Origin of the sequence: Melioribacter sp. Ez-97 (assembly GCF_051488665.1) — a bacterium.
Lineage (GTDB): Bacteria > Bacteroidota > Ignavibacteria > Ignavibacteriales > Melioribacteraceae > Melioribacter.
The window spans coordinates 288,357-393,859 of sequence record NZ_JBPSEG010000003.1 but is presented as its reverse complement, the minus strand read 5'-3'; the positions used below and the strand labels follow the sequence as shown (position 1 = coordinate 393,859).

Here is a 105,503-nt window from a genome sequence, read left to right as displayed (position 1 = left end):
TGATATTGCGACACAATATTCTACCTATTCAGATGGAGTTATTTACAAAAACCTAAATGATGAAAATTGTTATTTTGGAAAAGTCTTAACTACAAGAAGTAATGGACATATTTTTATTGAAGTGCTTAAAAATGATTTTAATATATACACTGCGAAAGCATCTTCAAACCACAAAAAAGTAAATTGTTAATGAAATACCCTGTGGCTAACAATGTATATAAGTCATTGGGCAAGTGTTAGTTAAATTAATGTTTATGAACATTAATAAACAACGTAGTAAATTGAAAGTTTGGTGTTTCAAAACGCCCAACGTCTCATATACTTTACCGTTGGCGGTAATGCAAAGAACTGTACAGCAACATATAAGAATATTAGATTTAATAATAGAAAAATAAAGGAGAAAAATTATGGGATTAACAGTTAAAGGTTGTAGCGGTCAAGAATACGTTTTTGAAGGACCTTATAATAGTACTAATCAATTGGAAGATCGTTCTGGTGTTTATTTTATTACTTGTTTTGAAAATGAGAAATACCATCCAATTGATGTTGGAGAATCTAAAAATGTTAAATCAAGAATTGAGACTCACGACAGAGCGGACTGTTGGAGTAAAAATTGCAATGGAAAATTAATGGTTGCAGTCTATTATACTCCAAACAAACAACAGCATGGAAGAATGGAAATCGAACAAGATATTCGCTGTAACTATAATTTTCCATGTGGAGATAAATAAAATCAAAAATATATGAAACAAGAAATTAAAGATATATTTCAAAACGTAAATGAATGGTTAAAGTTTGCCGAAGCAAAACATGCCGGAATAATTGCCTTGAATAGTGGAATTATATTAGGAATTTTATCAATTTATAAAGATTACAAAACATTTGTAGACTGGTATTTTATATTAGCAACTTTTATTTTAATAGGAATATCTATTATTATATCCTTGATTTCATTTTTTCCCGTAACTCAAAATAGTATTAACAAATCTGAAAAAGTTGATAATCTAAATGTCTTTTTCTTTGGAACCTTATCAAAATTGCATGAAAGTGAATTAAAAGAAGAATTGTTGAAGATTACGCCGAATTATACATTTGATAAATTTGACGATGATTTGATAAATCAAATAATTGTGAACTCAAAGATTACTTCAAATAAGTATAAACTATTCAAATTTTCGGTATTAATGACAGCAATCGGACTTGGATTACCAATAATCAATGTTTTAATTCGGCTAATATGGCACTAAAAGAAGATTTAGAGAATAAAATTAATTCATATTTCAATGAATCTTATGAAGTTGAAGAAACTACAATTGTACCCGATACAGATTATTCAAAATTAACTTTTGGGAATAAAGGTTTAACTGCTGAACTTGCGTTTTTATATGTTGACATAAGAAAATCAAGTGAACTGCATACAACTTATGGATTTGCCAATGCAGCCCGGATTTACCAAAGTTTTCACGATATATGCGTGCGAATTATCAACTACTTCAATGGAAGTATAAGATCGTTTGATGGAGACAGGGTTATGGGAATTTTTTCAGGTGATAGTAAATGTACAAATGCTGTTAAATCTGCAATGAAAATTCGGTGGGCTGTTGATAAATTACTTTCAAAGCATTTAAAAACACCAATAAAAATAGGTTGTGGGATTGATTATGGTAAAATTTTAATAATAAAGGTAGGTAAAGGCGGAGATGATAACAATAAAGATATAGTTTGGGTTGGACAAGCCAGCAATTATGCCGCTCATTTATCTGGTTATGGAAAGAACTCAATAATAATTAGTAAGAATACATATGACAGAATGCACGCTTCGACTAAGTGGAAAGATGAAAATACGAAAAAGGAAAATATGTGGACTCATAAAAACTTAACATTAAGAAACAATAAGAAAATAGAAGTATACGAGACAAGTTATTGGTGGAAATTATAAAGCACTTACCGCCAACAAAGGCTATACGTAATGCGAGCGACAGTAATAAATTGAATGATGGTGCAAGTAATAAACGATAGTAATAACCTGAAAAGTAAGTGCCCTTAATCTCGCACTACGCATAGCCAAACCGTTGTGTGGCATAAATTTTAAAAATATGATAACTACAAATGTTTACACGAGAGTTTTCCATATAAAATATGGAGAAGGGTCAGGCACCTGTTTTGCCATAGATTATGAAGGCAGACAATATTTAGTAACAGCTAGGCATGTAATAGAAGGATTGGCTGATGGCACAAATTTTGAACTTTATTACAATGGTAATTGGGTATTTGCAAGCTAACTTAACTGGTCATCATGCAACAGCAGACGTTTCCGTAATTTCTATTAATCAAATACTTGCAAATCTTGAATTAGAACCTTCATCTAATGGTATAGTACTTGGACAAGATACATTCTTTTTAGGATTCCCTTATCAAATAGCCGATGCAGAACATAGTGAAATAAATAGAAACTTCCCTTTACCACTTGTAAAAAAAGCAACACTTTCAGCAATACTTAACGATGGGCAAGGTAATTATATGTTATTGGATGGAATTAACAATCCTGGTTTTTCTGGAGGACCTGTTGTTTTTACCCAACCTAACCAAAATCGATATAAAATTGCAGGAGTAATTTCTGGATATCGTTATGTAGAAGATTCGGTATATGACAATGGTGTAGAAACTCAATATAAAATAAGAACAAACATAGGTTTAATAATTGCCTACAATATTGAATATGCAATTGAACTGATACAGGCCAATCCAAACGGTGTTAAAATATAACGCCACACAGCAAAGGCTATACGTAAGGCGGGTAAGGTTCTAATTATGAATATTCTAACAATAAATAAAATTAGTGATAAATTGAAAGTATGGAGTTTCAAAAAACCGCACTACGCATAGCCAGACCGTTGTGCCCTATGTATAGGAATGACTATGGTACTTAATAAATTGATTATTTAAAAAACAAATGACAGCTATGTATTTTGATATTGATTTTTACGGAAATGGTAGAAATCATTTTCACTTTCATGGACACGGACATTTCTCATTTGAATATAATGAAGTAATTCTTGATCCATCTGTTCTTTATTATTTAGGATTTAAAAGAATAAAGCAAACTGACATTATCTTTTATCTACCAGATAATATGATACGGCTGATTGAACGTTCAAAAGAAAATGAGAAAAATAGAGAATTTTAAAATCTTTCTTAACATTCTTCAGGTATGGATAGATGTATATTCAAACTTAGTTGAAAATAAAAAAAGAAGAGACTCCAAATAATTTGTAATATTGTTTAAGCAATTAACAAAAAAAATTAAAAGGAGTCTCTGAAATGAAAGATAGTAAAATTAGCCGAGAAAATCTTGAATGGTATCTAAGTCAACCAAAAGAAGTACAATTAGGATTGTTTGAAAATTTTGTAGAGATGGCAAAATTGCACTATAATCAGTTAATGAAAGAAGAAATAAAAGAAAAGACGGGGGAGAAGTATGAACGGGGTCATCGATATAGTCGATGGGGCAGCAATCCCGGCAGCATAAGAATAGGCGAAGAGAAAATAAGAGTAGAGGTTCCACGATTTTATGACAAAGAAGAGAGACGTACGGAAGAATCATCCTATTACAAGTTACTCCACGAGATAGCGAAACCGAGTGAAATAATACTGAAGAAAATAATAAAAGGTCTGAGTCAGCGGGATTACGAGGAAGTAACCAGAAGCGTATTGGAGAGTTTCGGAATAAGTCAGTCGAGTATAAGTCGGGCATTTATAGAGGAGAGCAAAAAGCTGTTAGAGGAATTTGAGCAGAGGGATTTGGGAGAGCATGATTTTATAGCATTGGTAATAGATGGTAAATATCTGAGTCATGAAAATATAGTAATCGCTTTAGGAATAACGATGAGCGGAGTCAAAGCGCCATTAGGATTTATACAAACGACGAGTGAGAATAGCGAGGCAATCAAAGGGCTGTTAAAAAATTTAATAGGCAGGAACTTCCGGTTTGAGGAAGGATTGTTGACCATTATAGACGGTTCAAAGGGGTTAAAGAAGGCAGTCAAAGAGACCTTTGGTAAATTTACGTTAACGCAACGCTGCCAGTGGCATAAAAGGGAAAATGTAGTCAGTTACTTAAGAGAAGAAGAAAAGGCAATATATAGAGGTAAAATCCAGAGAGCATATAATGAGCCTGATTATGAGAGAGCGCGGAAGAAATTACTCGAAATAAAGGAAGAGTTAAAAAAGGTGAACCGTACGGCAGCCAACTCGCTTGAAGAAGGGCTCGAGGAAACATTAACAATGCACAGGCTTGGATTAGTTGAAGCCCTTGGCAGATCATTTACGACAACAAATCTGATAGAGAACTTAAACTCGCAGTTATCAAAATATATAAGAAAAGTAAAACGCTGGATGAATTCTGAAATGAAAGCCAGGTGGGTAGCGGCATCGTTATTGGAAATAGAAAGAAAGACTTGCCTGCTGCAAGCAGGTGAGAAGAGTAAATAATTATGAAAAATTACCCTTGCTTCGTTCTGCTATTAAAACGGAATTAAAACTTATGAAAGAAGAGGTAGCTTAAAAATAATGGGGTCTCTGAATTTCAACTAAATTTGACTTTATGCCTATGGATATGGGAGGAGGTTTGAAGATGAAAATATGAAATTGTTTCATAGCAATATAGAAACAATGACAATTAAGCCTATTTCCTATGAAAACATCAAAACTGAACAAGAAGATTATTATGGGAAATATTTAAAAATGTTCTCGAAACATGATTTTTATATTTCAATGAGCCCAATGATTAATTTCTTAGGGGATTATATCGCTAAGATTCTTGAGTTTAGCAAACAAACTGGAAAAATAATCCTTAGTAAATCAAGAAAATTAGCTGACCTTCTAAAAGAAAATATTACATCTATTGAATTGCCAAAACGAATTATGAATATACCCCAAAATCTTGATGATGCACTTGAAATGAAAAGTGATTTTTTAAATAGAATGTTTGATTTTAGAGGCGGAAGGACTGCAAAATTTTTCATTGCTGTATGCTTAGGTATCGGTGGATTTATTCATCCAGCAATTGGTGGATTAGGAGTTGCATTTGTTTTTGTAGACCCATAAATAATAAAGACTGAATAAAACACAGGGCATAACAAAGGCTATACCCAATAAGGGTTTTTATGGAAAATTGAAAGATAATGCAAGTAATAAAATTAGTTGATAAATTGAAACGAAACTGATATATAATCCCCTACAGGGCATAGTCAAAACGTTAGGTGGTATTAAAAAATGGATAATCGATGATACTAAGAATTAATAAAATTAAAAATTTTGGAATTTTTAAAGACTTTTCTTGGAATGGGTTGGATGATTTCAAAAAGAAAAATTTGATATATGGATGGAATTATTCTGGCAAAACTACACTATCAAAACTTTTTCAAAACTTAGAGTTTAAAGATAAAGACAAATTTTTTGCTGGTTCAGAGTTCAATATTATTATCTTTAAAGAGAATGTTAATAAAGATTACGGTGAAAATGAATTAGAAAACTTTCCATTCGATGTAAAAGTATTCAATACAAACTATATCAAACGAATTTTCACTTGGGATAATCCATATTCTGATATTCAACCTATATCATTTTTTCTTGGTGACCCATCTGGTGAATTAGATAAAAAGATTAAAAAAATTTGTAAATATAATCAAATTTTAAATAAAAGAGCTGAATGCTTGAAAAGCCAGTATATTGATGAATTTGAAAAATACAACAAACTAAATGGAAAATTTTCATTAAAAGCAAAAGAAATTAGAGAGAATTACCTAAACAACAAATTAGACCAAAACAAGTTAAATAAAGGTACAATCCTAGAAATTACAAATAGAATAAAAGTAAATATTGAAGAATATATCCTTTCTGATGAGGAAAGGGATAAAGCAAAAGCGGAAGCAATTGCAGAAAACACTTATGAAACACAAAAGGAAGATTTTAGTTTTCAAGAGAATCTTGAAACACTAGCGAAAAAAGTAAAATCTATATTAGAGGACACAGCTCCAAAATCAATCTCTTTTCCTGAATTAGATGAGAATGAAGAATTATTTAATTGGGTACAAATTGGTTTAAAATTACATAAGGATTCTACCGAATGTAAGTTCTGCACCAAAACCTTGCCAGATAATAGAATTGATGATTTGAATTCGTACTATTCTAAAAAACTGCAAGAAATCCAAAGTGCAATTACAAGAACACTAGAAAGTATTACATCGGAACGAAAAAAAATTGAAATTAATTTTTTTGATAAAAAGAATTTAGCTCCTAGTTTCCAAGAAGATTATCAAAAATCCATTGACAATTACAAAGAAACTGCAAAGAAATACGAAGTTCAATTGTCAATTCTAGAAAATGATTTAAAACGAAAAAATTCTCAACTTTTTAACAACATTCAGGCTACCGAAATTGAAGTCGTTAGTTTAAATGAGGATTTTGAATCAATAAAAAAATCGGTTAAAGCTCACAATGATTGGATTTCTGAATTCGATAATAATAAGATGCAAGCATTAGAAAAGATATTGAATCATTATGTTGCCGAATATTTAAGGGAAGAAGACTATATTACAAAAGAGAAAAATAAAAACCGCGCAGTAGAAATTATTACAAATATCGAATCAAAAATATTTGCAAACGATTCCGCTAAATTAGAACTTGAAACACAGTTAAAAAGTACAGTAAAAGGTCAAAAAGAACTAAATGAAATTTTAAAGATTCTTTTACATCGTGATGATATAAAATAGAGATAAGAAATGATAAATTTACTCTTGAACGAGGCGGGCATCCTGCAAGTGATTTAAGCGAAGGTGAGAAATCCGCTATTGCATTTGCTTATTTTTTAACAGAGTTAAAAGCGTTGCGTAATGACGATCCTCCCAAATTGCCTAACACAATAATATTTATTGATGATCCAATTTCAAGTTTAGACAGTAATCATATTTTTCAAGTAAGAGAGTTATTAAATCGATTTTTTAAAGAAGATGACTTTGCGCAATTATTTATATCAACTCATAATTTTGAATTCTTTTCAGTAATGTTAGATACTAAGCTCTTTGGAAGAATTCAAAAGAGTACATCCGAAGATAAACGCCCCTTATATTTTATTAGGCGAAATGATGATAATACTGCAATAATAAAGAAATTACCTAATTCATTTAGCTTATATAAATCTGAATATGTTGGATTGTTTCATATAATTTATGAATTTAATAACTTAAATAATAAAGAAGATTTTACTAATTTATTAATTCTACCAAATGCTGTTCGAAGATTTCTTGAGTTATATACTTTGATGAAATACCCGAGTGAACAAGAAGTCGATAATAGAGTTAAAACTGTATTTAATCCAGAAGACAAGCCCACTTATAATACTAAACTATTACACTGGTTTTCTCATCAAAATCAATTTGAGAAAATTCAACAGCACGATGATAAAATTTTGCAACTAGAGGGTGTTATCAAAGAATTATTAAACCATATTAAAGAAAATGATAAATTACACTGGAAAGGTTTAATTGGCGAGTAAAAAGGACACTGCCTAACATTGCGTATAAGTAATTGCGGGCTAATTTCTATAAATGAAACAAATATTAATAAAATAAACGGTAGTACAAAAATGAAAGTAAGTGCAAAAAATCCCGCACTACGCATAGCCAGACCGTTGTATCTAATGCAAGGAAACATTCTGCACAAATAGAAATTGAAAAGATTATGAAAGCCATTTTATTATCATTGGGAACAAGAGGAGATATTGAACCTTTTTTGGCAATAGCAGAAAAATTACATAAAAAGGGACATAATGTAGTTTGTGCGTTTCCAGTTCAATTTAAAAAACTGGTGAATGAGTCGAAATATGAATTTTATGGATTAAGTGAGAAGTTCTTGGAATTGCTTGAAGGAGAGAAAGCTAAAATTGTACTCGGAGGAAAAGGGAATGTTTTTCAGAAAATAGGAGCTCTGATTTGGATGTTGAGAACTTCTCAAGCTATGCAAAAAGAAGTTATTACTCAACAACATGATTTGATTGAAGAAAAGCAGCCTGACATTGTAGTTTATAATCAGAAGTGCTTATATCCAATGATATGGGGGATTAAGAATCCTGGTAAAACAACATTATTAAGTCCGTTGCCTTGCACAATGCATGAAACAGGGAGTCATGCCTCTTTAGGAATGGGAAGTGATTTAGGAGTTACGCTTAATAAATTCACTTATCGTTTCTCAAATTTCTTCTTATTTAAAACTATTTTAAGCTCAACAAAAAGATACCATAAGCAACTTGGAATAAAAGTTAACTACTCAATTATTAAAAAACATATTTTACGAGTGGAAGAAATGATTTATACCATTTCGCCAAGTTTATTCCCTAAACCATCAGATTGGCCAGAAAATGTTCACATAGTTGGGTATCATGAGAAAGATGTAAATTCAGATTGGAAGCCTTCAAAAAAATTGGAAGCTTTTATATCTAAACACGATAAAATATTGTTTATCACTTTTGGTAGTATGACAAATCCGAATCCTGAACAAAAAACAAAAGAAATTTTATCAATATTGACAAAGCATAAAATTCCTGCGATTATCAATACAGCATCGGGTGGCTTAGTTAAGGTTCAGGAATGCCCAGACCACGTTTTATTTTTAGATACTATCCCTTACGGTTGGATTCTACCCAAAATGTATGCGGCAATTCATCATGGAGGTTCTGGTACTTTACATACAGCACTGAAATATGGTTGTGCAACTATGATTATCCCTCATATTCTAGACCAACATATATGGAATGACTTACTTACAAAATTAAAAGTTGGACCTAAAGGAGTGTCTATAAAGAAATTCTCTATTAAAAGTTTCGAAAAAGGAGTTTTAGATTTACTACATAACGAAAAATACAAGGAAAATGCGATTGCGATTGGAAATAAAATGCAAAACGAAAATTATGAAGATTACTTATTAAAAGTAATACTAAAGCAATAAAGCACTAGTTACGACAATGTGTATAGTGCATCCCGACAATTCGGGACGAAACCATACACAAAACCGTTTGGTGGTAATTAAGAAAAGGTAATTGATATGATTAAATATTTAGAGAAAAAACCAGGATTTTTCGAAATAGGTGAAACCTATTTAAAACTTAACTTAGAGTTCACTGAAGACAACAAAAAATTATTAACCGATATTTATTCTTATATATTAAAAGAAATATCAAGAGAGTTATTAAAGGAACGGAAAGTAAAAATTTCGATTGAATTTGACGAAGGTTCTTTAAAGACGAAAATTAAGATTTGGGGATTGATAGCAACAATTTATATTGGAATTGGTAATTATGGAAGTTTTAGACAAGGAATCCGTGAAATTATTAATGATGTTAGAAACTTGTCTGAATATGTTATTCACTATTCTCAAAATGAACAACCAATTGGACAAAAAATAATTCGCTCTGAAAGACGAAGGGGATTCTCTGGACGAATTTATAATATCTATGATAGAATTGATAAATTAGAAAGAAATCTAAATAATCTCTCACAAAATGAAATTAGAAACGAATTAACTTCAATAAAACAAGAAATTTCGAATATTGGTGTTCTTTTACCGGAAGAGATTAATCAACAGTTTTTAGAAGAATTACCTAATAATTATCGTGATAACTTACCCGAACCAAATGAAAGAAAAGTTAGATACTTAATTAGTAGATATGCTCTTAAACCAGAAGATAAAATTGAATTTATTGAATAATAACATACCGCCAACAAAAAATATATTGCATGTCGCAATTTGCTGCAACTTGAAAAATAATATTTTCAAAATTAGGTGAGCACTATATTTAAACCGTAATGTGCCATAAAAGAACTTCAAATTAAATATAAACTACAATGAATTATGTAATTTTGATATTTGTTCTGATTTCGTTTATTCCGACAAAGGGATTATCTTGTTCGGCATTCACTTATACAAAAAACGGACAAATAATTTTAGCCGCCAATACCGATGCTTGCAGAAAGGTTAATGGACACATAATTGTTAATAAAAGGAATATTTTAAAGAAAAGCGACTGGCCAAATATTCATGGAGAATATACAAATTGGATATCCAAATATGGAAGTATTTCATTTACTTATTGCTGCAGAGAGTACTCTCAATATGGTATAAATGAAAAGGGACTTACGGTAAGCACGGTTGGATTACCCAATAGTAAAGGGCCCGAGACTGATGAGAGGCCCGGATTATCGGGTAATTTTTGGATTCAATACCTTTTAGACAATTGTTCAACCATTGAAGAGGTAATGGCGGTTGAAAAAGACATTAGAATTATAAACACACAGGATCAATATTTGATCTGTGACAGCAATGGAAAATCACTAGTGGTTCAATGCCAAGACGGAAAAATGATTTACTATTTTAATGAAAAATTACCGGTTCAGGTGCTAACGAATGAAAAATATGCTAATTGTTTATCCAACTATAAGAAGGGAGTTATACCTGAAAACGACCCTTATATCTCCAATAAAAGATTTCAAATAGGAAGCAATATGCTACTTGAGCCAAATATTAATGACAATAATTACATTGATTTTTCATTTGATGTCGATTTTTCATTTGATGTCTTAGATAAGATGTCACAACATCCCTGCACACAATGGAACATAGTTATTGATATTAAAAAAAAGACTGTTTATTACAGAACCAAAACCGCACAAAATATCAAATATTTCAAACTTGATGAATTCGACTTTTCATGCAATACAAAAATGATGATGTTAGATGTAAATCAAAATTATTCTGGAAATGTGAAAAAGTATTTTAATGATTATTCAAAAGAGAAGGATTTCAATCTTCTAAAGGAAGCTTTTGCTAATTTTGGCATTATTAAAACTGAAGATGAGTTAAAAGAGCTTGTCGATTTTTTTAATGATTTTAAATGTGTTAAATGATTAGTCTAAATTTGATGTATAAGAAAATTCTACACACATATAACCCGTCCACAAACCGAAATCCCGCAGGCATGACATAGCTATCATTGCAAAACCTTATGTCACCCGTCCCGGGTTTTTGTCTATGATTGATGATTCTGTGTCTATAGTTATGCCAACCCTCCGGGTTTATATTTTGCCCAGAGCAATAGCCGGGCGATAATGAAATAAGAAAAAATATTTTAGAGCATCGAAAATTTATGACCCACCAACCCCGTAGGGGTGAAATGATTGTAACGAGACAGACCGGACAGAAATCTAAACCCCGAAGGGGTGAAATAGCAATCGCCGCGAAGCTTTATGTCACCCGTCCCGGGTTATGTCTATGTTGATGATTCTGTGTCTATAGTAATGTCAGCCCTCCGGGTTTCAATGATGCGATTGACGACAAAAAATTAAGAGCTTCCATAATCTGTTGTATATGAGCGAATCTTAGATTTTATCCCCGAAACAGCAATTAGATTTTTATTTATTAAATTTATTATCCGCAAAATAATGAGGTTAACATGACATACAGAACTTTTATCATTTACATATTTTCATTCGGGTTAGTATTGGCGCAGACCCCCGATTCTTTGAAAGGGAAGTGGATTCCCGGATTAACAACGGGACTCGGCATCAATCAGGTGGCTTTCAATAACTGGGTAAAAGGAGGCGAAAATTCGATCGCCTGGACGCTCTACGGCGATTTTAAATTAAAATACGGAGCCGACAAATGGAATTTCAAACATCAATTAAAAGCTGTTTACGGCAGAGCGAAAATAGGCGAAGCCACTTATAAAACTACTGAGAACGATCTATTTATGGAAGACGTCCTTTCGTATAAAGCCGGATGGGCTGTCGACCCGTTCTTCTCGAATTCTTTGAGAACGCAGGTGACCAAAGGATACGACTACAAATTAACCGGCGCTCCCAACGTGTCGGATTTTTTCGATCCCGGTTATATTACTCAAACCTTCGGCTTCGCTTACGATAAATATTCGAACATTACAACAAGAATCGGCGTCGCATTTCAGGAGGTAATATCGAACCGATTTATTCAATATACCGACGACCCGGAAACGAGCGAAATCGAAACTTTTAAGTTCGAAACGGGATTCGAATCCGTTACGGATATGAATTTTAAGCTCGACGACAATATCGCGCTTGCAAGCAAATTGAGATTGTTCTCGCGTTTCGAAAGTCTGGATGTGTGGGACGTAAGGTGGGACAACGTAATTACCGCTAAAGTGAATAACTGGCTGAGCGTAAACTTTACTTACTTGTTGCTCTATGAAAAAGCGCAGTCGTTAAAAACGCAGACTAAAGAAGCGTTGCAAATAGGAATCACTTATTCTATTTTGTAATTATGGGTATGTTATTGACTCAAATAATTTTTCTTGCTTCGTCGTTTATTGCGGCGGTCGGACTAATTTATGTGATTTATGCGCGCGCCGGCGAAACGGTAAATACCAGACTCTTTTTGCTGACGCTGTTTCTTGTGGTGGGCTATTTGATTTCGCACACGATTCATTTTGTGTTCATGCCGTCGCACGACGTAACTCTGCTCGACCGCTCGTGCCATTCTCTGCTCCTTTTGATTATGGTTTCGATTACGTTTTTTACCATTTACTATCCTCATAAAACTCTTAAAACAAAGCTCGCGGAATTCCTGATAATTGTTCCTTCGGTAGTTTTGCTGGTAATGTTATGGAAAGGGTGGCTGGTAAGAGAATCGCACGCTCGCGATTTCAGTTTCTATCCGTATTTCAGCGATCTCTATCCGCTCTACTTAATCTGGTATTTGATTTTGATTCTCCTGAATTATTTCTGGATTATTTCAAAATACAAATCGACGGACAATCCCGTTTACAAAAAACAATTGATGCTGTATCTTTTCGGACTTGTAATTACGAGCACGGCGACGTATATCTTCGGTTTGCTTTTGCCGTGGATACTCGGCTTTTATTATCTCGTTGAAATAAGTCCGCTGGCGTTTACGGTCGGCTTCATTTTCTTTACCGCCATAGCCGTTGGCAAATATAATATGTTTCCGGTCGCAAAGGAGAAAGTTGCGGCTTTCAGTCTTAATAAAAAAATATTTTTTGTCGCATTGATCTTCGTCCCAATTATAATTCTATTGATACAAATTCCCATCGGAAGAATAATTTTCGGCATAGAGCCGGGAAGCGAACAGATACGGTTCTTTCTCTATAGCGCGCTCGTCGGAATTATAGTAAGCGTTACTCTTTCATTTGCGTTTTCCAAGATTATCGCACAGCCGGTATCAATATTAAAAGAAAAAGTAAACGAAATTGAACGCGGCAATTTTGACGTTAAGACAAATATCCGCTCGAACGATGAAATCGGCGAGTTGTCCCGCGCTTTCGACAATATGGCTGAAACGTTGAGCAATAATATCCGCGAATTAAAAAGAAAAGAAGAGAGAATTTCCGTGCTGTTGAACGCGTTCGAAAAATCGCTTGCAGCAATTGCCATAGTCGACAAGGATTTGAAGATTATCGAAGCAAACAGCCGGTTCTACGAAATTTGCGAATGCGATTTAAAATCCGGTCTGAAAGGTAAATCGATACGCGAAGCGCAGTTCAGTTCGGCGGAAAAAACGCTCGACGAAGTTATAAGCACGGTTAAACAAAATAATATTTATCTAGGCGAGATTCGCGTAATTTCTACCGGCGGAAACGAAAAAGACCTGTTGATTTCCGTGTCGGAAAACGGCGACCCGGGCTCGGGTTATCTATTCGTGGAAATCGACATAAGCGACAGAAAGAAATTGGAAGCCGAAATTATAAGGTCGGAAAAATTCGCATCGCTGGGAAAGATGTCCGCCGTTCTGGCGCACGAAATTAAAACTCCTCTTACTTCGATAAAAATGAACGCCGACATTCTGAGCAAATCGCCCGATCTGTCGGAAGACGAAAAGGAATCCTTTTTTATTATCAATAAGGAAATTACAAGGCTTACCAATCTTGTTAAAGAAGTTCTTCAGTTTTCGAGAGAACTGACAATCTCAAAATCGGACGCCGACATTCATTCTTTGTGCGAAGACGTTGTAAGGCAGACGCTGCCAAATCATTCCGGCAAAAACGTTGAGATTGTCAATAATGCCGCAAAAGTTATATTGAACGTCGACCCGGATAAATTCAAACAGGTGTTGATTAATCTTGCCCAAAATGCGCTCGACGCAATTGAAGATAACGGCAGACTCGAATTTTATTCGTCCCGGGAGGACGATAGTTTCTGTTTGTACGTTAAAGACAACGGAAAGGGAATCGAAGATAAAGATAGAATCTTCGATCCGTTTTATACCACCAAAGCATCGGGAACCGGGCTCGGACTCTCGATATCAAAAAAAATAATCGAACTTCACGGAGGCGATCTTGTACTCGTAAAATCTCAGCCGGGAGAAACAGTTTTTCAAATTAAAATTCCGTATGAAAAATGAAGCCAAAATTATTAATCATTGACGACGACGATTCGATTCGTCAAACGTTAACTAACTATTTCAAGAAACTCGGATATGAAGTTTTATCCGCGCGCGACGGTAAAGAAGGGCTCGAAATTTTTGAAGCCGGTTTGCCCGACCTTATTATCTCCGATATCAGAATGCCGGGTTTATCGGGCATCGAATTTTTGCAGAAGGCGAAAGAGACCGACCCTCATGCAAAGATTATACTGATAACTGCTCACGACGATTATAAAACAACCATTGAGGCGATGCAAAAAGGAGCGTACGACTATTTCGAAAAACCGCTCGACATCGAAAAACTAAAAATTGCGGTTGAACGCGCTTTGGAATCGAAACAGTTGAGCGAACGAATCGGCTCGATGATCGAAAAAGAAGCCGAAGAATTCAAACCCGAGAAAAGATTGATCGGCAAATCTTCTTCCATGAAAGAAATCTATAAGATAATCGGGCAAGTTTCCACAAACAGGGTAACGGTTTTGATTCAGGGCGAAAGCGGCACGGGAAAGGAATTGATTGCAAAGTCGATTCATTACAGCGGAATTACGCAGAACCAGCCTTTCGTGGCGGTAAATTGTACGGCAATTACAGAGTCGCTTCTGGAGAGCGAATTGTTCGGACACGAAAAAGGCGCATTTACCGGAGCCGACAGACTTAAAAAAGGGAAATTCGAACTTGCCGGCGAGGGAACCATTTTCCTCGACGAAATTTCGGAAATGTCCCCGCAACTTCAGGTGAAGTTATTGAGAGTTTTGCAGGAAAAGGAATTCGAACGCGTCGGAGGCGAATATTTGATACCGATGAAAGCGCGAATTATAGCGGCAACAAACAGAAATCTGGAACTGATGGTAAAAGAAGGCAAATTTCGCGAAGACCTGTTTTTCAGGCTGAAGGTTGTATCGATCGAAGTGCCGCCTTTGAGGGACCGAAAAGAAGATATTCCTCTGCTCGTGAATTATTTCCTCAATAAATTAAACGCCGAACTTCACAAGAACGTAAATAAAATTTCGGCGGAAGCGATGGAAGCGTTGACAGATTACGATTGGCCGGGCAACGTTCGCGAACTGGAAAATACCCTGATGCAGGCTATTGTCCTTTCGAACGATGAAGTACTGCATAAAGAAAATCTCTTGATAAAAACCGGTATTTATGACAATCCGAATAAACTTATATCGCTCAAGGAAATGGAAAAGAAGCATATAAAATTCGTCCTGGATCGTACCGGCTGGGACAAACCGAAAGCGGCGGAAATTCTGGGAATTTCGCTGCCGACTTTATATTCGAAAATCGAAAATTACGGTTTGAATGAAAATGACGGTAAAAACTAACGCTCTCAGATTGCTCGACAAATTGAATGTTGAATACGATACCGCAGTTTACGAATTCAACGAAGACGAAATCGACGCGGTTTCGGTAGCACGGAAAATCGGAGCCGAGCCGGAGCGGGTTTTTAAGACGCTCGTCGCCCGGAGCGACTCCGGCGAGATCTTTGTTTTTGTTGTTCCCGGCAACTACGAAATCGACCTTAAAAAAGCCGCTCGCGCCGCCCGCGTCAAGAAGACCGAACTGGTCAAAGTAAAAGAATTGATGTCCCTTACCGGATATATAAGAGGAGGTTGTTCTCCGATCGGAATGAAAAAACAATATCCTACGTTTATCGACGAAACGGCGCAAATATGGGACAAAATATACGTCAGCGCCGGAACGAGAGGAGTGCAGTTGTTGATTTCGCCCGAAATTCTGAAAGAAATTACAAACGCCAGGTTCTCCGACCTGATAAAGTAAGCCCTTCCGATTTATTTTCATTTTATTGCGTTTTTTTCTTAAATTTGAGGCTCAAAAATAGGAGAATTTTTAAATGGCAAAACAACAAAGCTTCGCAGACAAAGCAAAAAGCAAAGCTAAAGCTGCTTTTGTTAACGTAAAAGTAGTATCTACGGTTAAGTCCGAAAACGGCAAATACAAATTTCAGGAAAAATTCGTAAGACTTGACGACATTAACAAAGTTACATCTATAAAATAAATTTTTTCTATTCCGAATTATCCTGTCGAAAATTAGTAGTCGAATATCCGCTGTCCGTTCGAGCTGAATCAGTGTCGCTAAATATAACTTAGCATGCTGGTTCCGTTTTCGATTGTCCTGTTTTTCATAAATAAAACGAGAGGAACCTGTCATGAGAAATTATAAGAGCTATACGCTGAGGAATTGGAAGGAATTGCCGCAATTGCAAAAATTGAGCGATTACGAGAAGAAAGCCATTGAAGTTGTCGGTACGGTTCTTCCTTTCAAAACAAACAATTATGTCGTCGAGGAATTAATTGATTGGAATAATATTCCCGACGATCCGATTTTTACGTTAACGTTCCCGCGCGCCGAAATGCTGCGGCAGGAACATTACAGGGAAGTAGAGAAACTTCTCGATTCCAACGCTCCGCAGGAGGAGATAAAAGAAACCGTTAAAAACATCAGATGGGAACTCAATCCGCATCCTGCGGGACAAAAATACAATGTGCCGAAAATTGACGGAATTGAGTTGACCGGAGTTCAGCACAAGTACAGGGAAACTGTTCTGTTCTTTCCGAGTCAGGGACAAACGTGTCACGCTTACTGTACTTTTTGCTTCAGATGGCCTCAATTCGTCGGCATGAACGAATTGAAATTCGCCATGAAAGAAACCGAATTGTTAATTAAGTATTTAAAGGAACATACCGAAGTTACCGATCTTCTTTTTACCGGCGGCGATCCGTTAATAATGAAGACTAAAATTCTCGCCTCTTATATTGATCAGATACTTGACGCCGACATCGAACATCTTCAAACAATAAGAATCGGAACAAAAGCAATCGGATACTGGCCTTACCGTTTTATTGACGATCCGGACGCCGACGATCTTATCAGGCTCTTCGAAAAGATAGTTGCAAAAGGTAAAAATCTCGCTATTATGGCTCACTTCAACCATCCCGTTGAATTGAGCACTCCTGCGGCTGAAGAAGCAATCAGGAGAATCAGAGCTGCGGGTGCGCAGATCAGAACGCAGTCTCCGTTACTGAGACACATTAACGATTCGTCCGAAGTATGGGCGGAAATGTGGCGCAAGCAGGTCAATTTGAACTGCATTCCTTATTACATGTTTGTGGCTCGAGATACCGGCGCTCAGGAATTCTTCGGTGTTCCGCTCGTCGAAGCGTGGAATATTTATCGAAACGCCTACCAAAATGTCAGCGGCGTTTGCCGTACAGTAAGAGGACCCAGTATGAGCGCTACTCCGGGCAAAGTTCAAATTCTCGGCGTAAGTGAAATTAACGGCGAAAAGACGATTGTATTGAGATTTCTGCAGGGCAGAAACCCGGATTGGGTCGTCAGACCATTCTTTGCAAAATACGACGAGAAGGCAATATGGCTCGACCAGCTCAAGCCCGCATTCGGAGGCGATAAATTCTTCTTCGAAGAGGAACTCGAATCGATATTTCACGAACATATTTACGACGACGAATCGGAAAATTTCGAATAACAGAAAAATAGATTTAATTTCTTATCCCGGATTAATCTGTGCGTAAGATTATTCCGGGATTTTTTTTAATGTGCTGCAATTGAACTAAATTACGGCATAATTACGGATAATTTAATAACTTTGACCTGTCAACTTTATAAAACTCGGATGAAGAGAGAGCGGCTTACAATTCTGTTAATAATTTTTATGATTGCGCAATTAATCAGCGCGCAAAATATCGACGTCGAAATTTATCGCAAAACCGCTCTCGAGCATATGGAAAACGGCAGATACGGCGAGGCGATCGACCAGCTTAACAAGTATATTTCCGCAGTCCCGCAAAATCCCGAAGGTTACAATCTGAGAGCTCTCTGTTTTGAACAACGCAAGCAATACGAAAACGCAGTTCTCGATTTCAGAAGAGCGATCGCGCTCGAAAAAAACAATTCCAAAAGAAACGAGTATCTTAAAAATCTAAGAAGAGTTCAGGAAGTATGGTATAACATACTCAATAAAAAAATCGAAGGACATTTGAGGGAAATTGCAATCAATCCCGACAATCCGATCAATTACTTGGAAATCGGTAAATGCTACCGCTGGATGGAAATCTGGAACAAAGCCGAAGAATGGTACGACGAATATCTGAAGCGGGACGACAATGCCTCGCCCGACGAAATTATCCGATATACCGAAATACTCGCTAAAACCGGAAGCATTAAAAAAGGCGAAACGATACTAAAGAAATACGTGGAAAGATATCCCGACGACTGGCGGCTCTGGAGCCGGTACGGTTATTTTACGATGTGGCTGGGCAAATACAGAATTGCCAAAGACGCTTTCGAAAAAGCCCTTGCGATAAAACCGTTTTTCAAAGAAGCCAGAGACGGCCTCGATATAGTAAACAGGCAGGCTTACGTTACACAGCAAAATCCGCGCGCATTCGAAAAAGAATATCCGATCGACAGGTATTATCGCCTTCTCAAAAAGAATCCTTCCGATGTGGAAATGAGGTTTAAACTCGTCGACGAATTGCTTAAAGCCAAACGTATAGAAGAAGCGTATCAGCAGCTTCAAATAATCGGTTTTGCGCACAGCGACGACGAACGGTTTCAATCCAAGTGGGATTATGTCGTGCAGTTCCGCGACAGTCTTTACCGGCTCAATCTCGACAGAGCGAAATCGAGACTCGAACAAAATCCGCTCGACAAAGAAGCGCTTAAAATTCTTTCGCGTTATTACGAATATCTTCAGTATTACGACAGCGCAATGGCTTACCTCGATAAATATTTTGAAGAAGTGCCCGACGAAGAAGACCCCGAACTTATTTTTCAGTACGCCAGAATGGCGGCGTGGAATCGCGAGTTCGACCGGGCGATCGATATTACGGACAAACTTCTGGAAAGATTTCCCGACAATCTCGATTACCAATTGTTCCGCGCTCAAGTTTCCATCTGGATAAAGAGAGACCTCGACCTTGCCAGGCAATATCTTGTCAACGTATTGCAAAAAAGACCAAACAGTCTGGACGCAAATATTGCAATGGGTTCTTTGATGCTGATTGAAAGGAATTTCGACGAGGCTCAAAAATACGCCGACAAAGCGCGAAGTATCGACCCGGCAAACGACGAGGTAATAAAACTGCAGTCGGACATCGACTGGCAAAAGCTGCGAGACGAGGAAGAAAAGCTGTACCGTATACTGGAGAAGGGACGCAAGGAAGTCCTCGACGGCAATTGCAAAGACGGATTGGTTTATTACGAGGATTATATGTCGAAAGCCGAACCGAATCTGCTGATTCTCAAAGAATACGGCGACGTGCTTTTCTGCGCAAAAGAATATCAAAGAGCGCTCGAAGCTTATAATCAGGTGCTTGATCTGGGATATAATTACGACGCCGCATTACAACGTGCGAAAGTTTATTATGCAATGGGCGATTCGGTAAATGCCGTCAGGGCATTCAAAGAGCTGGTGGAAGAAGATTCGACCGATTTCGAAGCTCAGTTGTATCTGGGCGATTCTTATCTGAAATTGGGCGAGCCCGATTCGGCGCGTAAAATTTATAATATGCTGCTCGAAACATGGGACCTCGATTCTTCGAGAGTCGCAATGGTGGAACTCCGGAAAGGCTGGCTGCCGATTACGGGCATAGCCGCAATTCTCGAAACTTTTCCGTATTATGTAGGCATTGCTCCTCTTTCTCAGTATTATTCGGACAATATTAGTTTTAGCCTTTCGACTTTCGGAGTTCGCGCCGACCTGGGCTTCAACAATTATCTCTCTGCCGGATTTTTATTCGGCACAACGCGGCTGAATTCAAATTCTCAAATTCTCGACCCGGATATAATTTCCACATACGATTATGCGGGCGCGAGAACTTACAGAACTTTGAAGGGGCTTATAACGGTTCGTATATCGAAGTATTTTAATGCCGGAGCCGGTTTCGGCGTTACTAATTCGGCGGGAAAATTACAGCGGGAAGAAAAAGAAGCGTTTGCAAATTTCGAAATAAAAGACACGGTTTCCGTCTCGTTTACTTATCAGAATTCCGACGGCGCTTTGATCCTTTATTCGCCGTATCTGATCGATCAGGAATATTACGCGTCGCTCTATCGTATCGGAGGATATTATATTCATAAGAACGGACTCAAAATCAGCGGGTCGTTTCAATACATTTCCGTTTCCGATATAAACGAAGGCAACGATTTGATGATACGACTCGGTAAATATGTCTACAGCGATTTGGCGCTCGGATACGAATATTATTACACGAATTATAAATTCAAATCGCAGTATTACTATTCGCCGCAGAATTTCGAATCGCACAGTTTCTGGCTCGACAACGAGCTTGAAAAAAAGAAAGATTTAACCGTGATACTCGGCGGCAAAATCGGTTATATTCCCTTTAGCAAATTTATTGCTCTCGAAGGGCATCTCGAAGCGTTGTATCGTCCTTTTGAAAATCTTACTCTCAGCGGCCGGATCGGAATGGGAAGCACGTCAAGAGACGACGCAAGCTACAGATATTTTTCAACTCAGTTATCTGTCTATTGGACAGCCTTTTGAGGAGAGTAAATATGAAATATTTCTTGTTTATCTTTTTTACGTTGACAATAATTTGTAACGCTCAGGAATACAAATTGTCCGGCGAACCGCTTCAGGGTTCCGTTATGATTGGAAGGGGCAAAAATATTTCCGAAGTATATCTGGATAACGAACCGGTCCCGGTAGATAAAAACGGCAGGTTTGTAATCGGTTTCGACAGGGACGAGAAAGGCTCGAAAATATTGAAAATTATATTTAAAGACGGAAGCGCAAAAACCGAGAAATTGACAGTCAAAAAACGTAAGTATAAAATCCAGCGGCTGAAAGTAAAAAGCAGATATGTGAATCCTCCCGAAGAGGAAATGGAAAGGATAGAACGGGAATCTGAAATTATGAAAGAAGCCCGTAAAAAAATCGGTCTGGTCGATTCGATGATGTTTGTCGACGGATTTATTATGCCGGTAGAAGGCGGCAGAATTACGGGCGTTTTCGGAAGTCAGAGAATTTTGAACGGAGTTCCGAAAAAGCCGCATAACGGTATCGATATCGGGGGCGTGGGACGCGGCGCTCCCGTCAAAGCCGCAGCCGACGGAATTGTCGTCCTTGCGGGAAAAAATTTCTACTTCAACGGAAATTTTGTTTTGATTGACCACGGACTGGGCTTGAATTCAATTTATCTGCATCTTGATAAATTATACGTAACCGACGGACAAAAAGTGAAAAAAGGAGACGTCATTGGCGAAGTCGGTTCTACCGGACGTTCTACCGGTCCGCATCTCCATTGGGGAGTTCAATGGTATTCAAATAGAATCGATCCGATGAGCCTTCTTGACGCGACAATAAATTAATCTTTCAGAAGTTCTCGGATATCGTCTATAATTTTAATCCCCGCCGTTTGCAAAACGTTTTTCGATTGGTGACCAGTCGAAAGCAGAACACAATCGGCTCCCATTGCTTTTGCCACTTCATAATCGTGAAGCGTGTCGCCGATAAGTAATAATTTGCCGTTACCGTTTCCGATTTTTTTCAATAATTCCAAACCGAGATGGAGTTTGCCCGCTGCGTAAATATTGTCGAGACCGGCAATGTGACTGCAATATTTGTCGACGCCGTAATGTTTTGCCATCTCTTCGAGCGTGCGCTGTGAATAAGCGGAGAGTATCGATTGTTCCGATGAATTGTTTCCGATTTGTTCCATTACGTCGAGTACGCCTTCGTAAAGGGAGCATTCGTATTTTCTTCTTTCGTATTCCTCTATCCAGAGTTTGCCTACTGTTTCGAACGGTTCTTTTTCGAAATCGAAACCAAGTTTAGCGTAATAATCCTTGACGGGAATGGTGAAAATATTTTTATATTTTTCTTTCGTAATATTCGGGAGGTTCCTTTCGGCGAGTAAGCGGTTGATTATTTCAATCCCGAGATCGACGTCGTCGAGAATCGTCCCGTTCCAATCCCAGATAATATGTCCGTATTGTTTCAACATTTTTTTTGGTGCAAAATTAATAAATTTATGCGAATTGGTTTGTTCCGATTTAACTTTTTAAATATTATATCGATAATATACGGGATGAATTGCAGTTATGTCACGACGGTTGTGTTTTGTGAGGAGATACGAAATGCTTATAGCTTTTAGGGATTACGAAGAGAGATGCAATACAGCTTGCTTAAATATTATCGCTTGATAGCCATAACGGCGTCGGTATTATTTGCCGTTGGTACAATCGAAGGTCAATCGTTAGACCCTTCCAAAAAGTTCAGCCAATACGTTATTGAAAAATGGACAAACAAAGACGGTCTTCCTCAGAATTCCGTATACGGAATTATGCAATCGAAAGACGGATTTCTCTGGTTCGGAACCGAGGAAGGATTTGTGAGATACGACGGCGTTCGTTTCGAAGTCTTCAGCTCCGAGAATATCGGCTTGATGAACAATAATCTTGTCGTTGCAATGCTGGAGGATTCAAAAGGCGTTCTCTGGGCGGGCACGTTCGGAGGGTTATTAAAATATTCCGAAAATGAAGTTAAGTTATACGATTTAAGCAAGGGTCTTTCTAACAATTCAGTCAGAGCGCTTTTCGAAGACGAATACGGAAGAATCTGGGCGGGCACCTCAAGCGGATTGAATATAATCGATGGCGATTCGGTAAAAACTTACTCGGTTAACGACGGGCTTACAAACGATTATATTTATAAAATTACCGGCGATAAAAAAGGAAAGGTCTATTTGGCGACCCGCACGGGCGGAGTTAATGTAGCAGAGTACGACCTCAACGGCGTTAAATTCAGCGCCATTACTGCAGAACACGGTTTGTCAAGTAATTTTATCAGGTCGGTTTATCTGGACAGCAAAAATCAATTGTGGGTCGGTACGTTCCAGTCGGGCATTGAATTAATTAAAGACGGAAAGCCGGTGAATTTTGAAGGCAAAGAAAAATTGAAACGGCTTTCGGCGCTCGATTTCATTGAAGACGAAGACGGTATAATTTATATCGGAGCCGAAAGCGGGCTTTACAGATTGAACAAAGGGCGCGTCGACAGTTTTATATTATCTTCGCAGACAAATTATAACAATATTATCGATCTTTTCTTCGACCGGGAAGGCAATCTGTGGCTGGGCACTTACAGCAACGGTCTTTATAAAATTCACGAAGGCAGATTTACTGCATATGCCAAAGAAGAAGGCTTGCCCGAAAACTTTGTATTGTCCGTTATAGCCGACAAAAAAAGCGTATGGGTCAGCACCCGTTCCAACAATATAACAAGAATAGTAGACGGGCAAGTATACAATTATGTTTATAAATCAGACCCGGATTTATTGATACAGACTTACGCGGTAAGGAACGATACATTGTGGATGGGCACAAACAAAGGACTCTATTTTTACGTTAACGGAAAAGCGGGAAAAATAAAAAAAGAAGAATGCGACAATTGCAGTCAAATTTATGCGCTCTACGTCGATAAAAAAAATAATCTTTGGGTCGGTACGGACGGCGGCGGATTATTCTTATACGAGAGAGGGAAACTTGTTGGGAAATCGATTGACGAAAAATCATCCCTGCTTCGCGTCAGATTTATTACCGAAGACGAAAGCGGCAATCTGCTTCTCGGAACTGCGGGAAACGGATTCATTATTTATAAAGACGGCGTTTACAAATACTACGAAGAATCTAACGGATTCCCGTCAAACTTAGTGCGGCATATTATTTATGATAACGAGGGAACAATATGGATTGCAACGAGCGGTAAAGGAATATTGAGAATTAAAAACGGAATAGTGCGACAGATAACGAGAAGAGAAGGTTTGCCGACAGACGCGGTGCACGCTATTGCGGAAGACGGCAATGGTTTTATATGGGGGAGCGGAAACGGCGGAATTTTCAGAGCGAGCAAATCCGAATTGAACGGAGCAGCCGACGGTAGAATCAAGTCGGTTTATGCGGAAAAATTCGGTTCGGAAGACGGTATGAAAAACAATGAGTGCAACGGCGGAGTGCAGGGCGCCGTCGCAGTCGATTCGTCGGGAAAAATCTGGTTTCCCACGATTCAGGGCGTCGTGTCGGTCGATCCCAAATCGCAGCATTACAGCGAATACGTGCCGCCTGTTAAAATCAGAAGGGTGCTTTTCGATTTTGAACCGTCGGAAATTTCCGATAATATGAAAGCTCCCGTCGGCACGTCGATCATTCGGTTCGATTTTATCGCTCCTTCTTTCTGCAAACCGGAAAAAATAAAATATAAATATAAACTTGAAGGCTACGAAAACGAGTGGAACGTGTGGGAAAACCGTAGAAGCGTCATTTATTATAATCTGGAACCGGGCGAGTATACGTTCAGAATTACATCGGCAAATCAATACGGCATTTGGGGAAATCACGAAGCTAAAGTTAATATCTATATTCCGCCTGCCGTCTATCAAACGCTTTATTTCAAGATTGTCTCTCCGCTCCTATTGATCGGCTTGATTTATCTTATTATAAAATTGCGCGTCAAAAAGCAGGAAAAACAAACGGCACTGCTCGAGAGAATCGTCGAAATCCGCACGGAAGAATTGAAGAACGAAATTAAAGCTAAAGAAGCGGTGCAGAAAGAATTAAAAGAATATGCTGAAAAACTCGAAGAACTTAACAAAACAAAGGATAAATTCTTTTCGATTATTTCTCACGACCTCAGAAATCCTCTCTATTCGATCGCCTCGTCCGCCGATTTTCTGATGAACAACAGAAAAGAATTGAAAGACGGCGAAATAGACGAACTGATAAACCTGATTAAAAATTCAACTCTTCTTTTAAATAACCTGATCGAAAACTTATTGGCGTGGGCACGCATTCAAACCGGCAGAATCGAATACCAGAAAACGGATTTCGACATTTCGGAATCGATAAATAATATTGTCGCTTTGCTGCAAACTTATGCAGGGCAAAAGGAAATAAAGATTGAATTTATACCGGGCAGTAAGAAATATGTATTCGCGGATAAAACCGCAATTGAATCGGTCCTTCTCAATCTGCTGTCGAATGCAATTAAATTTTCCTATCCGGGAGGAAGCGTTACAGTAAAAACAAAAGACCTGAACGGCAGTCATCTCGAAGTTTGCGTAGAGGACAACGGCATTGGAATAGGCGGCGACGATCTGAAAAGAATTTTCGATCCGAACGTCAATTATACTCAAAGAGGAACGCAGGGCGAAAAAGGCACTGGACTCGGACTGTTACTTTGCAAAGAGCATATTGAAAACAACGGCGGCGAACTCCGGGTGGAAAGCGAACTCGGTAAAGGCGCCAAGTTTTATTTTACCATTCCTTTGAGCAAAAGATAGAAAATCACAGCGGTACGTTCGGTTGGTTTTCTTTATTAATTGATCTTCGATTTCGGAACGGACTTTAATCCTTCGTAATAAATCAAATCGGCGTCGATCGATCCGATTAATATTTTTGTTTTTACTTTTACGGGTATTTTAAGTTCGTCGTCCGTAAGCCATATAACAATCGTGCCCTCGCTTTTGAACAATCCGCCTTCTCTTATTATCGGTTCGAGAATAATGGACTTAAATTCGCCGGCGTCGACTTTAATTGTTTCTTTGCCCCGGTAAATTACATCGAGAGGGTAAACTTTATCTTTATAAAAATTCTCGAGCTGAATTTTATCGCCCGGTTTCATATTCGAAAAATTGTATGTCCTTGCAAAGTAAAACGCGGAGACAATGTCGTTTACGTACCGGGGAATTTCGTAAGAGCCTTCCGAGGTTCTGGCAATGCCGCGTCTTTGATCGAAAAAAGCCGAAAAATCGCGGGAGTATCCGCCCTCGCGTATATGCTGTTCGAAACGCCATGGAAATATCCCTTCTTTGTCGATATACGTTTCGTAACGGTCGCGGACTTTATAAAACATATCGAAAGCCGGAATGGAATTGACTTTGAAAACCACATTATACGTTTCTCTCCCCGCGATTTTTACAATCCGCGGAATCGAGAATTCGGCGATTCCAGCGGTAACAAATCCGTATCTTACTTCGAATCTTAGTGTTTCTCCGGCGTCAAAAGCCTTATTCTCAATTTTTCTGAATTCGTTTTTTTCATTTTGCGCGTAACAAACTTCTTGCGCTAAAATAAAAATGAATGCGGTAATGAATGCCGTCGAAACTTTGTTTATTCTTATTGTCATTAAGAACTCAATTGATTGGCGATTGCGTTAACTGCTTTTTCGATGTCGATCGTATCCATGCAGTTTGTAAGTCTGCATTTCTTTACCGTACAATTATTGCATTCTGTTTCGGGCTTGAATACGGCTTTTCTTTCGGTATACGGTCCCCATCGTTCTGCCGAGCAAGAGACGACTTTGGGATAGAATCCCACGACGAATTTATTCAACGCCGCCGCTATGTGTATGGGCCCGGTTGAATTGGCTATTAAAACGTCCGATAAATTTATAAGAGCTATTAATTCTTGCAGATTAAATACTCCGGCAAGATTTTTCGTTTTTTTGCTTACAACCAGCCTGCTGCAAAGTTCCGCTTCCGGTTTACCGCCTGTGATTAAAATCTCAACGCCTTTTATTTCGGATAACTTAGTTGTCAATTGTTTCATCTTGTCGAACGGCAAATCGACGGAGCTGCCTCCGCTTCCGGGATGGACAATAATAAGCTTTGATTCCGGATCAATGCCGTTATTTTTCAGGTAAGCTTTTACTTTTTCCGTTGCGCCGATGTCCGGACGCAGTCCGAAATCGATATTGTCTGCGCCAGTTTCGTAATTTATTCCGATTGCATTGAGCATCGAAATATTGAATTCGAGTTCGTGTTTGCCTGCGTGTTTGCGGTGTTCGTAAATTTTCCTGTTGAACAAAAAAGAATACCAGCGATAGCCGGTGCCGACGCGGATTTTTACGCCCGCTATGAAAGACAAAAGCGCAAGTTCGAATGTCGGGTATACCAGAAAACAAGCGTCGAATTTTTTCAGCAGCTCGAGATTCTCTTTAATTAAAATTTTACCGTTTCTTTCTTTTAAGACGAGCGTTTCGTCAATATACTTATTGTTCTCCGTAAGCGGCTGTGTGTATTCTCTTACAAGAAAAGCCACATGCGTTCCGGGATAAAATTTCTTAATAACATACGCCACCGGAAGCGTCAGCGTTACGTCGCCTATTCTGTCAGTCCTGATTATTAATATTTTTTCAGGCTTGTTCATTTTTTTGAAATGTATCGGTTGTTTCTGATATAATAACGCCATTCGAGTTCCGTCGATTTTTTAATTCCGATTCTTTTCGACGCGGTTATCTCTCCGGGTTTGAGATTGTCGCCGCCGGTAATAAATATTTTCTCTCCGGTTAAAATCAAACCGTTGTAAGTTTTATCGATGCCGAACGCCTTGCAAAATTTAGCCGGTCCGTTTGTAAGGTTTAACTTTTCGCGCCCGTTAAGGTTTGTCTTTCCGTATCGGTTCAAAGCCATGGCGTCGATCCCTTCGACCGGTTCGACCGCCCGTATTAAAACAGCGCATCCTTCGTCGACGTTTCCGGTTACTACGTTTGCGCAATAATGCATTCCGTATGTGAAATAAACGTAGAGGCGACCGCCTTCTTCAAACATTACCGAATTTCTCGGCGTTTTTCCGTTGAATGAGTGAGCCGCCATATCGATGCTGCCGTCGTATGCTTCCACTTCGACTATCCTGCCGGACAGAACGGCGTCTTTATCTTGTTTGACAAAGATTTTTCCGAGCAATTCGCGGGCTACGGTATGTACGTCGCGTTTGTAAAACGACAGCGGTAGTTTCTTCTGCATCGCTTCCGAGTATAATGATAGCAAAATTACGAACATCTAAACTAAAATCATAAACGATTGATAAGAGTGCGGCAAATGTAATATATTGCGTATATATCTAAAGGAGAAATAATGAAAGCATTCGTAAAAATAATTATCATAATCTTGATAGCGGCATTTGCGGGAATTCAATTTATTAAAGTAGACCGCAAAAATCCGATGGTTAAAGCCGATTTGAAAGCTCCGCAGGAGGTTAAAAATATATTGAAGGAATCGTGTTACGATTGCCACTCGAACGAAACAAAATGGCCATGGTATTCTTATGTCGCGCCTTTTTCTTTGCTGATTGAAAAAGACGTTAAAGAAGGCAGAAGAGAACTTAATTTTTCCGAATGGGAAACCTACGATTACCAAAAGAAAGCGTTCTTAAAAAAAGAAATCTGGGAAGAAATTGAAAACGACGAGATGCCGAAATCAGTTTATACGTTAACCAGACCCAACGCCAAACTCGACTTTGTCAAAAAAAATATAATTAAAAAATGGGCGGTCGGTTATTAATGCCCGCTTAATTGATGAAACGCATTAAATACTATATTGTTTTTTTAATTTGCTCTATGAACATTAACGCTCAAAAAGAAATTATCGATCGATTCGTCAAAGAGTATAACGGCAAAAATCAGCTGACTCACTCGGTAATTATCTGGCAAAACGGGAAAATACTCTACGAGAATTACTTCAATAATTTTGATCCGGAAAAACTGAATAACCTTAAGTCGGTTACCAAAAGCGTCGTGTCGATTCTTGTCGGTATTGCAATCGACAAAGGATATATCGAAAATGAGAACGTAAAAGTGTCGGATTTGCTGCCTGAATTGTTTGAAGGCGTCGGGGATAAACGTAAATCGGAAATAACCGTTCGCGATTTGCTTACGATGTCGGCGGGATTTCAGTGGAATAATTTGGGCGGTAAAAGAAGAAGTGGATGGGACAAAAGCGATAACCCCTCACGATACTTAATTAAAAATGTTCCGCTTGTAAATGATCCCGGCGATAAATGGAATTACAACAGCGCGTTGTCGCATTTGCTTTCCGTGATTATTACCCGAACGACAAAATTGAGCGCGCTCGAATTTGCCCGAAAATATCTGTTTGACCCTCTATGCATTAAAGAAGTCAAATGGTCAAAAGCCAACGACGGCGTTTACAAAGGGAATTCGGAACTCTGGATGAAACCCCGGGATTTGCTCAAGATCGGAATGTTGATGTTGAATAACGGCGTGTGGGAGAACGAATCGATCGTCAGCGCCGAATGGATTGAAAAATCGACTAAAAAATACTACGACGGATTCGAACAAATTGGCGGTTACGGATATCACTGGCACACAAGAAACTTCGGCGATTATAATTCATACCTTGCCGCGGGATGGGGAGGACAGTTTTTAATCGTAATCCCGGAATTGAACGCCGTAATTGTAAACACTTCCGGGTGGAACGTGTTGAGCTCTACTTATATGATATTCGATTTAACGGAAAAGTTTTTAATTAACCGATAAAATAAAAATTGAAAAACGAATATTATACGCGCCTTTTGGCAATAGAAGCGGCGGCGTTGACCGTAATAGCGCTTACGGTCGCATTTCAGCATTATTTTGTTTTCGACCCCGGCGCAAATCAGAATTTCAGTTTGCTCTGGCACATTCCTTTCAATTTGTTTTATTGGCATTACTGGCTGCTGGCTACGCCTTTTATTTTTAAGGCTGTCAAACGATTTGAAAACAAGGCGGTTTACGGCAAAACGGTTTTGTATTTTCTGCTGCCTCTGGTTATTGTCGCTTTGCATCAGGTTCTTTCTGCGGTAATTATATACGGTTTTCTCGATTTCCTCAATGTGGAAACTTTGGTTTATAAAAGAATATTCAGAAGTCAATGGGCGTGGGTCGATCTGGTCGTATATTTTGTGGTAGCGGTGGGCATTAACATTACGGAGTCGCAAAAGAAATTTCAAGCCGAGGAAGTCGAACTGTGGAAATTGAAATCCGAACTTGCTGCCGCGCGTTTAAAAAGACTGAGAAATCAATTTCATCCGCACTTCGTTTTTAATGCATTCAATACCGTCTCAACGCTAATCTTAAAAAAAGAAAAAGATAAGGCAATTGAAGTTATCGAAAATTTGAGAGCGTTGTTTCAAAAAGCCGCGGAAGAAGGAACGAACGAATTTATCCCATTCGACGAAGAAATGTCGTTTGTGAAAAGTTATTTGCAGATTGAAAAAATTCGTCTGGGTAATCGTTTGGAAGTAAAGTACGAGATCGACGACAATATCCCGGGAGTTTTAATCCCGCCGTTTATACTCCAGCCTCTGGTTGAAAATTCGATACGTCACGGAATTTCGAAATCCGGACGCGAAGGAGTTATCGAAATCTCCGCTAAAATTAACGATAACAAACTTGAAATCAGAGTGGAAGATAATTGCGCGGGGAGCGACGGATTCCAGGCAAAAGGAAGCGGCGTAGGACTTAAAATAGCGGAAAGTCAGTTGTCGTATCTTTTCAAAGACGAATATGTTTTTAAAGCGGAGCGGACACAAAACGGTTTTGTAAACAGAATATCGATTCCTTTGATAAAAAAATCGAATTGAGATGAAAATAAAAAACGAATTAACGGAAATTAAAAATCGACCGAGCGAGATTAAATATTTTCTTCCGTTCGTTTTGCTGCTCGCTTTAATTGCCGGTTTAAATACGCTGCAGGAATATTTTGTATTTCATAAAACAAAGCGCCTCTTCTCGCTTTTTATGTCGAATCTTGTTTATAATTGGTATCTGATACTGCTTGCAATTGCCGGTTATTTAATTATCAACGCAAAGATAAAAATACGTCTGGTCAAAGCCGCGTTGATTACAATCGCTTTTACTTTTTTGATTATTACGCACCAGGTTTTGCAGCGCGAGTCCGACCTGTTCTTCATCAACAAAGCCGATTATACCGATTTATACGACATGTTGATAGTAAATCCTCAGGTATGGACGGATTACGGATTGTGTATATTATTTGTCGCCGCGTTTTATTCGATTCAAACCCGCAAGAAAATCGCGGAAAAAGAAGTAAACCTCTACAAAATGCACGAGGAGCTGGCGCGGATTGAATTGTCGGATACCCATTCGAAAATTCAACCCGAACTGATAGATAACGCTCTCGTAAAAATGAAAAGTTTAATTGCCGGTTCCGATTACGGGCTTGCCGAGGAATTGTTGACCGAACTGAGCGATTATATAAGACTGATACTTTATAATAAAGAAGATTATATTGATGTCGATTCGCAGGTTTTACTGATAAAAAAGTATATTGGTTTGAGAAAAATATTATTCGATGAAAATATAAAGCTCGTAACAGAAGGGCTTGAGTCGTCATCTGAAAAAAAGCTGCCTTCCAATTTATTGTTTTATGCGGTAAAAAAGCTGCTGCAAAAGAAGACCGCGGAGGACGTAACTGCGAGCGATAGCGAAATTATAAAATTGGATGACAATAATTATCTTAATATAAAATTGGAAAACGAAACACTGACAATTACCAATATTTACCGGCAGGTATAATATGTCCGTTATCAAAGCGATTATAATCGACGACGAGGAACACGCCCGCGAGGGGATTCTTCTCCGTTTACAAAAGTTCGACAATATCCAGGTAGTTGCGGAATGCCGCGACGGCAAAGAAGGCGTCAGGGCGATTAATAAGTATAAGCCCGACCTGGCATTCCTCGATATTCAAATGCCCGGAATGAACGGTTTTGAAATGCTCAATAAATTAAAGCCGGAAGATATTCCGGTAATTATATTCGTGACGGCGTACGACAAGTACGCTCTCAAGGCTTTTGAAGTTCACGCGGCGGATTATCTTCTGAAGCCGATCAATACTTCTCGATTCGACGCTGCGGTTTCATACGCGCTCGAGCGAATCGAAAATAACAGGCAGGAATATGCGGAGGCGGTACAAAGAATAATCAAAGAATATTTTGACGCAACGGGCGTAAAACAAAACGAATCTGAAAATTATTTAAGAAGAATTACAATAAAAAGTAAGAACGTAATTAAGCTGATCGATGCCGGCGACATCGAGTATATCGAATCCGAGGGAGACTATTTGAACGTTTTTGCAAACGGTCGTAAATACCTGGAACGGGGCAGACTTCATATTATCGAAAAAAAGCTCGACCCTTCGAAGTTTGTACGAATTCACAGATCGGTTATAGTTAATATCGATAAAATCGACAAACTCGTTTCCGGCGACCACGGCGATTATCTGGTTTATCTTAAATCGGGCGCCCGATTGAAAATGAGCAGAAATTATAAAGACGCATTGACAAAAATGTCCGCTTCGCTCTGATAATTTCACCGCAGCCTTATCCGCTTTAACTTATTCCAAGTCCGTCCTGTCGAAAAAAATTTTAAAGAAAAATCCTTAATCGGTAACTTTATTGGTGAAACGGTCGCAGGAGGCTGATTATTTAATAATAAAGGGGTGTTTATGAAAAAGAAATTCGTTTTTATTCTTTTCTTCTTAATTCCATTTATTGCCGCATTTTCTCAAAGCATGTCTTTTGTGGAATGGAAATGCGTGCCGCCGGACAGTCAGAATGTTTCGGTCGTTCAGGGCAATTTAATCGGTTTGCCGGAAATCGGCAGCCCGGGATTTGTAGTCAGAAGTTATTCGGGAAGCAATCCTGGCCCTCTGGGAACAAACCAGAGATGGTGGCCTCACGACGGCTCCAATCCGGTACAATGGGGAAACGAAACCGGTCCCGTCGATTCGCGTTGGGTTCAGTTTGCCGTAACTCCAAAACCTAACTTTACATTTTATGCGGATTCAGTAACAATGTATCTCGGCGGTGGAGGAACGAGTTACATGCGCGCCGATGTGGTATACGATTTGAACTTCTCGTTCGACAATCCGAAAAAATTAAACGAAAATCCTCTCGTGCTTGGCAACGGAAGCGATACTCTTTTTTCTTTCCGGATTAATGAAAAAGTAAACAACGGAGACACTCTCTATCTTCGTATTTATCCGTGGTACGAAGGCTCGCCTTCGACATCCAAATATCTTTATGTTCAGGATGTTATTATTTGGGGAGAAACAAAAGGTTTAACTTATCCTGCAACTGCTTCCTGGCCGCTCACAAATCCCGACGAGGGGGGAACGGGATTTGGCGTTATTACAACGGGGCAGGTAGTCGCCGAAGACGAACTATTCGTAAACACGGAGATTAACGGTTATACCGGTCCGAATAACAGCCAGAGAATTCGGATGGCAAATACGAATAATACATGGCCTGCAAATCTGACTAATCAGATCGACACAGTTTACGTTCAGTTTACGGTAGCTCCCAAGGCGGGCTATACTTTGTATGTCAATTCATTGAGCCTCGATATGGGAGCGAAAAGCTCCAGCACTTTTAAAGCGAATTTGTGGTATTCCACAAATCCGGATTTTTCAAATCCCGTTAAACTTGAATACCAAACGAGCGACCAGAGCGGAAACAATTATCTGAACTCTACCGCGCTCGAAAGCTTCTCTTTCGATCTGAACGTTAAAGTGTCGCCCGGACAAAAATTTTATTTCAGAGTTTATCCGTGGAACGAAGATCCGTCGGTTAAAACAGGAAAATATTTATGTCTCCAGAATATTTTGATAGCCGGAGAAGTAGAAGGCAGTCCCGTAGCATCGAATGTACTCTGGCCATACGAAACCGGCGAAGAATGGGAATCGACAGGTCCCGTTATAGCTATGGAACCTTTTTACAGTCCGGCTATGAAGTTTTACGGTACGACTAATCTACCCGATACCGAAGGAAACGATCACACTGTAGGAGCGGTTCAAACTGTCTCGAAAGAATGGTATGCCGAGCCTTTGCCGACAGATTCGCTCTATTTCGGATATGCCGTTAAACCGAAATTCGGCGGAACTCTCTATGTCGATTCTGTTTCGTTTTATCTGGGCGGATGGTTTTCGAGTAATTTAAGAGCGGAAGTTTATTATTCCAAAGATTCTACATTCGCGGATAGAACGGCTCTAATTGCGGATACTTCGCTGCCCGGAAGTAAAATTGCAAAATTCGGCGCCAAACTCGACGAGACAATAAATACGGGCGAGACTTTCTATTTGCTGATTTATCCGCATAATACAAAAGCCGAAGGATGGGCAAAACTCATTGCGGTCGACAGCGTGTTTATATCCGGCAGCGTAATCGGAGTTACCGCCGATCCGCCTGAAGTGGTAACATCCGAAATAACGGATATATCGACAACTTTCGCTACGGGCGGAGGCAATATTCCATCCGATGGAGGAGCCGTAGTTACGGTTCGCGGAGTTTGCTGGAACACTGCGGGCAATCCGACTGTCGACGACAATAAAACCGAAGACGGCGGCGGCTCGGGCGCGTTTGTAAGTAAATTAACCGGACTTGAACCCGGAACACAATATTACGTCCGCGCATACGCAATTAATGACGCAGGCGTGGCGTATGGAAACGAAGTAGTATTTACGACGCTCGATTCGTTAATGGTTCCGACTGTTACAACCGCAGAAGTAACGGAAATTATGACCAAAACCGCCGTAAGCGGCGGAACCGTAGAAAAGTGGGGCGGCGATACTGTCATTGTACGCGGTGTCTGCTGGAATACTACGGGCAATCCTACAATTAACGATAATAAAACGGAAAACGGAAACGGTCTCGGCGCGTTTAAAAGCATTCTTTATCCGCTGGAACCGAATACTACTTACTACGTGCGCGCTTACGCTACAAACAGCATCGGCACCGGCTACGGCGAAGAAATTTCTTTCACTACGCAGGAACCGGCTCCCGACGTTACCAAAATTGTCGCTCTCGACGGATCCGGCGATTATACGTCAGTTCAAGCGGCTTTCGACGACATACCGGATTACTATACGGGCAAATACAAAATATTTGTAAAAAAGGGAATTTATTACGAAAAACTGCTTCTTCCTTCAACAAAAACGAACGTAATTTTGGAAGGCGAGGACAGGGACAGTACAATTCTTACTTACGACGATTATGCCGGCAAAAACTATCTGGGAACATCAAAATCCTACAGCGTGGCAATAGACGCGGACGATTTTACGGCAATCAATATTACATTCCAAAATACAATTAAAAACGACGGTTCGCACGGCAGCGGCGAACAGGCGGTGGCTCTTAGAGTAAACGGCGACCGTCAGCAGTATTTCAACTGCAGGCTGCTCGGATACCAGGATACTTATTATACATGGGGCGGCAGAGGAACGGGAAGAATCTATATGAAAAACTGCTATATAGAAGGTTCAGTCGATTTCATTTTCGGAAGGGATATTGTATTGTTCGATTCGTGCGAAATCCATATAAATCGAGAAGGCGGAACGCTTACGGCTGCAAGCACCGAAGCCGTATCTAAATTCGGATATGTGTTCAAAGACTGCATTATCTCCGCGGATTCGATCGGTTTCGACGGAAGACCGATTACTTCTTTCCTTTTAGGCAGACCGTGGCAGGATAAACCGAGGACTGTATTTATCAACTGTTATGAGCCCGCTTCGCTTAATCCCGCCGGATGGTCTACGTGGAATGTTACGCCGGCTTTATACGCGGAATACAAATGTTACGGACCGGGGTCCGACACCACAAAACGATTGACGTCGATTTCGCGACAGCTCACCGATGAGGAAGCAAATCAATATACTATCGAAAATATTTTTTCGAAAGATTCTCATCCGAATTTCGGCTACAGCTGGATGCCCGATGTTATTACATCTGTCGAAGAAAGCGGCATAGGCAGAAACGAAATACCTTCGGATTACTATTTGTCTCAGAACTATCCCAATCCTTTCAATCCGGAAACTAAAATCAATTATTCTCTGCCTAAGCAAAGCGCAGTCAAATTGATTATATACGATATTACAGGACAGGTAGTAAAAACATTGGTAAACGGAATTCAAAATCCGGGCAATTATGAAGTCCGTTTCGACGCCTCGGGATTGGCTAGCGGCATTTATTTTTACCGGTTGTTTGCCGGCGAAAAAATTATTACCCGCAAAATGCTGCTCCTGAAATGAATTGGTAAGGAAGCCCTTTCTTTAAGGGCTTCCTTTTTATTTTCCATAAAGAAAGACGCTTAAAATATTTCAAAAGAGTTTGATTATAAATAAGAACAAACTGTAAATTTATTAATGCGGATGTCAGAAATATCTATCAATTCATTTCACAAAAGGTTGAGGCTATGAAAAAATCGGTTATAATAATGCTGGCTCTTCCGCTTCTGGTTTTTGCTCAAGTTAACAGAGATACGTCTTTTACGATAAGAAGCGCGTATGAAAAAGTAAGAAAAGATTATCCGTTCGTAAAGCCGGCAGAAATCGACTCGCAAGGAGTGAAAATATTCAAAGACATTGTTTATTATACGGATGGCGAAAGAAAACTGAAGCTCGATTTGTTTATGCCCGAGAGCGCCGACGCAAAATTGCCGTTGATTGTAATCGTACACGGCGGCGGCTGGCGCTCGGGTCATAAAGAAATGGAACATCCGATTGCTTCCCGGCTGTCAGGAAAAAATTATATAACCGCAACGGTGGAATACAGACTTTCGACGGAAGCTCTCTATCCTGCTGCAATACTCGACGTCAAACGCGCTATTTGCCAGCTCAAGAAGAATCCGGAAATTTATAAAATCGATACGACGAAAATTGTTGTAATGGGCATGTCCGCCGGCGGACAAATAGCGGCAATGGCCGAGCTTACCGACGGCGTGGAGAAATTCTCCGTAGACGGCTGCAGTATCAACGCCGCTGCGATTATCGACATCGACGGCGTTTTCGATATGACAACGCCTTCGGAAAGCGGCAAAGATACAATACCGTCCAAACCATCGGCTGCAAAACAGTGGCTCGGTTTCACATACAGGGATAAACCGGATTTGTGGGTCGAAGCATCGCCGCTCCGGTATGTCGACAGTACTTCTCCGCCGATGCTTTTCATCAACAGTTCGCTGCCGCGCTTTCATGCAGGCAGGGACGAAGCTATCGACATTTTAAACGAACACGGTATTTATTCCGAAGTCCATACAATCGAAAATACACCGCATCCTTTCTGGCTTTTTCATCCGTGGCAGGAGCGGGTTGTCGATTGGATCGACGGCTTTTTGAAAAAAACGCTCAACTAATCGCGCGCCGGCGCCGATAATAAAATAAAAAAAATTATGGAACCTGTATCCGGCAATAAATTTTTTCTGAGCGCTCTCTTTAACCAGCTGAAAAACGAAACATTGCCAAACGATAAATCTGCAGTATCTGCCGATTCGGCGGAAATTTCGAATACCGCCAGAGTGTTCGACAAACTCGACAAATTCTTAAACCTCGGCAGAAAGGACAGGCTCGATATCGGAGATTTGAACGAAGCCGAAAAAGAAGAATTCATGAAAATGCTTGCGGCTCTAATTAAAAGAGGAATAGTCGGATACGAAGTGCTGGAAATAAACGGGAGGCCGGAAAAACATTACATTGTAAATCAAATCGGAAACGAAAGGACTTACGGCGCAAAACTTTACAATAAAAAGGGATATTATAAGGATTAGGCGGACAGATTTACCAGAGCTCCGGGGTCTTTTACGTAACCTGCCCGGTACGCCTTCCTGACAATTCTTTGAAGGTATGTCAACGGTTTTTTTGAGTCGGAAGTAAAATTAATATCTTTGTCCGAAACAATATAATAATCGAAGTTTTCTTTTGTCTCGGATGCCTCTTCGGATTCGTATTGAGAGTCCCTGTTGAACGAGAAATATCTTTCTAATTTTTTCTTGTTTATTTTAACGGTGTTGTTGTATAACTGAGCGCTTTCCAGAGGACGGGCAATCGGCGAGTTTTCTCTGAATCTCAGTTCTTCGGATTTCTTGTCTTCGGATTTCTCCGATATTGTTTTGCTTGCCTCTTCGGCAGAAATATATTTTTGGAACGATTCGTACTGAGCGTCCTTTTGAAGCTGGCTGATTGTGCGGATATTATTTGCATCGAGCTTGGAATTAACGTACTCGTGCAGCGGATGAATCGTTATGTAGGCGCTTACATTCATACATCTCTCTTTCTGTGCCTCAATATTAAAGCTTGAAACCCAGTAAGTCAAGTCGGGATATGATTTAAATCATATCCCGCGAATCGGAATTTCGGCTACGTTTTTATCTTTGTCGATTTCGAAGCATTTTATTGCGTTGTCCTTTACGGAAAAAATAATGTATTTTATTTCCGTATCGTTTGCCAACCGGATGTCTTCACGGGACATACGCGCCGGCGTATCCGGATGAGAATGATAGACGGCAATCAAACGTTCGCCGCGACTGCGCGCGTACTTTACGGCTTGAAACTGTTCCTTCGGATCGAACGAAAAATGCTCGTTTGATTTATCGGTGTTTGTCATTTTTATTATGTCGCTGACGACGCCGTCTTTCCCTGTCAGGTAGCCGCACGCTTCGATCGGATAATCCTGCTTGGCGTGTTCGGCAATTTGCTCGATAATTTTTATGGGTATGCTAATCATGTTTATCCTTTTTCAATTACAACAAGATGTATGTCGTCCTGAAGATGTTTTATCTCGAGTATTTTATTGCCCTGTTCCTCCGCGGTGCGGGGAACGTTCTCCAGCGGCTCTCCTTCTCTTAGCATAACTTCGAGTATATCTCCGCCGGAGAGTTTTTCCAGTTCGAGTTTTGTTTTTACGAACGTCATCGGGCAATGGTCTTTGGTTATGTCGAGTTTGCGTCTGTTCATATGAATAATATCTCTCCTTCTTCTGATAAATTTAAAAATTTTGCCACGCCGAGAACTTCTTTAATTTCGGGAATGAAGTCTTCTTTTTTTAAGCCGAGGATGTTCATCGACATTTCGCAGGCGTAGAAGTTTGCTTTCAGTTGTATTGCCGCTTCGAGGAGTTCGTTGAGAGTGGCGACGTTTCTTTTTTTCATTAAGCCGGTCATTAATTTCGGACTTATTCCCCCGAAGTTAAGACGGCTGAGCGGAAGGTTTTTGAATCCTCCCATCAGAAAATTAAACGTTCTTGCAAGGAAGCCCCTGCCGATCGCGCTTCTGCCTTTTTCTTTTTTGATTGTGTTTAGTCCCCAAAAAGTAAAAAAAAGATTTACTTCGTAATTAACCGCTGCGGCGCCCGAGGCGATTGTAAAAGCCGCTATTGCCTTGTCGAAGTCGCCGCTGAAAAGAACAATCGATATTTTCTTTTTATTTGCCATTGTTTTATTCCTTTATTTTAGATCGCAAGCCGGTTGCTCGTAATCTTTCAGCTCTTTAATTGTCGGATTTTCCCCGCACACCGGGCAGTTTTTATTCTTTTTGAGTTTCACTTCCCGGAAACCTCCCCGGAGAGCGTTGAATGTCAAGAGGCGGTCGGTCAATAAATCTCCCGCTCCGATTAAAAATTTAAGAGCTTCTACCGCTTGAATGCTTCCGATTACGCCCGCTACCGCGCCCAGTATCCCGGCTTCGCTGCAGGTGGGAACGACTCCTTTCGGAGGCGGTTCCTTGAATATGCATCTGTAACACATGCTGCCGGGCACGTGCGTGAAAGTTTGACCGTCGAATCTGAGTATTCCCGCATGCGAAAATGGTTTCCCTCGCATCACACATGCGTCGTTGATTAAAAATTTAGTCGGAAAATTGTCCGTTCCGTCTATGATGAAATCGTAATCCTCGATTATTTCCTCGATGTTCGAAGAATCGAGTCTGACTTTGTAAGGAATAACTTTGACGTCCGGATTGACGCGCGATATTTTTTCGGCGGCTGACTCAACTTTCGGTTTGTCGAGGTCGTCCGTAAAATGAATTATTTGTCGCTGCAGATTGCTCAAATCGACTACGTCGCTGTCGATAATTCCGAGAGTTCCCACTCCGGCTGCCGCCAGATAGAGAAGAATTGGAGAGCCTAAGCCGCCTGCTCCGACAACCAGCGCTTTCGACGAAAGCAGCTTTTCCTGTCCTTTCCCTCCCACTTCTTTCAAAATTATATTTCGGCTGTAACGGTATATTTGTTCTTCCGTGAAGTTCATTTTGAATCCTTATATTTTTTCGAGAGCTGAACTGAAATCTTCGATTATATCGTTTATGTATTCAATGCCGACGGATATTCTGAGCAATCGGGAATTAACTCCGGCGTTCGATTTTTCATCGTCGCCGCAGTTCGAATAAATAGTCGACTCGGGGTGAATTATTAATGTTTTTGTATCGCCTATGTTCGCCAGGTTTTTTGCATATTTCAGATTGTCGATCAGATCGAAGCATTTTTCTCTACAGTCCAGTTCGACAGTTAGCAATCCGCCGTACCTGTCCCCGAATTGCCTGAGTCCGGTTTGACGATATCTGTTGTCGTTCAATCCAGGATAATTGACCGATTTGATTCCGGGCTGTTCCTTAAAAAACTCCGCTAATTTAAGAGCGTTCGAACAATGTCTTTCCATCCGGAGAGCCAGAGTTTCCAATCCCAGCTGATGAAAAAAGACGTTTTGAGGCGCGGGAGCAAATCCCAAATGTTGATAAACTTTGGAACGCGCCGCCGCTATGAAAGCAAAAGGACCGGCTTTGCCCAGTTGCGACTTTATTTTAGTCGACGGATGCGAATTCCATTTGTAATTTCCGGTGTCGATCAAAACGCCTCCGACAGCCGTCCCGTTTCCGGTAATATATTTCGTCGCGGAGTGAATAATTATGTCGGCGCCGAGATCTTTTGCGCGCCATAAATACGGCGTCGTTACAGTGTTGTCCACGACAAGAGGGAGATTGTATTTACGGGCGGTTTCCGAAATTTTTTTCAAATCGTAGATCTCAAGTTTCGGATTGCTTATCGATTCAAGAAAGAGAAAACGAGTTCTTTCGGATATCGACTTTTCGATATCGTCCACAGAATTGAAATCGGCGTATATAACTTTAACGCCGGAACTTTCCATTATTTCTTTAAAGAAAAGATAGGTGCCTCCGAAGAGCGATTTTGACGCTACGATTTCCGAACCGTTTTCTGCGAGCGTAAAAGCAGTCGTCGCAATAGCCGACATGCCGGATGAGGTTGCAATCGCGCCAATGCCGCCTTCGAGAGCATTCATCCTAAGTTCGAATGCGGTTACAGTGGGATTCGAAATTCTTGAATAAACGTAACCGAATTTCTTCCCCTGAAATACGCTCTCGATTTCGCCCGCTTTTTCGTAAGCAAACGAAGCGGATTGATAAACGGGAGCGTGAGTGGCTCCGGTACTGTCTTTTATGCTACCGGCGTGTACCGCCGCGGTTTCGAAATTCAATTGCTGCCTCCGCCCATGAAATAAAGAAATTCAATTACATCGGAATCTTTCAATTCGGTTGAGTCGTATTTGTCGCGGTCGAGAATTTCGCCGTTGAGTTCTACGGAGACCATTTCGGGCATTTCAACGTCTTTTATTTTAAGCAGTTCCGATACGGTTAATTTTTCTTTTTCTATATTTTCGTTATTGCCGTTGATTGTCAGATTCATAATTTACTCCGTTGTTTTTTGAAAAGAATGGAAGCGATAAATATCGTTCTCCGGTGTCCGGAAAAATAGCCACAATTAATTTGTCCTTATTTTCGATCGATTCGGCTAATTTGAGGGCGGCGTACATCGCCGCTCCGCTCGATATACCAGCGAGAATCCCTTCCTCGGAAATTATCCTTTTGCTCATTTCAATTGCGTCTTCGTTTTTAACCTGAATAATTTCGTCGATAATTTGAGTGTTGAGAACTTCGGGAATAAATCCCGCTCCGATGCCCTGTATCATATGAGGACCGGGCTTGCCGCAGGATAAAACAGGCGAGCCCTCCGGTTCAACGGCGACAATCTTTATACCGGGATTCCGCGATTTGAGAACCTCCGCCACACCGGTTATAGTGCCGCCGGTTCCGACTCCCGCCACAAAAATGTCTACTTTACCGTCGGTATCGTTCCAGATTTCGAGCGCGGTCGTACGGCGGTGTATCTCCGGATTGGCTGAGTTTCGAAACTGATACGGCATAAATGCGCCGGAATGCGCCCTGAGCAATTCTTCGGCTTTTTCAATTGAGCCGTTCATTCCTTTGTCGGCGGGAGTAAGTATGACTTCCGCTCCGAAAAGTTCGAGTATCTTTCTTCTTTCGACGCTCATGCTTTCCGGCATTGTAATTATTACTTTGTAGCCTTTAGCCGCCGCTACGTATGCCAGAGCCAAGCCCGTGTTTCCCGACGTCGGTTCGATAATCAAACCGCCCGGTTTCAGTTTGCCTTGCCTCTCTGCTTCTTCAATCATTGCAAGACCGATCCGGTCCTTTACCGAGCCGCCGGGATTGAAAGCTTCCAGTTTAGCTGCCACGCGCGCATAGGCGTTGCGCGTTATTTTATTTATGCTTACAAGGGGCGTTCCGCCGACTAATTTTGTTATGTCCCGGGCTATTTTCATATCTCAAACGCTATCGCTTGTGTGTTGTGCTTGATATAATCTTCCGCTAAATCGTTAAGCGTAATATTTTTTAAGTATTCTTCCAGAACCGAACGCAATCCTTGCCACATATTTTCTACGGGACAGTATATGTCCGGCTCCGGCATTTCCGGAATCAACAAATCGCCTTCAAGCGCTTTGACCACTTCCAGCATATTGATTTCCGAAGGATGTCTCGAAAGCAGATATCCGCCGTTAGTTCCTCTGAAAGATTTTATAAGACCGGCTCCTTTGAGCGAAATTATCAGTTTGCTCATGTATTTTTCGGAGATTTTCTGTTTCTCGGCAATATTTTTGACTGTTACCGGAATATTTTCCCCTGATTTTCTTGCCGAGCCGGCTAATGCAATTTCGAGCAAAATTTTTACTCCGTATCTGCTGCGAGTTGAAAGCTTCATATATACTACCATTTTAATCTTATTGGTAGCAATTATACGGAATCAATTAATTAAAATCAACCTCTTGTCTCTTTTTTGACTGTTATTTTCCATTGGCGCAAACCGAATTTCACCTTTTCCGTAACTTTATGACCGTCCTGCTCCAAAGAGAGCGGGACGTTTTTTATCGGTTGACCGTCGTCGAGAATAATTTCGAGATATTCGCCGCCGTTAATTTCATCTAATTTCAATTTCGCCTTTACGTAATTAATCGGGCAGGCTACGCCGCTTAAATCGAGTTTGTGTACGGTTAAATTAGACTTTTCATTCATTCCGGGATACTCCTTAATTTTTAGCGCACTGTTGAATTTTTAGATTCGGCTGAAGCCGAACGAAAGATTTGTCGCAATCGTAGACGAATTTTTTCGAATAGCTCAAGAGTTCGTCGATGCCGGAATCAGGGTTGTTTTTCCACTTGAAGTATTTTGTCTTGAGATCGCTCCATTCGCCGCATAGCCAGTTGCGCGGAGCTATTCTGTCTGTAAATTCGCTCAAAATTTCTTCTTCGTTTTCCGGCTCAATGCCGTCGAGATAAACAAACATTTTTGAAGAAAGTAAGATTGCCTCCAGGCATTTCTCGCGCGCAATGTTAGCGTCGCCGTTTTTAAGGTCGTCTTCGGCTTCGTATATATTGCGAATCGAGTCGAATAGATTTACAGCCATTAAATCGAGAAGGCTGCCGGCGCATTCGCCTCTGCTTTCCGCTTCCATTTTAAAGTCTTCGTCGAAGCCGGGTTCTTTATATAAATCGCCGGAAGGATTTTTCGACGCCGCTAATTCCGCCAGTATTTTTCTGAACGGATCGAAACCCAGTCTGTCGACAAACTCGTGGAATTGTTCATTCCCGTTTTTTTCTTTGTTCCAGAGCTCGACGGTTCGTGCAATAAAATTGTGAGCGTGGCGTGCGGGTATTTTTCCGATAACCTTACCGATTTTTCCGATGCGAATGTTGCCGCCGAGCAGGACGACGTAGTGCGGCGCTATTCCGCCGCCGCTTTTAATAGAAGCGCCGTAAAGCCCGATATCGCCAATGTGATGCTGACCGCATGAATTTGGACAGCCGGAAATATGAATTCGCAAACCGCCTAATTCTTCGTTGTTAAGACCGATATCACGGGCAAGATTATACGGATGGGTTACTGCAAGCCGGCACGAAAATGCTCCCGGGCAAGAGACTATATCGCGGGTCGTACCGGAAACTTGTTTGAAAAACGATCTTTCCGCAAGGAAATTATAAGCGTCATAAATTAAATCGTTATTAATCCACGGTATTAAAATATTTTGAGTCGGAGTGAGTATGGCGTAACCGCCTCCGTATTTATCCGAAAAATCCGCCAAAATATTCAATTTTTCTGGTTCAAGATTTCCTAATTCGGGTTTAATTAAAAGTGCCGTATAACCTTTCTGCCGCTGTCCTATTAGTCCTTCCCGGAAAATATTCCAATAGTCCCGGTCCTGCAATTCATTGAATTCTTTGATGGCGCGCTCCGATATTCTTTTGTCATTCGTAAGACCGTCTTCTCTTCCGTTTTTTGTAGGCGCAGGCAGCGGAAAGATTTCTATATATCTTTTGAGGTCTTCGTCGATATTCCTGATGTTTTTGAGCAGTTTTAGTTCGTCGAACGCCATTTTCTTGAAGTTATCGAAGCCGATACGCGAGATGAAAAATTTCATTCGGGCTTTATTGCGGTTTTCTCTTTCGGGTTTCCCGTGTTTGTGAAAAACTCTTAAAACCGCTTCGACCAAAAGGAAAAAGTCGGATTCGTTAATAAATTCGGTAAGTAAAGCGGCTGTAATCGGAACGGCGCCGAGTCCGCCGCCGGCATATACTTTGAATCCCCTTCTGCCGTTTTCGATCCGGGCAATTGCTCCGATATCGTGCATTCGCGCGTATGCAAAATCTTCTTCGCTCTCGGAAAAGGAGATCTTGAATTTACGCGGCAGAGTCGAAGAGAGAGGATGGCGCAAAAAATAGCGCGTGCAATAGAGAGAGTATGGCACGATATCGAATGTTTCGTTTGGGTTTATTCCGCTCAGATAAGAAGCGGTAATGTTGCGAATGCTGTTTCCGCACGCCTCGCGCGTAGTAATTCCGACGTCCGCCAACCGTCTGAGCAATGACGGTATGTTTTCGAGAGATATGTAATGAAGTTGAATATCCTGCCGCGTGGTAATATGAGCGTGACCCGAAGCGGCGTAATCGCGCGTCAGTTCCGCTATTGCTTTCATTTGCTCGGAAAGAATAAACCCTCCGGGAATTTTAATCCTCTGCATATGCGTTCCTTCTTCGTGATGCCGGACTCCGTATGTGCCGTAAACTAAACGGTAGCTTTTGAATCTTTCCGGATGAATTTTTTTATCGAGAAAATTTCGTATAACGGTTTCGTACTCTTCGATTTCTTTGTAGATATCGTAGCCGCGGTTTATGTCTATTTTATCCAATATTTCTCTCATTGTTATTCTCCTTTCAAAATTGTTGATTGACAAATTCGTTAACGGAAAAGCGCGGCAATATGCGGGATAGATTTACTACTTCTCCGAAGACAATCAGGGACGGCTGCTCTGCTCTTGCAGCAAGTTTTTCCAATTCCGAGACTGTTCCGGTTTCGACTTTTTGATTGACGCGTCCCGCATTGGAAATAATCGCCACGGGAGTGTAATCGTCGATTTTCATTTTTCTTGCCTGCGCTGCAATTTTATCTGCGTAAGTAACTCCCATTAAAACGATTGTCGTATGATTTTTCCTCTTCAGTAAATCGATCCATGAATAATCGAATTTACCGCCTTTGAGATGACCGGTTACAATAGAAACCGAGGAAGAAAAATTGCGCGCCGTCGGCGGTATTCCGGCTAACAGCGGAGCGGCGGTAGCAGACGATATGCCGGGTATTATTTCGACGTCGATATTATTGTTAATCAGATGGAGAGCTTCTTCGCTGCCGCGCCCGAATATGAACGGGTCTCCGTTTTTGAGTCGTCCCACGCGTTTCCCTTCGGCGGCTAATTTTACGAGCAAATCATTTATCTCGTCCTGAGTCATCGAATGCGATCCTTTCGATTTGCCGGCGTATATTTTTTCGACTCTTTCCGGCAGTATGGAAAGTATTTCCTCGGAGACGAGATTGTCGTAAACCGCAACGTCTATTTCTTCTTTTAAAATATGATAAGCTTTAACGGTAAGTAACTCGACGCCGCCGATGCCGCAGCCTACAATAAATACTTTGCCGAAGAGCCGTTCAGCTTCTGTTTTTGTCGAATCAATATCGACGATGCCCCGGTTTCGCTCGTTTAATTTTTTTTCCGCTAATTTTTCGAGTCTGGCGGGTAAATAATTTTTGATTTTATCCCGGACTATCTGAGTCAATGTAGGACTTGCTCCGTCGCTCGAAATAGCAATTTTCAGGTTTTTGTAGAGTAAAAGTGAAGAAAAATAAAAGTCGCACTCTTCGGGAACGTCGACCGTATTAAGCAGGAAAAAACGTTCTTCTTTCAATTCTTTAAGAAGCTGATTGACCTCCTTGTTTCCCGTAGCGTCGATAATGATGTTGAAACCGTCAGCATCTTCTTTGGCAAAGGTTTTTATGCGGCGTTTGAATTTCAAACGCTCCAGTTCTGCGCAGTAATTTTCGGCAATCGAATAAAAATCGATATTGTTTTGAAGAAGCACGCTGATTTTTTGCAATGCTACTTTACCCCCTCCAATTATCAATATGCGCGGATTGCGCAGTAGCACCGGTAAAGAATTTATGTTATACATGGACGCCCCTTTCGTGTTGTTTGTTAATGTTAATTTCCCAATGAGGAAAATATTTTTTAATAAGATGATAGAGCTCTGTCTCGAATTGCGAGTAATCGGGCTTTGATTCGGCTGCGGATGCGAGAGCTTCGGTAATAATGCCGCCGCCGGCTATATCGTATTCTTCGACTATAACAAATCGCCCCGTATCTTTGATTTCTTCGTTCAAATCGAAAGCCGCCGGTTTCAGAGTGTTTATAACTACGCGCGCCACTTCATGACGGCGAACGCTAGCCGGATTTTCGTTTATTTTCAGCGAAGAAGCGTCTAACGAGGTTTCGATTCTTTCGATGAAAAACTCCGACTTATAAGAGCCCAGTTTAATTTTATATTTTTTGCCGGCGAGCAATTCGTTCTTACCCATCCAGAAAACATTTGCCCGGAAGCGGTTTCCGACGTGCGGAAGCTTTTCGCCTTTTTTGCAAATTAATTCGCCGCTTTTAATATAAAGTTCTGAGGTAATGGTAAAACCGACAGCCATTCCGGCTTCCGCGCTTGTAACGTCGTCTTTGCCGAATATTTCTATCGATTTTATGGAACTCGTCTTGCCTGAAGGGAGAAAGATTATTTCGTCGCCGCGTTCTATTTTGCCTGAATTGATCGTGCCGGCTATTATTCTTCTGTTATCGTTCTTTTCCGTAAATTTATAAACGTCCTGCACAAACATGCGGAAGTGATTTTCGGAATCTTCCTTAGAGCTCTGAAAATTGTCGATCAACTCGACAATAGTCTTTCCTTCGTACCAGGGAGTAAATTTGGAATGCGCCGTTAAATTAATTCCATCGCGCGCCGACACGGGCACATATGCGACGGGATTGATGCCTATATCCGAAAGAAAATCCGAGTAATTATTTTTAATTTCTTCGAATACTTCCTGTTTGTAACCGACAAGGTCCATTTTGTTGACGGCTACTACAATCTGACTGATGCCGAGAAGCGACAGCATGTACGCGTGCCGTTTCGAATTTTCGGCAATGCCTTCGCGCGCGTCGATCAAAAGAATTGCGGCTTCCGCTCTTGCCGCGCCGCTGACCATATTTTTTAGAAATTCGATATGACCCGGGGCGTCGATAATTATATATTCGCGCTTTTCGGTTTTGAAGAAAACCCGCGCCGTATCGATCGTAATTCCCTGGGATTGCTCGTCTTTCAGAGCGTCGAGCAAAAAAGCGTATTCGAACGGCTTTGAATTGAGCAGGCATTTTCGTTTAACCTGCTCGAGCTTTCCTTCGGGCAGGGAATTTGTATCGGCAAGCAGCCGTCCTATTAAAGTGCTTTTGCCATGGTCTACGTGACCCACAAAAACGATATTCATTCTTTCTTTCATAATTTCCCTTTTATTCTTGTACGGAATTATTACATATAACCGGCGCGTCTCAATTCTTCGAGAGTGCCGCCGCCGTCCTTGTCCTGTTCTCGACCGGCGCGCTCGGCTATTTTTGCGAATTTGCCCGATCGTAATTCTTCGATAATTTCGCCGACGTTCTTCGCGCTCGATTCGACGGGCTTAGTGCAAGGATAACAGCCGAGCGAACGGTAACGCATACCCGAACCGTTATCCAAATAAAGCGGAACCACAGGTATGTTTTCTCTCGCGATATATTCCCATATATTTAGCTCCGTCCAGTCGAGCAAAGGATGAATTCTCACGTGCGTGCCGGGCGCAAATTCGGTTTTGAACTGATTCCAGAATTCAGGCGGTTGGTCGCCAATTTCCCAGTCGCTGTTTTTATCACGCGGAGAAAAATACCGCTCTTTCGAACGGCTCCCTTCTTCGTCGGAACGAACGCCCACGATAACGCCTGTATAAGCCTCTTCGTTTTCGTCTTCTACAAAAGCTCCCGTTGTGTGGTCTAACTTCAGTCGTTTCCATTTGCCGGACAATGTATTTCTGAGCGCTTCGGTTTTTAACAATTGGCAGCAGGTAATTCTGTCGGTATTTCCGTCGGGAAAGGTTCTTTTATTTTTTAACGCTTCCGAATTCTGCCCGACGATAAGATTGAATCCGAGCTCCCTCGCCAGTCGGGTTCTGTACTCGATCATTTCGGGAATCTTAAAAGAAGTGTCGATATGAACGAGCGGAAAAGGTATATGACCGAAAAACGCTTTCCTGGCAAGATGAAGCAAAACAGTGCTGTCTTTTCCGATCGACCAGAGCATTGCGAGATTTTTAAACTCGCGATAAGCTTCCCTGAAGATATAAATGCTTTGAGCTTCCAGCTTGTCGAGATAGTCCATTATTAATTCTCCTCTTGTTTTAAGTGTAAACCGCATTCTTTCGTTTCGGGATGTTCCCACCACCATCTTCCGGCCCGCACGTCTTCGCCGGGATGAATGGCTCGCGTGCAAGGTTCGCAGCCGATACTGGCGTATCCTTTTTCATAAAGACTATTGTACGGAACGTTATGCCTCCGGATGTAATCCCATACTTCGGCTTCGCTCCAATTGTAGAGCGGATTGACTTTTATGATTCCGTGAAGATTATCGTATTCGATCAATTCGATGTCGCTGCGTGTAACCGACTGTTCTCTTCTCAAACCGGTAATCCAGATTTCGGCTTCTTTGAGCGCTCTTTCGAGGGGCTCCAGTTTTCTTACTTTGCAGCAATATTTTCGGAGTTCCACGCTTTTGTAAAAAAGGTTGACTCCGTGTTTGCCGGTCATCTCTTCTACTTTGTGAAAGTCGGGAAAGAAAATTTTAATATTTATTTTGTAATGCTCGCGCGTAAGTTCGATAGTTTTGTACGTTGCTTCGTGAAGTCTGCCCGTGTCGAGCGTAAATATATTGGGCGGGCTGGTAATTTTTACAAGCATGTCGGTTATAACCTGGTCTTCAATGCTGAAGCTTGTAGAAAAGACGGCGCGATTTCCGTAGATGCCGATTATTTTCTCTAATACAGAAAATGCGTCCAGGTTTTTCAAACTTTCGGATAGTTTCTCTTTGACTGTCATTTATTTCTCCTAAATGTGATATTCCGGTTCCGATTTTTTCCCGATATTAATTTTATTCCATAGTCTTTCGTGCAGAAAGTAGAGAAGCATTTTCGTGAAAATTTCGATTATGCCAATTGACGCCGCGGTTTCGATACTGCCTGTAATCAGGTAAGAGATTAGCGTCGTATCGATAGTTCCTGTAACGCGCCACGAAACGGATTTAAGTATACTCCTGTACGGTTTTTCATACATAGACTACTCCGGTTATACGGATTAATTCCGCAGTTATGGATTAATATTTTACAGTTGGATTATTATTGGGGCGATTAACAACAACAAGCGCAGGCGCGCATAAGGGAGGGCATGGAGAGGCTGACGAACAAACGGTTCTTTAATGACGGATTCTTTTTCTTCTGCCGGTATAAAATATCGGTTCTCATTTTTTTCTCCATTGTTTGTGTTAAATAAAAAAGCCCTTCGTATGCGAAGGGCTTTGTATAAAAAATTTTATTTACGGATAATTTATATCAGTCCCTCCGCCTCGAAGTAACCTGGCGCATCATACAATTGTTACAACAAATTATATTTCCTGCGGAGTAAGACATTTCTTTTGTTCTCATTTTTATGATGCGAATGTAAGGATAAAAGGACATTGTGTCAAGAGTTGATTGTTTTTTGTTGACATTTTTTGATATGTCACTGTTTATGGCAGTGATGTTTTGTTAAAATTATTTCACCCCTTCGGGGTTTGCTTCTGCATTCGGGTTGTATGAATTACAATGATGCCACCCCTCCGGGGTTTGCAGATGCGTTCGGGTTGTATGAATTACAATGATGCCACCCCCTCCGGGGTTGGGTTATGGCTGGTTTTGATGTGTTACAATAATTTCATCCCTTCGGGATTTGTTCGCGTCGTAATTTCGTTGTTCGAAAATATTTTTTTCGTTATTACAATTCATTAATTCCGAACGAAACATAAACCCGGAGGGTTGACATTACTATAGCGAGGCGTCATTCAAGCAGATGAAAAACCCGGGACGGGTGACATAAAATTCGGTTGTTTTTTATTCAGTCTCACGCAGGGAAAATTTCAATATTACATAAAAATTATTTATATAGAAGAACCGATGAAATCTTTTTTTGAACAATACATAACGCCGTATTTAGAAACAGGCTAATCCGTGGGCGAAACTAAAACGGAAGCGGTTAAAGAAAAAAAGAGCGTGGCGCTTTTGTCCGTAATTGCCGCCTTGCTGATTACAACGTTTAAAATAATCGTGGGCGTTGTAACGGGCAGCCTCGGAATTATTTCCGAAGCGCTTCATTCGGCTCTCGATTTGATTGCCGCCGGAATTACGTATCTGGCCGTTAATATTTCGGACAAACCCGCCGACGATCAACATCACTACGGACACGGTAAAATAGAAAATTATTCCGCTTTAATCGAAACGCTGCTATTGTTCATTACGAGCTTTTGGATAATTTACGAAGCAATACGGCGTCTGATAACGAACGAAGTCGAAATCGAAGTCAACGTATGGGCTTTTATTGTGATTATAACTTCAATAATTGTCGACGTATCGCGCTCGAGGGCGTTGAAAAATGCCGCTGTTAAACATAACAGTCAGGCGCTCGAAGCCGACGCTCTCCATTTTTCCACCGATATCTGGAGTTCGTCGGTCGTGCTGATCGGTCTAATCGGCGCGTCTTTTGACTTCTTTTATGCCGACGCAATTGCCGGACTCGCTGTGGCGATTATCGTATTGGGCGTGAGCTATCGTCTGGGCAAACGATCCTTCGACGCTTTGATCGACAGGGCGCCCGAAGGACTCTACGAAAAAATTTATAATATCGTCAATCGGCTGCCCGACGTCATAGAATCGCACGACATTAAAATTAGAGAGTCCGGTCCCTACAAGTTTGTCGACATTAATATTCATGTAAAAAGCCAACTGAGTATCAAAGAAGCGCACGAAATTTCGCACAGAGTTGAAAAAGCAATTACGGAAGAAATTAAAAATATTACCGTTATGGTTCATGCAGAGCCGGAAGGTCATACCGACTGAGGAACTTACTTATTTAGTTATACGTTATAGATTAATTAGTTTAGTTGACCGATAATTATTAAATTTGTCTAATAAAATAAGAGTTTAGCTATTATTTAGAACATCGAACAAACGGGATTAATTATGAGCGACAATAACAATAAAAATTTATCCGAACTCGACGAGATAGAACTTCAAGAATGGCTCGAATCTCTCGAGTATGTATTGCAAACCGGCGGTCCGGAAAAAGTTAAGGAACTTCTACACAATCTCGATACATATGCGCATCAAAAAGGAGTGGAAATTCCATTTACCGCCAATACCCCTCACATCAACACAATACCGAAAGAAAAAGAGCCTCCTTTTCCGGGCGGACGCGAAATCGAACGACGCATTAAAAGTCTTGTTAGATGGAATGCAATGGCAATGGTTGTGCGCGCCAATAAAGAAGAAAACGGAATCGGAGGACACATCTCCACTTTCGCGTCGGCGGCAACTTTGTATGAAATCGGGTTTAATCATTTTTTCAGAGGAAAAGACGGCAATCACGACGGCGATATTGTTTATTATCAGGGACATGCGGCGCCGGGAATTTATGCACGCGCTTTCCTCGAAGGAAGATTGACGGTCGAACAACTCGAAAATTTCAGAAGGGAATTAAAACCCGGAGGCGGTCTCTCTTCTTACCCGCATCCCTGGTTGATGCCCGACTTCTGGGAATTCCCAACTGTATCAATGGGATTAGGACCGATTCAGGCAATTTATCAGGCGCGCTTTCTTAGATATCTCGAAGACAGAGGTCTCAAAAAACCGAGCGACCAAAAAGTTTGGGCTTTTATCGGCGACGGCGAAACGGACGAACCGGAAACCCTGGGAGCCATTTCTCTTGCCGCCCGAGAAAAACTGGACAACCTTATTTTTGTAATTAATTGCAACTTGCAACGACTCGACGGTCCCGTCCGGGGAAACGGCAATATTGTTCAGGAACTCGAAGCGGTTTTCAGAGGAGCAGGATGGAATGTGATTAAAGTTATTTGGGGCAGCGATTGGGATCCGTTGCTCGAACAGGATAAAACAGGACTGCTTGTAAAACGAATGAACGAAACTATCGACGGCGAATCGCAAAACTACGTTACCAGGGGCGGTAAATACGTTCGGGAACATTTCTTCGGAAAGTACCCCGAACTTCTCAAGCTTGTCGAACATTATACCGACGAGCAATTGGAGAAGATGAAACGCGGCGGTCACGACCCGGAAAAAGTCTATGCGGCTTATAAAGCGGCTGTCGAACACAAAGACGCTCCTACAGTGATTCTTGCCAAAACGGTTAAAGGATACGGACTCGGCGAAGCTGGCGAAGGCAAGAATATTACACACCAGCAGAAAAAACTAAACGAAGAAGAATTGAGAGAATTCAGAACGCGTTTTTCGATTCCGATAAGCGACGACGAAGTTTCGAAAGCGCCCTTCTATCGTCCTCCGGAAGACTCGCCTGAAATTCGTTATCTGAAAGAAAGAAGAAAAGCGCTCGGCGGTTATGTGCCGAAACGCGTTATTAAATCGCAGCCGATTAAAACTCCGCCGGAAGAATTGTTCGAAGAATTCTATAAAGGCACAGACGACAGAGAAGTTTCGACTACGATGGTTTATGTGAGAATACTTGCCAAGCTGTTGAAAGACAAAGAAATCGGTCATCTTATCGTCCCGATAGTTCCCGACGAAGCCCGCACTTTCGGAATGGAAGCTTTGTTCCGTCAGGTGGGCATTTATTCGCATGTAGGACAATTGTACGAACCGGTCGACAGCGACAGTTTGCTCTATTATAAAGAAGCAAAGGACGGACAAATACTCGAAGAAGGAATAACCGAAGCCGGCGCTATGTCCTCGTTTATTGCGGCTGGCACGGCATACGCCGTTCACGGTATTAATACAATTCCGTTCTTTTCATTCTATTCGATGTTCGGACTGCAGCGCGTCGGCGATTTGATATGGGCTGCGGGCGATATGCGTTGCAAAGGATTTTTGCTGGGAGCCACAGCCGGAAGAACAACGCTTGCAGGCGAAGGCTTACAGCATCAGGACGGACAAAGTCATCTGCTTGCATATCCCGTTCCGAACCTCGTCGCTTACGATCCGGCGTTCGCTTACGAGCTCGCCGTTATTATACGCGACGGCATTTACAGAATGTACGAAAAACGCGAGGACGTTTTCTACTACATTACAATCATGAATGAGAACTATCCCCAGCCTCCGATGCCTAAGGGAGTTAAAGAGGGAATTCTCAAGGGAATGTATAAATTCCGTTCCTCCAAAATGAAAGACCAAAAATTAAAGGCTCATTTGCTGGGAAGCGGAACGATACTTAACGAAGCAATTAAAGCAGCCGATATACTCGAAAAAAATTATAAAGTTTCCACCGACATCTGGAGCGTTACAAGTTATAAAAATCTTCATCTCGACGCTCAGGAAACCGAAAGATGGAATATGTTCCATCCCGACAAAAAACCGAAAACGCCTTATATCTCGGAAGTTACTAAAGGCGAGTCGGGCGTATTCGTTGCGGCTTCGGATTATGTCCAGATTATTAAAGACGCTCTGGCAAAATGGCTGCCCGGACAGCTCCATTCGCTCGGCACTTACGGATTCGGAAGAAGCGAAAGCAGAGCATCGTTGCGCGATTTCTTCGAAGTAGACGCCAAGCATATCGTTTATGCGACTCTCTATTCGCTCTACAAAGAAAAGAAAGTTAAACTCGATTTGGTTAAAAAGGCTCAAAAAGACCTCGGTATTAATCCGGAAAAACCAAATCCTGCTAAATCGTAAAAACTATTTATTAAATAAATTCGGTTTTTGATATGACAGTAGATTTTAAGTTGCCTCATTTAGGTGAAAATATAAATACGGCAGACGTAGTAAAAGTACTCGTTAAAGAAGGCGACCGCGTAGAAGTCGATCAGGTGATTCTGGAAATCGAAACGGATAAGGCTACGGTTGAAGTGCCCTCGGAAGTCGCAGGAATTGTAAAGAAAGTGCACGTCAAAGAAGGCGATAAAGCCGAAGTGGGTCAGCCGGTGATTACAGTCGAACAAAGCGAAACGGCGGAAACGAATAAAAAGCCTGAACAGTCCGTGGAGAAACGGGAAGAGGCGCAGCCGGCTGAAGCTACAGCGTCCGCAAATAAATCCGAAAGCAGCGTTGTGGAATTCAGAGTGCCCGTTCTCGGAGAAAATATCGAATCGGCGCAGATTGCAAAAGTGCTCGTCAAACCCGGCGATGAAATTAAAGCCGACCAGATACTAATGGAAATAGAAACGGACAAAGCAACCGTCGAAGTGCCTTCGGAATACGCCGGCACAGTTAAAGAAGTGAAAGTCAAAGACGGCGATACCGTCAAAGTAGGACAGACGGTATTTCTGATAGAAACAACTTCGAAACCCTCTGCCAAAGAAGCTGCGCCGGAATCAAAGCCCGCCGCTAAAGCGGAAAAGACGGTAGAACAACCGCAGCAGCCTGTAAAAGAACATACTCATATGCCTCAGGTTATCGATATACCACGCGATATTGTCAAGAATATTGTGCCTGCGGCTCCGTCCGTTAGAAGATTTGCCCGAGAAATCGGGATCGATATTCATCAGGTGGTAGGCTCCGGTAAAAGCGGCAGGATTACAATAGAGGACGTAAAAGCGTTTGCAAAAAATTTGAACAAGAAATTGCAGTCCGGTCAAATATCCGCGCCGGGACTCGTTCAGGAGCCTTTGCCTGATTTTTCCAAATGGGGCGAGGTCGAACGCGTTCAAATGAACAACGTCCGCAGAAAGACAGCAGAACATTTATCGTACGCATGGTCGACAATTCCGCATGTAACGCAATTCGACAAAGCGGATATTACGAATCTTGAAAAAGTAAGAAAAGAATATTCGAAGAAAGTGGAAGCCGCGGGAGGCAAGCTTACAATTACTGCTATTCTGATTAAAGTTGCGGCGTCGGCTTTAAAAGTATTTCCTCAGTTCAACGCCAGCGTCGATATGCAGAAAAGCGAAATCGTCTATAAGAAATATTTTAATATCGGAGTCGCCGTCGACACCGACAAAGGCTTGCTCGTGCCGGTTATAAAAGACGCCGACAAAAAGAACATTCTTGAAATCTCGATAGAACTTGCCGAAATTTCCAAAAAAGCGCGCGACAAAAAATTAACTCTCGAAGATATGCAGGGAGGAAATTTTACAATCTCGAATCTCGGCGGAATCGGCGGCACTTATTTTACTCCGATAGTTAATTCCCCGGAAGTCGCAATTCTCGGAGTTTCGAGGTCTTCTTACGAGCCGGTATATATAGACGGCAAGTTCGAACCAAGATTAATGATGCCGCTTTCGCTGTCGTACGACCACAGAATTATCGACGGAGCCGACGGTATTCGATTTTTGCGTTGGATCGTAGAAGCTCTCGAAAATCCGTTTTTATTGACGCTTGAAGGTTGATATATAAAAATAATTTTTAAATAAAATCGGAAGTTAAATGTCTACAAAAACTCAATTAGCCGTTATTGGCGCCGGTCCCGGCGGTTATGCCGCAGCTTTTCTGGCTGCCGACCTCGGCATGGAAGTAACTTTGATCGATATGGAAAAAAATCCCGGAGGCGTATGCCTTTACAGAGGCTGCATCCCTTCGAAAGCTCTTCTTCACGTCGCTAAACTTTTGAACGAAGCCGAAGAAGCCGGGAAGTGGGGAATTGATTTCGGCAAGCCCAAAATTGATATCGACAAATTGAGAGAATTCAAAGACGGGGTCGTAGGTAAATTAACCGGCGGACTCGGTCAGTTATCAAAACAAAGAAAAGTAAATTATATTCAGGGTAAAGCGTCGTTTGTTAATTCTTCGACTCTGCTGGTTGAAAAAGCGGACGGCTCAACCGAAGAAGTGATTTACGAAAAAGCGATACTGGCAACAGGATCGGTTCCCGCAACCGTTCCGGCGTTTTCTATCGGTTCTGACAAGGTGATGGATTCGACGGCAGCGCTCGAACTGAAAGATGTGCCGAAAAGATTATTGGTTATAGGAGGAGGTTATATCGGTCTGGAACTGAGCACCGTTTATGCTTCTCTTGGCAGCAAAGTTACCGTAGTTGAAATGATGCCGGGTCTATTGCCCGGAGCCGACCGCGATATGGTTGCAGTGCTGGAAAGAAGATTGAAATCAAAGTTCGAAAACATCTACGTCAATACAAAAGTAGTCGAGCTTAAAGAAACCAAAAAGGGAATTGAGGTAAAATTAGAAGGCGATAAAGTCGATAACCCGGTTCAGACTTTCGACAAAGCGCTCGTTTCGGTTGGACGTAAACCGGTAACGAAAGGATTGGGACTCGAAAACACATCCGTAAAAGTGAATGAAAAAGGATTTGTAATTGTCGACAGAACTATGAAAACGGACGACGATAAAATTTACGCAATCGGCGATATAGTCGGTAATCCGATGCTGGCTCATAAAGCCGCGGCTGAAGGAAAAGTAGCCGTTGAAGCCATAATGGGAAAACGAGTTGCCTTCGAGCCGAATGCAATTCCGGCTGTTGTCTTTACCGATCCCGAATTGGCATGGGCGGGCATAACGGAAACCGAAGCTCGAGAAAAAGGAATTAAATACGAAGTGGCTAAATTCCCCTGGGGCGCAAGCGGAAGAGCCACAACTCTCGACAGAAACGACGGCATGACGAAATTGATAATTGATCCCGAGACGGAAAGAATTATCGGCGTCGGCATTGTCGGAGTCGGCGCGGGCGACTTAATTGCCGAAGGCACTCTTGCGATCGAAATGGGCGCAAACGCAAACGACCTCGAACTGACTATTCATCCGCACCCGACATTATCCGAAACGATGATGTTTGCCGCCGAACTCTATTACGGAAGAGCGACTGACATGTATCGCCCCAAGAGGAAGTAGAGTAGGGATTAGATTCTAGGGATTAGGGACTGGTGGATGATAATAGATCGTGATTGATGATTCAAAATATTTTGAATAATAAAAGCAGCCTGCCGAATAAGCAGGCTGCTTTTTTTATCAATTCCGAAGTTTAAGGGGCATTGATAACGTCAATTCGATTAAAACTATTTGGAATTCATTTCTCTTTTTACGGTCGGTATAAAGTCTTTAGGTCGGCCGAGTTTTGGGAGTCCCAAAATTTCGCGCGCTCTGTCCAATGCGTCGTCGATATTGCCGTAGATATTTTCCTCGCCGTATAAATCGAACAATCCCGCCTGAGTCATAGCATAAAGCGGCTGGGTATGAACGCCCGACAAAATCAAATGGATTCCGTTTTTTTGAGCGTCGTAGTAAAATTCTCTGAGCGTTTGCAAGCCTGTGGCGTCGACTGCCGGAACGTTTCTCATTCTTATTATTCTTACTTTTGGCGGCTTCTCTACAATCGAGATCTGTTCCTTAAACTTCTTGGCTGCGCCGAAGAAGAAAGGTCCGTTGATTTCAAATACTTCAACGTCTTCGGGAATCTGTTTCTTGTCGATTGAATTCGGGTCGGGAATTTCGTCGCTGTCTTCCAATTCTCTGGTAATAATATTGACGTTGGTAACTTCGGCCATTCTTTTCATAAAGAGCAGAACGGCGAGCACCATTCCTATTTCGATTGCTATCGTTAAATCGAAAATCACGGTTAAGAAGAAAGTAGTAAGAAGAACCACAACGTCGCTTTTGGGGCTCTTTAACAGCGATTTGAACGAATGCCATTCGCTCATATTGTAGGAAACTATTATAAGAATTGCAGCTAGAGTAGCCATCGGAATAAGGCGCGCGTATTTGCCGAAGAATAACATGATTAAGAGAAGAGTAACGGCGTGAATAATACCCGCTACGGGCGTTCGCCCTCCGTTCTTAATATTTGTGGCTGTTCTGGCAATTGCTCCGGTTGCCGGAATGCCTCCGAAAATAGGAGATGCAATGTTTGCCAAGCCCTGAGCGATCAATTCCATATTGCTGCGATGTTTGCCGCCGATCATGCCGTCTGCGACTACGGCCGATAGGAGCGATTCTATAGCTGCCAGCAGCGCAATGGTAGTTGCAGGCGCAATAAGATTTTGAATTGTTTCGAGATTAATCTTATGGAATGTCGGCGAAGGCAAGTTGGAGGAGATTTCTCCGAATCTGCTGCCTATGGTTTCTACCGGAAGATTAAAAATGGAAACCAATAACGTGGATACGATTATGGCTATTAGCGAGCCCGGAATTTTATGCGTCACTTTAGGCCAAAAAATCATTATCAACAATGATATTATTGAAATACCCAGAACGTAAAAGTTTATTGTGCCGATAGATTTAAAATAAACTATCCACTTCTCGTGAAATTCCGAAGGCATTTCGTTTATGTTGAGCCCGAAGAAATCCTTTATTTGAGTGGAAAATATTAGTAAAGCAATTCCGCTTGTAAATCCGACTACAACCGGATAAGGAATAAATTTTATTAAAGAGCCGAATCGCGCTATTCCCATAATTATAAGAATGCAGCCCGCCATTATTGTGGCGATGGTAAGTCCTGCGGAACCGTATTCCTGAATTATATTATAAACAATAATTATAAAAGCTCCGGTAGGTCCCCCGATTTGAACCCTGCTTCCGCCGAAGGCAGAAATTATGAATCCGGCTATAATTGCCGTGATTATTCCTTTTTCCGGAGTCACGCCGCTGGCAATTCCAAATGCAATAGCAAGCGGCAGCGCAACTATTCCGACAATAATGCCCGCAGTAAGATCGGCAATAAATTGCTCTTTATTGTAATCTTTCCGCGTTGTTACGAGTTTGGGTCTGAATATATCCATCTTACGCACCAATTAAAAAAATTGGGCGTAAACGTAATCAGTCGCAAGCGAATTAGCAAGTAAATTTTTTTTAGACTTTCGACAGAAATGAAAATTTCATCTTTTTCGGCTGCACGAGCCTTACGAAGTCGGCATACGCCATCTGAATCAGTTCCGTATGCGTTCCTGCATTGAAGGCAATTTCTTCGTCTTCGGCAAGCGACTCGTCTACGTAGACGTCGAGTCCGTACAAATTTCCGAAAGGCGGCATGGCTCCGACTTCGCACTCCGGAAACTTATCCATAAATTCCTGCTCGTTTGCCAATCTTACATTTTCATTTCCGAAGGCTTCGCGCAGTTGATCAAAATTAATTTTGTAAGAAGCCGGCAGAACGACCATTATCATTTTGCCGTCGATTTTAACGAGCACAGCCTTTGCAAGATTCTTCCCTTTGATATGAGCGGAAGCCGCTATCTCCTGAGCCGTGAACGCCAGGGAGTGTTTGATCGCTACATACTTAACGTTGTTCTTGTCCAGGAATTCCTTTAGTTTTTTAGAAGGCATAACCACCTCCTTATTGTTTTGTGAACTCCAATGTCACGTTCTGCGTTCCGAATCCTTCGATATCCATTGTTGTGCTGAATGTAAGTTTGTTGCCGGACAATGTATACTCAACTGTCTCGGGAAGTCCGTCCACCGTAATTGTAAGTTTTCCGTCGGATTCCGTCCAGGTTCCTGTTTCGGTGTATTGTCCGTCGGCATCTGTATAAGTCGCCTGGTAAGTGCCGTCTTCATTTAGAACTACAGTCATAGAATATCCGATAGCTTCCGGCAGGAGATTCAAATCTCCGGAGTCGGTATGAATTGTAATCGCGGTTAATTTCCACGTGCCCGTTAAAGTCGGTTCCGAGGAAGTCGGATTCGAATCCTCGCTGCATGCAATAAACGTTAATAACGACAATACCAATAACGACTTTAATAAGTTCTTCATTTTTTTTTCTCCTGAAAAATTTATTTGAAAAATGGGGTTCCTCTAAATGCACATGCGCAAAGTAATGAGATTATTGTTCCGTTTCAACAAAATAATAAAGGGCATATGATTTCTTTTTTTTATTTTACCAACAATAAAATTTACGGCTTATGAAGTATTTTTTGGGAGCGGACGGGGGCGGTACAAAAACCAGAGCCGTTTGCATAGACGAAAAAAAAAGAATCCGCGCGCGTTTCGAAACGGGCGCTTCGAATCCCTATTCGGTCGGCTTCTCCAAATCGGCTGAGCTGCTTTCCGAATTTATCGATGAGATTAACGAAAAATATAAATTATCGGGAGCTGTTCTGGGAATTGCCGGCTGCTCTAATTTAAACGCGGCATTAAAATTAAAAAAAAGAATTAAAACCGGATTCGATTTTCAGATAGAAATAAAAGGCGATATAGAAACCGCGCATTACGGAGCTTTCGCAGGCAAAGAAGGAGCTCTGGTAATTATTGGAACGGGTTCGGTTGTCTTTTTGAATACGGGCGGAGAATTTATTAAAACTGGCGGCTTCGGGAAAGTAATCGGAGACGAGGGAGGAGCGTTTTCGATTGCCAGAAAAGGATTCAACGCCGTGTCAAAAATTATCGACGGCAGATTGAAAGACGACGCTCTTTATGAATTGGCGGAAGAATTGGACGTTTTGCAAAGAGATAAATTAATTGAATTTGTAAACGGCGAGAATATTGCGCGTTACGCCGGGCGCTTTATCGAACGCGCTCGAAAGGGAAGTAAATTATGCATGCGAATCTTAAATGAAGAAGCAAGCGAAGTTGCAACGTTAATTAATGTCGCGTTGAAAAAATATCCCGGCTGCAAACTTCCGGTCGTCTTTACGGGAGGATTGTCGAATGATTCGTTTTATACGCAGCTGATAAAGAGTAAAATAAAAAAAGCGGATCGTTTGTTGTTCATGAAACCGCGCCATACTCCGGAATACGGCGCGGCTTTACTTGCTCTGAAACTCTTCAAGGAAACTCAATGATTGTAAAAAAATCTTTGCATAAAGAAAAGAAAAACAAAGCTGGCGGATGGGCTTGGGTTCCGACCCTCTATTTTGCCGAAGGATTGCCCTATGTTATCGTAATTACGCTTTCGGTAATAATGTATAAACGCCTGGGAATTTCGAATGCCGATATTGCGCTTTATACAAGCTGGCTCTATTTGCCGTGGGTAATCAAACCGTTCTGGAGTCCTTTAGTCGACTTAATTCGAACCAAGCGATTCTGGATAATTGCCATGCAATTGATAATAGGCGCGGGCATGTCTGGAGTGGCTTTGACAATCCCGGCTCCCGATTTTTTCAGATTTACGCTGCTTTTCTTCTGGCTTATTGCATTCAGCTCCGCAACACACGACATAGCGGCGGACGGGTTTTACATGCACGCGCTCGACGAAGGCGAACAGAGTTTCTTTGTGGGAATTAGAAGCACGTTTTACAGGTTTGCCATTATATTCGGACAGGGCGTTTTGGTTATACTTGCGGGGCATCTCGAAAGTACGCTTACGGTTTCGCCGGCTGAGATCAGAGTAATTTCATCGCCGGAAAAATTTTTCGAGAATACTCTTACAATCGATTCGTCTTCCGTAAAACCGACGGAAGGAAGGCTTAGAATTATTGCCAAACCTGAAACTCTCGAAATAAGCACAAAACCTCAAACTAAACAAACCGTCGATTTTTACGTTAATTTCGTTCGGAAGATGAATATCATAAACGGTTTTTCCGAAACCGATATAATCGTTCCGGATACTTCCGGCAGTATGGAGCCTGCGGGAAACATCGGCATTGTTAAGTTCATGCTTTCGAATAAACCAGGCGACGATGAAGAATTTACGGTTAATCTTAATTATCATGAAGGCGACAAAAATTTCAATGTGATTGCCGGCGGGAGATTGGTCTTTAATTCATCCAACTGGAACAAACCGGCGTTTGCGCTTATCCAGCTCGAGTCTTACGTTGACGAAAAAACCGAAGCCGTATTTAAACTCGAGCCTGAAAGGGTTCCCCTGGCATGGGTTATTACTTTCGGAATTCTTGCCGTATTGTTTTTGGTATTTTTTGTCTATCACAATTATATACTGCCAGAACCGAAGACCGACAAACCGGTTTTGGTTTCGGGATTCCAGAAAATAACAAGCGAGTTTTTCAGAACGTTTTTCAGATTTTTCGAAAAGAGAAAGATAATCTGGATAATCGCTTTCTTGCTTCTCTACCGATTGGGCGAAGCGCAGCTTGTCAAAATGGTCGGTCCTTTTTTCCTCGATCCCAAAAGCGCGGGGGGACTCGGTCTTTCGACTTCGGACGTCGGTTTGATTTACGGAACGGCAGGCGTGGCGGCGCTTGTAATTGGAGGAATTATCGGCGGCATTTTGATTTCAAAGCGCGGTTTGAAAAAGCTGCTGTTTACAATGCTCGTCGCAATGAATATTCCGAACATTGCGTATGTTTATCTGGCTTACGCGCAACCGGATCAAATTTGGATCGTCTATCTATGCGTGATTATCGAACAGTTTGGTTACGGCTTCGGATTCACGGCATATATGATGTATATGATTTATGTATCCGAAGGACAATACAAAGCATCGCATTATGCAATTACTACCGGATTCATGGCGCTCGGCATGATGATTCCGGGTATGTTCAGCGGTATTATACAGGAAGCGGTGGGCTATCAACTTTTCTTTGTATGGGTTTGCATAGCCACAATTCCCGCTTTTGTCGCGGCTAAATTTATTCCGATTAATCCGGCATTCGGTAAAAAAGACAGGAAATAAATTGAACGATACTATAATTGAAATTGACGGACTTACCAAAAAATTCGGGTCGCTGACGGCGGTCGATAATCTCGACCTGAAAGTTTATAAAGGAGACATATTCGGTTTCCTGGGACCAAACGGCGCGGGCAAAAGCACGACGATAAGAATGTTATTGTCGCTCATAAAGCCTACGTCGGGCTCAATCGAAATTTTCGGTCTCTCGATTAAGCGCGACCGAAAAAATATAATGAGAAGAATAGGAGCCATAGTCGAAAAGCCCGACTTCTATCTCTATTTGACGGCGTATAAAAATCTTGAAATCCTGGGACGACTCAGCGGCGCCGACGTTTCCAAAAATAAAATTATGGAAATGCTTGAGCTGGTGGGACTTGCTTCGAGACACAACAGCAAAGTGAAAACATTTTCCCACGGCATGAAGCAAAGATTGGGGCTCGCTCAGGCTCTTCTGCACGACCCCGAATTGATTATTCTTGACGAGCCGACGACGGGTTTGGACCCGCAGGGAATGAAAGAAATCCGCGAGCTGATTCTCTATCTCTGTCGCAGCAAAGGGAAAACTATTTTTCTTTCGTCGCACATTCTGCACGAAGTTGAAATGATTGCAAACAGAATGATAATTATAAACAAAGGCAAAAAAATAGTCGAAGGCAACGTGTCCGAACTTCTCCGCTCCGACAGAATGAATGTTTCTTTCGAAGTCTCCGATCCGTTAAAAGCCTCCGATATAATAAAAGAAGTCGCCGCAAGCGGAGAATTTCAACCCGGCTCCAATAAAATAACGCTCTCGTTGACGCAGAAGGAAATTTCGGAATTAAATAAAAAATTGGTCGAGAACGGTATTGAAGTTTATTCGATTGTTCCCGTCCGTTCCCTCGAAGAGTATTTCCTAAAAATTACGGAGGGGGCAAACAATGATTAATCTGATAAGGATAGAACTTGTAAAAATTTTCGGCAAATGGAGAACATATATCGGATTCATCGCGATAGGACTGCTTGTGCCGATAATTCAGACGGCTCTTTATTTCACCGGCAACGATTATATTAATATGGTTACGAGAGGTTTTCAGGAAACATTCATGATGGTGGGAAATCTTCTTAACGGATATTTCATTGCCAACCTGGTTCTTAATTCGTTGTTCATACACATCCCGTTTCTGATCGTATTGGTAGGCGGCGATATTCTCGCCGGCGAAGCAACCGCCGGCACTTACAGAATGCTGCTGGTTAGACCGGTCTCGCGTATCGAGATTATTACGGCGAAGTTTATAGCGGGAATAATCTACGTCGTCAGTTTAATCGCGTGGCTTGCATTTCTTAGTCTGGGAATAAGCTTACTGATATTCGGTTCGGGCGAGTTGATTACATTCCGCGATAAATTAATAATATTTGCCGCAGACGATGTGTTGTGGCGATTTTTATACGCTTATCTCTATTCGATTCTGAGTATGACAACGGTATTTTCGCTTTCGTTTCTGTTTTCTTCTTTTGTCGAAAATGCAATCGGCCCGATTATCGGTTCGATGGCGCTGATTATTATACTGTTGATTTTGTCGGCTATTCCGATCGATTTCTTCAATACGATTCAGCCGTATTTCTTTACGACGCATATGCCGCAGTGGAGCCGCTTCTTTTCGGACGAAATCGATTATGCCGAAATCACTAAATCAGCTCTCTTTCTGTCAGGCTATACGCTTTTGTTTTTTATGACGGCTGCGGGAATTTTTATTAAAAAAGATATTCTAACCTGAGGAGGTACAATGAGAATCGCAGTTCTTGTTCTTTGCCTTGTAGTTAATCTTTTTGCTCAAAATAAAAACGCCGAAGAAATATTAAATAAAGTGATCAATAAATTCGAACAAGTCGAGGATTACGAAGTCGATCTCACAATTTCCACCGACCTGCAAATGGTAAAAATGCCCGACATGAAGCTGAAGGTATTCTTCAAACAGCCCGACAAACTTAAGATTACTTCGGAAGGATTTGCGATGGTTCCCAAAGACGGAGTGAATCTTAATCCTCTCAAATTTCTCAAAAGCGAATACAGCGCCGTTTATGTGAAAAACGAAAAAGACGAGGAAGACGAAAAGATTAATCTGGACGTTATTAAAATCATTCCTCTTAGCGATACGGCGGATTATATTCTATCTACCGTATGGGTCGATACCGAGAATAATCTTGTAAGAAAACTCGAGACTGTGACAAAACGGGGCGTTAACGTTACAAGCAGGTTTTATTATAAAGACACTGCTTATTCGCTGCCCTCTAAAGTGGTCGTTAGTTTTAATCAGAGCGGCGAAGCCAAATCGAAACAGGAGGAAGAAAAACGTTTTCGTCAATCTCTCAAAGGCGTCGTAACGCTTACTTATTCCGACTATAAAATCAATCGCGGGTTAAAAGACGAATTTTTCAAATGATCATTTGGAGCTGCCAGCAAGATTGAATTTAATATCGATATTTTCGGCGACTTTATTGCCGATCAGCTGATTCTCGACTCCGAATTCCGAAAGCTTAATGCCGAAAGCGCCGCTGACGCCTAACAAATCGCCTTCCGCAATTTTTCGGGTTTCTTCGCTTTCCTGCAAATACGTTATATCGACAGTTACGGGAATTTCTTTGGTTATACCGTGCATGGTCAGCGAGCCTTTTAACAAGCATTTTGTTTTATTGCCTTCGCTCGAAAGAATTTTTTCCACGCCGGTTACTTCGTATGTGATAAAAGGATATTTTTCCGAATCGAGCCAGTTGGCGCTTTGCAAATGTTTGTCCCGCAGATTAATTCCCGTTTTTATTGAATTTACACGCAGAACAATTCTGGCTTTAATGCCTTCTTTCAAATTGTGCGGATTTAATTCCGCGCTGCCGGAAATTCCGCCGCCTGTGCCTGTGATATCTTCTAACGGAGCGGCGCTGTGGAAAATAATTTGATTTTTGCCTGTTTCTTCCCTGAAGTTAAACGTAGTTTTTTCCTGAGCTGAAATTAATCCCGGAAGAAAAAATAATACCGCAAACAAGATTTTCATTTGAATGCCTCGTATTGTGTCTAAATAAAACAAGGTTAACGTTGACTCAGTTCACATCCGGCGTTTAAAGAAAAGCTCTTTTTTTTCGATAATAACAACGGATAACTCTGTCGGAATTTTAAACGATTATGGATTATGCAATAGCGCTAAATATTATTGCAAGACTGTTGTTTTTCGAAAGCGATATCAACGTTTTTTTGTTGATATTGCTAATCGTGGCTGGCGTGCTGGGCGTAGCTTACGCATTGAGAGTAAAAACGATTAATGAATTAAACAGGAAATTAGAAGATACCGTCCGGGAAAAAACCGCTGAACTTATGAATCTTAACAGCCGGTTGGAAATTATGAATGCCGCCATCGACGCTGAAAAAGAGTACTTCCGGGTAACGCTCGAATCGATTGAAGACGGGGTAATAGCTCTCGATCTGGAAGGGAACGTAATACTTGTAAACAAAGCGGCGGAAAGCATTCTCGGAATTGAAGAAGAAGACATAAAAAATTACCAGCTGGTCAAGCTATTCGAGTCGATGCTGGAAGACAGCGACAGCCGAAAAGCTAAGTATTTTGACGTGTCCGATCTTGACGATTTTACCCCTGTAAAAAACGAACAGATGATTATTAACGCAAAAGACAATAAACGGAAAATACTCCAGGTTACTTCCTCGGAAATTAAAGAACACGAAGCGATTCAAGGAATTGTGTTTATCTTTAAAGACAAAACCGAGCTCGTGGCAATCGAAAATCAGCTGGCGGTTTCTCAAAAAATGGAATCGATAGGTCAGCTTGCCGCGGGTATCGCTCACGAAATAAATACTCCCCTTCAATACGTAAGCGACAACGTAAATTTTCTCGATCACGCGTTTTATTATATCATGGAATTTATTGAGACACTTAAAAACGCGTTAGACAAACTCAATCCGCCGGACGAAGTTAAAAAATCGATAGAAGAAAAAGAAAAAGAATACGACCTCGAATATCTTAAAGATGAAGTGCCAAACGCTTTGGAACAAACTCACATCGGCATCCAGAGAGTCAGCAGAATAGTGCTGTCGATGAAAGACTTTGCGCATCCGGGCACAAAAGAGAAATCGTATTACGATTTGAATCACGGCATCGAAGTTACTGCGAACATTACCAGAAATAAATGGAAATACGTCGCCGATCTCGAACTGGAACTCGACCCGAAATTGCCGAACGTATACTGCAGTCTCGATCAGATTAATCAGGTAATTTTGAATATGATTCTCAACAGCGTCGACGCAATCGACGAAAAAATAAAAGCCGGTCTTTACGAAAAAGGAACAATCAGAATCAAAACGGAAAACAGAGATAAAGACGTAGAAATTGTAATCTGGGATAACGGCATCGGTATAAAAGAAGAAAATTTGCACAGGGTTTTCGACCCGTTTTATACTACCAAAGAAGTGGGCAAGGGAACAGGACAGGGGCTGGCAATTTGTCACGATATAATAGTAAACAAACACAAAGGCAGAATTTTGATTAACTCCAAATATAAAGAAGGAACCAAGTTCATAATCAGATTACCAAATTCGGAGGGAGCATTTTAAATGGAACCGAGAATAATTTTCGTCGACGACGAAATAAACGTGCTGAACGGTCTTAAACGCTCGCTTTACGCGACTCAGTTCAAGTGGAAAGCTTCGTTTGCTCAGAGCGGAAAAGAAGCGCTGGAAATGCTAAAATCCGAGCGTTGCGACATTATTATAAGCGATATAAAAATGCCGGGTATGGACGGCGGCGAATTGCTAAAAATCGTAAAGAAAAATTATCCGCATATCGTACGTTTTGCGTTGTCCGGCTTTAACGAAGAAGAGCTTGCAATTCAATCGAGCAATACCGTTCATCAATATTTTGCCAAACCGTGCAACTGGAATTTGCTGCGCGAAAAGATAGAGCCTGTAATGATACTGAGAGAATTGGTCGTTAAAAAAGATACGATTGAGCTTATCAATAGCGGCGATGTAGTTCCCGCCCTGCCGGAAATTTATTACAAGCTCGAAAAAGAGTTGAATTCCGAAGATATTTCGATTCACAGGATTGTGAATATCATATCAAAAGACATGGCTCTGACGGCAAAAATACTTCAGCTTTCAAACTCGGCGTATTTCGGCGCCGCCGCTCAAATTACAAATCTGCACCAGGCGGTTACCATGCTGGGAATCAATATCATTAAATCGCTCGTGTTATATATAAACGTGTTCAATTTTGTAAATAAAAACGAGAGAATTAAAAATTATATCGAAGAGCTCTGGAATCACAGCATTATGGTGGCATCGCTGTCTAAACAGATAATGGAATTTTTTACTAAAGACAGGCTTAAAAGCGAACGGGCATATATTGCGGGCATTTTGCACGACATCGGTAAAATTATTCAACTCTCGCTTTTGCTCCGGATGGGAAAAGAAAAAAACTACCCGATGGAAGAAACGGAATCGAAAGAATTGCTTGGAGCGACTCATTGCGAATTGGGGGCTTATCTTCTGAGTCTCTGGGGATTGCCAAAGGAAATCGTAGACGGCGTTCTGCTTCATCATACGGCGCCCGTAATCGAGAGCGCCAACATGAGCGTTCACGGAGCCGTGCAGCTTGCCAATTCGCTTGCGGATCTTAAATACGAAGATCCTTATGTCCTCGACGCAATGAACTCAAACGAGCTCGTATGGGAATTGATCGAAAGTCTAAAAAACGGCAGAGGAATCGATGAGAACGCGGGTCTTACTGGTTGACGACGACGCAATCGCGCTGGCGGGCTATAAAAGAAATCTGAGACAGGATTTCGATATTTATACAGCCGAAAATGCCGGCGCCGCTCTCAGGCTTATTGAAAATTCGGAGCCGTTTGCCGTCGTAGTCTCCGACTTTAAAATGCCCGGAATGGACGGCATTACGTTTTTGAAAAAACTTGCGGAAATACATCCCGACACCGCGCGAATTATTCTGACGGGCTATGCGGAACTTAAGGTTGCCGTTGATGCGGTAAATGAAGGAAGCGTATTTCGCTTTCTGACCAAACCCTGCAATTCGGAACAGTTGCTGAACGCTATCAAAGCGGGAGCTCGTCAATATGAATTAATTAATTCCGAAAAAGAACTGCTTGAAAAAACACTTAAAGGCAGTATAAATATCTTAATCGACATACTTTCCCATCTGAACCCGCAGGTTTTTAAAAGAGCAAACAAACTCCGGGATATAGCCCATAATGTAGCCTCCGTTCTTAAAAGCGAGGAAATGTGGGAAATCGAAATGGCTGCCATCCTGATGCAAATCGGACTTGTTGCGATACCCGACGAAATAGTGGCAAAAAAATATAACGGCGAATCTCTTTCTCAACAGGAAGAAGAGCTTTACAAATCATATATTGAAGTCAGCGGCAATTTACTCAAAAATATTCCCCGCCTTGAGAAAGTCGCGGAAATTATATCGGGCGGCGGCAATACTACAGCATCTCAAATTCTTTCCGCCGTTAGTGATTACGACGCTCTGGTCAACGAAGGGCGCGAACCTGCCGACGCGCTCGAATTAATGAAAAAAAACGGCGGCTACAACGAAGATATTCTTGCGGCTCTGTACGCCGAAGTTGTGGGAATATACGACGGACTTGTAATTAAGGACATAAAATTAAACGATCTTGAGATCGGAATGGTACTGGCAGACGATATACGCGATTCCTACAATAAGGTGTTGATTGGAAAAGGGTGTGAAATATCGCAGGTGTCGTTAATTAAACTTAAGAATTACGCCAGGTTTAACAAAATAATCGAACCGATAAAAATATTCGACGCGGAATGATTTTTAAGACGAGCCCCGGTTGTTTTTCTTCCCGAAAAAGAAGTAGAGAAATGCCGACGATATAATTATCAGCCCGCTCATTGCCAGGCTCAAATCCAGTCCCCACACGAATTTATCGACCCATTTGCTCTCCGTCCAGCCGAATAAATCGTCTTTGGTTTCTACGAGTATCTGAGTTTTGGTAAAAATTTCGCCTCCGTAGTAAAGCCATATCGCGAAAGTAATTAATATTAACGAAAAGGAAATGACTATCAGATACTTCTGCTTATTGTTCATTTTTTTCCTCTTTTTACCATTAAACAAATTTCGCATAATGGAAATTCATTGAATCTCTTATTTAAATGACTTAATTTTTCGGTGAAAGAATAATAATTGCCGATTAAAACGGAGAAGATTTATGAAAATACACGAATTCCAGGCGAAAGAAACACTGAAAAAATACGGCGTGCCGGTTCAGGACGGCTATGCAATAAAAGATTTGTCGGAACTCGACAACGCTTTGTCAAGTTTGAAAGCCGCCGGAATTAATCAGTTTGTGGTAAAATCTCAAATTCATGCCGGAGGAAGAGGAAAAGGCAAAATTTACAATGCCGACAATAGGGCGGAACTTGTACTCGAAGGCGGAGTTAAGTTTACAAAAGACGAAAACAAGGTAAGAGAATATGCAGAAAAAATGCTCGGGAATATTCTCGTAACGCATCAAACAGGTCCGGAAGGCAAAAAGGTTAAAACGCTTTATATAACCGAGGGACTCGATTACAAAAAAGAATTGTACGTGGGTATTTTGCTCGACCGCGCTGTTTCAAAAAACGTTATTATGGCTTCAACCGAAGGCGGAGTGGAAATTGAAAAAGTAGCCGAAGAAACACCGGAAAAAATATTGAAAGTTTGGATCGATCCCGCAATCGGATTCCAGCCTTTTCAGGCGCGGCAGTTGGCGTTCGGTCTCGGCTTGAAAGGAACGGCGTTCAAGAATTTTATTCCGTTCATTATGAAACTTTACAACGCATACGAAGAAACCGACGCTTCGCTGCTCGAAATAAATCCATTGGTAATTACAAACGACGATAGAATTATCGCCCTGGATGCCAAGATGAATTTCGACGACAATGCATTGTATCGCCATCCTGAAATAGCGGCATACAGAGACCTCGACGAGGAAGACCCGCTCGAAATCGAAGCTTCCAAATATAATCTCAATTATATAAAACTCGACGGCAACGTAGGCTGCATGGTAAACGGCGCCGGTCTTGCAATGGCAACTATGGATATTATAAAACTTGCAGGCGGCGAACCGGCTAATTTCCTCGACGTCGGCGGCGGCGCAAATAAAGAAACCGTTGCCAACGGCTTTAAGATTATTCTTTCCGATCCCAATGTAAAAGCTGTTTTAATAAACATTTTCGGCGGTATCGTGCGATGCGACCGCGTGGCTCAAGGCGTTATCGACGCCGTTAAAGAAGTGAACGTTACTATTCCGGTGGTTGTTCGCCTCGAAGGCACTAATGCCGACATCGCGCAGGATATGCTGAAAAAATCCGGACTTAATTTCGAAGTCGCTTCTTCGTTGAAAGAAGCTGCAGAAAAAGTTACGGCAGTAATTGGTTGATTTAAAATGATCGAATTAAAAATTACAATCGAAGCGGCGCTGGCTCTGTTGCTCGACAGAATCAAAGTTGAAATGAAAATGCGGCATAAGTCGAACGACATAAGCAAGTTTGCCCGCTTCGAGGACTTAAGTTACAAACACCAGATTAAAATTGTGGAAGCGGCGATATTCGATACGATATTTCTGCTTCCCGTCGATATAATTACGCAAAAATCGAATCTGTCTCTGATTATTACCGAAACGGTTAAATCGCTCTATAAAGTCTTCAGAAAAGAAGAATTCCTGCTCTACAACAAAAAACAGGCGGATAAAATCATCAATTATATTTATAATTATTTTACGGCAAATCTTAAAGACGACGGATTCAAAAACAACTGACGTTTATTTTATCCGAATAATTTATGACGTTCGAGGGAAAATAGAAGGAGTTTATTAATGGACGCTGTATTGCTGGCAAGAATACAATTCGCATTAACGATCGGATTCCATTTCATTTTTCCGCCGTTGAGTATCGGACTGGCATGGCTGCTTGTAATATTCGAAGCTCTCGGCTGGAAAAGGAAAGACGAGGTCTACGTTAAAATCGGTAAGTTCTTCGGGAAAATACTTGGGCTCATTTTTGCAATGGGCGTCGCTACGGGAATCGTGATGGAATTCCAGTTCGGAACTAACTGGGCGGAATATTCGAAATTCGTGGGCGACGTGTTCGGAGCGCCGTTAGCCGCCGAAGGAATTTTTGCCTTTTTTATCGAATCGACATTTCTTGGACTTTATTTGTTCGGACGCAATAAAGTGTCGAAGGGCATACATTGGTTCTCGATTTTTATGGTGGCGCTCGGAGCGACAATATCGGCTTTCTGGATACTCGTTGCCAATTCATGGCAGCAGACGCCCGCCGGTTATGTGATTCGAAACGGCAGAGCCGAATTGACCGATTTCTGGGCTGCGGTATTCAATCCTTCAACATTGCCTCGTTTTTTCCATACTATTGACGCATCTTTGATTAGCGGCGCGTTTCTCGTTCTCGGAATTTCGGCATACCTTATTCTGAAAGGCAAAGAAGTCGAAACCTCAAAAAGAGCGTTCAAAGTCGCTTTGATATTCGGATTGATTGTCTCTGCGCTCGAAGTATTCCCGTTCGGTCACGAACACAGCAAACAAGTGGCGTTGACTCAACCGGAAAAGTTTGCCGCCACTCAGGGACTTTATACAACTCAAAGCGGAGCTCCGATAGCCGTTTTTGCCATACCGGTTGATAATCCCCCCGAACTCAAAGCTCCGATTGAAATTCCGGGACTATTAAGCTGGCTTGTCTTCGGAGACATTAACGCGGAATTGAAGGGGATAGATCAGTTCCCGCGAGACGAAATTCCCCCGCTCTTTCTCACTTTTGTTTCTTATCATAATATGGTTTTGCTCGGAGTCTATTTTATTTTTATTACTTCGCTGGCAACGTATTTATATTGGAAGAAAAAGCTGTGGGATAAAAAGAAGGTATTGAAAATTTTCGTCTGGTCGGTTCCGCTTCCCGTAATTGCCTGCCAGCTCGGATGGATTACGGCGGAAGTGGGAAGACAACCGTGGATTGTTTATAAGCTGTTGAGAACATCGGAAGCCGCTTCGATTACCGTAAGCGCGGGCGAAATTCTCTTTTCGATCATTTTGTTCGGCGTTATTTATCTCTTGCTCGGTTCGCTATTCCTTTATGTGTTATTTAAAGAAGTAAAACACGGACCCGAGCCGCTTGAAAACAAGGAGGTGACAGTATGATCGATCTGAATTTGATTTGGTTTATACTTATTGCCGTTTTGATTATTGGATATGCGGCGCTCGACGGTTTTGACTTAGGAGTGGGTATAATACATCTCTTTACAAAAGACGAAAAAGAAAAAAGAATTAACATAAATGCAATCGGTCCCGTTTGGGACGGCAACGAAGTCTGGTTAATAACGGCCGGGGGCGCTCTCTTTGCCGCTTTCCCGATGGTTTACGCTACGGTTTTCAGCTCTTTCTATATTGCATTAATGCTCCTTTTGACGGCTTTGATTATGAGGGCGGTTTCGTTTGAATTCCGCGGAAAAGTCGAAAGCAAATCGTATAAAAACATTTGGGATTCCGCTTTCGGATACGGAAGTTTGTTTATTTCGCTGTTGCTGTGCGTGGCGTACGGAAATATACTCAAAGGCATTCCGATCGATAGCAACGGAACTTTTCACGGTTCGTTTATCGGGCTTTTGAATCCTTACGCTCTCCTTGTCGGCTTAACGGGCGTTGCGTTGTTCGTTATGCACGGCGCGGTTTATATGACGACAAAAACCGACGGTACGCAACTGGAAAGAATGATTAAATGGGCTAACGGCGCGTGGATTGTTTTTATTTCGCTTTATGTGATTACAACAATCGCAACTTTCTTTTATGCAAAATATTTGTTCGACGGCATTACGTCGAACCCGTTATTCTGGATTTTGTTTTTGATCCTCCTCGGTTCGATTGCGCTGCTGCCGGTTCAGTTGAAAAGCGGGAAATATTTCCGGTCGTTTTTAATCTCGTCTTTAATTGTTGTTTCGGTAATCGGATTGAGCGCAGTAAGTCTTTTCCCTTATCTGACTCCCTCTTCAATTGATTTGAATTACAGTCTTACTGCTTATAACGCGTCTTCTTCCCAATATACGTTAAAAACAATGTTGATTATTGCGTTAATCGGAATGCCCCTTGTTATTGCATACACCGTTTATGTCTATCGAATTTTCAAGGGGAAAGTTGAACTTACGGAAGATAGTTATTAATAAAAAACAGGAGCGGAATTGAAAGGAATAATACTGGCGGGAGGCTCCGGAACCCGAATGTATCCCGTTTCGAAAATCTACAGCAAACAATTAACGCTTATTTACGATAAGCCTCTTATTTATTATCCTTTATCCGTATTAATGCTCGGCGGTATAAGGGAAATATTAATTATTTCGAACAACGAAACAATTCCGCTCTATCAAAAACTTTTCGGCGACGGCTCCCATCTGGGACTGTCGATTGAATACGCCGTTCAGGACGCGCCCAACGGCATTGCCGAAGCTTTTATTATCGGCGAAAAATTTATCGGCGAAGATTCGGTATCGCTCATACTCGGAGATAATATTTTTTACGGCAAGCTCGACTTCTTTTATAAAGCCGTTAAAGAAAACAACGACGGCGCCACGATTTTTGCCTATCAGGTTAAAGACCCGCAGCGTTACGGTATCGTTGAGTTTGATGAAAACGGGATGGCTATAAGCATCGAAGAAAAACCGAAACTACCTAAATCCGACTTTGCAGTGCCGGGATTATATGTTTATGATAATAAAGTAATCGAGATATCCAAGAACCTTAAACCTTCGGCGCGGGGTGAACTGGAAATTACGGATGTGAACAAAACATATTTGGAGCGGGGCGAATTGCGGGTCGAAAGAATCGGAAGAGGCGTCGCATGGCTCGATACCGGAACGCCGGAAGCGCTTCTTAAAGCCTCTCAATTCTTCGGAGTCATTGAAGACAGACAGGGATTAAAAGTTGCGTGCATCGAAGAAATAGCATACCAGAAAAAATTTATCGACAAAAAGCAGTTTCAAAATTTAATCGAAAGCATTCCGAAATGTTTGTACCGGGAATATCTGGAACGTGCTCTGGAAGAATAAATTAAACATAGTGTCGTATTTCAAAAAGATTTAAAATGCTTTTCAGCATGCCGCGCAGACTACCGGCAATAAAACTATTAACCCCAAAACCTCCGAACTCCCAAACCCCAAAACTCCCCAACTCCCTAACCTCCAAACTCCAAAACCCCAAAACTTCCAAACCCCTAACCCCTAACCCCTAACAACTAATCCCTAACCCCTAACCCCTATTTTATTATATTTACCCAATAAATTTTATTCATATTCAACATACATTAACATGAAAAGCCTTTACAAAAAAATTTTAATAGTATTCGGATGGATATTTGTAGGACTCGGAATAATCGGGATTTTTTTGCCGCTGATGCCGACTACGGTTTTTTTTATACTTGCCGCTGCGTCTTTTGCGCGCAGCTCCGATAAATTTTATAATTGGCTGATCAATCATCCGAGATTCGGAAAGATAGTAAAGAGTTATATGGAGCACAGAGGCATTCCGCGCAAATCGAAAATTATTGCAATTACAATGGTAATACTGACAATCGGAAGCTCGGCTGTCTTTTTTACTTCCGGCGTACTGTTGCGGGTTCTGCTGGCGATTATTGCCGTCGGAGTAGTAGCTTATCTGATCTCGCTGAAGACCGTCGATATTGCCGAAAGCGATTAATTTTGAGCGCATCGTCATTTAAATAAGGTAAATTTTCTCAAAGTTTATTATTTTTATCGCAAGATTTATACATCATACCAATCAAGGAGACAAATCCTATGGGGCTATTTTCCCGGGGGATGAAGGATGAACTGCACCGGCTGCGCGAGGAAAACGACGAACTGAAAAATACTCTTCATGCATTTGTTCAAAGGCATTCCAGCTTAAACGACATCGAAAGAAAAATTGCGGAAGCCGAAAAAGAGTACGATGAGCTTTCCAAACGCAACGAAGAACTCTCCGCCCTGGTTGAAACCCTGAATAACGAACTCGAATCGAAGAATAAATCGCTCGAAAAATTAAAGTCCGAGATTGCCGAACTCGAAGAAAAAAGAATAGTTTACGAACAGGAAGTCTCCGAATCGGTTCAGCCGCTTACGGACGAGTCCGCCCAACTCTTGAAGAAAAAAGAAGAAGAACTCGAAGAGCTCAACGGAAAATACCGCGAGTTGAACGAAGCGTACTTGAAACTCGAATCCGAATTCGTGGAACTGCAAAACAGAATTTCCGAAAATATGAACGGCGAAGACGTTCCGGCGGAACTCAAAGAATCTTATGCAGCCGTTGAAAAAAGAATTGAAGAATTGAAGGAAGAAGAAATACGGAAGAAAAAACAACTTGCCAAACTTGAAGAACAAATTTCTTTGAGCGAAGAAATTAAGACGAATCTCGAGAAATCGCTGAATGTAATTCTAAATCAACTGCAGGAAAAGGAACAGGTCTACTCCGAATTTTTATTCAACAGGGACGAAATAGTAGAGGAAATAAGAAAGAATAAAAATATACTCGGCGAATTGAACCTGAATATCGAGTCGGAAAATAAGAAGCTTGTCGAAATCAAAGAAGAAATATCTTCGCGTGAAAGCGATAAACAAAATCTTATAAACGAAATCAATAAACTCGAGAATGTAAAAAGACAACTCCAGGAAGGAATTCTTCAACTCAAAAAGGAAAACGAAGCCCTCTTTGAAGTGATAGGCAAACAAAAGAAATCGCTGGAAGAGTACGAAAAGAAAAAATTCGAGCTCGAAGAACACGCTCTCAACGTTGAAAATAAAGTAACGCAAACGCTGTCGAAATTCAACGAAGAACTTAATTCCCTGAAGCAGGAAATACTCGACAAGGAAAAGGAAATTTCTGCAAAGGAAAAATTGCTGCTCGAAAAAAAATCGACTATTGCGGAATTTGACGGGACGGTTAAAGTCCTCGAAAAAGAAAAACAAATTCTGGAAGAATCGAACCGCGCCCTGAGAAATGAAGAATACGAATTGAATAACAGACTCAATGCAATCAAGACGGAATATTCGGAAATTAAAAGCAGAATCGAATCTCTTAAATCGGAAACTCTGGTTCTCGAAGAACAAAAGAAATCGGTGGAAAAAGAAATAAAGAATCTGCTCAAACAGTCGAGCCAGGAATATTCTTCGCTCGACGAAACAAAGTACAGATTATCTCAGGAATTAAACGACGCCAGGACTAAATTAAGCGAAATCGAAAACAGATACGAACAATTGAAGAATGATTACAATAAACTGAAGCAGGAGGCTTCGGAAATAGAATTGAAAAAGGAGGAATACACGGCGAGAATTTCGGAATTAATCGCGCTGGAAAAAAGTTTGAAAGCCAGGATTTCCGAATTCGAAAAACAATTGGACAACACTTCGGATTAAAGGGTGAATTTGAAAAAAATATTCTTTCCTGTAATATTAACGCTCGCGCTCTCTTCGACAGCCCCCGTATTCGGGCAATCGGATTCGACGCCTCAATTCAAAAAAAATCCGAACTACGAAAGAATGAATTCTCTTTTCGATATCTACAAAACCAAACAGGCGGACATCGTATTTCTTGGAAATTCTCTTACCGCGGGAGTCGATTGGAGCGAACTTCTCGGCAGATGCAACGCTGTCGGAAGAGGCATTCCCTCGGACCTCCTTCCCGGCTTCCTGGAAAGGCTCGACGATATTATCCGTCTTAAACCTAAAATCGTATTCATTATGGGCGGAATTAACGACGTCTACAACTGGACGCCAGTCGACGAAATCTATTTTAATTATCTGAAAATTATTTCCAGACTACAATCGAAAAATATTATTCCCGTTATTACGTCGGTAACATATGCGGCAAGGAATTACGCAAAAGATTGGGGCGGCACGCCGGAAGTTAACGCGGGCAGAAATCGCGAAATAGACAAACTCAATAAAATGCTTAAGAACTACGCCCTGCGAAACAATATCGACTATATCGACTTGAATGAACTTATGGCAAACGCCGACGGTTTCATCAATGAAAAATACACGTGGGACGGATTGCATTATAACGCCGAAGGATATAAAATCTGGGCTGCGGAAATCGAAAAAATTTTATCAAAGCATAAATTATGAAGGGTGCATTATGGAAAAGAATTACATAAGACAACCGGTTGTTATTCTTATCGGCTCGTTGTTTCTTCTTTATCTGCTTTCATTTTTACATTATGAATATACAATAGCGGGTTTTACTTTTCGCAATGTGGATTTCTTTATGGACGTTAAACCCGACGCTGCGGACGAAGAATTTTCGCGCAATAACCGCGTAGCAATCGAGCCGCAAGCGTTATTTGCGGGATTCGATTTTTTAAAGCCTCTCGAATTTTTTACCGCCGAAAAAGACAACGCAAACTATGCTTACCAGGGTCAAAAGACGGGCTTTTACGGAAACACGGAACAACTTAAATATTTTTTTGAAGCTCTTTCGAACGCCAGGACGAAACCTTTCCGGATTGCCCATTACGGCGATTCGGTGATTGAAGGCGACCTGATAACCGCCGATATAAGAGAACTGCTTCAAAAGAAATTCGGCGGCGACGCTGTCGGATGGCTCGGAATTGTTTCGCAGGATGTGGCTTTCCGTACCACTACAAAACATACATTCTCCGATAACTGGGAAACCGCGTCGGTCTATACCAACAATCCCAAATCGTTAAAACTCGGAATCAGCGGCGAAGTCTTTATTCCTCAGGGAAACGCCTGGGTTGAGTACGAAGTAAGCCGGTTGAGAAGATCGCTTAAAGGCTTTTCGAAAGTAAGAATCTTTTATTCGGACGCTAAAAGTTCCGATATCTATTACTCGTTCGATAATTCTTCAAAAAAGTCAGCGCGTCTTAATCCCGGGAACGGAATTCAGGAATTGGTCCTCGATGCAGGGAAAACAGTCAAGTCGGTGCGAATTGAATTCCCTCAAAAAGAGCAGGCTCATTTTTACGGAGTAAGTCTGGAAGGCGCTCCTGGAATCTACGTCGACAATTTTCCGCTCAGAGGTAATTCCGGCGTCGATATCGCTCAGATCGATCCTTCGACGCTCAAAGAATTTTCGAAGTACCTTAATTATAAACTCATTATTCTCGAGTTCGGATTGAACATTTTGGGATCGCGAATGACAGACTACGGCTGGTACGTGAGGGAAATGGGAAAAGTAATTAAGAATCTGAAAGATGCATTTCCGGAAACAAGTATTGTAATGATAAGCGTGCACGACAAAGCGCGCAAACGCGGTTCGAAATTCGAAACCGATCCGGCTGTGTTTAAATTGCTCGACGCTCAGAAAAAGATCGCGCAAGACAACGGCGTGGCATTGTGGAGCTTGTTCGACGCAATGGGCGGCGAAAATTCGATGCACAATTGGGTAACGGCAAATCCTCCGCTGGCTTCCCGCGATTATATTCACTTCAATAATCAAGGCGCGGAAAGAATCGCCGAACTCTTCGTGGAATCTCTCCTCGACGAATACAATAAGAGGAAATAGCAATGGAAAAATTCAATATAGAAGAAGCCGATACTCTCTGGAAAAGGTGGAAGCTTAATGCGGAACGGTATCCCGATAAAGAAGCGGTGGTTCATTGGATCGCCGGAGAAGAACCATACAGGTGGACTTATAAAAATTTAATCGAAACGGCGGAAAAATTTTCCGTAGTTCTGAAAAAACGAGGAATCAAAAAAGGGGAAGTTTGCGCAATCATTATCCGCCACAATAAATTTCTTTATCCTCTTTATTTTTCGATTATACGATTGGGTGCGCTGCCCGCTATTCTTGCCTATCCTAATCCGAGACTCCATCCGGACAAATTCCGGCAGGGATTGGAGGGAATGTCGCAGCGGTCCGGGCTCGATTACGTTTTGACGGAAAAGGAACTCGATCCGTTGATCAGACCTTTGATAGACAGGGAGGGAAGCACAATTAAAAACATCTTCTTTCCGCTGGACTGGAATCCGGAAGAAGAGTTCGAATCCGGATTGAACGAAGAAATCGAAAAATCCGCTTCCGAAATCAAATTCGAAGAAGAAGCTTTTCTGCAGCATTCGTCAGGCACCACGGGATTGCAAAAACCCGTCGTTCTGTCGCACAAAGCTCTCCTTTATCACGTTAAATATCTGGGCGAGCGGCTCGGTATGAACCGGAATGATAAAGTGGTAAGCTGGCTGCCTCTTTATCATGATCTCGGTCTCATCGCCGCATTTCATATTCCGCTGGCATACGGTATTACAACAATTCAAATCGATCCGTTCGAATGGGTGCTTGCCCCCGTGTTGCAGCTCGAAGCGGCTACTAAAGAAAAAGCGACAATGACGTATATGCCGAATTTCGCTTACAACGTTCTTGCTGAAAAAATCGACGAGGAAGAGCTTGAAGGAATCGACCTTTCGAGCTTACGGGCAGTGGTTAACTGCGCCGAACCGATACGCCACGAAAGTCACGTTAAGTTTATCGAGCGATACAAAAAATATAATCTCGACCCGCTGGCATTAGCAGGAATGTACGCCATGGCGGAGACAACTCTTGCTGTAACTGTAACCGATTTGGGAAAGCCGATAAAAGAAGTTAGAGCCGACAGAGACGAACTTGCAAAGGGCAGGGTTAAATTGGCGGACGAAAATTCATCAGTCAGAATATGCGTCTCGTCGGGCAGGTTGATCGAAGGCTGCGACGCTCGAATCGTGGACGACAACCGACAGGACGTTCCCGACGGCATAGTCGGAGAAGTGGCGGTTAAATCCGTATCGATGTTCGACGGTTACCGCAATTATCCAGAAAAAACCGCAGAGGTCGTAGAAAACGGATGGTATTTTACGGGAGATTACGGTTTCAAATACGAAGACGAGTTTTTTATTATCGGCAGGAAAAAAGATATTATAATCGTCGCCGGAAAAAATATCTATCCCGAAGACATCGAAGACGCGGTCAATCAGGTGGAAGGTGTAATACCGGGAAGAGTGATTGCATTCGGAGAAGAAGACCCGCAATTGGGTACCGAATTTATTAGCGTGGTAGCCGAAACAAAAGCCGAAACGGAAGAAGAAAAAAACAATCTCCGCCTTGCAATACTGAAAGCGGGAATGAGCATCGACATAGGCATTCATAAAGTTTATCTGGTTCCGCCGAGATGGCTCATTAAAAGTTCTTCCGGCAAACCGAGCAGAAGAACGAATAAAGAAAGATTAATTGGCAATAAAGACCCACAAGTATGGAGCAGATAAAATGATTTCACCCGAATTAAAACAGGTTATACTGAAACAGCTAAATCTGGACGACTTCGACATTAAGGACGAAACCACGGCGCCCGAAGTCCCGGGCTGGGATTCGCTCAACCATATTAATATCATACTTGCTATTGAAGAACATTTCAAAGTGAAATTCAAAAGCTATGAATTGCTGCGCCTCAAATGCGTGGGCGATCTGCAAAAACTTCTCGATTCCAAATTAAACAAATAATCGTTATGACGTCGTTTATCGATTTCAATAAACTTATTGAACTCTTAAAATATCAACCGGGCGATCCGCTCGTTTTCAGTACCGCGCTTTTCCTGGCGCTCTTTACGTTATTCATGATTTTGTACACCGCGTTCATTAAAAATAATTCGTTCAGAATCGGGCTTATAATCTTCTTCTCGATTTATTTTTATTATAAATCCGCCGGATATTATGCGTCGATATTAATTGTGTCGGCGGCGGTTAATTTTTATTTCGGAAAATGGATTGCTGCAACGGAAAATTTTTCTTACAAGAGATTGATTCTTATTATTTCGTTGATTGTCAATCTGGGTCTTTTGAGCTACTTCAAGTACACTAATTTCGTAATCGATATTATTAACGGTATCGGCGAAGGGAATATAGAGCCGCTCGACATTTTCCTGCCGATCGGCATCTCGTTTTACACTTTCAAAGCTCTTACTTATGTGTTCGATATTTATTACGACACATTAAAACCGACCGACAGTTTCAGAGATTTTGCGCTCTATCTTTTCTTCTTCCCGAATTTGCTTGCGGGTCCTATCGACAGGGCGGCGGATTTTCTGCCTCAGATAAATAAAGAGCCGTTCATTACTAAAAAAGAACTCGGACTGGCTGTTCTGCTGATATCGACTGGTCTAATTAAAAAAGTGGTAATCGCGGACTACATCAGTTTGAATTTCGTAGACCGCATATTTGATTTTCCGCTCCGTTACACAGGCGTGGAAAATTTACTCGCCATCTACGGCTACACTTTACAAATCTACTGCGACTTTTCCGGTTATTCCGATATGGCGATCGGTGTGGCGTTACTGATGGGCTTCCGTTTAACTGAGAACTTCAACTATCCGTTCAAAGCTACAAGCATAGCGGATTTCTGGCGACGCTGGCATATTTCTTTATCGCGATGGCTGCTCGACTATCTATTCCGTCCGCTGCAGATGAAATACCGTAACCTAAGAGTTTTCGGCAATATGATCGGAATCTTTGTCACCTTTTTGTTGTGCGGGCTGTGGCACGGCGCAGGATGGAATTTTATCTACTGGGGCGCTCTTCACGGATTCATGATGTCGTTCTCGCTTCTTATACAAAAGCCGAGAGCGAGTTTGTTCAAAGCGCTGCGCATCGAGAATACAAAGTTTTTGCGCTTCTTCCAGACGTTAATAACATTTCACCTGATCGCGCTGACGTTCGCGGTATTCAGGAGTTACGATATGCAGACGGTTTTCGATATGCTTTCGCAGATAAACGAATTTTTCCACGCGGAAGTTTTTATCCAGTTTGTTGAAAAGATGCCTCTGATTACGGGATTAATGGCGTTGGGATTTTTATTTCACTTTCTGCCTTCGAAACTTTACGATTACAGTGTAAATCTTGTATCGAAGCTTCCTTTGGCGGGAAAAATATTACTGTTGACCGCTGCAATCTGGCTGGCGGCTCAATTTAAATCCGCCGATATTCAGCCGTTCATCTATTTCCAATTTTAGAATAAATCAGAATTCGATTTTTTTCTTTATCAGTTTGGGCGGATTTGTTTTTTCACGGCTGATTCCTACTGAATTCTTAATCGAATCGGACGCAGTGTCGATAACGTCTTTATTGTCCGTAAAGATTTCGGCAATCAGATCTCCTTTTTTAATTTTCATCCCTATTTTAGGATAAAAAATTATACCTGCTTTCGGATCGATTTTGTCTTCTTTTTTCAACCTGCCCGCTCCAAGCATAACGGATGTCATTCCGATTTTGTAAGCGTCGATTGTTTTTATGTATCCCGATTTCCCGGAGCGTATTTCTTTCCTGTATTTCGACGCGGGATATTTTTCAGGTTTCAATAGGAACGAAACGTCGCCGCCCTGGAGTTTCGTAATCTCAATAAATTTTTCAAAAGCTTTTCCGTTCGAAATCAATTCTTCGGCAATTTTTTTGCCTTCCCGGATGTTTTTCGATTTGCCGCCCAAATAAATCATTGCGCCCGCGAGCGTTACGCTCAGTTCGTATAAATCGTTTTTTACTTTGTTATTAAGAACAAGAATCGATTCGTATACTTCGAGCCAATTGCCGATATAATTTCCGAGCGGCTGGTTCATATCCGTAATAAAAGCAATAACTTTTTTGTCGAATGCTTTGGCTGTGTTTCCGAGCGAGAGTGCAAGTTCAACAGCGTCGGATTGCTTTTTCATAAATGCGCCGCTTCCGGTCTTAACGTCGAGCACGAGTCCTTCAATGCCTTCTGCGAGTTTTTTACTCATTATGCTGGCGGTTATAAACGGGATCGATTCGACCGTGGCGGTTACGTCACGCAACGCGTAAATTAATTTGTCTGCAGGGGCAATCTCTTTTGTTTGACCGATCATTACCGCCCCGCACTTTTTCAGAATGGATTTGTATTTCGATAAATTCAGTCCGGTGTGAAACCCCGGTATCGATTCGAGTTTGTCGAGAGTGCCGCCTGTATGTCCGAGTCCTCTGCCGCTAATCATCGGAACTTTTACGCCGGCTGCAGCAACGACAGGAGTAAGTATCAACGAAGTTTTATCGCCTACGCCGCCAGTCGAATGTTTGTCTATCTTTGCTCCTTCAATCGCAGAAAGGTCGATAATTATTCCGCTGTTGAGCATCGATTCTGTCAGATAAGAAGTTTCGGATTTATCGAGTCCCCGGATAAAAGCAGCCATTAAAAAAGCCGAAAATTGATAATCAGGAATTAAGCCCGAAGTAAAATTCGAAACCATGAATTCGATTTCGCGACGCGTAAGGTTTCCGCCGTCTCTCTTTTTTTTGATTATTTCTATTGTATTCATTTTCCGTTCTTTTATTATTTGAGCCCGAGTTCTTTGCACATTCTGTAGTAATTAGGAGGAGCAAGACCGAGAATCTTTGCGGCTTCGGCGTCCGAATTGGTTTTACTCCGGATATACTGAAAATATTTTAATCTCAGTTGTTTCTCCATCTCTTTTAGGGTGAGATATCCGTTTTCCGATTTAAATGATATGCCGTCGTTTCTGGGAAAGCCGCCCGGCGCGGATGTCGATTTGCCGATTGCGTTTGCTATCTGTTCCGGCGTAATTACGCTTTCTCCGTAAAAGAGAAGCCGCTGAACGAGATTCTTCAATTCTCTGACGTTGCCCGGCCAGTCGTAATCGACGAGCATCGACATTGCTTCTTCGGTTAAAGCGGGCATCGTCTTTCCGATTTCCAACGCATAATGATTCAGAAAGTAGTCGGTCAAATAAATTATATCTTCCTTCCGTTCCCTGAGAGGGGGAATATAAACCGGAAGCACGTTCAAACGATAAAACAGATCTTCCCTGAAGCGTCCCGCTTTTACTTCTTCGTCTAAATTCTTATTTGTGGCAGAAAGAATTCTTACGTCCACTTTTATTTTGTCGAGTCTGCCGAGTTTTTCTACTTCGCCGTCCTGCAAAACGCGCAGCAGTTTAACCTGCGACGTAATCGGCAGTTCGGGAATTTCGTCCAGAAAAATCGTGCCCTTGTCGCCTACTTCGAACAATCCCGGCTTTGCTTTGTCCGCTCCTGTAAATGCGCCTTTTTCGTACCCGAACAATTCGCTTTCGATTAATTGTTCAGGAATTCCGCCGCAATTGATCGGTACGAAATTTTCATATTTCCGGAGGCTGTTGTAATGAATGTTATATGCAACGAGTTCCTTGCCGGTGCCGGATTCGCCGGTAATCAGAACCGGAGCGTTGCTGTCTGCAATTTTTTTAATCTGTTCCCGCAGTTTTACTATCTGCTCGGAAACGCCGATGATTTGTTTGCTGGTAAGAATTCCTTCGACGTTTCTTTTAATCTTTGCTTTTGAATTGATTCGCTCTCTGAGCAGTTCTTTCTTTTCGTAGGCGTTAAAAATCGAAAGCACAAAATCGGTCGGTTGATAAATATATTCTTCGATGTCGACAGGATATTTTGTGCAATACCAGAAAGCTCCGGCTGTAATCAAGCTTTGAGCGAATTCGTAATCCGTCAGATTAATCGTCATTTTTGTAATGACGATTATTTGAATCGACGGGTCGGAGTCTTTTATTTTTTTTATCAGATACTCGCCTCGTATGCCGCCGGCAATCTGATAATCCATAATGACAATGTCGAACTCGTTCTTTTTTTTCTCGAGAAGTTCGATCGCCGATTTCCCGTCGGACACAACTTCGGATATAATAATTCTCTGACTGAAAGGAGCGATTGTGTTTTCGACGCGACGCACGTCGAATTCCTCGTCTTCGATAAGCAATATTTTGATGACGCTGTTTTTATTCATATCAAAAAAATTAATGAGGAACTAATATAGTAAATTTGCATCCTTTTGAGGGCAAATTTTCGGCGTCGATTTTCCAGCCGCAGCGCTGAACGGACAATTCGTAGGCTATATAACAGCCGTATCCGGAATTGGTGTGCGATATTTTTTTAGTGCTTACTTTTTCGAGAAAAAGTTTTTTAACCCCGTTTTCATCGGTTTCGAGCAATTCGGGTTTAATTCCGGCGCCGTCGTCTTCAATTGTTATGGTCGTGGATTTTGCGCCGGCGTCAAATTGGGTGCTTACTTTAATATTCAGAAAATCATCGCCGCCGTGATCGACGCTGTTCTGGATTAAAGGTTCTATAATTTCCCAGACGACGAATTCGTTGATATGCACGGGCGGAACGTTTTGATCCAGATCGAGTTCAATTTTGAAAGAGCCTGTTTTTCTGGCTGTGCGGTTGAAAATATTTTCCACTATAAAACGGATAACTTCGTTAATGTTAGTTCTGAAGGTGGGATTGCGTACGGTCTGAAGCGGAGGTTCGTACCATTTCATATCGTAAATTACGCGCGAAACGAAATTCGAGTATTTCAGTACGCGGTTTTTAATTTCGTCGATGTTCGCAACCGAAAGATTCCGTAAATCTTCTTTTATGAAGCCCATTATTTTTTCGGCTTTGTGGTGAGTGTGATAAATTCGTTTGGTAAACATCGATTCTTTCTGATGTTCAATTTGCTGTTTGATATTCTGCTCGTGTTCTTCGAGCAAAAGTTTTTGAGCTTCGTCGCGTTCTTTGACGGTATATGTGGAAATATAATACATAGCCAGAAGTCCAAGCAGAAACAACGCCGAATATATGAGGGAAGTCTCCTCGTAACTTGTAATCATTTCGCGTTGTACGAATGTAAAGTCGGGAGTGTTTTTTATGTAAAGCGCGCCGGCAAATTCGCCGTTCGGCACAAAAGGCACAAAGATGTGATATGTTTTGTTGTTTGTCGTCAGGTTTATAATTTGCTCGCTGCTTGAAATTGTGTCGTAGATTTGTCTGTACAATTCAATCGCGTTTTTGTGAGAAAGCGAATTATAAGTCGGGTTAGTATTGTCGATAAGATTGGCAAAGAGGGCGTTGCCGTTGTCGATGGCTACAATCTCGCTGCCACGGTTGACCAGCAGACAAATTTCCTCAATGTTTTGATGGAGTATCTGTTGATTAAGAATCATATCGAAGAATTGAATGATATGTCTTCTTTCTTCGGCTCCCATGTCTTCGCGCAGTTTAACTATTTCATAAAGCAGTTCGATGGTTGTCGTGTTCATGTTTGCGAGTCGTTCGGCGGAATTGCGTTGATACCATTCCTGTGTGTTGTCGAAGAAATTATGCATCGACGCTTTGTGTATGAAAGAAAGAATGAATTGGAACAATATCAGTCCGACGAACAGAACGGTGAGATGTTTGAACTCGAAATGATATTTTTTTATTCTGTCGAAGAGGATATTCTTTTCCATTTAAAATCCGGTCTCGATTTCCGAGTTGATGATACGTTCGATTTCCGTAAGCGCTTCGTTAACGCTGATCTTGTTTTTGAGCGCTCTGTTGATGTGGTACGAAATAACGTCCGAATAGCGCGTATATTTTTCGACAAAGGGTCGTCGCACGGCGTTTTTAAGCAGCGAATAATAAAATTCTATGTCCGGATTTTTTTTGATAAACGACGAATCCGAATAGACGGATTCGGTAACGGGCAGATAACCGGAATAATAAAACTCTTTTTGAATGTCGTTGTTCAAAAGAAATTTAATAAACTTAGCCGCTTCCTTTTTCTTTTCCGAATATTTGGAAAGCATCAGGTACCAGCCACCGATTGTGCTTCTCGATTTGCCGCCGTCGAATCTCGGAATTGGTGCCCTGCCGAAAAGAAGCGTGTCTCCACGGGAGTCGACGTTGTTACGGTACCATGTAATGAAGCCCGGCCAGCTTCTCAGAAAAAAGCCGTCGTTGCGCACATAATATGCGTATGATTCGTTTTCGGTAAAGTTTGTCACTTCTGGAGGAGTTAGTTTGTACTTGTAGATCAGATCTCTGAGCAGCGCGATTGCCCTTCGGCTTTCCGTTGTGTTGATTTTGATTTTGCCGTTTTCCAGCAGCGATCCGTTTTGGGATGCAATCAATTCCATAAAACTGCACATTAGCCCTTCGTATGCGTCGCCTGCAAAAAGGTAGTAAGGCGAGCCGCTTTGGGAGATTCTTTCTCCGAGCGTAATGAATTCATTCCATGTAATCGAACTGTCGAGCTTTTTTTTGATGTCCGGATAGCCGGGAAGTTTTTTCAGTTTATCTTTTCGGTAGTACATAACACCGATGTCAAAAAAGAGGGGGACGGAAATGAACTGTCCGTTGTAATAGCACGACTGAAGAGCTTCGGGTACGATTTCTTCGCGCTCGATTGAAGTAAAATATTCTCCTAACGGAGTTGCAAACTTGGCGAACCGGGGTACCCAGATTTGGTCTACGGAAAAAATATCGAGGCGTTCGCTTTTGCCTCGCAAGTAACGAATGAGGAGTTCTTTCCTTTCGTTAGTCGTAAATTTCTCGAAGGGAAGATCTACCGGAATCACTTCGATTTCGCCTTTGTAAAGGCGATTGAATTTTTCGATAGCGGATTTATGACTCGGAGATATATTGTCGGCAAAATAAATTTTGACCGGTTCCTTGTTGTCCGTTACCAGCAAATCGCCGAAAAGCGTTGTAAAGATAAAAACCGACACGGCGAAAAATGTGATTGCGGTAATTGAGAAATAAAATGTTGTAAGATATCTGTTCTTTTCTTTCATTTAATCCGTTGTTTGATCGGTTTAAAATAGGTTTTTTGGACTTAAGAGTAAACAAGCGTACGGCTTGCCTTTCTCTGAGAGGCTTTTGTTTGATATAATGTATAATGTCACCCCTCCGGGGTTAATGTGCGTCCGGCTTTGGGTTTGTTACAATAATGTCACGCCTCCGGCGTTTATCATGTCACCCCTCTGGGGTTTCGTTATATGGCTTGTTTGTTGTGATACAAAAATTTCACCCCTTCGGGGTTTCGATTCTCTGATGTATACGAAATTTACAATTATTAAAACCTTCGGGGTTTGTGTTTGATAAAATTACGTTGCTCGAAAATATCTTTCTCATTTCGTTACTATATTGTATGAATCCTTGTTTAACAGAAAACCCGGAGGGTTGAAATTATTCTAGGCTGGGATTGTCAACGGGCATCGAATCCGGGACGGGTGACATATTTTTCCTGGGACATTTTTATGCCACCCCGTTGGGGTTCTTAATTATTGTCCGGATTTGACGTATTACAAAAATGTCACCCCTTCGGGGTTGGGAATGATGATTTTGGGGTTTGTTATAATAATGCCACGCCTCCTGCGTTTATCATGTCACCCCTCTGGGGTTTCGTTTTGTGATTGGATTGTAGTTTTACAATAATATCACCCCTTCGGGGTTAATGTGCGTCCGGCTTTCGGTTTGTTAAAATAATGTCACGCCTCCGGCGTTTATCTTGTTCAACCTATCTTGCCGATTAGCCTTAATTCTGAGCGAAACAGAAAACCCGGAGGGTTGGAATATTTATAACTCGGATTCGCGGTCGAAGAAAAACCCGGAACGGGTGACATATTTCCATGGGACATTTTTATTCCACCCCGTTGGGGTTCTTAATTATTATCCGGATTTGACGTATTACAAAAATATCACCCCTTCGGGGTTAATGTGCGTCCAGCTTTCGGTTTGTTACAATAATGTCACGCCTCCGGCGTTTATCATGTCACCCCTCTGGGGTTTCGTTATATGGCTTGTTTGTTGTAATACAAAAATTTCACCCCTTCGGGGTTGGGAATGATGATTTTGTGGGGTGTTATAATAATTTCACGCCTCCGGCGTTTATCCTGTTCAATCTATCTTACCGATTAGCATTAATTCTGAGCGAATGATTAAACCCGGAGGGTTGACATTATTCTAGGCTGGGATTGTCAACGGGCATCGAACCCGGGACGGGTGACATTATGAGAAAACCGTAAAAAAATTAGAAGCTCGTGTATTCTTTAAATACTTTACTGCAAAATCCGATTATAAGAATAGGATTATCGGCATTTTTTGCTCAACCTGTAATTATTTAATTTTACCGTAAAGTGTCGATTTTCCCGAATCATTGATATATTCAACAATTAAAAAAATCAGGATATGTTGGAAAAGAATAAGAATCGGTTAATTATACTCTCAGTGGTTTTATATGAATTGTCGGTAGTACTTTTTGCGTATAAAATCAAAACCTCCGCGGGTCTTTTTTCGCTGCTGCCAATCCTGACAATTTCCTGGTTCTATGGAGTTCTCCCCTCTGTTATTGTCTCCGTTTTCTTTTTTCTCCTGAATTATATCAACTTCTTTGTTCTGATAAATGTTAGTCAAGTTCAGATGCCCGATGTGCTTGCCGGCTTTTTGCAGTTGGTTATTGCCGTATTGGTCGGTTTGGCAGGTACGTTTCAGAGAAAATTTTTAAAGGTCAACCGTGAATTACAAGAAAAAAACGAATATTTGAGCAACGCCATAGATATCAAAAACAAAGCGGAAAACCGCCTGGTTGAAAAACTCGAACATATTCGAATTATAACTAAAATTTCTTCCGACTTCATCAACATTCATCCGCTGCAGATTGAATTGCGAATTAAGAGCACGCTCGAAATGATTGCCTCGCTAATCGGAGCCGAGAGAGGATATATTTTTCTAGAATCGGAAAATAAAACATACGAATTGATGACCGAATATTTTTGCCCGAACTGCATTCCGCTCAGTAAAAAAATTATGCGTTTCGAAACCGATCAATTCGAAGATATTCTCGTAACGTTGAGAAACGGCGCATACATCGAAGTTAATACGGCTTTCTGGAAATCGCCGTTGAAGAATGTTTTCAACGCCGCCAAGATTATTTTTCTGCCGCTCCTGTCGAGCGAAAAGTTGATCGGCTTTGTGGGATACGATTCTAAAAACGAAAATAAAAACTGGGACAAAGAATATATCGAATTGCTTACGCTCAGCGCGCACGCTATATCGAATGCCATTCAAAGAAAAAAATCCGACGATAAAATTACAGCGCAGTACAACGAGCTTTCTCTCAAAAGCATTGAGTTGGTTCAAAGCAATCGCGAAATGAAAAAACTGAATCAGAAACTGACGGACATATCGAAAGAACTCTACGAAAGCGAGAAAAAATTCAGAGAACTGGCGGAAAATATCGAAGACGTAATCTGGCTGCAGGAAGGAAGAAAATTCCTCTATATTAATCCCGCTTATGAGAGAGTTTGGGGCTCGAAGAGGGAAATTCTCTACGAGCGCGCAAACGACTTCGTAGATAAAATTCATCCCGAAGAAAAACGTGAAATGGTTAAAGAATTTGTTTATCACGATTACGACAGAGAGGGGGTGTTTCAAAAGGAATTCAGACTTGTCGATTCCAAAGGGAATGTAAAATGGATTTACGCTAAGGCTTTTCCTATTGCCAAAATCAACGGCAGCTACCGGGTTGCCGGAATTGCCCAGGATATTACTTTACGCAAGAAAGTGGAAGAAGAAATCAAAAAAGCCCTCGACAAGGCAATCGAATTGAATCAATTGAAATCGAGATTTATTTCGATGGTTTCCCACGAAATAAGAACTCCTTTGACCGCAATTCAAACTTCCGCGGAGATACTTCAACTCTACCGGAATAAACTGACAAAATCGGAAGCCGAAACTCATTTTAACAATATTTTTACTTCGATTGAGTCGATGATTTCGATGTTGAACGACATAACGTCTTTGAGCAAATCCGACATGCAGGAAGTTCAACCCAGGTACGAAGAAATCGACGTGTATGACATGATTAACGAACTGGCGGAGAATTTCAAACTTCTTAAAAACACGGATGTTATTGTAGATTTGAAAGGCGAAAGATTTACCGCCGAACTCGACCCGAAACTCTTTTCGCAAGTCGCATACAATATTATAAGCAACGCCGTCAAATTCTCGCCGGCAGTAAATAAGGTGTGGTTGACATTAAGTTCCGGCGACAAAGAATTCAGCCTAACCGTAAAAGACGAGGGCATCGGTATACCCGAATACGAACTGAAAGATATTTTCAATCCTTTTTTCAGAGCCGCCAATGCGGTAAATTATAACGGAACCGGATTGGGGCTTACGATTGTTAAGCGATGGACTGAAGCCCTGAAAGGCAGAATTGAAATTAAAAGCAAACTGAACAAAGGCACGACCGTGACCGTAACTTTTCCCTTACGAAGGAGCGACTAATGAAAACCATCTTGATAATCGAAGACGACTCGTTAATCCGTACCAATCTCCAGTATTTACTGAATAAAGGAGATTACAGATTGCTGATTGCCTCAAACGGCGAGGAGGGAATTAAAATCGCAAGAAAAGACCGACCCGACTTGATAATTTGCGACATTTTAATGCCGGGAATCGACGGCTTCGAAGTTAAAAGACGGCTCGAAGAAGACGAGAGTACGGCTTTTATACCTTTTATTTTCCTTACGGCAAAAGCCGACTACGATGATTTACGGAAAGGCATGAACTTGGGCGCCGACGATTATATCTATAAGCCGTTTAAGGCTGCAGACCTGCTCAATACAATCGAACTGAGATTAGCTAAATACGAAACGCTGAAAAAATTCAATAACGGAGGAAAAAACGGCAATAGATTTTCGTACGAGGATTCCCTATTTATCGAAACTGGAGATACTCCTGTCTTGATAAAAATTAAAGAAATTGCGCTGATCGAATCCGAAAAGAGCGGCACAAATTTATTCCTTACTCAGGGCAGAAAATATTATACGAATAAATTGGTCAAAGTTTGGGAAGAACTCCTGCCTTCCAATCATTTCCTTCGCATAAGAAAATCGATTATTATCAATATGAATTTTATTGAGCAGGTAGAAAAAGTAAATTATCGCAAATATTTTGTGATTATGAAGGAATTGAATAAAAAAATCGAAATCAGTCAGCGATTCATTATAAAAATAAAAGATAAAATCGGCGTATAATTTAAATGCCGTTAATTAAATAGGACATCAACTCGCTTATTTTTCCAAAAACCCGCTTATTTGCTTGGCTCATCGCTTGTCGAAAATCGTTCAAAAACAGATTAAAACCGGCGATAATTTCCCATGAACTCAAAAAAAAGGGGAAATTATGGCTGCAGAAACGCAAACTTCAAACGACATACTTCAACTCGTAAGCTTTAAGATAGGAAAAGAAGAATTCGGCATCGATATCCTCAAAGTGCAGGAGATCAACCGAATGCTGAACCTTACCAAAGTGCCCAACGCTCCGTATTATATCGACGGAGTGGTAAATCTGAGAGGGAGAATTATTCCGATTGTTAATCTTCGCGCCAAACTCGGTATGGAGCGAAGGGAAGCCGACAGAAATTCCAGAATAGTAGTGGTAGAATTGAGCGGCAAGACAATCGGATTTCTCGTCGACGAGGTTAGCGAAGTGCTCCGCATTCCCGAGAGTATAACCGAGCAGCCTCCGGCTATGGTAGCGGGAGTCGATTCGTCGTTTATAAGGGCTATCGGTAAACTCGAAGACAGACTTTTGATACTGCTCGACCTGGAAAAAGTTTTATCTGCCGAAGAAACTAATTACTTAAACTCTTTATCAAATTAGAAAGGGAAGTTATGAAAAATAAATTAATTCTTTTCTTGTTAATCGCCGCTGCGGTTGCGGCTCAGGATAAATCCGAGAGTTCGATGAAATTCTTCGGTTACGTGCGCAGCTGGTACTCAGCCGACTTTTCGGAAAATCAAGGCGAATTCAATGTTAAAATGGCGCGTTTCGGAGTTAAGGGAAACGTCAATGAATTCGCCGGATACCGTCTGTTTGTCGATTTTGCCCGCCTGGGCAAATTGAAAACCTCGTATACCGATATCGACGGTCAAAGCGTCGTCTCTTCGGTAAACGCATCGTTCTCCGATGTGCTCCTCGACGCGCAGGCAATTCTTAAACCCGCCAAAAATTTTACGCTGTCTCTCGGACAATATAAAGTTCCGTTCGGCACAGACAATCTGAAAAGCGCCGCCGAAATCGAATTTGTAAACAGACCCCTGTTAACAAGCGTTACGCCCGGCTTGAGAGACGTCGGCGTAATGGGCGAATATAAATTCAACGGCGGAATCCCGATGAAATTAAGCGCCGGACTTTTTAACGGCAGCGGACAAAACAAGAGCGAGAACGACAATACGGCTAATTATTCGGTCCGCGCCGTAGCGGAATTAACCGAAGGCTTCGAATTATCGGCTAATTATTACGGAGGCAGACTGAACGACGCCGATGTAAATATTTTCGATCTAGGAGCCGCATTCGAATACAATAACTTTACTCTTAACGGCGAATACGGTCAGCGAAATACGGATTTGAATTCGTCTTCAATGACTTCGAACGCCTTCTTTGTTTACGGCGTTTATTCGATAAAACTCGATAATTCGATTTTCTCTTACATTATGCCCGCAGTAAGGTACGAGTATTTCGAACCGAGCTCCTCAATCGAATCAAATGAAGTCGAAAGAATTACGGGCGGCTTATCGTTCCAGTTTGCCAAAGTTAATTTTGCGCAGCTCAGAATTAATTATGAACTATATAATTATAAAGACGGCAGAGAGAACGCTAACAAGTTATTCATTGAATTGCAAACAAGGTTTTAACAGGAGGAATCATGAAACTGTGGTTTATGAATCTTGCGATAAAAAAGAAATTACTGGTAACATTTTCTTCCATTATTATAATATTTCTTATAGTTAACGGTATTGCGCTGTTGAACATGAAAACAATTAATTCCCACGTTGAACTGTTCGCGGAGGAGTTGCTGCAGGGAACCGACTTACTGCTTCAAATCGACAGGGATATGCAGCAGGCTCTGGTAGCCCAAAGAACTATGATTTTTTCGAATGTAGGAAGCGAGCAGTTTGAAGCTTTGAAAAAAGACAATCAAGAAAACATTCAACAGGCTATCGACCGCTGGAATAAATTCAAGGCGATCGACGTCGACGGCATCGACAAATCTTTATACGAAAAATACGAATCGTCGCGGGAAGAATGGATTAAATATTCCGACAGAATAGTATCGGCGCGCGAAAGCGACACTCCCGAAGGTCGTCTAGAAGCGATTGAATTGTCTTTCAGTGAAGGAAGCCGTTCCTTTGAAGAGGCGCGGGACGTTATCGATAAACTTACCGAACAGATCGAATCTTTAGCAGTATCCGAAAAGGAAGACGCTCTGGCGTCTTATAATAACGCCTCCGCCATTTCGATTATCGGTTTGATTCTGTCGTTCTTGATTGCTCTGGCTGGAGGATATCTCCTCTTTAATTCAATCGGAAAACCGATTACGGAGGCTACCGGAGTAATGACCGAATTGAAAAAAGGTCATTTGAACGTGAATCTCGACGTTAAATCGAAAGACGAAGTAGGAGTGCTTTCCGAGTCGATTAACGATTTTTCGAAAACACTGCGCGGCTTTAACGAAATTATGAATAAAGTGTCGACGGGCGACTTGAGCAAAGAAGCCGAAATCCTCGACGCCAAAGACGAACTTACTCCCGGATTAAACAAAATAGTTACGACTTTAAGGCGCCTTAGAGAAGAAACGCTTAAACTTATCAGCTCGTCTCTGGAAGGCAATTTGAACGTGCGCGGCAACGTAAACGGGCTCGACGGAGTCTATAAAGAAATAATCGACGGTTTTAATAAAACGCTCGACGCAATCATTCTGCCGATTCAGGAAGGAGCCGAAGCTCTCGAGAAAATTGCCGAAGGCGATTTGACGGTCAGAATCGACAGCGATTATAAAGGCGACTTCAGGATTATCAAGAACAGCATCAATCAACTCGGCGAATCGTTTAATAATATACTGAATGAACTGGTGGCTTCCGTTCAAGCTGCAGCCAGCGCGGCAAACCAGATTTCCGCAAGCACGGAAGAAATGGCGGCGGGAGCTCAGGAGCAATCGGCTCAATCGTCTGAAGTAGCCGCCGCAGTGGAAGAAATGACTCATACTATTCTGGAGACCACAAAGAATGCCGAATTCGCTGCAAAAGCCGCCAAAGAATCGGGCGAAACTGCGCGCAACGGCGGCAAGGTTGTAGAAGAAACTATTGCCGGCATTAATCGGATTGCCGAGGTTGTTCAGAAATCAGCGGCAACGGTTCAAAAACTCGGATTGAACAGCGATAAAATCGGCGAAATTATTCAGGTTATCGACGAGATTGCAGACCAGACGAACCTACTGGCTCTCAACGCGGCAATCGAAGCGGCTCGCGCCGGCGAACAAGGACGCGGCTTTGCGGTTGTAGCAGACGAAGTGCGAAAACTTGCCGAAAGAACTACCAAAGCCACTAAAGAAATAGCTTCGATGATTAAGGAAATACAGAAAGACACTTCGGGAGCTGTCGAATCGATGCGGCAGGGAACCGAAGAAGTTGAAAAAGGCAAATCCTCGGCAGACAAAGCCCGCGAATCGCTTAAGGCAATTATTAACGGCGCCGAAGAGGTTGTGGATATCGCTTCTCAAGTTGCAGCCGCAAGTCAACAGCAGGCTACAGCCGTCGAACAAATCGGCAAAAATATCGAATTCATTAATAACGTAACAGGTCAATCGGCAATGGGAATTCAGCAAATTGCCAAAGCAAGCGAAAATCTCAGGTATCTCACGGAAAATCTGCAATCATTGGTAACGCATTTCAAAATAGAAGCTGTATCCGGTGTCTCTCAAACCAAGCTCCTCAATGTCGGTTAATCCCTTAAATCCCGCACACTCCCCTTACAATGCCCGCGCCCTGCGGGCATTTTTTATTTCAAACCGAATAACTTTTTAAATTCTTCGGCGTCGTTTTCCATCTCTTTGATTCTTTGAATTTCTTCGTCGCCTCCGCGTCCGCTGTTAATTCGCTTTGCAAACTCTTCCGAAGAGACGACTTTGCAGCTGTTTACTTTTGCGTATTCCGCTAGCTGCCTGTCCGACGTAACCAATATAATCTTGCGTTTCGATTTCGAATTGTCGATCTCAAGTCGAATCTTTTCGTCGGATGTTCTGTTCCCCGAATAAATTATTTTTCCTTTTGTAAATAAAACGGGAATGTTTTCATGTCCGTCGAAGTGGAGCGTAACTTTGCATTTCTTCCCCGCGAAATGAACGTTTAGAATCCTCGCCAGTTCTTCCCTGTCCGTCCCTTTGTTTACGGTCTTCTTTTTTTTCAGTATTTTTCCGATTAAGTTATTTCCGTCTATTATATAATGATTCATAAAAAACGCGGGACTTTTTTATGTTGAAAAAATTATCGATTACCGGATTGATTTTAATTATGCTTGCCTGTACAAAGGAAGTACCTGAAACCGAAAAAAATATACTTCAAACTACGGAAAAAAAGAAAATTGTAAAACTGATCGATTCGTTTTACGGGAATTTCAACCGAGGAAATATCGACAGCGCGTTGACGGCGGTCTCGAAGAATTACAAAGGAATTGTTTCGGAAGCCGAAGAAATATCTGGAGTGGAAAATTACAGAAAAGAACTATTTCAATACAAAACCGCATATCCCGACGGCAGATGGAAATATTCTTTGGAAGAGCTCTTTGTAAGGGACGGCATCGGATACGTAATAATATTGAGCAGTTTTGTTGTGCCCGATCCGGTAGAGCCTGAAGGCAACCCGATTTATTCGGAAAGAAGCATGAAAGTGCTGTTGAAGAACAACGAGGGCGAATGGAAAATCTACCGTTCGGTAAGCGTGCCGGTTTTTACTTATTGAGCGGTTAATGATTCTTCGATTACGCTTTCCCAGCTTGCCAGCATCTCTTTGTCGAGGCGCATAACTCCGTCGTATGTAACGTTTGGAGGCGGAGGATAGAAGTTTGCGACCGCCTGGAATAATTCTCCCCTGTAATTCAAAGGCGACCTTTCGAGTATCGAAAGTAAAGAAACGGCGTCTTCCCCTTTTGCATTCTTTATTATGCCCGATATAGTCTGCGGAGTTATATAGCCGGCGTCGAATTGTTCTGCGAAGTTTTCGAAAGCCCGGTCGACTCCGATCCTCAAAGGCGTCCCGGGAGAAAAATTACGGAATTTTACAAAGTAACCGTCTTTGATTTTAATCCGGTCGTTGATATAAACCGCGCCGTTTGTTACCGTCAATTCTCCGTTGCCCTTATTTAAATAAAATTCGTACGAAGCTATATCGCCTTTCAATTCGTTGTTTTCGAACTCGACCGTCAATCCGAGGTGTCCGAGTTTGTCGTCGGTTTTAACGGTTCCGTAATCGAGATAGATAATATTATTTTTCTTTTGCGCTCGTTTAAGCAATATCGAAGATTTTCCGGCGAGTTCGAATCTCCCTTCGCCGGGAATAATTATTCTGACGATAGAGGAGTCGGCGCATGACAGCCGTTCGCCTTCGTACCAGAATGCGTCCGTATAATTGAGTCCCTTCAATTCGAAAACGCCTTTGACGCTTTCGACTGTCCAGGGCGAATTTGCAAGACTGTTCAGATAGAAATAATAAGCGAGCGCCGAGAAAAGCAAAATGCCCGCCGCAATTATTAGAATTATTTTTCCGGATGAGAGCCGCGAATGCGAGGTTTTCAGCGACCGGCTCATCCGGCTCTTTTTTGTCAAGCCCCGGGTTTCTTTCAATAATTTTTCCTGGCGGGATTGCTCGCGCAGCTTTTTAATGTCGTCGATAATTTTAGTTTTGCGTTCGTTGTTGAGTTGGTTGAGAGATTTTCTCAGCAGTTCTTTCGAAAGCAATTCGATCAGGTCGGCGGGCGGTTCTACGGAATAAGGCAGCGATTTAAGGAGTTCGAAAAATCGATTGAACTTGTCGTGTTTTTCGCGGCATTCCGCGCATGTTTCAATATGAATCTTAAGTTCGCGCAGCGATTTCTCGTCGAGCGTTTCGTCGATATACTTATGCAGATAAATATAAATGTCGTTGCAGTTCATCTTTTGCACACCGCGTCGATTAAATATTCGCGCGTTTCCATCAAAGCCGTGACTATTTCGTCAGCGTTGTCGTACCAGAGGAATTCCGCAATCTTGCCGTAATCGTAGCCTTCCAAGTCGTGCAATACGAAAATTGTGCGGCGGAAGTAATCGAGATTCATTATAAGCGTTTCGAGTTTCTTTTTATTGTCGTCCGGGAGTTCGTCCGGCAGTTTTATCATGCTCGATTTATTGATTTTGGGAATGGCTGTGGTAATTGCGATTTGTTTTATCCAGAGCGCAAACGGAATTTTATAGTCGTACTCTTTAATTTCTTCCCATGCGTTCAAAAACGCCTGAACCGTAACGGAACGCGCTGAGTTATAATCCGCGGTTAAACGATAGACAGTAGTAAAAACGCTTTTCAGATTGATTTCGCACAGGTCGAAAAAGGCGTTCTTTCTGCCCGCCTGCGAAAGCTCGACGAGGTAATTGACGTAGTTTGTATTTTCCGACTTGCCAGGCATTAAATTGTCCCGGTCATATTTACACCGCTAATTTATTAATACTTAAGCTGAGATTCAGAAAAAATATTATTAATTAATTGAAAGTAATAGATAAAAAAGAAAAAATTATTTAATTTGAAGCACAATTTGAATGTCCTATGATAGAGGGTATTGTGGGGTATTTATTAGAAAGATTGCCAAGATTACCAAGATTGCATGATTACCAAATTACCAAGATTGCAAGATTGCCAAGATTGCGGGAAGGCAGGGTTGCAATTGTTAGATATTCAAAAAAACGGGAATATTTAACGGAGGCGAAACGTGAGAATTCAATTTAGTTTAACGCCGAATACTGAACTGGTGCCGTTCGATTATCAATATTATCTCGTTGGAAGATTTCATAAATGGCTGGGGAGAAACGAGATTCACGACGAAGTAAGTTTGTATTCGATAAGCTGGTTAAAGGGCGGCAAGATGGCGCGGAACGGATTTAATTTTCCGGAAGGAGGACGGTGGTTTATCGGTTTCTGGAGCGAAGAAATAGGGAAGAGATTAATTGCCGGAGCTATGGACGATCCCGATGTATGCTGCGGAATGAAAGTCTCGGTGATTCAAATTCAGGAAGAGCCGAAATTTGCAGAAAGGGAAAGATTTATTGCGGCAAGTCCTGTATTTATTCGAAAGTACGACGAGAATAGGAAAGCGATACATCTTACTTTTAAAGACGAAGAGGCGGATTTTTATCTGACCGAAGCTCTTAAAACAAAATTAAAACATGCGAATCTCGATTACGAAGTAAAGGTAAGTTTCGACAGAAGTTACAAACGTGCGAAGACGAAACTGGTAAGAATAAACGGCATAGAAAACCGCGCTAATTTTTGTCCCGTAATAATTGAAGGCGACCCCGCAGCCGTAAATTTTGCATGGAATGTTGGAGTCGGGCATTCGACCGGATGCGGCTTCGGCGCGCTGGAGTGAGAAAAATATAATAAATACATAAAGGATTTATATTAAACTGGAAATAAAAAAAGGAATATTTGAATGATAAAGGAGATATCAAATTTTGTAGAGAAAATTGATGAAAATTATTTTACAGACGGTCTAAATCCTTCAGCGGGACTTCATATTTGGATTAGACTTAATGATGAAGGCAAAATTCAAGAATTTAAATATTGGCTAATTAAAAAAAATACTAAGAAAGAAGAAGTAGAAAAATATTCAGAATTTGGAATTAGAGATTATTATTCTAATTGGCTATCAAATAATAAGACTATGGATATTGGTGGAGATGGGAAAAAAATGCAGATACTTTCTGCAAATCCGTTTTCAATATTTTTTACCAAATCAAGTTTAGATAATGGACAAATATTTTTAAAAATTCCAGTTTATTACGATAATTTACTAAACCTAAAAACTTACAACGAAAAATTAAAATTTTCTGACGACGAACTTAATAGAGTAATTCTAATAAAAAATTTTTTGATAAATAATTTAAAGGAAAAATTAAATGACATTCCTTTGCTAAAGGAGTTGCAAAATAAAGAAAAAATAAAAATATACTTTGATGAAAATATAGAATCAGTTAAAAAAGCTTATGAGAGATATTTAGCTAATAAATTGTTCTTAGTTGACAACGATGAGTTAAATATAACTATCACAGAAAACGAAAAAGAAATTAAGTATGGAATTATAGCTTTTTTATCAACTTTAGGTGAAGCAAAAAAACCATTTTTGACACACCAAACAACTAACTTTAAAATAATCAATAGGTTTGAAACCACTTATCATAGAAATGCTTTCAAATTTAGAAAGTTACTAGAAAATAAAAAACTTCCTAACCCACTCCCCATTTTTATTGATGAAGATGAGATGTTTAATAAAAGAGTTGTTGAATTATATAATAAAGATGGGGTTTTGAGTTTTCATCAGATAATTCATAGGCTAATTGAAGATTATAAAAGGGATCTTTCAAATTACTATTTAATATTTTGGAATAGAAAGGGTGGTTTGACAATACACGACGTTGATTTTGTCCCGCTCTTTAAATTTAAGCTTGATAATTTCTTTATAACGAACCACTTCTTAAAGGAGGGTTTCAAAGGAAAGATTGAAAATGTATTTCAATTCGAGTCTGAAATAGTTCATAGGATTTTTAGCAATGTCCTAATACAAAAATCCAAAGAGGATAAAACAAGCAAAGAAAGAAAAATATCATACAGATATTTCGATGAAATTGATTACAACTCGAAATTTATGACGAAAACTACCCATATAAATGTTTTGAAATATAGAAAGAGTTTCTATGATTTTATTTATAAGTCGAAGACTAACGCTATTACATCTTTAATGTTTAATCAACTGATGTTGTCAACAATTATTGATGATATAAAACATCATAACAATAAAAGTGGTTACAGTACAACAGACTACAATATTAGAGAAAAGCTAAACATTTATTTTTCATTAAATAAAAATTTTGGAGGTGAGAATATGGGATCAAAAATCCAACCGCTACAAGAAAAATTAAAACGATTGTTGACGGAACCAGATGTTCACATAGAATCAGATGAAGAATTTGCTTTTTATGCTGGACAGCTTGTTTATTACATTATTTATCAAAGTGAAGCTTCAAATAAAACACATGCACTTATGGAACCATATATTACTAAGAATGATCCAGAACTATTTAAATTTACAATAGCAAGGGGGATTGATCAATACAAACACAAATTACCTTTCGGGACTAAGAAATTTCAAAAGCTTGCAAGTGAAGTACTCGGCTGGCAAACGGAAACAAAGATCAAAGATGTGCTCCCACTTTTTTTAGCCGGTTATTTTTCAAATTCACTTTTATTTGAATCATCAAAATAAATTAAAAGGAGAATAAAAATGTCACAAGAATTTAGAAACAGAGTATTTGGTGCAGTAATTATTAAGTCAATCAATTCAAATTTTAATGCAGATTTTACACATCATCCAAGGACATTACCGGATGGAGTAGTGTATTCAACGGATAAAGCGCTAAAGTATGCAATAAAGGATTATTTCAAAAAAATGAATAATCAGGAAAATATATTTTATACAAAAAGATTAAATGAAAATTTAAATCCGTTGACATTAGACGAAACATACGAAAGGCTTTTTGGCGAATATCCCAAGAAAGAAAAAGGTGAAATTGTAAGAATGAGGGTACTTGAAAACCTGCTTAAATGTTTAGACGTAAGATTATTCGGTGCTACCTTTGCCGGAAAGGCAAATATATCAATTCATGGACCTTTGCAAATTAATCATGGGGTTAATAAATATCCAGAAAATGATATATATACAGAAGATATCCTATCGCCATTTAGAAATCCAGGTAAAGAAGGAAGCGAAGAAAAAGAAATGTCTACTCTGGGCAACCAAACTAACCTAAAGGAAGGACATTACGTTTTCCATTTTTCAATAAATCCCCAAAATACTGATGAATTTTATGAAATGGTAAACAAAGATAAATCAGATGATCACAAGCTTTGTTTATCTACAGATGATATTATTAAATTAAAAGAAGCGCTTAATAATTCTGTAACAGCTTTAGACTCTTCAAGAAAAATAGGAACTGAAAACGAAGCAACTATTTGGGTGCAGCTTAAAGCGGGTTCAAAAAAAGTATTACCAAGTTTTACAGAATTAATTACCGTTAAAAGAGAGAATGATTTGTCTGTGATTAATTGTGAAAAAATCCAGGAAAATTTAATTGAAGTTGATGACGATGTTGAGAAAGTTGAAATCTACTATAATCCGGTTACTACAAAAATTATTGGATGTAATAAAAATAATAAAACAAAACATTACAACATATTAAATAACAAAGAGTTGTAAAATGAGTAACAACGAAGCAAAAATAGTATCGATTGATTTTAAAGCTTCTTTTGGGGTACTCAAGAAATATGATATTAATGAAGATATTTATCTAACATACAATTGTTTGCATAAACCTGCTTTGTTAGGAATGTTTGGTGCTATTATAGGGCTTAAGGGATATTACCAAGCATTTATTGAGGGTAGAAGGGAACCGGAATATTATGAAAAATTCAAAAATATGAAAATTGGGATTCAGCCGATTAATTCATCAAACGGTAATTTTCTAAAAACAGTAATAGTTTATAACAACAGTGTGGGTTATGCAAGTAAAGAAACGGGCGGTAATTTGGTCGTAAAAGAACAAACATTAATTTCACCAAGTTATAGAGTTTACATATTGTTAGATAAAGATGAATACTCAATAAAACTTTATAAATACCTAAAAAATGTTGAAGCCGAATTTATTCCGTACTTGGGGAAAAATGATTTTCAAATTTTTTGGGATAAACCAAAAGAGCATAAAGCAATAAAGTTCAATCCAAGTTCTTCATTTTCTATTTCATCAATTTTTATAAAAGAAGATATTGTAAAGGCACATTTACAAGAGAGTTTTTCTATTGACTTTGGCAATGAAAATAAAGAGCCGTTTTTTATGTATTTTGAACGGTTGCCTATTGGGTTTAGTCAAATCACAAAAAACTATGAATTAGCTGAATTTGTTTATACAAATGCTGTGTTTAAACCCTCTTTTGAATTAAGTAATCTTTATGAAATTGAATGTGAAGACTGTAACAAGCAAATTATTCAGGTGTTTTGATGATAACTTTTGCTGAAATCATGTCTAATGACAACTTTACTATTTTAAGACAACTGAAAGATGGAGAAAAATATTATGCTCACATTAAAGGTGATAGCAAAGAAACTCTTTCAGAACATACAAATTTAGTAATGAAATACTTTGATAGGCTTGTAACTGAAAATAATCTTGAAAGTCTAATCGATAGATTAATTGAAAAGGATGTTGTGAAAGTATTTTCAAGTCTCAATCATGAACTACAAAACCTTGTTAAAACAATGTTTGTTGGAACAATTTATTTTCATGATTTCGGTAAAATCAATGAAAACTTTCAAAGGGAAAAGATGTTAAATTTATCTTTTCCCCAAATTAATAATGGGATCTCGTCCGATCATTCTATTTTAAGTGCATATTTATTTTTAGCTTATTTTTCGAAGATAATTTTTAAAAGTACCTTCCCTGATAAGGAAAAATTTTACTTATATACTTTTTCAATTATACTCTCACATTCTATTTTTAAACATCATAGGATAATAAATGATGCTTTTAAGTACAGCATTAATGAAACTTTACTCGAAGCATTAGATCATTATTATGATCGATTCATTGGAAATTTCTTCATAGAAAGAAACTATCTTGCCCAACTACTTAAAAAAAATGATGAATTTGCAAACTTTAAATCAGATTACACAGATGATTCTGCAATCTACATACTTTTAAAATTAAATTCTTCGTTATTAACCGCATCTGATTATCTAGCTACAAATGAGTTTATGCTTGGATGCAAAGTTGAAGATTATGGAACACTTACTCCAAAGGTAAGATCAAAAATAATAAAAGGGATAGAGAATATTCCTTATAATAAGTCATTATATGAAAATTTCGATTATTACACGTCTCTCGAATCTGAAAATCTGCAAGAATTTTCAAAGGAGTCT

The 105,503-nt window shown here is 41.0% G+C and carries 95 protein-coding genes and 1 pseudogene (1 of these 96 only partly in view); 64 read left to right on the top strand and 32 right to left on the bottom strand.

From position 1 onward, the window contains the following. The 20 genes and pseudogenes from ACSSWA_RS06340 to ACSSWA_RS06245 form a co-directional block, all read left to right on the top strand. Nucleotides 1-190, top strand: a 190-nt coding sequence (locus tag ACSSWA_RS06340) for a hypothetical protein (RefSeq protein ID WP_437355716.1), incomplete at its 5' end; no start/stop codon positions are given. 217 nt (nucleotides 191-407) lie between these two features. After that, nucleotides 408-731: a hypothetical protein gene (locus tag ACSSWA_RS06335; RefSeq protein WP_437355715.1), complete on the top strand. Its 324-nt coding sequence runs from the start codon at nucleotides 408-410 to the stop codon at nucleotides 729-731. 12 nt (nucleotides 732-743) lie between these two features. After that, a complete protein-coding gene (locus tag ACSSWA_RS06330; RefSeq protein ID WP_437355714.1) occupies nucleotides 744-1,247 on the top strand; it encodes a Pycsar system effector family protein in 504 nt (167 codons plus the stop codon). Then, nucleotides 1,238-1,939 (top strand): adenylate/guanylate cyclase domain-containing protein, encoded by a 702-nt coding sequence (locus ACSSWA_RS06325; protein ID WP_437355713.1) that lies wholly within the window; start codon nucleotides 1,238-1,240, stop codon nucleotides 1,937-1,939. Before ACSSWA_RS06330 ends, ACSSWA_RS06325 begins: the two co-directional genes overlap by 10 nt. A 290-nt stretch (nucleotides 1,940-2,229) precedes the next feature. Further along, on the top strand, nucleotides 2,230-2,766 hold the full coding sequence (locus ACSSWA_RS06320; protein ID WP_437355712.1) for a hypothetical protein: 537 nt from the start codon (nucleotides 2,230-2,232) through the stop codon (nucleotides 2,764-2,766). 555 nt (nucleotides 2,767-3,321) lie between these two features. Beyond that, nucleotides 3,322-4,564 (top strand): annotated as a pseudogene (locus ACSSWA_RS06315) (IS256 family transposase). 77 nt (nucleotides 4,565-4,641) lie between these two features. Then, complete coding sequence (locus ACSSWA_RS06310; RefSeq protein WP_437355711.1) at nucleotides 4,642-5,106, top strand: hypothetical protein; 465 nt, start codon at nucleotides 4,642-4,644, stop codon at nucleotides 5,104-5,106. Between the two features lie 179 nt (nucleotides 5,107-5,285). Continuing rightward, nucleotides 5,286-6,773 (top strand): AAA family ATPase, encoded by a 1,488-nt coding sequence (locus tag ACSSWA_RS06305; RefSeq protein ID WP_437355710.1) that lies wholly within the window; start codon nucleotides 5,286-5,288, stop codon nucleotides 6,771-6,773. Next, nucleotides 6,770-7,555, top strand: a complete 786-nt coding sequence (locus ACSSWA_RS06300; protein WP_437355719.1) for an AAA family ATPase — start codon at nucleotides 6,770-6,772, stop codon at nucleotides 7,553-7,555. Before ACSSWA_RS06305 ends, ACSSWA_RS06300 begins: the two co-directional genes overlap by 4 nt. Before the next feature lie 185 nt (nucleotides 7,556-7,740). Continuing rightward, nucleotides 7,741-9,003 carry a glycosyltransferase gene (locus ACSSWA_RS06295; protein ID WP_437355709.1) on the top strand — a complete coding sequence of 421 codons (1,263 nt, stop codon included), beginning with the start codon at nucleotides 7,741-7,743 and terminating at the stop codon, nucleotides 9,001-9,003. Between the two features lie 96 nt (nucleotides 9,004-9,099). Then, on the top strand, nucleotides 9,100-9,762 hold the full coding sequence (locus tag ACSSWA_RS06290; protein ID WP_437355708.1) for a hypothetical protein: 663 nt from the start codon (nucleotides 9,100-9,102) through the stop codon (nucleotides 9,760-9,762). A gap of 137 nt (nucleotides 9,763-9,899) precedes the next feature. Then, nucleotides 9,900-10,958, top strand: a complete 1,059-nt coding sequence (locus tag ACSSWA_RS06285; RefSeq protein ID WP_437355707.1) for a linear amide C-N hydrolase — start codon at nucleotides 9,900-9,902, stop codon at nucleotides 10,956-10,958. A gap of 545 nt (nucleotides 10,959-11,503) precedes the next feature. Continuing rightward, on the top strand, nucleotides 11,504-12,343 hold the full coding sequence (locus ACSSWA_RS06280; RefSeq protein WP_437355706.1) for a DUF3078 domain-containing protein: 840 nt from the start codon (nucleotides 11,504-11,506) through the stop codon (nucleotides 12,341-12,343). A gap of 14 nt (nucleotides 12,344-12,357) precedes the next feature. Further along, nucleotides 12,358-14,442 (top strand): ATP-binding protein, encoded by a 2,085-nt coding sequence (locus tag ACSSWA_RS06275; RefSeq protein ID WP_437355705.1) that lies wholly within the window; start codon nucleotides 12,358-12,360, stop codon nucleotides 14,440-14,442. Further along, nucleotides 14,439-15,791, top strand: a complete 1,353-nt coding sequence (locus ACSSWA_RS06270) for a sigma-54-dependent transcriptional regulator (RefSeq protein WP_437355704.1) — start codon at nucleotides 14,439-14,441, stop codon at nucleotides 15,789-15,791. The genes ACSSWA_RS06275 and ACSSWA_RS06270 overlap by 4 nt, the downstream gene beginning before the upstream one ends. Then, complete coding sequence (ybaK, locus tag ACSSWA_RS06265) at nucleotides 15,775-16,248, top strand: Cys-tRNA(Pro) deacylase (protein ID WP_437355703.1); 474 nt, start codon at nucleotides 15,775-15,777, stop codon at nucleotides 16,246-16,248. The genes ACSSWA_RS06270 and ybaK overlap by 17 nt, the downstream gene beginning before the upstream one ends. Before the next feature lie 73 nt (nucleotides 16,249-16,321). Continuing rightward, the gene (locus ACSSWA_RS06260) at nucleotides 16,322-16,486 is read left to right on the top strand and encodes a hypothetical protein (protein ID WP_437355702.1); all 165 of its coding nucleotides are present in this window, start codon (nucleotides 16,322-16,324) and stop codon (nucleotides 16,484-16,486) included. Between the two features lie 151 nt (nucleotides 16,487-16,637). Beyond that, nucleotides 16,638-17,975 (top strand): KamA family radical SAM protein, encoded by a 1,338-nt coding sequence (locus tag ACSSWA_RS06255; protein ID WP_437355701.1) that lies wholly within the window; start codon nucleotides 16,638-16,640, stop codon nucleotides 17,973-17,975. Nucleotides 17,976-18,161: 186 nt separating this feature from the next. Then, the gene (locus ACSSWA_RS06250; RefSeq protein WP_437355700.1) at nucleotides 18,162-21,017 is read left to right on the top strand and encodes a tetratricopeptide repeat protein; all 2,856 of its coding nucleotides are present in this window, start codon (nucleotides 18,162-18,164) and stop codon (nucleotides 21,015-21,017) included. An 11-nt stretch (nucleotides 21,018-21,028) separates the two neighbouring features. Then, the gene (locus tag ACSSWA_RS06245; protein WP_437355699.1) at nucleotides 21,029-21,844 is read left to right on the top strand and encodes a M23 family metallopeptidase; all 816 of its coding nucleotides are present in this window, start codon (nucleotides 21,029-21,031) and stop codon (nucleotides 21,842-21,844) included. On the opposite strand, the gene ACSSWA_RS06240 is transcribed toward ACSSWA_RS06245, so the two are convergent. After that, nucleotides 21,841-22,479 (bottom strand): HAD family hydrolase, encoded by a 639-nt coding sequence (locus ACSSWA_RS06240; protein WP_437355698.1) that lies wholly within the window; start codon nucleotides 22,477-22,479, stop codon nucleotides 21,841-21,843. The two genes, ACSSWA_RS06245 and ACSSWA_RS06240, sit on opposite strands and share 4 nt — an antisense overlap. Nucleotides 22,480-22,644: 165 nt before the next feature. Between ACSSWA_RS06240 and ACSSWA_RS06235 the strand changes: the two genes are divergently transcribed. After that, the gene (locus tag ACSSWA_RS06235) at nucleotides 22,645-25,812 is read left to right on the top strand and encodes a ligand-binding sensor domain-containing protein (protein ID WP_437355697.1); all 3,168 of its coding nucleotides are present in this window, start codon (nucleotides 22,645-22,647) and stop codon (nucleotides 25,810-25,812) included. Between the two features lie 35 nt (nucleotides 25,813-25,847). Here ACSSWA_RS06235 and ACSSWA_RS06230 read toward each other — a convergent pair whose 3' ends face one another. Genes ACSSWA_RS06230 through ACSSWA_RS06220 form a run of 3 tightly spaced genes read right to left on the bottom strand, consistent with a single transcriptional unit; the run spans nucleotide 25,848 to nucleotide 28,275 of the window. After that, nucleotides 25,848-26,657, bottom strand: a complete 810-nt coding sequence (locus tag ACSSWA_RS06230) for a DUF3108 domain-containing protein (protein ID WP_437355696.1) — start codon at nucleotides 26,655-26,657, stop codon at nucleotides 25,848-25,850. Beyond that, nucleotides 26,657-27,721 carry a glycosyltransferase family 9 protein gene (locus tag ACSSWA_RS06225; protein ID WP_437355695.1) on the bottom strand — a complete coding sequence of 355 codons (1,065 nt, stop codon included), beginning with the start codon at nucleotides 27,719-27,721 and terminating at the stop codon, nucleotides 26,657-26,659. Before ACSSWA_RS06225 ends, ACSSWA_RS06230 begins: the two co-directional genes overlap by 1 nt. After that, nucleotides 27,676-28,275: a DNA-3-methyladenine glycosylase gene (locus ACSSWA_RS06220; protein WP_437355694.1), complete on the bottom strand. Its 600-nt coding sequence runs from the start codon at nucleotides 28,273-28,275 to the stop codon at nucleotides 27,676-27,678. The genes ACSSWA_RS06225 and ACSSWA_RS06220 overlap by 46 nt, the downstream gene beginning before the upstream one ends. A 111-nt stretch (nucleotides 28,276-28,386) precedes the next feature. On the opposite strand from ACSSWA_RS06220, the gene ACSSWA_RS06215 reads away from it, so the two are divergent. From ACSSWA_RS06215 to ACSSWA_RS06180, 8 genes are all read left to right on the top strand, one after another. After that, a complete protein-coding gene (locus ACSSWA_RS06215; protein ID WP_437355693.1) occupies nucleotides 28,387-28,812 on the top strand; it encodes a heme-binding domain-containing protein in 426 nt (141 codons plus the stop codon). Nucleotides 28,813-28,826: 14 nt separating this feature from the next. Further along, the gene (locus tag ACSSWA_RS06210) at nucleotides 28,827-29,807 is read left to right on the top strand and encodes a serine hydrolase domain-containing protein (RefSeq protein ID WP_437355692.1); all 981 of its coding nucleotides are present in this window, start codon (nucleotides 28,827-28,829) and stop codon (nucleotides 29,805-29,807) included. 8 nt (nucleotides 29,808-29,815) lie between these two features. Then, nucleotides 29,816-30,892, top strand: coding sequence for a sensor histidine kinase (locus tag ACSSWA_RS06205; protein WP_437355691.1), 1,077 nt, complete (start codon nucleotides 29,816-29,818; stop codon nucleotides 30,890-30,892). 1 nt (nucleotide 30,893) lies between these two features. Further along, on the top strand, nucleotides 30,894-31,847 hold the full coding sequence (locus ACSSWA_RS06200) for a histidine kinase (RefSeq protein ID WP_437355690.1): 954 nt from the start codon (nucleotides 30,894-30,896) through the stop codon (nucleotides 31,845-31,847). Between the two features lies 1 nt (nucleotide 31,848). After that, complete coding sequence (locus ACSSWA_RS06195) at nucleotides 31,849-32,637, top strand: LytR/AlgR family response regulator transcription factor (RefSeq protein ID WP_437355689.1); 789 nt, start codon at nucleotides 31,849-31,851, stop codon at nucleotides 32,635-32,637. Nucleotides 32,638-32,778: 141 nt separating this feature from the next. Continuing rightward, nucleotides 32,779-36,357: a pectinesterase family protein gene (locus tag ACSSWA_RS06190; protein WP_437355688.1), complete on the top strand. Its 3,579-nt coding sequence runs from the start codon at nucleotides 32,779-32,781 to the stop codon at nucleotides 36,355-36,357. Between the two features lie 164 nt (nucleotides 36,358-36,521). Then, on the top strand, nucleotides 36,522-37,460 hold the full coding sequence (locus ACSSWA_RS06185; RefSeq protein WP_437355687.1) for an alpha/beta hydrolase fold domain-containing protein: 939 nt from the start codon (nucleotides 36,522-36,524) through the stop codon (nucleotides 37,458-37,460). A 36-nt stretch (nucleotides 37,461-37,496) separates the two neighbouring features. Further along, nucleotides 37,497-37,871 (top strand): hypothetical protein, encoded by a 375-nt coding sequence (locus ACSSWA_RS06180; protein WP_437355686.1) that lies wholly within the window; start codon nucleotides 37,497-37,499, stop codon nucleotides 37,869-37,871. Here the strand turns inward: ACSSWA_RS06180 and ACSSWA_RS06175 are convergent. The 16 genes from ACSSWA_RS06175 to ACSSWA_RS06100 form a co-directional block, all read right to left on the bottom strand. After that, a complete protein-coding gene (locus ACSSWA_RS06175) occupies nucleotides 37,868-38,365 on the bottom strand; it encodes a hypothetical protein (protein WP_437355685.1) in 498 nt (165 codons plus the stop codon). The two genes, ACSSWA_RS06180 and ACSSWA_RS06175, sit on opposite strands and share 4 nt — an antisense overlap. Before the next feature lie 69 nt (nucleotides 38,366-38,434). Beyond that, entirely contained in the window at nucleotides 38,435-38,827 is a 393-nt protein-coding gene (locus ACSSWA_RS06170; protein WP_437355684.1) for a Mov34/MPN/PAD-1 family protein, read from the bottom strand. Nucleotides 38,828-38,829: 2 nt separating this feature from the next. Then, nucleotides 38,830-39,057: a sulfurtransferase TusA family protein gene (locus ACSSWA_RS06165; protein ID WP_437355683.1), complete on the bottom strand. Its 228-nt coding sequence runs from the start codon at nucleotides 39,055-39,057 to the stop codon at nucleotides 38,830-38,832. Then, nucleotides 39,054-39,533: a DsrE/DsrF/DrsH-like family protein gene (locus ACSSWA_RS06160; protein WP_437355682.1), complete on the bottom strand. Its 480-nt coding sequence runs from the start codon at nucleotides 39,531-39,533 to the stop codon at nucleotides 39,054-39,056. The genes ACSSWA_RS06165 and ACSSWA_RS06160 overlap by 4 nt, the downstream gene beginning before the upstream one ends. A gap of 12 nt (nucleotides 39,534-39,545) precedes the next feature. Further along, nucleotides 39,546-40,346, bottom strand: coding sequence for a HesA/MoeB/ThiF family protein (locus tag ACSSWA_RS06155; protein WP_437355681.1), 801 nt, complete (start codon nucleotides 40,344-40,346; stop codon nucleotides 39,546-39,548). 9 nt (nucleotides 40,347-40,355) lie between these two features. Beyond that, entirely contained in the window at nucleotides 40,356-41,588 is a 1,233-nt protein-coding gene (locus tag ACSSWA_RS06150; RefSeq protein WP_437355680.1) for an O-acetylhomoserine aminocarboxypropyltransferase/cysteine synthase family protein, read from the bottom strand. Beyond that, nucleotides 41,585-41,797: a sulfur carrier protein ThiS gene (thiS, locus tag ACSSWA_RS06145; protein WP_437355679.1), complete on the bottom strand. Its 213-nt coding sequence runs from the start codon at nucleotides 41,795-41,797 to the stop codon at nucleotides 41,585-41,587. The genes ACSSWA_RS06150 and thiS overlap by 4 nt, the downstream gene beginning before the upstream one ends. Continuing rightward, entirely contained in the window at nucleotides 41,772-42,734 is a 963-nt protein-coding gene (gene cysK / locus ACSSWA_RS06140) for a cysteine synthase A (protein WP_437355678.1), read from the bottom strand. The genes thiS and cysK overlap by 26 nt, the downstream gene beginning before the upstream one ends. Then, nucleotides 42,731-43,171: an RrF2 family transcriptional regulator gene (locus ACSSWA_RS06135; protein WP_437355677.1), complete on the bottom strand. Its 441-nt coding sequence runs from the start codon at nucleotides 43,169-43,171 to the stop codon at nucleotides 42,731-42,733. The genes cysK and ACSSWA_RS06135 overlap by 4 nt, the downstream gene beginning before the upstream one ends. Before the next feature lie 56 nt (nucleotides 43,172-43,227). Then, nucleotides 43,228-43,482, bottom strand: coding sequence for a sulfurtransferase TusA family protein (locus ACSSWA_RS06130; RefSeq protein ID WP_437355676.1), 255 nt, complete (start codon nucleotides 43,480-43,482; stop codon nucleotides 43,228-43,230). Nucleotides 43,483-43,495: 13 nt separating this feature from the next. Continuing rightward, nucleotides 43,496-45,664: a nitrite/sulfite reductase gene (locus ACSSWA_RS06125; protein WP_437355675.1), complete on the bottom strand. Its 2,169-nt coding sequence runs from the start codon at nucleotides 45,662-45,664 to the stop codon at nucleotides 43,496-43,498. Between the two features lie 13 nt (nucleotides 45,665-45,677). Further along, nucleotides 45,678-46,967, bottom strand: coding sequence for a uroporphyrinogen-III C-methyltransferase (gene cobA, locus ACSSWA_RS06120; RefSeq protein WP_437355674.1), 1,290 nt, complete (start codon nucleotides 46,965-46,967; stop codon nucleotides 45,678-45,680). Beyond that, a complete protein-coding gene (locus ACSSWA_RS06115) occupies nucleotides 46,960-48,333 on the bottom strand; it encodes a sulfate adenylyltransferase subunit 1 (protein WP_437355673.1) in 1,374 nt (457 codons plus the stop codon). The genes cobA and ACSSWA_RS06115 overlap by 8 nt, the downstream gene beginning before the upstream one ends. 29 nt (nucleotides 48,334-48,362) lie before the next feature. Continuing rightward, on the bottom strand, nucleotides 48,363-49,244 hold the full coding sequence (gene cysD, locus ACSSWA_RS06110) for a sulfate adenylyltransferase subunit CysD (RefSeq protein WP_437355672.1): 882 nt from the start codon (nucleotides 49,242-49,244) through the stop codon (nucleotides 48,363-48,365). A 2-nt stretch (nucleotides 49,245-49,246) separates the two neighbouring features. Beyond that, nucleotides 49,247-49,957, bottom strand: coding sequence for a phosphoadenylyl-sulfate reductase (locus tag ACSSWA_RS06105; protein WP_437355671.1), 711 nt, complete (start codon nucleotides 49,955-49,957; stop codon nucleotides 49,247-49,249). A 9-nt stretch (nucleotides 49,958-49,966) separates the two neighbouring features. Then, nucleotides 49,967-50,191, bottom strand: a complete 225-nt coding sequence (locus ACSSWA_RS06100) for a DUF2061 domain-containing protein (RefSeq protein WP_437355670.1) — start codon at nucleotides 50,189-50,191, stop codon at nucleotides 49,967-49,969. A gap of 929 nt (nucleotides 50,192-51,120) precedes the next feature. On the opposite strand from ACSSWA_RS06100, the gene ACSSWA_RS06095 reads away from it, so the two are divergent. The 4 genes from ACSSWA_RS06095 (at nucleotide 51,121) to lpdA (ending at nucleotide 57,918) form a co-directional block, all read left to right on the top strand. Then, nucleotides 51,121-52,005 carry a cation diffusion facilitator family transporter gene (locus ACSSWA_RS06095; RefSeq protein WP_437355669.1) on the top strand — a complete coding sequence of 295 codons (885 nt, stop codon included), beginning with the start codon at nucleotides 51,121-51,123 and terminating at the stop codon, nucleotides 52,003-52,005. 123 nt (nucleotides 52,006-52,128) lie between these two features. Continuing rightward, entirely contained in the window at nucleotides 52,129-54,807 is a 2,679-nt protein-coding gene (gene aceE, locus ACSSWA_RS06090; RefSeq protein WP_437355668.1) for a pyruvate dehydrogenase (acetyl-transferring), homodimeric type, read from the top strand. Between the two features lie 32 nt (nucleotides 54,808-54,839). Then, entirely contained in the window at nucleotides 54,840-56,462 is a 1,623-nt protein-coding gene (locus ACSSWA_RS06085) for a dihydrolipoyllysine-residue acetyltransferase (protein ID WP_437355667.1), read from the top strand. Between the two features lie 37 nt (nucleotides 56,463-56,499). Beyond that, nucleotides 56,500-57,918 (top strand): dihydrolipoyl dehydrogenase, encoded by a 1,419-nt coding sequence (lpdA, locus tag ACSSWA_RS06080; RefSeq protein ID WP_437355666.1) that lies wholly within the window; start codon nucleotides 56,500-56,502, stop codon nucleotides 57,916-57,918. 164 nt (nucleotides 57,919-58,082) lie between these two features. Here the strand turns inward: lpdA and ACSSWA_RS06075 are convergent, their stop codons facing one another. The 3 genes from ACSSWA_RS06075 to ACSSWA_RS06065 all read right to left on the bottom strand — a co-directional run bounded on the left by ACSSWA_RS06075 (nucleotide 58,083) and on the right by ACSSWA_RS06065 (nucleotide 60,772). After that, on the bottom strand, nucleotides 58,083-59,801 hold the full coding sequence (locus ACSSWA_RS06075; protein ID WP_437355665.1) for a SulP family inorganic anion transporter: 1,719 nt from the start codon (nucleotides 59,799-59,801) through the stop codon (nucleotides 58,083-58,085). A 70-nt stretch (nucleotides 59,802-59,871) separates the two neighbouring features. Further along, nucleotides 59,872-60,345, bottom strand: coding sequence for an aminoacyl-tRNA deacylase (locus tag ACSSWA_RS06070; RefSeq protein WP_437355664.1), 474 nt, complete (start codon nucleotides 60,343-60,345; stop codon nucleotides 59,872-59,874). Nucleotides 60,346-60,355: 10 nt separating this feature from the next. After that, nucleotides 60,356-60,772, bottom strand: a complete 417-nt coding sequence (locus ACSSWA_RS06065; RefSeq protein WP_437355663.1) for a lipocalin family protein — start codon at nucleotides 60,770-60,772, stop codon at nucleotides 60,356-60,358. 149 nt (nucleotides 60,773-60,921) lie between these two features. On the opposite strand from ACSSWA_RS06065, the gene ACSSWA_RS06060 reads away from it, so the two are divergent. Genes ACSSWA_RS06060 through ACSSWA_RS06040 form a run of 5 tightly spaced genes read left to right on the top strand, consistent with a single transcriptional unit; the run spans nucleotide 60,922 to nucleotide 66,007 of the window. Beyond that, nucleotides 60,922-61,800, top strand: coding sequence for an N-acetylglucosamine kinase (locus ACSSWA_RS06060; protein WP_437355662.1), 879 nt, complete (start codon nucleotides 60,922-60,924; stop codon nucleotides 61,798-61,800). Beyond that, nucleotides 61,797-63,590 carry an MFS transporter gene (locus ACSSWA_RS06055; RefSeq protein ID WP_437355661.1) on the top strand — a complete coding sequence of 598 codons (1,794 nt, stop codon included), beginning with the start codon at nucleotides 61,797-61,799 and terminating at the stop codon, nucleotides 63,588-63,590. The genes ACSSWA_RS06060 and ACSSWA_RS06055 overlap by 4 nt, the downstream gene beginning before the upstream one ends. Nucleotide 63,591: 1 nt before the next feature. Next, on the top strand, nucleotides 63,592-64,512 hold the full coding sequence (locus ACSSWA_RS06050; protein WP_437355660.1) for an ABC transporter ATP-binding protein: 921 nt from the start codon (nucleotides 63,592-63,594) through the stop codon (nucleotides 64,510-64,512). Further along, the gene (locus tag ACSSWA_RS06045; RefSeq protein ID WP_437355659.1) at nucleotides 64,505-65,341 is read left to right on the top strand and encodes an ABC transporter permease; all 837 of its coding nucleotides are present in this window, start codon (nucleotides 64,505-64,507) and stop codon (nucleotides 65,339-65,341) included. Before ACSSWA_RS06050 ends, ACSSWA_RS06045 begins: the two co-directional genes overlap by 8 nt. A 9-nt stretch (nucleotides 65,342-65,350) precedes the next feature. Beyond that, nucleotides 65,351-66,007, top strand: coding sequence for a LolA family protein (locus tag ACSSWA_RS06040; protein ID WP_437355658.1), 657 nt, complete (start codon nucleotides 65,351-65,353; stop codon nucleotides 66,005-66,007). On the opposite strand, the gene ACSSWA_RS06035 is transcribed toward ACSSWA_RS06040, so the two are convergent. Then, on the bottom strand, nucleotides 66,008-66,613 hold the full coding sequence (locus ACSSWA_RS06035) for a YceI family protein (RefSeq protein ID WP_437355657.1): 606 nt from the start codon (nucleotides 66,611-66,613) through the stop codon (nucleotides 66,008-66,010). Nucleotides 66,614-66,741: 128 nt separating this feature from the next. Between ACSSWA_RS06035 and ACSSWA_RS06030 the strand changes: the two genes are divergently transcribed. From ACSSWA_RS06030 to ACSSWA_RS06020, 3 genes are read left to right on the top strand one after another with little or no spacing between them, the layout of a single operon-like run. Continuing rightward, on the top strand, nucleotides 66,742-68,181 hold the full coding sequence (locus ACSSWA_RS06030; protein WP_437355656.1) for an ATP-binding protein: 1,440 nt from the start codon (nucleotides 66,742-66,744) through the stop codon (nucleotides 68,179-68,181). Next, on the top strand, nucleotides 68,182-69,360 hold the full coding sequence (locus tag ACSSWA_RS06025; protein WP_437355655.1) for an HDOD domain-containing protein: 1,179 nt from the start codon (nucleotides 68,182-68,184) through the stop codon (nucleotides 69,358-69,360). Further along, on the top strand, nucleotides 69,335-70,423 hold the full coding sequence (locus ACSSWA_RS06020; RefSeq protein ID WP_437355654.1) for an HD domain-containing phosphohydrolase: 1,089 nt from the start codon (nucleotides 69,335-69,337) through the stop codon (nucleotides 70,421-70,423). The genes ACSSWA_RS06025 and ACSSWA_RS06020 overlap by 26 nt, the downstream gene beginning before the upstream one ends. A gap of 3 nt (nucleotides 70,424-70,426) precedes the next feature. On the opposite strand, the gene ACSSWA_RS06015 is transcribed toward ACSSWA_RS06020, so the two are convergent. Beyond that, complete coding sequence (locus ACSSWA_RS06015) at nucleotides 70,427-70,699, bottom strand: hypothetical protein (RefSeq protein WP_437355653.1); 273 nt, start codon at nucleotides 70,697-70,699, stop codon at nucleotides 70,427-70,429. 121 nt (nucleotides 70,700-70,820) lie between these two features. Here ACSSWA_RS06015 and sucC point away from each other — a divergent pair, with 121 nt between their 5' ends. The 12 genes from sucC to ACSSWA_RS05955 all read left to right on the top strand — a co-directional run bounded on the left by sucC (nucleotide 70,821) and on the right by ACSSWA_RS05955 (nucleotide 83,635). Further along, on the top strand, nucleotides 70,821-72,032 hold the full coding sequence (gene sucC / locus ACSSWA_RS06010; RefSeq protein ID WP_437355652.1) for an ADP-forming succinate--CoA ligase subunit beta: 1,212 nt from the start codon (nucleotides 70,821-70,823) through the stop codon (nucleotides 72,030-72,032). Between the two features lie 6 nt (nucleotides 72,033-72,038). Continuing rightward, a complete protein-coding gene (locus ACSSWA_RS06005; protein WP_437355651.1) occupies nucleotides 72,039-72,410 on the top strand; it encodes a hypothetical protein in 372 nt (123 codons plus the stop codon). 57 nt (nucleotides 72,411-72,467) lie between these two features. After that, nucleotides 72,468-73,802 (top strand): cytochrome ubiquinol oxidase subunit I, encoded by a 1,335-nt coding sequence (locus ACSSWA_RS06000; protein WP_437355650.1) that lies wholly within the window; start codon nucleotides 72,468-72,470, stop codon nucleotides 73,800-73,802. Next, nucleotides 73,799-74,818 carry a cytochrome d ubiquinol oxidase subunit II gene (gene cydB / locus ACSSWA_RS05995; RefSeq protein WP_437355649.1) on the top strand — a complete coding sequence of 340 codons (1,020 nt, stop codon included), beginning with the start codon at nucleotides 73,799-73,801 and terminating at the stop codon, nucleotides 74,816-74,818. Before ACSSWA_RS06000 ends, cydB begins: the two co-directional genes overlap by 4 nt. An 18-nt stretch (nucleotides 74,819-74,836) precedes the next feature. Next, nucleotides 74,837-75,700 (top strand): glucose-1-phosphate thymidylyltransferase RfbA, encoded by an 864-nt coding sequence (gene rfbA, locus ACSSWA_RS05990; protein ID WP_437355648.1) that lies wholly within the window; start codon nucleotides 74,837-74,839, stop codon nucleotides 75,698-75,700. Between the two features lie 259 nt (nucleotides 75,701-75,959). Beyond that, the gene (locus tag ACSSWA_RS05985; protein ID WP_437355647.1) at nucleotides 75,960-76,346 is read left to right on the top strand and encodes a YbaN family protein; all 387 of its coding nucleotides are present in this window, start codon (nucleotides 75,960-75,962) and stop codon (nucleotides 76,344-76,346) included. A gap of 119 nt (nucleotides 76,347-76,465) precedes the next feature. Then, nucleotides 76,466-78,055 carry a hypothetical protein gene (locus tag ACSSWA_RS05980; RefSeq protein ID WP_437355646.1) on the top strand — a complete coding sequence of 530 codons (1,590 nt, stop codon included), beginning with the start codon at nucleotides 76,466-76,468 and terminating at the stop codon, nucleotides 78,053-78,055. 9 nt (nucleotides 78,056-78,064) lie between these two features. After that, the gene (locus ACSSWA_RS05975; protein WP_437355645.1) at nucleotides 78,065-78,766 is read left to right on the top strand and encodes a GDSL-type esterase/lipase family protein; all 702 of its coding nucleotides are present in this window, start codon (nucleotides 78,065-78,067) and stop codon (nucleotides 78,764-78,766) included. Between the two features lie 10 nt (nucleotides 78,767-78,776). Continuing rightward, nucleotides 78,777-80,165, top strand: a complete 1,389-nt coding sequence (locus ACSSWA_RS05970) for a hypothetical protein (RefSeq protein ID WP_437355644.1) — start codon at nucleotides 78,777-78,779, stop codon at nucleotides 80,163-80,165. A gap of 2 nt (nucleotides 80,166-80,167) precedes the next feature. Continuing rightward, the gene (locus ACSSWA_RS05965; protein WP_437355643.1) at nucleotides 80,168-81,895 is read left to right on the top strand and encodes an AMP-binding protein; all 1,728 of its coding nucleotides are present in this window, start codon (nucleotides 80,168-80,170) and stop codon (nucleotides 81,893-81,895) included. 1 nt (nucleotide 81,896) lies between these two features. Then, entirely contained in the window at nucleotides 81,897-82,130 is a 234-nt protein-coding gene (locus tag ACSSWA_RS05960) for an acyl carrier protein (protein ID WP_014855512.1), read from the top strand. A gap of 5 nt (nucleotides 82,131-82,135) precedes the next feature. Beyond that, a complete protein-coding gene (locus tag ACSSWA_RS05955; RefSeq protein WP_437355642.1) occupies nucleotides 82,136-83,635 on the top strand; it encodes an MBOAT family O-acyltransferase in 1,500 nt (499 codons plus the stop codon). A gap of 6 nt (nucleotides 83,636-83,641) precedes the next feature. Here ACSSWA_RS05955 and ACSSWA_RS05950 read toward each other — a convergent pair whose 3' ends face one another. From ACSSWA_RS05950 to ACSSWA_RS05935, 4 genes are read right to left on the bottom strand one after another with little or no spacing between them, the layout of a single operon-like run. Beyond that, nucleotides 83,642-84,949, bottom strand: coding sequence for a thymidine phosphorylase (locus ACSSWA_RS05950; RefSeq protein WP_437355641.1), 1,308 nt, complete (start codon nucleotides 84,947-84,949; stop codon nucleotides 83,642-83,644). Nucleotides 84,950-84,963: 14 nt separating this feature from the next. Next, nucleotides 84,964-86,424 carry a sigma-54-dependent transcriptional regulator gene (locus ACSSWA_RS05945; protein ID WP_437355640.1) on the bottom strand — a complete coding sequence of 487 codons (1,461 nt, stop codon included), beginning with the start codon at nucleotides 86,422-86,424 and terminating at the stop codon, nucleotides 84,964-84,966. Nucleotides 86,425-86,434: 10 nt separating this feature from the next. Beyond that, a complete protein-coding gene (locus ACSSWA_RS05940; RefSeq protein ID WP_437355639.1) occupies nucleotides 86,435-87,913 on the bottom strand; it encodes a sensor histidine kinase in 1,479 nt (492 codons plus the stop codon). Continuing rightward, nucleotides 87,914-89,239 (bottom strand): extracellular solute-binding protein, encoded by a 1,326-nt coding sequence (locus ACSSWA_RS05935; protein ID WP_437355638.1) that lies wholly within the window; start codon nucleotides 89,237-89,239, stop codon nucleotides 87,914-87,916. A gap of 1,396 nt (nucleotides 89,240-90,635) precedes the next feature. On the opposite strand from ACSSWA_RS05935, the gene ACSSWA_RS05930 reads away from it, so the two are divergent. From ACSSWA_RS05930 to ACSSWA_RS05910, 5 genes are all read left to right on the top strand, one after another. After that, on the top strand, nucleotides 90,636-92,735 hold the full coding sequence (locus ACSSWA_RS05930) for a PAS domain-containing sensor histidine kinase (RefSeq protein ID WP_437355637.1): 2,100 nt from the start codon (nucleotides 90,636-90,638) through the stop codon (nucleotides 92,733-92,735). Further along, nucleotides 92,735-93,487 carry a LytR/AlgR family response regulator transcription factor gene (locus ACSSWA_RS05925; RefSeq protein WP_437355636.1) on the top strand — a complete coding sequence of 251 codons (753 nt, stop codon included), beginning with the start codon at nucleotides 92,735-92,737 and terminating at the stop codon, nucleotides 93,485-93,487. Before ACSSWA_RS05930 ends, ACSSWA_RS05925 begins: the two co-directional genes overlap by 1 nt. Nucleotides 93,488-93,635: 148 nt before the next feature. Then, entirely contained in the window at nucleotides 93,636-94,115 is a 480-nt protein-coding gene (locus tag ACSSWA_RS05920; RefSeq protein ID WP_437355635.1) for a chemotaxis protein CheW, read from the top strand. Between the two features lie 11 nt (nucleotides 94,116-94,126). Beyond that, nucleotides 94,127-95,149 (top strand): porin, encoded by a 1,023-nt coding sequence (locus ACSSWA_RS05915; protein WP_437355634.1) that lies wholly within the window; start codon nucleotides 94,127-94,129, stop codon nucleotides 95,147-95,149. Between the two features lie 11 nt (nucleotides 95,150-95,160). Further along, nucleotides 95,161-97,239: a methyl-accepting chemotaxis protein gene (locus ACSSWA_RS05910; RefSeq protein ID WP_437355633.1), complete on the top strand. Its 2,079-nt coding sequence runs from the start codon at nucleotides 95,161-95,163 to the stop codon at nucleotides 97,237-97,239. Nucleotides 97,240-97,292: 53 nt separating this feature from the next. On the opposite strand, the gene ACSSWA_RS05905 is transcribed toward ACSSWA_RS05910, so the two are convergent. Further along, the gene (locus ACSSWA_RS05905) at nucleotides 97,293-97,745 is read right to left on the bottom strand and encodes an NYN domain-containing protein (protein ID WP_437355632.1); all 453 of its coding nucleotides are present in this window, start codon (nucleotides 97,743-97,745) and stop codon (nucleotides 97,293-97,295) included. A gap of 20 nt (nucleotides 97,746-97,765) precedes the next feature. Between ACSSWA_RS05905 and ACSSWA_RS05900 the strand changes: the two genes are divergently transcribed. Next, entirely contained in the window at nucleotides 97,766-98,251 is a 486-nt protein-coding gene (locus ACSSWA_RS05900; protein WP_437355631.1) for a hypothetical protein, read from the top strand. Here the strand turns inward: ACSSWA_RS05900 and ACSSWA_RS05895 are convergent. Continuing rightward, nucleotides 98,245-99,441 (bottom strand): anti-sigma factor family protein, encoded by a 1,197-nt coding sequence (locus ACSSWA_RS05895; protein ID WP_437355630.1) that lies wholly within the window; start codon nucleotides 99,439-99,441, stop codon nucleotides 98,245-98,247. The genes ACSSWA_RS05900 and ACSSWA_RS05895 overlap by 7 nt on opposite strands. Next, on the bottom strand, nucleotides 99,438-99,947 hold the full coding sequence (locus tag ACSSWA_RS05890; RefSeq protein WP_437355629.1) for an RNA polymerase sigma factor: 510 nt from the start codon (nucleotides 99,945-99,947) through the stop codon (nucleotides 99,438-99,440). The genes ACSSWA_RS05895 and ACSSWA_RS05890 overlap by 4 nt, the downstream gene beginning before the upstream one ends. Before the next feature lie 300 nt (nucleotides 99,948-100,247). Here ACSSWA_RS05890 and cas6 point away from each other — a divergent pair, with 300 nt between their 5' ends. From cas6 to cas3, 5 genes are all read left to right on the top strand, one after another. Further along, nucleotides 100,248-100,904, top strand: a complete 657-nt coding sequence (cas6, locus tag ACSSWA_RS05885; protein ID WP_437355628.1) for a CRISPR-associated endoribonuclease Cas6 — start codon at nucleotides 100,248-100,250, stop codon at nucleotides 100,902-100,904. A gap of 63 nt (nucleotides 100,905-100,967) precedes the next feature. Next, entirely contained in the window at nucleotides 100,968-102,797 is a 1,830-nt protein-coding gene (locus ACSSWA_RS05880) for a hypothetical protein (RefSeq protein WP_437355627.1), read from the top strand. Between the two features lie 18 nt (nucleotides 102,798-102,815). Then, nucleotides 102,816-103,787, top strand: coding sequence for a type I CRISPR-associated protein Cas7 (locus tag ACSSWA_RS05875; protein WP_437355626.1), 972 nt, complete (start codon nucleotides 102,816-102,818; stop codon nucleotides 103,785-103,787). 1 nt (nucleotide 103,788) lies between these two features. Then, the gene (gene cas5b / locus ACSSWA_RS05870) at nucleotides 103,789-104,586 is read left to right on the top strand and encodes a type I-B CRISPR-associated protein Cas5b (protein WP_437355625.1); all 798 of its coding nucleotides are present in this window, start codon (nucleotides 103,789-103,791) and stop codon (nucleotides 104,584-104,586) included. Next, nucleotides 104,586-105,503, top strand: the 5' portion of a protein-coding gene (cas3, locus tag ACSSWA_RS05865) for a CRISPR-associated helicase Cas3' (RefSeq protein WP_437355624.1). Its footprint extends 1,731 nt past the window's final position; the window shows 918 of its 2,649 coding nt (coding positions 1-918); it begins with the start codon at nucleotides 104,586-104,588; the stop codon falls past the right edge of the window. Before cas5b ends, cas3 begins: the two co-directional genes overlap by 1 nt.

What these genes read in the sequence shown, in the direction of transcription:
- ACSSWA_RS06070 (WP_437355664.1), bottom strand. Translation starts at nt 60,345, where the DNA reads ATGCCTTCTAAAAAACTAAAGGAATTCCTGGACAAGAACAACGTTAAG.
- ACSSWA_RS06260 (WP_437355702.1), top strand. Translation starts at nt 16,322, where the DNA reads ATGGCAAAACAACAAAGCTTCGCAGACAAAGCAAAAAGCAAAGCTAAA.
- ACSSWA_RS06130 (WP_437355676.1), bottom strand. Translation starts at nt 43,482, where the DNA reads ATGAATGAAAAGTCTAATTTAACCGTACACAAACTCGATTTAAGCGGC.
- ACSSWA_RS06170 (WP_437355684.1), bottom strand. Translation starts at nt 38,827, where the DNA reads ATGATTAGCATACCCATAAAAATTATCGAGCAAATTGCCGAACACGCC.
- ACSSWA_RS05915 (WP_437355634.1), top strand. Translation starts at nt 94,127, where the DNA reads ATGAAAAATAAATTAATTCTTTTCTTGTTAATCGCCGCTGCGGTTGCG.
- cysK (WP_437355678.1), bottom strand. Translation starts at nt 42,734, where the DNA reads ATGAAAATAGCCCGGGACATAACAAAATTAGTCGGCGGAACGCCCCTT.
- ACSSWA_RS05920 (WP_437355635.1), top strand. Translation starts at nt 93,636, where the DNA reads ATGGCTGCAGAAACGCAAACTTCAAACGACATACTTCAACTCGTAAGC.
- ACSSWA_RS06225 (WP_437355695.1), bottom strand. Translation starts at nt 27,721, where the DNA reads ATGGCGTTATTATATCAGAAACAACCGATACATTTCAAAAAAATGAAC.
- ACSSWA_RS05935 (WP_437355638.1), bottom strand. Translation starts at nt 89,239, where the DNA reads ATGAAAGAAAAGAACAGATATCTTACAACATTTTATTTCTCAATTACC.
- ACSSWA_RS06250 (WP_437355700.1), top strand. Translation starts at nt 18,162, where the DNA reads ATGATTGCGCAATTAATCAGCGCGCAAAATATCGACGTCGAAATTTAT.
- ACSSWA_RS06235 (WP_437355697.1), top strand. Translation starts at nt 22,645, where the DNA reads ATGCAATACAGCTTGCTTAAATATTATCGCTTGATAGCCATAACGGCG.
- ACSSWA_RS06335 (WP_437355715.1), top strand. Translation starts at nt 408, where the DNA reads ATGGGATTAACAGTTAAAGGTTGTAGCGGTCAAGAATACGTTTTTGAA.
- ACSSWA_RS06005 (WP_437355651.1), top strand. Translation starts at nt 72,039, where the DNA reads ATGATCGAATTAAAAATTACAATCGAAGCGGCGCTGGCTCTGTTGCTC.
- ACSSWA_RS05905 (WP_437355632.1), bottom strand. Translation starts at nt 97,745, where the DNA reads ATGAATCATTATATAATAGACGGAAATAACTTAATCGGAAAAATACTG.
- ACSSWA_RS05980 (WP_437355646.1), top strand. Translation starts at nt 76,466, where the DNA reads ATGAAGGATGAACTGCACCGGCTGCGCGAGGAAAACGACGAACTGAAA.
- ACSSWA_RS06220 (WP_437355694.1), bottom strand. Translation starts at nt 28,275, where the DNA reads ATGCAGAAGAAACTACCGCTGTCGTTTTACAAACGCGACGTACATACC.
- ACSSWA_RS06025 (WP_437355655.1), top strand. Translation starts at nt 68,182, where the DNA reads ATGGAACCGAGAATAATTTTCGTCGACGACGAAATAAACGTGCTGAAC.
- ACSSWA_RS06020 (WP_437355654.1), top strand. Translation starts at nt 69,335, where the DNA reads ATGAGAACGCGGGTCTTACTGGTTGACGACGACGCAATCGCGCTGGCG.
- ACSSWA_RS06290 (WP_437355708.1), top strand. Translation starts at nt 9,100, where the DNA reads ATGATTAAATATTTAGAGAAAAAACCAGGATTTTTCGAAATAGGTGAA.
- ACSSWA_RS06075 (WP_437355665.1), bottom strand. Translation starts at nt 59,801, where the DNA reads ATGGATATATTCAGACCCAAACTCGTAACAACGCGGAAAGATTACAAT.
- ACSSWA_RS06295 (WP_437355709.1), top strand. Translation starts at nt 7,741, where the DNA reads ATGAAAGCCATTTTATTATCATTGGGAACAAGAGGAGATATTGAACCT.
- ACSSWA_RS06195 (WP_437355689.1), top strand. Translation starts at nt 31,849, where the DNA reads ATGTCCGTTATCAAAGCGATTATAATCGACGACGAGGAACACGCCCGC.
- ACSSWA_RS06200 (WP_437355690.1), top strand. Translation starts at nt 30,894, where the DNA reads ATGAAAATAAAAAACGAATTAACGGAAATTAAAAATCGACCGAGCGAG.
- ACSSWA_RS06165 (WP_437355683.1), bottom strand. Translation starts at nt 39,057, where the DNA reads ATGAACAGACGCAAACTCGACATAACCAAAGACCATTGCCCGATGACG.
- ACSSWA_RS06190 (WP_437355688.1), top strand. Translation starts at nt 32,779, where the DNA reads ATGAAAAAGAAATTCGTTTTTATTCTTTTCTTCTTAATTCCATTTATT.
- ACSSWA_RS06305 (WP_437355710.1), top strand. Translation starts at nt 5,286, where the DNA reads ATGATACTAAGAATTAATAAAATTAAAAATTTTGGAATTTTTAAAGAC.
- ACSSWA_RS06245 (WP_437355699.1), top strand. Translation starts at nt 21,029, where the DNA reads ATGAAATATTTCTTGTTTATCTTTTTTACGTTGACAATAATTTGTAAC.
- ACSSWA_RS05960 (WP_014855512.1), top strand. Translation starts at nt 81,897, where the DNA reads ATGATTTCACCCGAATTAAAACAGGTTATACTGAAACAGCTAAATCTG.
- sucC (WP_437355652.1), top strand. Translation starts at nt 70,821, where the DNA reads ATGAAAATACACGAATTCCAGGCGAAAGAAACACTGAAAAAATACGGC.
- ACSSWA_RS05930 (WP_437355637.1), top strand. Translation starts at nt 90,636, where the DNA reads ATGTTGGAAAAGAATAAGAATCGGTTAATTATACTCTCAGTGGTTTTA.
- ACSSWA_RS05965 (WP_437355643.1), top strand. Translation starts at nt 80,168, where the DNA reads ATGGAAAAATTCAATATAGAAGAAGCCGATACTCTCTGGAAAAGGTGG.
- ACSSWA_RS06100 (WP_437355670.1), bottom strand. Translation starts at nt 50,191, where the DNA reads ATGTATGAAAAACCGTACAGGAGTATACTTAAATCCGTTTCGTGGCGC.
- ACSSWA_RS05955 (WP_437355642.1), top strand. Translation starts at nt 82,136, where the DNA reads ATGACGTCGTTTATCGATTTCAATAAACTTATTGAACTCTTAAAATAT.
- ACSSWA_RS06240 (WP_437355698.1), bottom strand. Translation starts at nt 22,479, where the DNA reads ATGTTGAAACAATACGGACATATTATCTGGGATTGGAACGGGACGATT.
- ACSSWA_RS06210 (WP_437355692.1), top strand. Translation starts at nt 28,827, where the DNA reads ATGAAACGCATTAAATACTATATTGTTTTTTTAATTTGCTCTATGAAC.
- ACSSWA_RS05950 (WP_437355641.1), bottom strand. Translation starts at nt 84,949, where the DNA reads ATGAATACAATAGAAATAATCAAAAAAAAGAGAGACGGCGGAAACCTT.
- ybaK (WP_437355703.1), top strand. Translation starts at nt 15,775, where the DNA reads ATGACGGTAAAAACTAACGCTCTCAGATTGCTCGACAAATTGAATGTT.
- cysD (WP_437355672.1), bottom strand. Translation starts at nt 49,244, where the DNA reads ATGGACTATCTCGACAAGCTGGAAGCTCAAAGCATTTATATCTTCAGG.
- ACSSWA_RS06000 (WP_437355650.1), top strand. Translation starts at nt 72,468, where the DNA reads ATGGACGCTGTATTGCTGGCAAGAATACAATTCGCATTAACGATCGGA.
- ACSSWA_RS06285 (WP_437355707.1), top strand. Translation starts at nt 9,900, where the DNA reads ATGAATTATGTAATTTTGATATTTGTTCTGATTTCGTTTATTCCGACA.
- ACSSWA_RS05940 (WP_437355639.1), bottom strand. Translation starts at nt 87,913, where the DNA reads ATGGAAAAGAATATCCTCTTCGACAGAATAAAAAAATATCATTTCGAG.
- thiS (WP_437355679.1), bottom strand. Translation starts at nt 41,797, where the DNA reads ATGAATCTGACAATCAACGGCAATAACGAAAATATAGAAAAAGAAAAA.
- ACSSWA_RS05925 (WP_437355636.1), top strand. Translation starts at nt 92,735, where the DNA reads ATGAAAACCATCTTGATAATCGAAGACGACTCGTTAATCCGTACCAAT.
- ACSSWA_RS05910 (WP_437355633.1), top strand. Translation starts at nt 95,161, where the DNA reads ATGAAACTGTGGTTTATGAATCTTGCGATAAAAAAGAAATTACTGGTA.
- ACSSWA_RS06215 (WP_437355693.1), top strand. Translation starts at nt 28,387, where the DNA reads ATGAAAGCATTCGTAAAAATAATTATCATAATCTTGATAGCGGCATTT.
- ACSSWA_RS06310 (WP_437355711.1), top strand. Translation starts at nt 4,642, where the DNA reads ATGAAATTGTTTCATAGCAATATAGAAACAATGACAATTAAGCCTATT.
- ACSSWA_RS06045 (WP_437355659.1), top strand. Translation starts at nt 64,505, where the DNA reads ATGATTAATCTGATAAGGATAGAACTTGTAAAAATTTTCGGCAAATGG.
- ACSSWA_RS06030 (WP_437355656.1), top strand. Translation starts at nt 66,742, where the DNA reads ATGGATTATGCAATAGCGCTAAATATTATTGCAAGACTGTTGTTTTTC.
- ACSSWA_RS06105 (WP_437355671.1), bottom strand. Translation starts at nt 49,957, where the DNA reads ATGACAGTCAAAGAGAAACTATCCGAAAGTTTGAAAAACCTGGACGCA.
- ACSSWA_RS06015 (WP_437355653.1), bottom strand. Translation starts at nt 70,699, where the DNA reads ATGAACAATAAGCAGAAGTATCTGATAGTCATTTCCTTTTCGTTAATA.
- cas5b (WP_437355625.1), top strand. Translation starts at nt 103,789, where the DNA reads ATGAGTAACAACGAAGCAAAAATAGTATCGATTGATTTTAAAGCTTCT.
- ACSSWA_RS06270 (WP_437355704.1), top strand. Translation starts at nt 14,439, where the DNA reads ATGAAGCCAAAATTATTAATCATTGACGACGACGATTCGATTCGTCAA.
- ACSSWA_RS06180 (WP_437355686.1), top strand. Translation starts at nt 37,497, where the DNA reads ATGGAACCTGTATCCGGCAATAAATTTTTTCTGAGCGCTCTCTTTAAC.
- ACSSWA_RS06125 (WP_437355675.1), bottom strand. Translation starts at nt 45,664, where the DNA reads ATGAGAGAAATATTGGATAAAATAGACATAAACCGCGGCTACGATATC.
- ACSSWA_RS06085 (WP_437355667.1), top strand. Translation starts at nt 54,840, where the DNA reads ATGACAGTAGATTTTAAGTTGCCTCATTTAGGTGAAAATATAAATACG.
- ACSSWA_RS06065 (WP_437355663.1), bottom strand. Translation starts at nt 60,772, where the DNA reads ATGAAGAACTTATTAAAGTCGTTATTGGTATTGTCGTTATTAACGTTT.
- ACSSWA_RS06325 (WP_437355713.1), top strand. Translation starts at nt 1,238, where the DNA reads ATGGCACTAAAAGAAGATTTAGAGAATAAAATTAATTCATATTTCAAT.
- ACSSWA_RS06035 (WP_437355657.1), bottom strand. Translation starts at nt 66,613, where the DNA reads ATGAAAATCTTGTTTGCGGTATTATTTTTTCTTCCGGGATTAATTTCA.
- ACSSWA_RS06185 (WP_437355687.1), top strand. Translation starts at nt 36,522, where the DNA reads ATGAAAAAATCGGTTATAATAATGCTGGCTCTTCCGCTTCTGGTTTTT.
- ACSSWA_RS06230 (WP_437355696.1), bottom strand. Translation starts at nt 26,657, where the DNA reads ATGACAATAAGAATAAACAAAGTTTCGACGGCATTCATTACCGCATTC.
- lpdA (WP_437355666.1), top strand. Translation starts at nt 56,500, where the DNA reads ATGTCTACAAAAACTCAATTAGCCGTTATTGGCGCCGGTCCCGGCGGT.
- ACSSWA_RS06115 (WP_437355673.1), bottom strand. Translation starts at nt 48,333, where the DNA reads ATGAAAGAAAGAATGAATATCGTTTTTGTGGGTCACGTAGACCATGGC.
- ACSSWA_RS06135 (WP_437355677.1), bottom strand. Translation starts at nt 43,171, where the DNA reads ATGAAGCTTTCAACTCGCAGCAGATACGGAGTAAAAATTTTGCTCGAA.
- ACSSWA_RS06255 (WP_437355701.1), top strand. Translation starts at nt 16,638, where the DNA reads ATGAGAAATTATAAGAGCTATACGCTGAGGAATTGGAAGGAATTGCCG.
- ACSSWA_RS05880 (WP_437355627.1), top strand. Translation starts at nt 100,968, where the DNA reads ATGATAAAGGAGATATCAAATTTTGTAGAGAAAATTGATGAAAATTAT.
- ACSSWA_RS06040 (WP_437355658.1), top strand. Translation starts at nt 65,351, where the DNA reads ATGAGAATCGCAGTTCTTGTTCTTTGCCTTGTAGTTAATCTTTTTGCT.
- aceE (WP_437355668.1), top strand. Translation starts at nt 52,129, where the DNA reads ATGAGCGACAATAACAATAAAAATTTATCCGAACTCGACGAGATAGAA.
- ACSSWA_RS06155 (WP_437355681.1), bottom strand. Translation starts at nt 40,346, where the DNA reads ATGAACTTCACGGAAGAACAAATATACCGTTACAGCCGAAATATAATT.
- ACSSWA_RS05895 (WP_437355630.1), bottom strand. Translation starts at nt 99,441, where the DNA reads ATGAACTGCAACGACATTTATATTTATCTGCATAAGTATATCGACGAA.
- ACSSWA_RS06330 (WP_437355714.1), top strand. Translation starts at nt 744, where the DNA reads ATGAAACAAGAAATTAAAGATATATTTCAAAACGTAAATGAATGGTTA.
- ACSSWA_RS05985 (WP_437355647.1), top strand. Translation starts at nt 75,960, where the DNA reads ATGAAAAGCCTTTACAAAAAAATTTTAATAGTATTCGGATGGATATTT.
- ACSSWA_RS05890 (WP_437355629.1), bottom strand. Translation starts at nt 99,947, where the DNA reads ATGCCTGGCAAGTCGGAAAATACAAACTACGTCAATTACCTCGTCGAG.
- ACSSWA_RS05900 (WP_437355631.1), top strand. Translation starts at nt 97,766, where the DNA reads ATGTTGAAAAAATTATCGATTACCGGATTGATTTTAATTATGCTTGCC.
- cydB (WP_437355649.1), top strand. Translation starts at nt 73,799, where the DNA reads ATGATCGATCTGAATTTGATTTGGTTTATACTTATTGCCGTTTTGATT.
- ACSSWA_RS06055 (WP_437355661.1), top strand. Translation starts at nt 61,797, where the DNA reads ATGATTGTAAAAAAATCTTTGCATAAAGAAAAGAAAAACAAAGCTGGC.
- ACSSWA_RS06175 (WP_437355685.1), bottom strand. Translation starts at nt 38,365, where the DNA reads ATGAATGTAAGCGCCTACATAACGATTCATCCGCTGCACGAGTACGTT.
- ACSSWA_RS06160 (WP_437355682.1), bottom strand. Translation starts at nt 39,533, where the DNA reads ATGGCAAATAAAAAGAAAATATCGATTGTTCTTTTCAGCGGCGACTTC.
- cobA (WP_437355674.1), bottom strand. Translation starts at nt 46,967, where the DNA reads ATGTATAACATAAATTCTTTACCGGTGCTACTGCGCAATCCGCGCATA.
- ACSSWA_RS06280 (WP_437355706.1), top strand. Translation starts at nt 11,504, where the DNA reads ATGACATACAGAACTTTTATCATTTACATATTTTCATTCGGGTTAGTA.
- ACSSWA_RS06060 (WP_437355662.1), top strand. Translation starts at nt 60,922, where the DNA reads ATGAAGTATTTTTTGGGAGCGGACGGGGGCGGTACAAAAACCAGAGCC.
- ACSSWA_RS05970 (WP_437355644.1), top strand. Translation starts at nt 78,777, where the DNA reads ATGGAAAAGAATTACATAAGACAACCGGTTGTTATTCTTATCGGCTCG.
- ACSSWA_RS06320 (WP_437355712.1), top strand. Translation starts at nt 2,230, where the DNA reads ATGGCACAAATTTTGAACTTTATTACAATGGTAATTGGGTATTTGCAA.
- ACSSWA_RS05945 (WP_437355640.1), bottom strand. Translation starts at nt 86,424, where the DNA reads ATGAATAAAAACAGCGTCATCAAAATATTGCTTATCGAAGACGAGGAA.
- ACSSWA_RS05875 (WP_437355626.1), top strand. Translation starts at nt 102,816, where the DNA reads ATGTCACAAGAATTTAGAAACAGAGTATTTGGTGCAGTAATTATTAAG.